Raw genomic sequence first — 84,918 nt, 5'->3', positions numbered from 1 at the left:
CATGGAGTTGTGGTGGGCGGAATGCTGGGGCTCGCTACTTTCGTCCACCACCACAACTCCATGATCGACGGGGCGGGGCGGGGCGGGGCGGGGCGGGGGCGGTGGGGCGGTGGTGGTGCGCGACGGGGCCCCGCTCGACCTGGGTCGAGCGGGGCCCCGTGGTGGCGCTGTTGTTCAGACTGCGGGGGAGTTGGGGCGGTCGACGTCGACGAACTCCACGTCGTCGACGGCGTGGTCGTCCCGGCTGCCGGCGGCCCGCGCGGCGGAGCCGACGGCCCAGCCGACCGCTGCGCCGACGAGCGCGGCGCCGATCAGCAGCGTCCAGGGCAGTGCCGGCTGGCGGCCGGCGAGCGCGTCGAAGGCCCGTGAGGCCCGGCGTCGCGCCTCTTCGGCGGCGGAGCCCACCAGGTCACCCGCCCCGTCGGCCAGGCCGTTGCTGTTGCGACGGGCCGAGCGGGCGGTGTCCCGCACACTGTCTCCGGCGGAGCTGACGGCCGAGGCGAGGTTTTCCCACGCCTGGCCCGCGATTCGCTCCGACTTGCCGCGGCGGTCCAGCAGATTGGTTCCGAACATCGTGGTTACCTCCTCAGGTGCCGAAGCCGCCGGCCACTTCGGACTTCGGCGTCTTCCCAGCGCGTCACGGTTCACCTAACCCCGCAGTGCCCCGCGTCGGCCGGGCGCAAACCCGACCGCTGCGGATCACCGATAGCTCAACGCGCCACCACCACGGCGACGCCCCGGGCGAAGTCGTCGTCATCGTCGTCGTCATCGCCTCCACCACCGAAACCGCAGGCCAGTACGAGGGCGAGCAGAACGCCGACGCCGGCCAACCCGGCAAGTCGCTTGATCATCGAAGGTCCTCTCCGTCACGGTGGGTGTCCCGGCCGATGCTAGGTGGCGTCGGCAACCGTGGGCACGGATCGGGCCGGGGGTCGTGAACGACACGCCGGTGGCACGCGGGGCAGCCGGACGTCGTGGGCCGGTTGTCCGGCGCGCGGGGTCCGGACCGCTACCCTGGTCCGGCGGCGCGTCGGTGAGGACCGATCGTCGATGGTCAGATAACGAACAGTGTTGAGTAATCAGATACTGAAAAGTCCGGATATGGGCCGCTTTGTCGGTCCGGATCCGCGAATTGCTCATCCCGAGGGGTGGCGACCGAGGCTGTCGGAGGAATACTCTCGGTCGCGGCCCGCGTACTGATGAGGCGCCCGGGGGACGGGCGGGTGGAGGTGCTCGCGTGAGCCTGTCGATCGTGAAGTCGGTTCTGTCCGGTGGTGTCGTCGAGATCGCCCCGCGGGGCGAGATCGACGTCGACACAGCGTACGAGGTGCGCGAGGCGATCGCGGAGGTGCTGGCCAAGGGCCGCCCACTCCGCATCGAGCTGAACATGAGGCTGGTCACCTTCATCGACTCCGTCGGCATCAGCGCCATGGTCGCCGGCTTCCAGACGGCCGAGGTCAGCGGCGTCAAGCTGCTGGTCACCGAGCCGAGCCGGTTCGTGCACCGGCAGCTCTGGGTGACCGGCCTGCTCGGTCTGTTCGGCGCCCCGGAGCCCTACTTCGCCGGCGCCGCCGCCACTCCCGAGGTTCTCCCCGGCGCCTGAGCGCACCGGGCATCCCCGTCAGGGCTGCTCGTCCAAACCGGTCAGGTCGATGTCGGTCGCTTCGGTGACCGCTCGGATGGCCGTCACCGAGGCGTACCCGGCGGCCAGCAACGCCACGTCCGTGCCGGGCTGCGCGGCCTGCCCCGGCTCCTCCAGCGAGGTACGGACGAAGCCGTGGCCGGATTCGGCCACCGTCATCTGCACCTGCCCGAAGCTGGCCAGTGTGCCCCGGCGGACCCCACGCAGCCGCCCGTGCGGCAGGTCCGGGGCGTTTACGTTGAGCACGCTCTCCATCGGCGCGGAGGTCAACCGGGGGAGCAGGTCCAGGGCGACCCGCGCGGCGGTGCTCCAGTGCCGTTCGGAGTCGCGTACCCGGGCGGCGGCGTCCACCGCGGCGCCACCGCTCGCAGCCGTCGCCTCGCCGGCGGAGAGCACGTCGAGGGAGACCGCCATCGCCCGGCAGCCGTTCGTGGCGGCCGTGAACGCGGCGCCCACCGTCCCGGAGTGCAGCACGGCCCGGCCGGCGTTGGCGCCACGGTTGACACCGGAGAGCACCACCGACGGTGGAGGGCCGAACGCGCCGTGCAGGGCGATCAGCGTGATGAAGCCGGGGGAGCCACCGACCCCGTACGCCGGTACGCCCGCCAGGTCCGGCAGCGGGTGGTCGTTCACCACGACCCGTCCGTCCCGCTCCACGGCGCTCATCGCGGCGCTGGTGCCGCTCGCCTCCTCCAACGGCGCGGCGACCACCACATCCAGGCCGCGCTGCGCGGCCGCCCAGGCCAGTGCCTGGATGCCCGGTGCGGCGATCCCGTCGTCGTTGGTGATCAGCACGCGCAACGTCATCGCTCGACCACCCGGTCGGCCAGTTCGTCGGGGGTGGTCCGCTCCTGCGGTCGGCTGTCCGCCGGCACCAGCCGGACCCGGTCCACCAGGCCGGTGATCGAGTCCAACCGCCCGGTGCCCAGGCCGTGCCGTGTCACGTTCAGCGCGCCGGCGGCGGCGCCGGTCCGGATGGCGGTCCGGATGTCCCCGCCGTTGGCCAGGACGGCCGCCACCCCGGCGGTCATGGAGTCGCCCGCTCCGCGCGGGTCGGCGGCCTCCAACCGGGGCATCTCGACCTCGAACAGCTCGCCGTCGATGAGCGCCAGCGCCGGCTGGTCGGCCCGGCTCACCACCACCGTCTCGGCGCCGGCGGCATGCAGTTCGTACATGGCCCGGGTCAGCTCCAGGCTGTCGTCGCTGCGGGCGCGGCCGTCGCGGATCAGCTCCTCGTGGCTCACCTTGAGGAAGAACACACCGCTCTCCAGGACCGAGCCGAGGTGATCGCCGGAGAGGTCGACCACCACCCGGCCGCCGTTGGCGCCGAGGTCGGCGGCGAAGCGCCGGTACAGGTCGGCCGGGACGAGCCACGGCTCGTTCGGCCCACTGAGCACGCACACCGCGGCCCGTAGGCCCTCGCCGAGGGCCAGGTTGTACAGCTCGTCGAGCTCGTGCCAGCTCAGCGGCTGCCCGGGGACGTCGGCGATCTCCTGCCGGGAGCCGTCCCGGCGGTCGTGCACGTACCCGCCGCTACCGGAGTCGCGGACCACCACCTTGAGGTCCACGCCCTCGCTGACCAGCAGCGGCTCCAACACCTGCCCGATCTCCCCGCCGAGGGCGGCGCAGAGCACCACGTCCACACCGAGCGACATCACCATCCGGGCCTGCCAGACGCCCTGGCCGCCGGGGTGCAGGTGCAGCTCGGGGTGGTCGTTCGGCTGGTCCACGGTCACCGTCAGCTGCGGAGTGGGCGCGAAGACCATCACGTGCCCACTCACCGGCCGTCGCCGTTCATGATGTCCGCCCTCAGCACCGTCCGGTGATTCTTCACTAACCGACCCTAATGGGACAGGTGGTGCCACGGCATCGCATCACCCCGGGTTCGTCCAGGCGTTGGCGGCCGTCGGGCGTTGCCAGCCAGACATCGGTACGGGACGATCGTGCGACCAGCGATGGCGGGAGACGGCGTGCTCAGCAGCGATACCTTCAGCTACACCGTCCAGGCCCGCTGCTCGCCAGCCGAGGCGGCGGCGTTTCTCAGCGACCTGACCCGGCAGGGTGAGCTGCACCCGCTGATCGTCCGGGTCCGCCGACTGTCGCCCCGACCCGGCGCACGGGCCAGCTACACGATCAACGACCGCCTGGCGGCCGGGCCGCTGCACTTCCGGACCACCTACCACGCGGACGTGCTGATCAGCGAGGACGACGAGATCGTCACGGTGGCCCGCCAGTGGCCGGCCACCACGGTACGCAACCACACCCGGCTGCGCGCCGAGCCGGACGGCCTGGTCCGGATCGACGTCGAGATCACCCTGAGCGCGCCGACGCTGCTGTTCCGGTACGCGTTCCGCCAGGCCCGGGTCGCTCACCTCGCCCTGGCCACCCGGCTCGGCGCGGCCCTCGACCGCGCAGGCGACCCCCCACCGCCCGCCTGACCCGCCCGCACCCCGCGCACCCCGCACCCCGCACCCCGCACCCCGCACCCCGCACCCCGCACCCCGCACCCCGCACCCCGCACCCCGCACCATGATCGTGCTTGATCGTGGATGTAGTGGCCTTCGGGCAGCCTGGAGGCCACTACATCCTGGTTGCAGCGCGATCACGACTCGCCAGGATGGGTCGCGTCCCGCGCCGCCGGCCCCACGGCTTGTAGGTGGACAGCACCGTCGCGATGATCATCAGGCTGGTCGACACCGCGGGTGCGATCACCAGGTCGGCGCGATCCCGCGCGGGCAGGGTGGCGCCCACCGCACCGGCGTGCCGCAGATTCGGGGTGAGCAGGAAGAGCACCAGCCCGACCATCACCGTGGTGAGCACCAGCTTGACCAGCACCCAGCGGTAGCGCAGCAGACCCCACGGGGTGAGCAGCGCGCTGGTGACGCCGATCAGCCAGACCAGCACGCTCAGCGGCGCGAACAGCACGGTGCCGACCAGTGCCGCGACCGGATACATCACGGCCGGGTCGGCGCCACGCTGCACGGCGATGCCGAGGGTGAGCAGCACCAGGTCGGCGCCGAGCCAGCCGAGCGAGGTGACCAGGTGCAGGGTGAGCAGCCCCTTGCGGGCGATGGGTGGGATCCGTCGCATACCGCGATGCTGCCCGCCGACGCTGACCGGGTCGTCCGACGGCCGGCGACATCAGGGGTACGCCCTGTGACGTAGCCGTGGTCGGTGCCCCCGTGTGTGGGAGGCACCGACCACGGATCGGTCAGTAGACCGACAGGTGCACGTGGTTGGTGTGGTCGCTGGACGGGTCGCCACCCGCCCCGCTGTACGACTTCCACCCGCTGCTGGGCAGCCAGATCTGCCTGTACCAGATCACGTACAGCACGGCGAGCCGATCGGCGTTGCGGATGAAGTACGCGGCCAGGTTGTTGCCGTAGGTCTTGTCGCCGCCGGTGGCGTCGCTGCCGAAGCCACCCTTCTGCGCGGCGAAGTCGCAGGCCCGGCCCTTCGGGTGTTCACCGGAGCCGCTGGGGCGGTGGCAGGAGACGTACCGGGTGAAGCCAGCGGCCTTGGCCTGATTCAGCGCGTGCAGGGTGCGCGGGGTGATGCAGCCGCTGGCCGGGGTGGGGTCGTTGACGCTGCACGACTCCGACGGCCAGGAGCCGTCGGAGTTGCGCGGTGCGGCCGTCGCGTTGGCGGCGGAGGTGCCCCGGTTGGAGCCGGTGTCCACAGTGGTCCGCGGCTTGGGCGTGGTGGCCACGGTCAGGGCCCGTTCGGCCTGCTCCTTGCGCTTGGCCATCACCGCGACCTGCTTGCGCTGTTCAATGATCTCGCCGTCCAGGGCGACCCGGGTGCGGTTGGCCTGGTCCTTGGTGGCGAGCAGGTCGCGCAGCACCCGGTCCTCGTTGGCGGCCACCGCGTCCAGTGCGGCGGCCCGATCCATGAAGCCCTCGGGGGTGTTGCTGTTGAGCAGCGCCGACATCGCGCCGAGCCGGCCGGTGCGATACGCCACCCCGGCGATCTCGCCAACCTTGCCGCTGCGCTGGTCGAGCTCGGCCTCGGTGGTCTTCAGTTGGGTGGCGAGCTGCTGCTGCCGCTGCACGGAGGTGTCCAGGGCGCGCTTCGCGTCCAGGTAGCCCTTGCTGGCCGCGTCGAGTTGGGCCCGCAGCGCCGGGGTGCCGCCCTCTTCGTCGGAGTCGGGTGCGGCGGCGGCCCGGAGGCCGCTCGGGGGTGCGGCCGAGGCGGCGCCGGCCGGGAGCGCGACGCTGAGGGCGAACATCGCGACGATCAGGGCCGCCAGTCGGGCGGAGGGTGGTCGTGCTGGTGCCACTGCGCATGTCCTTCCGTTAGCCGCCGACCGGGTTAGCTGACGGGTTCGGGACGGAAGATCCCTACCGCTGACGCGGATGCACCCCAGGAACGTGGTTCCCCGGTTCGCCACTCGGGCGATTAGGCGGCGACCATCACCGGCGCCGGGAGGGCGCCGCCTGGTGGAGGCCGGGACCGAGCCTACCGGTGCCGGTGGGGCAGTTGCAGCCGATGTGACGGACGGTGCGTACGTCGTCACGGCAATATCCGGCGAAGCCGAGGAAAGCTCCCAAAAGGCTGTCACCACTCGACCGGGCCGCAGGCCCCGGAGGCGGCGCTGGGCTCGATCTGCAACGTCGCGTGCTCGATCCGGAAGTCGTCGTGCAGGGCCGTACGCGCCGCGGTGAGCACCGCGCCGACCTCCGCGCCGGGTGCCATGGTCAGGTGTGCGGAGGCCACGTCCATGCCTGAGGTGAGCGTCCAGACGTGCAGGTCGTGCACCTCGACCACACCGGGCACTGCGGCCAACCGGTCGTGCACGGCGGTCACCTGGAGGTGTTCCGGGGCGGCCTGCACCAGGATGCGGACGGCGGCGCGGGCCAGCCGCCAGGTGCGCGGCAGGATGAACACGCCGATGGCGACCGCGACCAGTGGGTCGGCCCACCACCAGTCGGTGGCGGTGATGAGCAGTGCCGCGCCGATCACGCCGAGCGAGCCGAGCAGGTCGCCGAGCACCTCCAGGTAGGCGCCCTGGAGGTTGATGCTCTCCCGGGCGCCGACACGGAGCAGGGCGAAGGCGACGATGTTCGCGAGCAGGCCGAGCACGGCCACCGCGAGCATCGGGCCGGCGATGACCTCGTGGGGGTCGCCGAAGCGGCGGATCGCCTCGATCACCACGTAGACCGCGACGCCGGAGAGCAGGACGGCGTTGGCGAGCGCGGCGAGCACCTCGAGTCGGTAGAGCCCGAAGGTGCGTTGCGGGTCGCCGGTGGCGCGCCGGGTCGCGGTGATCGCGGCGAGCGCCATCCCGATGCCGAGCACGTCGGTGAACATGTGCCCGGCGTCGGAGAGCAGGGCGAGCGAGCCGGTGTGCAGGGCGGCCACCGCCTCGACCACCATCAGGGTGGCGAGCAGGCCGAACGCCGCCCAGAGTCGACCCCTGTGCCGATGTGCGGCATTGGCGACCGACCCATGGTGGTCATGACCTGCGCCCACGAGATACACCCTCCGCTGCCAGTCAGGACCCGGTCAAATGTATGCTCACATCGCTATGTATGCAAGTGTACGGCCGGCGACGCTCGCCGGCAGCCACCAGCACGGATCAGCCGGTCGGGTCGATGGTGGTGAGTCGCTGAGTGGCCCGGGAGAGCGCGACGTACAGGGTGCGCACCCCGGCACCCGGATCCGCCCGGATCTCGCTCGGTGCGACCAGCACCACCGCGTCGTACTCCATGCCCTTGGCCTCAAGGCTGGTCACCACCTGCAACCTTGGTGCGTCGAGCGCGCCGAGCCAGCCGACGACCTCGTCGCGGCGGGGGACCGGCGTGATCACCCCGACGGTGCCCTCCACCTCGGCCAGCAGGCCGGCGGCCGCCTCCACGATCGCCGTCTCCAACCCCGTCGCGGGCACCACCAGCTCGACCGGATCGACCCCGGTGGAGCGGACGGCGGTCGGCAGCGGCAGGTCAGGGTAGAGCCGGCGGATCTCCGCCGCCGCCACCGCGAAGATCTCCGCCGAGTTGCGGTAGTTGGTGGTGAGCGTGAAATCGTGCCGCTTGCGCCGGCCCAGCGCCTGGTCCCGGGCCCGGTCCAGCTCGTCGGGGTGGCCGGTCCACGCGGTCTGCGCGGGGTCACCCACCACCGTCCAGGAGGCCAGGCGGCCACGTCGACCGATCATCCGCCACTGCATCGGTGAGACGTCCTGGGCCTCATCCACCACCACATGCGCGTAATCCCGGTAGTCCGCCGGGCGCTCCCGAGCCGCCGCACGCGCGGCCCGCTGCCGGTCGCCGAGGGTGCTCAGCTCGCGTACGCCGCCAGCGAGCTGGAACGGGTCACGCCGGGCCCGGGCCGGCTGCGCCGGCTTACCGAGCAGCGCGTCCAACTCGTCCAGCAGTGCCACGTCAGCGATGGTCAGCCCGGCCGATTCCAGACTCCGGTACGCGGCGTTGAGCAGCCGGATCTCCGCGGAGGAGAGGATTCCCGAGGCGTACCGGCGCAGCCGGTCCGGCTGCGCCAGCCAGCCGAGCACGTGCCGAGGGTGCAGCCGCGGCCACCACGCCTTGAGGAACTCCCGGAACTCCGGCCGCTCGGCGATCTCGGCCTCGAAGGCCCGCTGCTCCGGCAGTTGAGTGATGCCCACCTCGCGGGCCTGGGCCCAGAGCGCGGCGAAGACCCCGTCGAAGCCGGCCCGGCGCACCTCGTTGCGTCGGGCGCCCCGTTGCAGCGCGCGATCCCGGACCCGGTCCAGCGCGGCCCGGTCCAGCCGCAGCAGCGTGCCCCGGTAGAGCAGCCGCAGCTCACCCGGGCCGCCGGGCACCGCGTCACGGGCCGCCCGCTCCAGCACCTGCCGCATCCGCAGCGACCCCTTCACCGCGGCCACCTCGGGCGGATCGGTGCGAGTGGCGGTCATCCCCGGGAAGAGGGTCCCCAGCGAGTGCAGGGTCGCCGTGTCCTCACCGAGCGACGGCAGAACCGAGGCAATGTACTCGACGAAGACCGATGACGGGCCGACCACCAGGATGCCGCCGCCCGCGTACCGGCTGCGGTCGGAGTAGAGCAGGAACGCGGCCCGGTGCAGAGCTACCGCGGTCTTGCCGGTGCCCGGGCCGCCCGCGACGATCGTCACCCCGGAGCTGGGCGAGCGGATCGCCTCGTCCTGCTCCCGCTGGATGGTCGCCACGATGTCCCGCATGCCCCGGCCGGTGGCCTTGGACAGGGTGGCCAGCAACGCGCCGTCGCCGACGACCGTCATCCCCTCCGGGGCGGCGGTCGGGTCCAGCAACTCGTCCTCGATCCGGGTGACCCGCTCGCCGCGGGTCTGGATCGTGCGGCGGCGCACCAGATCCAGCGATTGCGCCGGGGTGGCCTGGTAGAAGGCGGCGGCGGCCGGAGCCCGCCAGTCGACGACCAGCGTGGTGGCGTCCTCGTCCCGGATCCCGAGTCGCCCGACGTGCAGCACCTGACGGTCGCGCAGGTCCATCCGACCGAAGACCAGCCCCTCATGCTCGGCATCCAGGGTGTGCCGCCGCTGCGCCGCGTGGAAGACCATCGCGTCGCGTTCGACCAGCGCACCGAACGTGCCCACCCGGGCCATCCGGTAGCCGTCGCGCTCGGCGCGGACCGCCGAGCGCCGCAGTTCGGCCAGTCGGGCGTACACCCGGTCGAGGTGGCGTTGCTCGGCGGCGATCTCCTGCTCCAGGCCGGTCTGGTCGGTCAACGCATGCTCCTTCGAAGATCGCCGGCAAGCGGCGGGAACCGCGCGGGCCAACGCAGAAGGGTACGGCCTCCGGCCCGGCCCGCCGCGCCCGAGGTGCGGGAACGGGGTCAGACACCCGTCGTGGCGGGGGTTGTGCCGTGCGTGCGGGGCGGCTGTTCGGCGAGCACCCGACGCAGGACGCCGGTCAGGGCGGCGTTCACCTCGTCCGGGCGCTCCATCATGAGCATGTGCCCGGCACCCGGGCAGACGGTCAGCTCGGTGGCCGGCAGGGCCGCGGCGATCGACTCGGCGCACGGCGGTGGGGTCAGCCGGTCCCGGTCGCCGACCAGGGCGGCGGCCGGCAGGTGGGCCAACGCGGCGAGGGTGTCCAGCCGGTGCTGGGTGCCGATGGAGGCGCGGAACCCGCCGATCGAGCGCAGCGAGGCACGAGCCACCGCCGAGGTCACCAGGCGGATGTCGGCCGGCTCGCAGCGGTCGCCGAAGAGCATCCACCGGATGCTCGGTTGCAGCGCGTTCAGCAGCGCCCGGGGCGCTCGCCACGAGCCGCACCGGGCCAGCACGCCGGCACCGGTCGTCTCGGCCAGCCGGATCAGCCGGGCGATCCGCGGCGAGAGCCCGTAGACGGTGTGTGTGTGCCCCTCGGCGGTGGTCGAGACGAAGACCAGCCCCGCCGTACGGGCGGCGAAGTGCGCGGGGTGGCGGTGGGCGTACTCCATGATCGTCATGCCGCCCAGCGAGTGCCCGACCAGGAGCACCGGCCCGGCCGGTGCCACCGCGTCGATCACCGCGACCAGGTCGTCGCCGAGCTGGGCCAGGGTGGCCGTGGGCAGCGCCATGCAGCTGGACCGGCCGTGCCCCCGCGCGTCGTAGGTGACCACCCGCACCGCCCCGTCGAGCGACGAGGCGGTGAGCGCGTCGACCTGCCGGTGCCAGGCGCGTCCATCCAGCGTCCAGCCGTGCAGCAGGATGGCGGTGACCTGGGCGTCCGTCGGCCCTGTCGCCTCGACGTTGAGCCGTACGCCGTCCGGCAGACCGACCTCGAACCGCTCCGGCATCGCCACCTCCCCAGGGCCGCCCGGCACCACCAGCACCTCCGATACCCGGCGGTAACACGGGCTACCCGCCATGACAGCACGCCAATCGCGCCGTGGCTAACATTCCCGACGCCGCCCGTGGTCGGCGGCGGCGGTCCAAGCTGAACGGCATGGTGTCGTCGGGATCGCCCATGGGCGGGACGTCGGGGCAGGGGCGGCAGGCCGGTGGCACGCCGCGCGCCGCGCTGGCCGATCTGCTCGCCGGCAATCGGCGGTTCGTCAGCGGCCAGCCGGTGCATGGACACGACGTGACGGCCGCCGCGGCCGCCTCCGGCGACCAGCAGCCATACGCCGTGGTGCTCGGCTGCATCGACTCGCGGGTGCCGCTGGAGGCGATCTTCGACCAGACCTTCGGCGCGATCTGCGTGATCCGTACCGGTGGGCACGTGCTCGATCGCGCGGTGTGCGGCTCGATCGAGTACGTGGTCGGCCAGCTCGGCGTACCGCTGGTCATGGTCCTCGGCCACGAGCGGTGCGGCGCTGTGGGTGCCGCGGTGGACGCGCTGCGGACCGGGCAGCGGCCCGGGGGCTCGCTGGCGCACCTGGTGGACGAGATCGCCCCGGCGGTGACCGAGGCGGGGATCGACGATCCGGCGGTGCATCCGCTGGCGATCCGCCGGCACGTCCGGCGCACGGTGCAGACCCTGCGCGAGGACGACCTGCTGGCCGGACCGGTCGCCACGGGCCGGGTCGCCGTGGTCGGCGGCCTCTACGACCTGGCCACCGGCGAGGTCGCTCTGCTCGACCAGGGCTGAACCGTCCCGGAACGCGAAACCGCCCGCCGGATCTCCGGCGGGCGGTTCAGCTGATGCGGTGGGGAAGGGCTCAGCCCTCGAAGACGCCGGCCGCGACCAGGCGCTTCTCGGTGGCCTCCCAGCCGTCACCCGGGTGGGTGGCAGCCAGGTTGTTGATCTCTGCCCGGATCTTGGTGGCGTGGCCGGCGGCGGCCAGCACGCGGATCTCCTCGACGAAGGCGTCGGAGTCCGTGCGCAGGTGCGCGGTCTTGCCGTTGGTCAGGTTCCGCACGTAGGCGTGCTTGCCGCCGTTGAGCGGGATGAGGTACTTGAACTCGCCCAGCACGCTGAGGGCGCCACCCTGGCCAGCCTGGCCGGCCCGGACGGACGCGCGCGCGGTCTTAGAGGTGTTGCTCGCCACGGAGGTACTCCTTGCAAGACGTACGGGAGGACTGGACGTCCGGGGGCTGTGTGCGGGCCCCACTGACTCGGCCCGCGAAGGTCTAACGCGGCATAAGCCGCCGGTGGAACTGTACAGGACCACGACATCATGCTGGTCGTCGCGGTGTCCTGAGAGGTAACGGCGACCACCCGTCCGGCTATTCCACCCGGCGTTTTTTCCGATTCCCTGGCGCACCACCCGCCACAGGAGTAATCATGTGTTGCAGTAACCACCTGGGTGGACGAGGTCGTAGGGGAAGACGCACCTCGCTCTCCGGGAGGTCACCGTGCCAACGCGTGGCGTCGTATACGTCCACTCGACCCCACTCGCCGTGTGCTCGCACGTCGAGTGGGCGATCGCGCGCGTCCTAGCCGCGCCGGTCAACCTGCAGTGGACGGCACAACCCGTCGACCCCGGCGCACGCCGGGCCGAGTGCGGGTGGACCGGTCGTCCGGGAACGGGCGCCGATCTGGCTGCTGCCCTACGGCAGTGGCCCATGATCCGTTTCGAGGTCACCGAGGAGCCGAGCCCCGGCGCCGACGGTGAGCGTTTCATGTACGTGCCGGCCCGTGGTCTGTTCCGGGCCACCGTCGGCGTGGCCGGCGACATCCAACTCGGCGAGGACCGGCTGCGGGCCCTGATGGTCGCTTCCCGGGCCCCGGAGGCGTTGGCGCACGCCCTGGACAAGGCGCTCGGCACCGCGTGGGACGCGGACCTGGAGCCCTACCGGTACGCCGGCGACGGCGCCCCGGTGACCTTGCTCACGCGGGTCGGCTGACCCGGCGGCGTGCGAGTCGGCCACCAGCCAGCACGCTGTAGCTGGGGGCGTGCGGGCGGTAAGGTCAAGTTGCCCTGATAAGGGGGAACTGGTGGGATAGGTGGCGTGTCGAATCGCCCGTGGCGCGCCAGTGTCGCTGCCGCCGCCCTGACCGCTCTGCTCCTCTCCGGCTGCTCGGGTGCCCCGGACCGCCCCGCCCCGACGCCCGACCCGGCCATCACCTCCGCCGGCCCCAGCACCAGCACCCCCGCCGCGCCGCCGGCCGGTGACCCCGCCGCCCGTGCCGCCGCGCTGGTCGCCACACTGTCCGACGAAGATCTGGTCGGCCAGGTGCTGATGCCATACGCCTACGGCGACTCGGCGACGAAGGTCTCCGCCGGCTCGGCGGCCGGTAACCAGGCGCTGGCCGGGGTCGACACACCCGCCGACATGATCACCAAGTACCGGCTGGGTGGCCTGATCCTGGTCGGATTCAGCGCCGACGACCCGACCAAGGGCAACCAGGAGACCACCAACGTCGACAATCCGAAGCAGGTGCACGAGCTCACCACCGGGCTGCGTGTCGCCGCCGGTCGGATCGCCGCCGGCCCCGCGCCACTCCTGATCGGCACCGACCAGGAGTACGGCGTCGTCACCCGGGTGACCGACGGGGTCACCGTGCTGCCCAGCGCCCTCGCGGCAGGCGCGGCCGGCGACCCGAAGCTCACCGAGGCCGCCTGGCGTGCCGCCGGCACCGAGCTGGCAGCCATGGGGATCAACGTCGACTTCGCCCCGGTGGCCGACGTGCTGGCCACCCGCAGCACCGTGATCGGCTCCCGGTCGTACGGCGCCGACCCGCAGAAGGCCGGGGCCCAGGTCGGCGGTGCCGTCCGCGGCCTACAGGCGGTCGGGGTAGCGGCCACCCTGAAGCACTTCCCGGGGCACGGCCACAGCGCCGACGACTCGCACCAGGACCTGCCGGTGCTCACCCAGTCCGCCGAGGCGTTGCAGAGCGGCGCGTGGCCGCCGTTCACCGCCGGGATCGACGCCGGGGCGATGGCGGTCATGTCCGGCCACCTGGACGCGCGCGCGATCGACCCGGGGACCCCGGCGACCTTCTCGCACAAGCTGCTCACCGACGTGCTGCGCGGCCAACTCGGCTTCAAGGGTGTGGTGATCACCGACGGGATGAACATGCCACCCGCGAAGCGCTGGGCGCCCGGAGAGGCGGCGGTCCGAGCGCTGAACGCCGGTAACGACCTGATCCTGATGACTCCGAACGTCGGCCAGGCGTACGACGGGCTGCTCGCCGCGTTGCGCGGCGGGTCACTGCCCCGGGCCCGGCTGGTCGAGGCAGTCACCCGGGTGCTGACCATGAAGTTCCGGCTCGCGGAGCTCCCGGCGGCGCAGATGTCCACGCTCAACACCCCGGCTCACCGCGCGGCAGCCGACGCGCTGGCCGCCGCCGCCGTCACCGTGCTGCGGGGCACCTGCGGTGGCGCCGTACGCAGGCCGGTCACCGTCACCTCCTCCACCGGTCGGGACGGCACCAGGGCCGCGCTCACCGCCGCTCTGACCGCCGCCGGTGTGCCGGTCAAGCCCAGCGGCGGCACGATCGTGCACCTGGTGGGCTACGGCGACGGCGCCAGCGACCTGCGCGCCGACGCGGCGGTCACGGTTGCCATGGACACCCCGTACGTGCTGGCTGACGCGGCGTCACCGACGCTGCTGGCCACGTACTCCTCCAGCCGGGCGTCGATGACCGCACTGGCCGCCGTGCTGGCCGGCAAGGCCCGACCGGGCGGCCGGTCCCCGGTGGCGGTCACCGGCCTGCCCGCCACCACCTGCGGCACCTGACCCACTCCGACCGTTCCGGACCCGCGGGCGCAAAAACCCCTCGCCACGGGCGGCACCGGCCTGGCAACCTCGGCGCCATGGCAGCGCCACAGGGCTTTCGGTACGACCAGCGCGCGGACGGCACGGTGGTGATCACCCACCACGGGCGGGTGGCCGGCACGCTGCGCGGTGGCCGGGCAGCGGAGTTCCTCGCCGAGGTCGACGACGACCCGCAGTTGGTGATGGCCCGCTGGACCGGCAACTACCGCCACGGCAACGAGCGCACCGCGAAGCGGCACCCCCGCAACCGTGCCTGAACGAAGGCAGGGCCCCTTCTCATCGCCAGGCGATGGGAAGGGGCCCTTCTAACTTTTGGAGCGGGATCTCAGGGTCGCGTGAAGACCAGCGCCACGTTGTGGCCGCCGAAGCCGAACGCGTTGTTCAACGCGGCGGGGATCTCCATGTGGCGTGCCTTGTGGGCGGCGACCTCCAGGGTGAGCCCGTCCTCCGGGTCATCCAGGTTGATCGTCGGAGGAACGACACTGTCGCGGATGGCCAGGATGGTGGCGATCGACTCCAGCGCGCCGGCCGCACCGAGCAGGTGACCGGTCATCGACTTGGTCGCGGCCAGCACCGGGTGGTCGCCGAGCGCCTTGTGCAGCGCGCCGATCTCCAGCATGTCCCCGACCGGGGTCGAGGTGGCGTGCGCGTTGACGTGCACGATGTCCCGCTTGGCCACACCCGCGTCCGCGATCGCCTTGGCGATGGCCCGGATGGCGCCCTCACCCTCGGCGTGTGGCTGCACGATGTCGTACGCGTCGGAGGTGATGCCGGCGCCAGCGAGGCGCGCGTACACCCGGGCACCCCGGGCGGCGGCGTGGTCGGCCCGCTCCAGCACGATGACGCCGGCGCCCTCGCCGAGAACAAAGCCGTCCCGGCCCTTGTCCCATGGGCGGGAAGCCCGCTCCGGGTCGTCGTTGCGGGTCGACATGGCCCGCATCGAGCTGAACCCGGCGATCGGCAGCGGGTGGATGACCGCCTCGGTGCCGCCGGCCACCACCACGTCGGCGCGGCCGGAACGGATGATGTCCAGGCCCAGTGCGATCGCCTCGGCGCCGGTGGCGCAGGCGCTGGCCACCGCGTGCACGCCGGCCTTGGCGCCCAGCTCGAGCCCGACCCAGGCGGCCGGACCGTTCGGCATCAGCATCGGGATGGTGTGCGGGGAGACCCGCCGCGGCCCGGACGCCTCCAGGATGTCGTCCTGGGCGAGCAGGGTGGTGGCACCGCCGATGCCGGAGCCGACGCTGACGGCCAGCCGCTCCCCGTCGAGGTCGGAGCCGGCGAGGCCGGCGTCCGCCCAGGCCTGCTGCGCCGCGATGATCGCGATCGCCTCGGAACGGTCCAGTCGGCGCAGTCGGATCCGGTCCAGCACCTCGGACGGCTCCACGGCCAGTTGGGCGGCGATCCGGACCGGCAGTTGCTCGGCCCACTCCTGGGTGAGGGCACTCACCCCGGAGCGGCCGGCGAGCATGGCGTCCCAGGTCGACGCGACGTCCCCGCCAAGCGGGGTCGTCGCGCCGAGCCCGGTGACGACGACGTCGGGACGACTCATGATCAGGACTGCGCCGAGATGTAGCTGACAGCGTCACCGACGGTCTTGAGGTTCTGCACCTCGTTGTCCGGGATCTTGACGCCGAACTTCTCCTCGGCAGCCACCACGACCTCCACCATGGAGAGCGAGTCGACATCGAGGTCGTCGGTGAAGGACTTCCCCTCGGCCACGTCGTCCGGGTTCACTCCGGCAACCTCTTCGAGGATCTCGGCGAGGCCGGTGGTGATCTCGTCACGGGTCATTGCGGTTGGTTCCTTTCATCGGGGGTTCTCCGGCGGACGGCGTCGCCGACCGCCACTCCTCGACGCCTACGCGCCCGAGGGGGTCTTCAGGGGCAACGGACGACCTGACCGGCGTAGGTCAGGCCACCGCCGAAGCCGAACAGCAGCACCGGTGCGCCCGAAGGCACCTCCCGGCGCTCGACCAGCTTGGACAGGGCCAGCGGCACGCTCGCCGCGGAGGTGTTGCCGGACTCGACGATGTCCTTCGCGATGATCGCGTTGGGGATGTTGAGCCGCTTGACGATGCCGTCGATGATCCGGGTGTTGGCCTGGTGCGGCACGAACGCGGCCAGCTCCGACGGGTCGACCCCGGCCCGCTCACAGGCCTGCCGTGCGAGCGGCGCCAGCGCGGTGGTGGCCCAGCGGAACACCGACTGCCCCTCCTGCTTGATGTACGGGCGCCAGCCCTCGATGCGGACCGCGTCGCTCTTTTCCGGTGCCGAACCCCAGACCACCGGGCCGATCCCGGCCGGCTCGTCGTCGGCGGTGGCGGTGACCACCGCGGCGCCAGCGCCGTCCGCGAAGATGATGCAGGTGGAGCGGTCGGTCCAGTCGGTGAAGTCGGAGAGCTTCTCCGCCCCGATGACGATCGCGTTGCGCGACGAGCCGGCCCGGATGGCGTGGTCGACGATGCTCAGCGCGTAGGCGAAGCCCGAGCAGGCGGTGTTGACGTCGAACGCGCCCGGCGCGGCGATGCCCAGCTTGGCGGCGACCCGGCAGGCCACGTTCGGGCTGCGGTCGATGGAGGAGCAGGTGGCGACCACGACCAGGTCGATGTCGGCGGCGGTCAGGCCGGAGTTGGCCAGCGCCTTGCCGGCGGCGGCGGCGGCCATGTCGGCCACCGTCTCGCTGTCGGCGATCCGCCGGGTGACGATGCCGACGCGGTCGCGGATCCACTCGTCGTTGGTGTCGACGAGCTGGGCGATCTCGTCGTTGGTCACCACCCGGGACGGCTGGTAGTGCCCCATCGAGACGATGCGACTGCCAGTCATGAGCGACCTCCGATGCGGGCGATCAGGTCCCGTGCGGCCGGCAGGTCGTCCGGGGTGTTCAGGGTGACGATCTCCGGGGCGCCGTCGCCCTTGAGGTCCCGCTTGACCAGCCCGGCGAGGGTGCCGGCCGGTGGCAGCTCGATCACGCCGGTGACACCGAGGTCGGCCAGCGTACGCATGCACAGGTCCCAGCGCACCGGCGCGGTGACCTGCCGGACGAGGCGCTGCACCATGTCCGGACCGTTGTCGACCGCGGTGCCGTCGAGGTTCGACAGCAGGATCCGGGCCGGGTCGGCGGAGGTGATGCCGGCGGCGACGGCGGCGAGCGCGGTCTCGGCCGGGGCCATGTACGGGGTGTGGAACGCGCCGGCCACCTGGAGTCGGATGATCCGGGCCCTGGCGGGTGGCTCGGCGGCGAGCTTGTCGAGCCCGTCCAGCGCGCCGGCGGCGACGATCTGCCCGGCGCCGTTGCGGTTGGCCGGATACAACCCGTGCGCCTCGATCGCGGCGAGCACGTCGTCGGGGTCGCCGCCGAGCACGGCGGCCATTCCGGTCGGCTCCAGCGCGCACGCGGCGGCCATCTCCCGGCCTCGTACGCCGGCGAGGGTGATCGCGGCTTCGGCCGACAGCACACCGGCCACGGCGGCGGCACCCAACTCGCCGACGCTGTGGCCGGCGGTGAGCGCGACGCCGTCCAGCGGCAGGTGCTCGACCGCGAGCAACGCCGCGGCGACCAGCAACGGCTGGGTGCGGGCGGTGTCCTTGATCTCGTCGGCGTCGGCGGCGGTGCCCAGATGCATCAGGTCGACCCCGGCCAGCGCCGACCACTCGCGCAGGCGCGCCTCAGTGCCGGTCAGGTCGAGCCAGGGAGTCAGGAAGCCGGGTTTCTGAGAACCCTGGCCGGGACTAAGTACGGCGAGCACGCCTATGACTCTCCCGGATACGCGTGGGTAAAGCGGTGCCGCCTCCGACCAAACCACACTAGGACCTTTGGAGGTTTCCTACAAAGATCGGCGGGGATCATCCTCAGTATGGGTGGTTTTCCGGGTGGCCGGGGTCATTGTCTGAGTCGGGACGGGTGAGGTCAGCGGGGCGACCGGATCCAACCGACCCACGGTCAGCGCGACCTGAAGGGCGAACGCGTCCCGGGGAACCAGCGGCGAGAAGCCGGTGACCTCGGCGATCCGCCGCAGCCGGTAACGCACGGTGTTCGGGTGTACGAACAGCGCACGGGCGGCGCTCTCCAGCGTGCCACCGGCGGCCAGGAACGCGTCCAGGGTCGCCAGCAGTTCGCCACCGGCGCGCACCAGGGTCGCGTACACGTCGTGCCGCAGCCGCCGACGGGCCTCCGCGTCGCCAGCGAGGGCCCGCTCCGGCAACAGGTCCGCGGCCGGCACCGGGCGAGGGGCGCTGGGCCATGCCGGCGCCGCCCGGAAACCGGACAGCGCGGCCCGCGCCGACTCGGTCGCCTCATCCAGGCTGGGCACGGCCGGGCCGACCACCACCGGGCCGTCCCCGAACGCGCTCAGCAGCTTGGCGGTGGCGGTCAGCGGGTCCGCCGCGCCACCCAGCACGATCACCAACCGGTCACCGTGGACCCCGCCGATCACCTCCACGCCGATCCGGCGGGCCTGCCGGTAGACCACGTGCAGCACCGCCGAGACCTCCCCGCCGGGCGACCGACCGACCGCCACCGCCACCGGCGGCGCGTCCGCCCAGCCGAGCGCGGCGGCCCGACTGGCCAGCACGTCCGGCGAGTCACCGCGCAACAACGCGTCGACCAGCAGAGCCTGCAACCGGGCGTCCCACGCGCCGCGTGACTCGGCGGCCCGCGCGTACACCCGGGCGGCGGCGAACGCGATCTCCCGGGAGAAGCGCAGCACCGCTTCGCGCAGTTGCTGCTCCTCGCCCTCGACGGCCAGGTGCGACACCTGCTCCTCGACCACGTCGATGGTCACCTTGATCAACGCCACGGTCTGCTGGAGGGTGATCGACCGGGCCAGTGCGATGGGGGCGGCGGCGAAGACCTCGTCGGAAACCTCCTGGGTGCTGTCCGCCGTGCCGCCCCCGTCGCGCAACCACTGCACCAGCGACCGGGCGCCCGCCTGGGCCACCAGCATCACCCAGGAGCGCTGGTCGGCCGGCAGCGCCCGGAACCACGGCAGCGTCTCGTCCATCCGGGCCACGCTGGAGGTGGCCAACGCTCCCGCCGAACGCTCGATCCGGCGCAGCGTGGCCGCCAGCTCTCCACCGCCCGGCGTACTCACCGCCCTAGCCTGACACGTCGTGAGCAGCCCATCCACGCCGGCACCGGTCAGCGGATAGCCGGAAGGACGGTTAGACCGGCACCCTTCACCGAACTGTTGAGCGCGCGACCGGGGCTGTGGAGGAAGCACAGAGCGCTGGGTCTGCCCGCCAGCCACTCGGGCTCGCCCTCCGGGCTGAACCCGAACACCTGGAACCGGCTCCCCACGTCACTCTCCGGCAACCCGACGTAACGGGCGACGGTGGACAGGCGCCCCGCGTCCGTGATGTCGTCGGTGAATTCCTCGACCTCGGGGTCAGCCCGCCAGATGCCGGCGAACTCGGTGTCGTGCGGCCCCGTGCAGGAGGCGGGCGGCAGATCGCCGGACTCCGACGGATCGGTGAAGCAGGTGTACCGCAGCGGCGAATCGCTGGTCAGGGCGCCCCGCAGGCTGTTCGCCCCGGGATTCGGGAACCACCGGTCCACGGCATGCATCTCCAGCAGATCGCAGCGGTACCACCGCTCACCCGCCTTCCAGCGCGCCGCCGACGGGGTCAGCGCCCGCATCGCCAGCCGCGACTCGCGCCAGTCACCGCCCAGGAAGCGAGCAGCCTCGGTGTCGCAGGATTCGTACAGCCGCCAGATCGCCTCGGTGTCGGCGGCCGGGGGCGCCGGCGCGGCGCCTTCCGCGCCGGCGATCCGGCCGACCAGGAACGTCTCAGCCTCGTGCTTCGAGGAGCAGGGGATTGGGGTGTACGCCTCGGGGCTGCGCTCGTCGGAGGCGGTGGCGTGACACACCCCTGCCTTGGGGGCGAAGGTCGAAGTCGCCTCCTCGGTGGGACTGCTGTCACAACCGCCCGCCCCCACGGTCAGCGCCACAAGGATCGTCGTTCCCCACGACCGTCGCACGTTGTCTCCATCCTGGGCAGCCGTCCGCGGCACCGGTGGCGCGCAGCGTACGGCAGGCGGACAGTCCGCCGGCGTCCGGAGTGGACGGAACAAGCTCACGGTTGCGGGGGAGTGGGTAGGCCCAGCTCCTGGGCCAGGATCGCGGCCTGCACCCGGCTGCGAAGGTGCAGCTTCGCCAGGATCCGGCTCACGTGGGTCTTGGTGGTGCTCTCCGCCAGCACCAGCCGGTCGGCGATCTGCTGATTGGACAAGCCCAGGCCGAGGCAGGCCAGCACGTCACGCTCGCGCGGGGTGAGTGTGCCCAGCGCGGCCCGGGTGTCCGCCGACGCGCCCGGCGCGGTGGCCGCGAAGGCGGTGATCAACCGGCGGGTCACCGCGGGGGCGATGAACCCGTCGCCGCGCGCCACCGTCCGCACGGCGGTCACCAGGCCATCGGCGTCGGTGTCCTTCAACAGGAACCCGGCCGCGCCGGCACGCAACGCACCGAAGACGTACTCGTCGAGGTCGAAGGTGGTGAGCACCAGCACGTCGGCGAGCCCTTCGGTGACGATCGCCCGGGTCGCGGAGATCCCATCCCGGTGAGGCATCCGTACGTCCAGCACCGCCACGTCCGGGCGCAGCTCCCGACACAGCCGCACCGCCTCGTCGCCGTCGGCCGCCTCGCCGACCACCTCGAGGCCCGGCGAGCCGCGCAGGATCAGGGCCAGTCCGGCCCGTACCGCAGGCTGGTCGTCCGCGAGCACCACTCGTACGCTCGCGTCCCCCGACGAGCGCACCGGCCCGGTCACCCGACCTCCCCGGTGGGCAGCACGGCGCGGACCTGCCAGCGGCCGTCACGCGGCCCGGCGGTGAACTGGCCGGCCAGCAGGGTGGCCCGCTCCCGCATCCCGATCAGCCCCGCCCCGGCACCCGGCAGCCCTGCCCCGCCCCGGCGTACCCGATTCTCCACCGTCACCACCACCTCCGCCGGGCCGTACGCGATCGTCACCTTTGCCTCGCCCGTGCCGTGCTTGAGCGCGTTGGTCAGCGACTCCTGCACGATGCGGTACGCGGCGAGGTCCACCCCCACCGGCAGTGGGCCCGGCGTGCCATCGGTGCGGAGCCGCACCGCGAGGCCGGCGGCCCGGAGCCGCTCGACCAACCCGTCCGCCTCGGCGAGCCGCGCGATGACCGCCTCCGGCAGCGCCGGGCTGTCACCCGCCGGGGCCGGCCCGCCGCTGGTCCCCGGCTCACGCAGCACTTCGATCATCTGACGCATCTCCGCCAGGCCCTGCACGCTGCTTTCCCGGATCACCCGCAACGCCGATTCGACCTGGCCGCGATCGAGCCCGGGTACGGACAGCACGGCCGTGGCGTGGATGGCCACCGCGCTGAGGTGGTTGGCGACGACGTCGTGCAGCTCCCGGGCCATTCGGGCGCGTTCGGCGCTGACCGCCTGCCGGCGGTCCAGCTCGACCAGCCGGGCGGTCTGCTCAGCCCGGTCCCGCTCGGCGGCGGCCTGGTCGCGGTACTGCCGCACGCTGATCCCGGTCAGGACCGGCACCAGCCCGGCGAGCACCACCGGCACCCCGACGGCGACCCCGCGCCACTGGTCGAAGACGAGCACGCCGGCCACCGCGCCGACCAGGCTGAACCCGATGGTCACCCGCAGCAGCCACGGCCACAGCCGGGGTGGGCCGTAGACACAGGCGTCGTAGAGCACCTGCGTGTAGATCAGGATCGTCCCCAGCGAGCCGCCGAGCGCGGTGTCCACGACCAGCGCCACGGTGCCGACGGCCAGGCTGGTGCGCGGGGCGACGCGGCGTAGGCCCACGGCCACGCACATCGTCAGCAGTGGCGGCAGGAACAGGACCTGCGGCACGTCCGGGTGCGGACGGATCTGCGGTTGCCAACCGAGGGCGTACAGCACCAGGCCGCCGGCCAGCGACGCGCCGGCCAGCGCGAGGTCCCGGCCGCGGGTGCCGGAGCCGAGCCACGGTGGCGGTCGCATGCCCCCGATCCCACCACAGCCGTCGACCGTCGGACTCCGCCCCCGGGAGGACTCCGCCGGACCCGGCATGCGCCGAAAGGGGTACGCCCACCGCGCGTCGATCCGGCAAGAATGATCATCATGATTCCCACCGAGACCACGGCCACGCTCGCCCGCGAGATCGACGCCACCTGCCGGCTGACCGGCACGTTCGTGCTCCGCTCCGGCCGGACCGCCGACGAGTACTTCGACAAGTACCGCTTCGAGGCGGATCCCCGCCTCCTGGACCGGGTGGCCGCCCAGTTGGCGCCCCTGGTGCCGACGGACACCGAGGTGCTGGCCGGGCTCGAGATGGGCGGGATCCCAGTGGTGACCGCGCTGGGCCGGCACACCGGGCTGCCCTGCGCCTTCGTGCGCAAGACCGCCAAGCCGTACGGGACGGCCCGGCTGGCCGAGGGGGCAAAGTTGGCCGGGCGGCGGGTGCTGGTGGTCGAGGATGTGGTCACCTCCGGCGGCCAGGTGGTCATCTCCACCGGCCAGCTACGCGAACTGGGTGCCCGGGTGGAGCACGCCCTCTGCGTCATCGACCGTGCCGAGGGCGGGACCGAGGCGCTCGCCGGTCACGGCGTGGCGCTGCGGGCGCTCTTCACCCGGGCCGACCTGGAGGCTCACCGCACCCGCTGACCGCCGGTCTCCGCCCCGGCCGCGACCCTCGGGGTGAACGGCGCGAAAAGAAGCTGTGAACTGCGCAACTGGATCCCGCGCTCACCGTCGTCTTCGGGAACTGGCCGGTCCCGACCCCAGGTACGCCGCGCGCGGCCCGTCGGTCCCGGCCAGTACGGTGACAGGGCACGTCGGGGGGGACCGGCGGGTGAGGCGAGCGTGAGGAGACCGGGGATGGCGCACGGGGAGGCCGAGCACGGCTGCGCCCAGGGCGAGCCCTGCCGGCCGGGGCACCACGACCCGCAGGCGGCCGGCAAGCACCGCCGGCCGGTCGGCGGCGCGTCATCGCACCCGGTGGAGCCGCTCATCGGCCGGGCCGATGACGAGACCGCGCTCCCGCGCCAGCGCTCCGCAGAGCCCACACCCCTCGCCGAGCCCGACTCGGACGTCCCGGCTGGTTGCCTCAGCGCACTTCCCGGCTGGGCCGGGGCGCATCGGCACGGACCGGTCCGGCCGCGTCCACGGGCCACCCGCCGGGAGCGCCCACCCCGCCGTTGGTGCTGACCACCGCGTCGTTGGTGCTGACCACCGCCGCCCGAGAGAGCCGTCCGCGCGGGCTGCCTGGCCGGCGCGGCTGATGCCCGTGGCCAGCGCGGCGCTGATCAGCGCGTGCGGCAGATCAGCGCGTGCGGCAGATCAGCGGGTGCGGCGGGTCAGCGGGTGCGACGGGTCGGTGGTGCGACGGCGAATCAGCAGGGCGATCCCGGCGAGGCCGACCGTGATGGTCAGCATCACCCCGACGTTGAGCAGCAGCAGGTGCTGCAAGTCGCCGAGGGCCTCGTCGAGGTCCTTCGCGGGGTCGAGCGTGTCCTCCGGGAGCACCCGCTCGCCGCCGCCCACGCCGCCGCTGACCGTGTCGAACTGCCGCTCCAGCGGCGCACCGGCGGCGCGCAGGGTCTCCGACATGCTGAGCCGACCGAGGAACCACGCGGCGCTGGTCTTGCGGGCATCGGGCTGCTTCGCCGGCCGGAAGATCCGCGGGCCACCGGCCGCCTTGGGATAGAGGTCGTACGTCTGCTTCGGCGTTTCCCCGGCGAGCACCACGACCGTGTACTTCGGACCGAGGTCGGCCGGCTTCGGGCCTTTCGGCATGCCGGTGCCAGCGAGGAAGTTGACCTGGTCGATGATCGCGCCCACCTGGGTAGGCTGCGTGTCCGCGCGCAACCGCAGCGGCGCGGACAGGCCCACGCCGGTGATGTCGACTCCGGCGGGTGCCGGCTTTGGCGCCGCCGATGCCGGGCCGGCGGTGCCGAGCGACAGCAGCGCCGTCGCCAGGGTGCCCGCCAACACGGTGGCCAACCGCCTTATCTGTCGGACCATCCCGCCTCCTCGCCCCGTTCGATGGATGGCTTCGTTGTGACGTCTGGACCGGTCCACCGGTGCGGCATCGACCTGACGGTCGGTCCACTCTTACAGACTCCGCAGAACGTCGATGAGTTGCAGCTTGTGGAACAGTAATTGGAACTATCTGCGATCTCTGCTCGACTAATGAGGAGCGGTTTGATCAGCGGGCGGATCGTACCCTTACGGAGGGGTTCATGGGGGGCAGGGTTACACGTACGGCGCGGGTTGTGCCAGTGGTGCTCGGCGTGGCGTTCGGTGTGTCGTTTTTGGCGCCTGCGACGCCGGCCGCCGCGCACAACTCACTGACCGGCAGCGATCCGCGCGACGGCGCCCGGGTGGCGACGGCGCCCGCCCGGATCGAGCTACGGTTCCTGGCCAAGCCGGCGCCGGCTACGACGAAGATCACAATATCGGGACCGGACAATGTGGTCGCCGGCGGCCCACCGGTCTTCGAGGGCAGCCGCGTGCGTGTGCCGTTCAAGCCGGCCGCGGCAGGGCTCTACATCGTCGGCTACCAGCTCGCGTCCTCCGACGGGCACCCGGTGAAGGGCGAGGTGCGGTTCACCCTCACCACCGGCACGGCCGCCGACCCGTCCGCCTCGCCGTCTGCCGCTGGTCCGTCGGCCTCGGCCGGAGCGCCCTCGGTTGACCCGTCAACCGTTGCTACGGCCTCAGCCTCAGCCTCAGCTGGGCCGGCGTCGGCGACACCCGGCAGTCCGACGGCGTCCACGGTGCCGACGGCGTCGGAGCACTCCGACTCCGGCGGGCGCTGGTGGCTCTGGGCGCTCGGCGGCCTGGTGCTGCTCGCCGCGCTCGCCGCCGGCCTGGTGTTCCGCCGCCGACGTGGCGCCGCCTAGTCGATCATGGGGTTGTGGTGGCGGACATAGCCCCCGGAGGGTGCCGAACCAGGCACCACAACTCCATGATCGACAGGGGCTGCGCGCCCCGGCGGAGGCGTTCAGACCAGGCGGAGTCGGGCGGCGCGCATCCGGGTCAGGGTGCGCTCGCGACCGAGCACCTCCAGCGACTCGAACAGCGGCAGGCCCACGGTGCGGCCGGTGACCGCGACCCGTACCGGCGCCTGGGTCTTACCGAGCTTGAGACCACGCTCGGCGCCGACCGCCTCCAGTGTCGACTTCAGCGACTCGGCGTCCCAGGACTCCAGCGCGTCGAACGCCGCGATGGCGGCGTCCAGCAGATCGGCGGAGCCGTCCTTCATCGTCTTGGCCCAGGCGGCCTCGTCGATCAGCGGCGAGGCCAGGAAGAGGAAGTCGACGTTCGGCACGATCTCGCTGAGCACCGTGATCCGGGTCTGGGCCAGCGGCGCCACGGCGGCGAACGCGTCGGCGTCAAATTCCTCCGGCTGCCACGGCGGCGGCGCGATGGTCCCGGTGCCGGTCAGCCACGGCTGGCAGGCGTCGATGAACTCGGCCACCGGCAGGGCGCGAATGTAATCACCGTTGAACGCGCGCAGCTTCTTCTCGTCGAAGAACGCCGAGGAGAGATTGACCTCGTCCAGCCGGAACTCGTCCTCGATCACCGACCAGGGAACGATCTCCCGGTCGCCGGAGGGAGCCCAGCCGAGCAGCATGAGGTAGTTGCGCATCGCGCCGGCGAGGTAACCCTCGTCGCGGTACGCCTCCAGGGCGACCTTGTCCCGGCGCTTGGAGAGCTTCTGCCGCTTCTCGTTGACCACCACCGGCACGTGCGCCCAGACCGGCGGCTTGACCCCGAGGGCTTCCCAGAGCAACTGCTGCTTGGGAGTGTTGGGCAGGTGCTCCTCGGCCCGGATCACGTGGGTGATCCCCATGGTCATGTCGTCGACGACGTTGGCCAGCAGGAAGACCGGTGAGCCGTCGCCCCGGGCGATGACGAAGTCCTCGATGAGCTTGTTCTCGAAGGTGGGCTCGCCGCGGATCAGGTCCACCACCACGGTCGCGCCCTCGTCGGGCGTACGGAAGCGCAGCGCCCGACCTTCACCCGGGCCGAGGCCGAGGTCGCGGTGGTAGCCGTCGTAGCCCTGGTACTGCGAGCCGGTGCGGGCCTGCACGTCCTCACGGGTGCAGTCGCAGTAGTAGGCGCGGCCCGACTCGTACAGGCGCGCGGCGGCGGCCCGGTGCTCGCCGGCGTTCGCCGACTGGAAGTACGGGCCCTCGTAGCTCCCCCGGGAGATGCCGATCCAGTCCAGCGCGGAGAGGATGCCCTCGGTCCACTCGGGCTTGTTGCGCGCCGCGTCAGTGTCCTCGATGCGCAGCACGAACACCCCGCCCTGCTGCTTGGCGTAGATCCAGTTCTGCAGCGCCGAGCGGGCACCGCCGACGTGGAACATACCGGTCGGGGAGGGGGCGAAGCGCACACGTACCGTCACGTCCCCCAGCCTACGGGCGGCGGCCAGCGCATTGTCCGGCGGGCCGGTCAGGGGACTGAGCGGATCTTGACGACCAGGGCGCTGCCGATCAGGGTGACCACGGCGGTGACCGCGTACAGCGTGGGGTAACCGCCCAGGTACACCACGAGCGGGGCGGAGAGCGCCGGGCCGAGCACCTGCGGCGCCGAGTTGGCGATGTTGATGACGCCGAGGTCCTTGGCCCGGTCGGTGGCCCGGGGCAGCACCTGGGTGATCAACGCGGCGTCCACCGAGAGGTAGACGCCGTAGCCGGCGCCGAGCAGCAGCGCGGCGACGATCGCCATGGGCCAGACCGGCGCGACCGCGAGCAGCAGCGCCGCCACCGCCATGATCAGCCCGGAGGCGATCACGTAGATCTTGCGGCGCCCGGAGCGGTCCGACAGTCGGCCGGCGACCACCGCCGTCAGCATCATGCCGAGCGTGTAGAGCAGGATCAGCACCAGCAGGCCAGCCTCGGGATCGGGGTGGCGCACCCCGTCGGTGAGGAAGTACAGCAGGTAGAGGGTGCCCAGCGCGTTGCCGAGTTGGACCAGGAACCGGGTGATCCAGGCCCAGGCGAAGTCGGGGTGCCGGCGCGGGCTGATCCACATCGAGGCCAGCAGCGCCCGCGTCCGCAGCACCGGCCGATGCGTACGCGGCAGTGGTTCGTCGGGGGTGAACAGCGCGAACGGCAGCGACAGCAGCAGGATGGCCACGGCGATGGCCAGGTAGCCGGCGGCGTTGCCGGTGACCACGGCCGTGACCAGCACCGCGCCGAGCACCAGCCCGAGGGCCTGCGGGATGCCCACCCAACCCGACACGCCGCCGCGCTGCGTCACCGGGACCCGGTCCGGGATCGCGGCGGTGAGGCTGGCCAGCATCGCGTTGAAGCAGACCTGTGCGGCGAGCCAGCCGAGGGCGACGCCGAGGATGGTCCGCTGCTGGGCCAGCAGCACCAGGGACGCCGCGCCGAGCAGGGCACCGCCGGCGGTCCAGACGTGCCGGCGACCGAACTCCCGGCCGGCCACCCGCAGGCAGGTCCGGTCGGAGAACGCGCCCGCGAGGGGGTTGGCGAGCACCGCGGCCAGCGCACCGAGGCCGGTGACCAGGGCCAGCATGTTCTCCTTGTTGCCGGGTGCGATCTGCTCGATCTGCTGCGGCAGCAGCACCTGGATGGGCGTGAAGAACGCCATCCAGACCCCGAGGTTCGCGGCGAAGATCAACCCGATCCAACCGCGCCGCACCGGCACGGTCGGCTCGGCGAGGGCGGCCGGCAGCGACGCCGGCGTCGGGTCGAGGGTGGTCACCGCGCCGACCCCTCCCGGGAGGCCGCGATCACGTCCCGCAGCCAGGTGTACGAGGACTTCGGCGTACGGGCCTGGGTGGCGTAGTCGACGTGTACGAGGCCGAAGCGCTTGGTGAACCCCTCGGCCCACTCCCAGTTGTCCAGCAGCGACCAGACGAAGTACCCGCGCACGTCCACCCCGTCGTCGATGGCGGCCCGGACCGCCCGCAGATGCCCGTCGAGGTACGCGATCCGCTCCGGATCCGCCACCTGCCCGTCCGCGTCCGGTACGTCGTCGTACGCGCAGCCGCTCTCGGTGATCTCGATGGGCGGCAGCGCGGTGCCGTACGTGTCACGCAGCCAGCCGAGCAGCTCGTGCAGCCCGTCGGGGGCCACCGGCCAGTCGAAGGCCGTACGCGGGTAACCGTCCAGCGGGACGAGGTCGAACGGCAGTGGCGAGCCCTCCTCGGCGGCCCGTACACCGGTGGGGTTGTAGTAGTTGACCCCGAGAACGTCGATCGGTGCGGCGATCGTGTCGAGGTCGCCGGGGTGGATGACGCTCGGGTCGAAGCCGGGCAGCTCCGGGTAGCCCCGGCCGAGGAGCGGGTCGGTGAAGAGACGGTTGTGCAGCGCCTCGTACGCGGCACCGGCGGCCCGGTCGGCGTCGCGGTCACCGAGCACCCGCACCGGCGAGTAGTTGTTGGCGATCGCCACCGGACTGGCGGTGCGGGTCCGCAGCGCGGCGACCGCGAGCCCGTGCCCGAGCAGTTGGTGGTGGGCGACCGGGAAGGCGTCGAAGAGCAGCATCCGGCCGGGGGCGTGCACGCCCATGCCGTAGCCGAGGCTCATGTGGATGAACGGCTCGTTGAGGGTGATCCAGAGCCGGACCCGGTCGCCGAGCCGGGCGGCGGTCGTCTCGGCGTACTCGGCGAAGCGGGCTGCGGTGTCGCGGTTCAGCCAGCCGCCGGCGTCTTCGAGGGGTTGGGGCAGGTCCCAGTGGTAGAGGGTTGCCACCGGGTCGACACCGGCGGCCAGCAACTCGTCCACCAGGCGGTCGTAGAAGTCCAGGCCGGCCGCGTTGGCCGGTCCGGTGCCGGTGGGCTGCACCCGGGGCCAGGCGATGGAGAGCCGGTATCCGGAGACGCCCAACCTGGCCAGCAGCGCGACGTCCTCGGTGTGCCGGTGGTAGTGGTCGCAGGCCACCTCGCCGCTGCTGCCGTCGCTGATGCGGCCAGGGGAGTGCGCGAAGGTGTCCCAGATGGACGGACCGCGTCCGCCGGCGGTGGTGGCGCCCTCGATCTGATGGGCCGATGTGGATACGCCCCAGCGGAAGCCGGTGGGGAACTGGGGCATCGGTGCGGTAGACATGCGCCCTCCCGGTCAACATGAAACGTGCTCGGGACTTTAGGGCGCTCTCGATGAATGCGCCATAGGCCGGTATGGCGCAATCCGCAATGGTTGATCGGCGTGTCTTTTTCCGAACCCGTCCGGGTAAGTCCGATTTAGCGCATAGAGTGCCGATATCGTGGGATGTCCTCACCGGAGGAAAGACGGAAATGATCCTCGTGGAACGCAGTGCGCACGTGGCGGCGCCGATGGAAGTGGTCTGGGATGTCGTACAGCGGGCCGAGCAGTTGCCGGCCTGGCTGGCGGGGGTCCGCGCGGCCGAAGTGCTCTCAGGAGAGGGCTTCGGGCGGCGACAACTGGTCCAGGCGGGGCGCGGCTCGGCGCATGAGGCCGAGGTCATCGCCTATCAGGAGCCGACTCTGATCGGCTGGCGGGAACGAGCCAAGGGCGCCGGTGCTCGCGCGGAGGCGCGCACCGAGATCTACGTCCAACTCACTCCCGACGAGGAGGAGGAGGGCGGGACCATCGTGCGGCTCATCGTGGTCCGCTGGCCGGCCGGCCCGGTCAAGGCGGCCCTGCTGCGCCTCGGGCTGCGTCGGGTCGGCGCCGACCTGGAGGACTCGCTGGCCCGGCTCACCGACCTGGCCGCCGTCGGCTGACGAGAGCCCATCCTCCCGGCGTCACCCGCCCGGCGGTGGCGGTGGTCCGGATCCCATCCAGGAACCCACCCACCCCACCGCCGCCCCTCCCCCCGCCGCCCTCCCGACGGCGTCGATCATGGACTTGTGGTGCCCGGAACGAGGTGACTTCACCGCTTCGTCCCCCACCACAACTCCATGATCGACGCCGTCGGGGGGCGGGGAACCAGAAGGGCCCGGCGCACCCGCGCCGGGCCCTTCTGGATGGTGCTGAATTAGCTGTCGCCACCGGTTTCGCCTACCGGGGCGGCGTTGACGTCGTCGATCGCGTACTTCTTGGCGGCCTCGGCCGGCACGGTGACCGCCACCGCGCCGCTGCGGGCCAACTGCCGCAGCGTGGCCACCACGATCGACTCGGCGTCGACGTGGAAGTGCCGGCGCAGGGCGTGCCGGGTGTCCGACATGCCGAAGCCGTCGGTGCCGAGCGACGTGTAGTCACCGGGCACCCAACGGGCGATCAGATCCGGTACGGCCCGCATCCAGTCACTGACCGCGACCTTCGGGCCGTCCGCGTCGGCCAGCTTCTGCTGGACGTACGGCACCTTCGCCTCGGCGCCCGGGTTGAGTAGGTTGTACTCCTCGGCCTCCACCGCGTCGCGGCGCAGCTCGGTCCAGGAGGTCACCGACCAGACTTCGGCGGCCACCCCCCAGTCCTGGGCGAGCAGCTGCTGGGCCTTGAGCGCCCACTGCATACCGGTGCCGGAGGCGAGGACGTTGGCCTTCGGGCCGTCGACCTGCGGTGCCGGCGAGTAGCGGTAGATGCCCTTGAGCAGGCCCTCCACGTCCACGTCGGCCGGCTCGGCCGGCTGCAGGGTCGGCTCGTTGTAGACCGTCAGGTAGTAGAAGACGTTCTCCTGCGCATCCCCGTACATCCGGTGCAGACCCTGCTCCATGATGTGCGCGATCTCGAACGAGAACGCCGGGTCGTACGCGACCACCGCCGGGTTGGTGGCGGCAATCAGCAGCGAGTGGCCGTCCTCGTGCTGCAGGCCCTCACCGTTGAGCGTGGTCCGCCCCGCGGTGGCGCCGAGCAGGAAGCCCCGAGCCATCTGGTCGGCCGCCGCCCACAGCCCGTCGGCGGTCCGCTGGAACCCGAACATCGAGTAGAAGATGTACATCGGGATCATCGGCTCGTCGTGCGTGGCGTACGCCGAACCGGCCGCGGTGAACGAGGCGACAGAGCCGGCCTCGTTGATCCCCTCGTGCAGGATCTGCCCGGTGGTCGACTCCTTGTACGACAGGAACAGCTCCCGGTCGACCGAGGTGTAGCGCTGGCCGTGCGGCGAGTAGATCTTCGCGGTCGGGAAGATCGAGTCGAGGCCGAAGGTGCGGGCCTCGTCCGGGATGATCGGCACCCAACGCTTGCCGAACTCCTTGTCCTTCATCACGTCCTTGAGCAGACGGACGAAGGCTTGCGTGGTGGCCACCTTCTGCTTGCCCGAGCCGCGCTTGACGTCGGCGAACCGCTCCGGACCGGGGATGGCCAGCCGCTTGGTGCTGGTCCGCCGGGACGGCAGGTAACCGCCGAGCTGCTCGCGCCGCTCCTTGAGGTACTGGATCTCCTCGGACTTCTCACCCGGGTTGTAGTACGGCGGCAGGTAGGGGTTCTCCTCCAGCGCCGAGTCCGGGATGTCCAGGTAGAGCCGGTCGCGGAAGGTCTTCAAGTCCTCCAGCGTCAGCTTCTTCATCTGGTGGGTCGCGTTGCGGCCCTCGAAGTGCGAGCCGAGGGTCCAGCCCTTGATCGTCTTCGCCAGGATGACGGTCGGCTGACCGGTGTGCTCGGTGGCCGCCTTGTAGGCCGCGTAGAGCTTGCGGTAGTCGTGCCCACCCCGCTTGAGGTTCCAGATCTCGTCGTCGCTGAGCGGATCGACCATCTTGCGGGTACGCGCGTCGCGGCCGAAGAAGTGCTCCCGCACGTACGCGCCGGACTCCGCCTTGTAGGTCTGGTAGTCGCCGTCGGTCGTGGTGTTCATGAGGTTGACCAGCGCGCCGTCGGTGTCCGCGGCGAGCAGCGGGTCCCACTCGCGACCCCAGACGACCTTGATCACGTTCCAGCCGGCACCCCGGAAGAACGACTCCAGCTCCTGCATCACCTTGCCGTTGCCGCGGACCGGGCCGTCCAGCCGCTGGAGGTTGCAGTTGATCACGAAGGTGAGGTTGTCCAGCTCCTCGCGGGCGGCCAGGCCGATGGCGCCCAGCGTCTCCGGCTCGTCCATCTCACCGTCACCGAGGAACGCCCAGACGTGCTGCTGGGAGGTGTCCTTGATGCCGCGGTGCTGCAGGTAGCGGTTGAACCGGGCCTGGTAGATCGCGTTGAGCCCGCCCAGGCCCATCGAGACGGTGGGGAACTCCCAGAAGTCCGGCATCAGCCGCGGATGCGGGTACGACGGCAGCCCACCGCCGGGGTGCGACAGCTCCTGGCGGAAACCGTCGAGCTGGTGCTCGCTGAGCCGCCCCTCAAGGAACGCCCGCGCGTACATACCGGGGGAGGCGTGACCCTGGTAGAAGATTTGGTCGCCGCCGCCCGGGTGGTTCTTGCCCCGGAAGAAGTGGTTGAAGCCCACCTCGTAGAGCGACGCCGAACTGGCGAAGGTGGAGATGTGCCCGCCGACGCCGATCTCCGGGCGCTGCGCCCGGTGCACCAGCATGGCGGCGTTCCACCGGACGTACGCCCGGATCCGCCGCTCGACGTGCTCGTCCCCCGGGAACCACGGTTCGCGTTCCGACGGGATCGTGTTGATGTAGTCGGTGGTGGTCAGGGGCGGAACCCCGACCTGGCGCTCACGAGCCCGCTCCAGCAGGCGCAGCATCACGTAGCGGGCGCGTTTGGCGCCGCGTTCGTCGATGACACCGTCGAGCGACTCAACCCATTCGCTGGTCTCTTCAGGGTCGATGTCCGGAAGCTGGCTCGGTAGGCCGTCGCTGATCACCGGGCGCTTGCGTTCCGTAGCCACAGGCGTTCCCTCGGTTGTGTGTGGGATAGGTCTCTAGCGCCATCCTGCCCCCTGGTGGCACCCGTCGTCACGTCTAGGGGCCCCGGACGCGACGCTGAACACAGGTACCCGTCGGTAACTTAGCGCGACGACGCCCAATCCCGCCTTGTCCGCCCCCACTACCGTGCCGGGCATGAACGGGCGACGGGTGGTGGCCGGCGGCACGCTCCTGGCGGTTGGCACGCTCGCGGCGGTCCTCGCCGCGCCGGTGCTGCTGGGCGGTGACCTTGCCTCGCTGCCGATCATGATCTTCGGCCTGGCCACGGCGGTGTTCGGCGCGACCCAACTGCGCGGCGGCCTGCACGCGCCATCGCCGCGCCGGATGGCGCGACGCCTGTCCGATCCGATCCCCGAGCGCGCCGAGACCAACAGCCCGCCGACGCCCTACCACTCGACGAGCGACTACCCGTACACGTCGAGCCGCCGAGGTCGCGACGAGGGCGGTCACGGTTCAGACGGTGATCAGCGTGGCGAGGGCTACGGCGGCGACTCGGGCGGCCGGTCCGGCGGTGGCTCGGGCGGTGGCTCGGGCGGCCGGTCCGGAGGCGATTCGGGCGGTGGGTCCGGCGGTGGCTGGTCCGGGGGTGGCGATTCGGGTGGTGGTTGGTCTGGCGGCGGCGGTGGCGACTCCGGTGGTGGCGGCGGCTCCTGACCCCGTCCTGCGGCAGAATGCGACGTATGCGCAGCGACGTGATCACTGTCCAGACCGGGTCCCGTCCGACCGTCCGGGACATCACCGCAGAGGCCCAGCAGTTCGTCTCCAGTGAGGGCGACGGCCTGCTGCACGTCTTCGTGCCGCACGCCACCGCCGGCCTCGCGATCATCGAGACCGGGTCGGGCTCCGATGACGACCTGCTCAGCGCGCTGGACGACCTGCTTCCCACCGAGGACCGCTGGCGGCACCGACACGGCTCGCCCGGCCACGGCCGCGACCACGTGCTGCCGGGGTTCGTCCCGCCGTACGCCACGCTGCCGGTGCTCGGCGGGCGGTTGGCGCTCGGCACCTGGCAGTCGATCTGCCTGGTCGACACCAACCGCGACAACCCCACCCGCCAGGTCCGCTTCTCCTTCCTCCCCTCCTGAACCGCCCCTCCGCCCCTCCGCCCCTCCGCCCCTCCGCCCCTCCGCCCCTCCGCCCCTCCGCCCCTCCGCCCCCCGCCTCCCGCCCCGCTGATCTAGGGCATATTGCCGTCAGTTGATCTCCATGAGCGGCAATATGCCCTAGATCGACGCGGAGTGGGGCGCGCGGGGCGCGCGGGGCGGCGGGCAGGGCGCGCGGGGGGTGGGGCGCGGGGGATGGGGCGCTTGGGGGCGGGGTCTGCTGCCGTGACCTGGGCCTGATCGCTGAGCTGGACGATCGACGTCCTGCGTACGATGTGGCCGTGACGCAGGAGGTGGGTTCCGCAGCAGGTGAACCGGTGGATCGGGCTGGTCTCGCCGCCGATGTGGTGCGCCGGATGGCGCACGTGACCGCCGCGCTGCGACACCGGCAGGGCTCCGCGTTCGCTGAGCTGGGGCTCACCCCGGCGGCGGCCCGGGCGCTGCACGAGCTGGACCCCGACCACCCACAGCCGGCCCGCGACCTCGCTGGCCAACTGGGCTGTGACCGGTCGAACGTGACGGTGCTGGTCGACAAGCTGGAGCAGGCCGGGCTGGTCGAGCGTCGCACCGACCCGGCGGACCGTCGACAGAAGACGCTGGTGGTGACCGAGAAGGGCCGCGGCGTACGGGACCATGTGATCGACGTGATGTCCGACTCCCGACTCCTGTCCGGGCTGACCGACCGGGAGCTGAGCACCCTTCGTGACCTGGTCTGGAAGGTGTCCGACGGTGGCTGCCCGGAGCCCTGCGGGCCGGAGTGAGTCGACCCGCGCCGGCCGTGTCCCACTGGGCGACCGGGGCTCGCGTCGGTAATGCTGTCCGACGTGACCACCCCGCAAGATCTCGACGACCGGTTCCGGGAGACGCTGGCGGCGCTGCCCGCCGCGGAGCGGCGGCGTGACCCCGCCGACCCGATCAACGACGACGCCGCACTGACCGGCGCGCAGCTGCTGGATCTGTTCGACGCGCAGGTGACCAGCCGGCAACTCGACCTGGCCGGCCGCTGGCTGCGCAGCTTCGGGGAGGGTTTCTACACCATCGGCTCGGCCGGGCACGAAGGCAACGCCGCCGTCGCCGCCGCGCTGCGCCCCACCGATCCGGCGCTTCTGCACTATCGCTCCGGCGCCTTCTACTGCATCCGCGCCGCGCAGGCCGCCGCCGACCCGGAATCCGCCGCCGACCCGGAGCCGTCCGACCCGGAGCCGTCCGATCCAGGGCCGTCCGATCCAGGGCCGTCCGATCCAGGGCCGTCCGATCCAGGGCCGTCCGATCCAGGGCCGTCCGATCCAGGGCCGTCCGATCCAGGGCCGTCCGATCCAGGGCTGTCCGATCCAGGGCCGTCCGACCCAGAGCCGTCTGTGACCGCGCCGACCGCCGGTGGGTTCGCCGCGTACGCGGACGCGGCCCGAGACGTGCTGCGCGGGATGGTCGCCTCGAGCCAGGACCCGATCGCCGGTGGTCGGCACAAGGTGTTCGGCCGGGCGGACCTGGCAATCGTGCCGACCACCTCCACCATCGCCTCGCACCTGCCCCGCGCGGTCGGGATGGGGCTGGCCGTCGAGCGGCTGCGCCGGCTGGACAGCGCCGGGCGGCGTACCCGGGTCGGCAGCGGGGCGGGCGCCGCGCACGTCCCGTGGCCACCGGACGCCATCGTGGTCTGCTCCTTCGGCGACGCCTCGGTCAACCACGCCAGCGCCACCGCCGCCTTCAACACCGCCGGCTGGTACGACCACGCCGGGCTGCGCATCCCGGTGCTCTTCGTCTGCGAGGACAACGGGCTGGGCATCAGCGTCCGCTCGCCGGAGGGCTGGGTGGAGGCGACCCTGCGGGCCAAGCCGGGCATCCGCTACTTCAGCGCCGACGGCGCCGACCCCGTGCAGACGTACGCGGTGGCGGCGGAGGCCGCGGCCTGGGTACGCCGGCACCGGCGGCCGGCCGTGCTGCACCTGCGCACCGTCCGGCTGATGGGGCACGCCGGGGCCGACGCGGAGTCGGCGTACCGCAGCCCGGCTGAGCTGGCCGAGGACCTGGACCGGGACCCGGTGGCCGCCACCGCGCGGCTGCTCGTCGAGGCTGGCGTGGCGACCGGCGAGGAGCTGCTGGCCCGGTACGACGAGACCGGCTGGCAGGTACGCAGGCTGGCTGAGGAGGTGCTGGGCGAGCCGAAGCTGGCCTCCGCGGCCGACGTGGTGTCGGCGCTGGCGCCCCGCCGTCCGATGCGGGTGGCGCGGGCGGTGGCGGACGCTGCGGCGCGGGCCAGCGGGCCGGGCGCGGGTGCCCGGGCGGACGCGTTCGGCGGCAAGCTGCCGGAGTTGGCCGGCCCGTTGACCCTGGCGCAGAGCATCAACGCGGCGCTCGCCGACGGGATGCTCGACCACTCGCAGATGGCGATCTTCGGTGAGGACGTTGCCGCCAAGGGTGGCGTGTACGGGGTGACGAAGGGGCTGCGCGACCGCTTCGGCGCGGCCCGGGTCTTCGACACCCTGCTCGACGAGACGTCGGTGCTTGGGCTGGGCCTCGGCGCGGGGCTGGCCGGGATGCTGCCGGTGCCGGAGATCCAGTATCTGGCGTACCTGCACAACGCTGAGGACCAGTTGCGCGGCGAGGCGGCCACCATGCAGTTCTTCTCGCAGGGGGCGTTCCGAAACCCGATGGTGGTGCGGGTGGCCGGGCTGGCGTACCAGGAGGGGTTCGGCGGGCACTTCCACAACGACAACTCGGTGGCCGTACTCCGGGATGTGCCCGGTCTGGTGGTCGCGGTGCCGGCGCGGCCGGACGACGCCGCGCCCATGCTGCGGACCTGCCTCGCCAGCGCGGCGGTGGACGGCAGCGTCTGCGTGTTCCTGGAGCCCATCGCGCTCTACCACACCCGCGACCTGTATACGGAGGGTGACGGTGAGTGGCAGGCCGGCTATGCGGAGCCGGGCGCCTGGGTGGCCGGGCACGTGCCGATCGGGCGGGCCCGGGTCTACCGGGTCGGCTCGGCAGAGGACCTGACCATCATCACCTTCGGTAACGGGGTGCGGATGTCTCTGCGGGCCGCGGCCGTCCTCGCCGAGGAGGGAGTGGGCACCCGGGTGGTGGACCTGCGCTGGCTGGCCCCGCTGCCGGTGGCCGACATCATCCGGGAGTCCTCGGCGACCGGCCGGGTGCTGGTCGTGGACGAGACGCGCCGCTCCGGCGGGGTGGGCGAGGGGGTGATCGCCGCGCTGGTCGACGCCGGATATGTCGGTGCCGCACGTCGAGTAGCGGGAGTTGACTCGTTTGTACCATTAGGTCCGGCAGCACGTCAGGTTCTGGTCTCCGCGGAAGCCATTACCGACGGTGCCCGTACGCTGCTGGCACGGTAAATTCCGTTCCACCCGGTGCGCCACTTGCGCGCGGACGCACAACTGTGTGGACTCTGCCTGACGGCGTCGCACCGACGCCGCGAGCAGGGACGAGATGAGGAGGCACGCGACAGTGAGCGCGACCGCTGGTCAGGCCGCCGACGGGGTACGCAGCCTGGCGGACCGGTTCGGGATCGAACCGGGGATGGTCGTCATGGAGATGGGGTACGACGATGACGTCGACCAGGATCTCCGGGACGCCCTGACCGACCGCTGTGGAGATCTGGTCGACGAGGACACCGACGAGGTGGTCGACGCGGTGCTTGTTTGGTACCGCGACGGCGACGGTGACCTTTTCGAGCTTCTCGTCGACGCCCTCGGCCCGCTGGCCGACAACGGGGTCGTGTGGCTGCTCACCCCGAAGGCGGGGCGTGACGGGCACGTCGAGCCGAGCGAGGTCGCGGAGTCCGCGCCCACCGCCGGCCTTCAGCAGACCTCGACCGTCAACGCCGGCCGGGACTGGAGCGGCGCACGACTGGTGCTGCGCCGAGGGGCCAAGGTCAAGAAGTAGCCCCGCCGCTTCGCGCACCCGGCGGCCGAGACCGCCGGGTGGGCAGGCTGGTGCCGTTTTCCTGACTCGATCTGAGGAGGGCTCGCATGCCCATCGAGGTTGGTGCCGACGCACCGGACTTCGTGCTGAAGGACCAGAACAACCAGGAGGTCCGACTCTCGGCCTTTCGGGGCAGGCGCACCGTGCTGCTGGTCTTCTACCCGCTCGCCTTCACCGGCACCTGCCAGGGTGAGCTGGGCGAGGTGCGAGACAACCTCGACGAGTACGTGAACGACGACGTCCAGGTGTTGACCATCAGCGTCGACTCGGTCTACAGCCACAAGATCTGGGCCGACCGGGAGGGCTACCAGTTCCCGATGCTGGCCGACTTCTGGCCGCACGGCGCCGTCGCCCAGGCGTACGGGGTGTTCAACGACGTCGCCGGCTTCGCCAACCGGGGCACGTTCGTCATCGACAAGGCCGGCGTCGTCCGCTTCGCCGAGATGAACGGCCCGGGCGAGGCCCGCGACCAGCAGGGCTGGCGCAAGGCCATCGCCGAAGCGACCGCCTGACCGGGGTACGCCCTGCGCCCGGGCCGACGGCGAGCAAGGTAAACTTGCCAGCCACCGGCCCGCCCACGGCGATCCGGGCGCGTAGCTCAGTGGGAGAGCACCCGCCTTACAAGCGGGGGGTCGCAGGTTCGAAACCTGCCGCGCCCACACTCCGACCAGCAAGCGATAAGGGCCGCCGTTGATCCGGCGGCCCTTTGAGTTGGCCCGGTTGCTCGCCGGTCGGGAGCCCAGCGGAAGAGTTGCCAGTGCGTACGGCAGAAACGAGCGATCCCTGGCAGCTCAGCAGGGCGGCGCTCGGCGTGTCGACCTGCTGAGCTGCCACCGATCGGAGGGGAACGTCAGCGCCTCCAACGGCAGCTGCCCGTCACCGTCCAGGACGTTGGAGCGCCCACCAGCTCACCGTGGCCCGTCCGGCCCGGATGGTCGGCGCGCCCGCCTGACGCGCCGCTCGTCGAGCCACAGCGCGACCCGCTGGCGACTCGCGTACAACACTCCCACCGTGACCAGCATGGTGACGAGACCCGTCCAGAGCCAGAATCGGCCACCCACTCCGCCCGGCGGCTGCGCGTCGCGGACGCGTCCGCTGCGGACCACCTGGTCGGCGACGTCGACGGCGATCACCTGGTCCGGCGCGGTCAACACCGTACGCGGAGCGGTGGCGCCGGGAGTGAGCGCCAGCACCCGCACGGTGCGCACGCGCTGGTCGCTCGTGGGCGGGGCCATCTGCTCCTCCAGCGGCAGGTCGGGGGCGAGGGGGTCCGGCTGATAGGCCGCCACCAGCGCCGACCCGTCCGGCGCCCAGCCGAGCAGCCGGATGGCGACGACCCCGGACACGGCGGGCAGGCGTAGTGGACCGACGTCCCGCCCACTGGTGGGATCGACCTGGCGCAGGGTCCACTCGCCGTCGGCCCGACGGGCGGCCAGCGTCAGGTTCGTGCCGTCCGGACGCCACGCGCCCTTGCCGGCCAGCCATGTCCCGTCGGGCAGGGCGAACGAGGAGAGCTCGCGGCCCTCCAGGTCGGTCACGGCGACCGTGCGGCCGTACTGGTAGGCGAGCCGACCCGGGGCGGCGGCGACGGTCGAGCCGACGTGCGCCTCCTGGGCGCCGGCGGCCAGCCTTGTCCAACGCTCCCCGCCGACGGTCACCGCACTCAGCACGGTGGTGTACGTGCCCCCTTCGAACGCGACCGGCACGTCGTCACTGATCACCAGCGACCCGCCGTCGGCGGACCAGCCGACCGGGGTGCTCCAGACACTGCGGTCGACGGGCGACGTGAGTCGCTGGGTCCGGCCGGTGACCAGGTCGACGACCTCGACGCCCGGATCGTCCTGGACTCCGTCCGGCCGGGCCACGTACCGGCCGTCGGGGGAGAGGTGGACCGACTCGCCCGCCAGTGACTCCCCGCCGATCCGCATGATCCGGTAGCGGTCGGAGTCCGCGTCGACCACGCCGACGATGTTCACGTCGTTCCAACCGTGCAGACGCGGTGCCGGCCCGTCGAAGATGACCGACGCGGGGCCGAGCCGGGGACGGTCGGTGACATGCAGCGTGCCGATCGGCGGCAGGGCGATGTGGTTGGGCAGCGCGGCGTTCGCGGCGGCGGCCGGGTCGAGGCCAGGGGTACGGGTCAGCGGCACCACGACGCCGGCCAACGCGAGCAGCGCCAACGCCGCGGCGCTGGCGCCCACGCGTCGCAGACGGTCGCGTCGGGCGGTGGCGAGAGCGCGCTCGTACACCGGGTAGGTGGGCACGTCCTCGGCGGCGGAATGCAGCGCGTCGCGGAGCCGGGCGGTCATGGTGCGCTCCTCTCCGCGGCGGCGTCGAGCAGGTCGGGAGCGACCGCTCGGAGTCGGCGCAGCGCGTCGTGGGCGTGGCGTTTGACGGTGCCGAGAGAGCAGCCGAGCAGGTCGGCGACCTGCGCTTCGGTGCGGTCCTCGTAGTAGCGCAGCACGATGACGGCCCGTTGGCGGGGGGTGAGGTGGCGCAGCGCGGCGGTGAGGGTCAGTCGCAGCGCGGTGGTGTCGGTGTGGTCGACGCCAGCTCGTTCGGTGGGTTCGGCTTCGAGTCGTTCGGCGAGGCGCCGGCGTCGCCACCAGGAGACCTGTTGGTGGTACATGACGCGCCGGACGTATGCCTCGGGATCGCCGTCGCGGATGCGTCGCCAGTGGCGGTAGGTGCGCGCCAGGGCGGTCTGCACGAGGTCTTCGGCGAGTTGGTGGTCGCCGGTGAGGAGGTAGGCGGTCCGGGACAGGGCAGGCGAACGCTGTACCACGAACTCGTGGAACGTCTCGGTCATGCCCACCCCCTCGGTGAAAAGAACGCCTCCCGTGCGGCAGATGGTTGAGACCCGCGGGACGAGCGCGGTCGGGGCTTGCCCCCGGGTTGGCCCGGCGTGTCCCTCCGGGGTCGGCCGGACGCGGAAGAGCGCTATGACTCTGAGGCATATTGATACCTCAGAGTCATAACGTTCACCGCAGTGACACCGGGCAGCCGCCTGCCATGATGGGCGGTTGCAGGACACCGTCGCCGTCGCGCTGATCACCGCACTGTCCACGTTGGCCGCTGCCGCCCTGACCGGGTTCGTCGGTGCGTTCAGCACCCGTCGGCAACTGGCTCACCAGCTCACCGCTGCTCGGCAGGAGAACGCCGAACGGCGGGCGACGCGTCGGGACGAGTTGCGGCGCGAGGCGTACGTCGGGTTCCTGAGTGCCTGCGACCAGGCGTACCGGCGGTTGGACCGACGGTGGGTCGAGGCTGGCGGGCACGAGCACGCGCCCGGCTACGACGAGACGTACGCGGCGATGCGCGCCGTGGACGAGGCGTACAACCTGGTGTTGCTGGAAGGCCCGGCGGACGAATCGGCGCGTTGCCTTCGTCGATGTCGTTCGCCCGGTGTTGGATCGGGACGGGTGACGCCGACGAGCGGGAGGCCGGGTGAGCTACGCGCAGGTCAACGGGCTACGGCTCTGGTACGAGTCACACGGCACGGGGCGTCCGCTGGTGCTGTTGCACGGCGGCTACGGGTCGGTGGAGATGTTCGCCCCGATCGTGCCGGCGCTGACCCAGCGGCGTCGGGTGATCGCGGTCGACCTGCAGGGCCACGGGCGCACCGCCGACGTCGACCGCCCGCTGCGCTACGAGACGATGGCCGACGACGTCGCCGCGCTGCTCGGGCACCTCGACCTGTCCACGGCCGACGTGTTGGGCTACTCGCTGGGCGGCGGTGTCGCGCTGCGTACCGCCATCCAGCATCCGGCGCTGGTGCGCCGGCTCGTGCTGGTCTCCACCCCGTGTAAGCGGGCCGGCTGGTACCCGGAGGTGCTGGCGGCCATGGCCGCCCAGGACGAGCGGGTCGGCGAGCAGATGCGGGGCACACCACCGCACCAGCTCTACGAGCGCGTCGCCCCGCGCCCGCAGGACTGGCCACGGCTCTGGGCCAAAAGCGGTGACCTGCTGCGCCGAGACTACGACTGGTCCGCTGAGGTGGCCCGGCTGGTCATCCCGACGCTGCTGGTCTTCGCCGACGCCGACTCGATCCCGACCAGTCACGCGGCGGAGTTCTTCGGGCTGCTCGGCGGCGGGCACCGCGACGCCGGTGGGGACGGCACCGACCGTCCAACCGCCCGGCTGGCCGTACTGCCCGGGCACACGCACTACGACATCGTCGGCGCACCGGCCCTGCCGACAGCGGTGCTGCCCTTCCTCACCCACCAGGTCCGCGCGCCCGCCGGGCCCGCCGGGTGGTGACCCGGCGGGCCCGGTGTCTCAGCTGGTGAAGCCGCCGTCCACGTTGACCACCGCGCCGGTCACGTAGCCGGCCTCCGGGCTGGCCAGGTGCGCGACGGTGGCCGCGATGTCGGCGGGGCGAGCGAAGCGGCCGACGGCCGTGAAGCCGGCGATGGCCGCCGCGTTCGGCCCGTCCGCCGGGTTGGCGTCGGTGTCCGTGGGCCCGGGATTGACCAGATTGACGGTGATGCCCTGAGAACCCAGCTCGCGAGCCAGGCCCCGGGTCAGCCCGACCAGAGCGGTCTTGCTCATCGAGTAGAGAGCCAGCCCGGGGAACACCGCCCGTTCGCCGACGTTGCTGCCGATGCTGATGATCCGCCCACCGTCGCCCAGGTGGCGCAGCGCCGCCTGCACGGCGACGTACGGCGCCCGGACGTTCACTGCGATCGTCTGCTCCAGCTCCGCCGTGCCGAGGTCGCCCATGGCGCCGACCAGGAACACCGCCGCGTTGTTGACCAGGATGTCCAACCGGCCCAGCTCGGCGGCCGCCCGGTCGACCGCGTCCCGTACGGCCGTGGGGTCGGCGCCGTCGGCCTGGATCACCAACGCCCGTCGGCCCAGCGCCTCGATCTGCTTTGCCACGGTCGCGGCCTGCTCGGCGTTCTGCCGGTAGGTCAGCGCCACGTCGGCCCCGTCCTGGGCAAGACGCAGGGCGATACCGGCCCCGATGCCCCGGGAACCCCCGGTCACCAGGGCGACCTTGCCGTCAAGTGTCGTCGTCGTCATCATGCAAACGATCATGTCGCCGCCACGTTCCCCCGTCTGGCGGCCATCGGACCCCTCGCTCCCATCTCCAGGTCGGATTTCCGCCAGCTCCGTTTCGTGCTGTCGGTCTGGGCCCAGGACGCGAGGGCGGCACCTGGTCGGCGGCCAGATCCGCAGCGCCCTATCCTCGTGACGGAGCGTATTGGGGGAGCGTGAGCGTGGAACTGGCAAGCATTGGCGCGGTGCTGTTCGACATGGATGGCACCCTGGTCGACTCCGACGCCGCCGTCGAGCGGGCCTGGGAGCGGTGGGCCGTCGAGTACGCCGTCGCGCCGGCGGCAGCGCTGGCGATCGCGCACGGCAGGCCGGCCGATCAGACCATTCGCCGGCTACTGCCCTCGCTCGATGACCCAGCGGTCGCAGCGGCGGCCGCACGTCAGTTGGCGTTGCAGTACGACGACCTGTCCGACGTGACGGCCACCCCGGGTGCCCACGAACTGTTGGCCACGCTGGCCCGGCTGGGGTTGCCCTGGGCGGTGGTGACCAGCGCCGACGTCCGGTTGGCGGAGGCCCGGCTCGGTGCCGCTGGCATCGAGCCGCCCTTGCTGGTCACGGTGGAGGACGTTCGCGCGGGCAAGCCGGACCCGGAGGGCTACCTGCGCGCTGCCGCGCTGCTCGACGTGCCCGCAGCACGGTGCCTGGTCGTCGAGGACGCCGAGGTCGGGCTGCAGGCGGGGCGCGCGGCCGGCGCGATGACCGCGGCGCTGAAGGGACTCGACGGCGACCTGCGGCTGGCTGACCTGACGCAGCTCGCGTACGGGTTGGAGTCGGCCCCGACGGCACGGTGACCAGCAAGGTCAGGTGAGACGCTGGGCCAGCCAGGGGACCAGCGCGTCAGCCTGGGCCTGCTGGAACGCGCGGACGGTCGGAATACCCGGTGGCGGCGGACGCCGGGCGCCGTCGGTGAAGAAGCCGGCCAGCCCGGCGTACACGCCGGTGAGCGCGGCCGGGTCGACCCCGGCGGTGAGCGGCAGGCGGCGCAGCAGCGCCTCGGTGTCGTGCCCGCCGTGCAGCCGGACGTTGACCAGCAGCAGTGCGGTGTCCAGCCAGGCCGGGCCCCGGCAGGCCCACGGCCAGTCGACCACGGTGACCGTGCCGGCTGGGTCGACCAGTAGGTTGTCGGCCCGCACGTCCACGTGGCAGAGCGTGTCACCGGTCAGCGCGGCGACGCCCTGGTCGGCGGCGGCGCGCAGCTGATCCAGGTGCGCCCATGTCCACGGGTCCAGACCGTCGGGTGGCTCGGCGGCGATGCGGTGCCAGCCGGCGAAGTCCCAGGCCAGCCGCTCGGCGGCGGTCGGCACGTGCCGGACCGGGCTCGGGGTGAGCGTGGCTGCCATCGCCTCCAGGGACCTCAGCACTCGGGTCAGCTCGTCGGCCCGCCACGGGGTGACCGGATGCCGGCCGTCCACATCGGAGAAGACCAGCGCCACCCACTCGCCGTCGTCATGGCAGCCGAGCAGGCGGGTCGTCGGCGCCGAGGCCGGCAGCGCGGCGGCCGTCCGGGCCTCCGCGCGGTGCAGGCCCGGGCTGTCCGGGTTCTGCGCCGGGCTGACCGCCTTGACGAACGCCCGTCGGCCGGTCGCGGTACGGACCCGGTCCGCGGTTCCCGGTGAGTAGCCACCCGGCTGGGACACCGCCTCCACCACCCGGTCGCCCACGATCTCCTGCACCGAAGCCCGGACCCGCTCCGGCAGCTCCGTCCACCCGATCCGCGTCATGATCCCCCCACCGTCCACCCCCACGCTGCGCCCACCCACACCGACGGACAACCCATTTCCGCCGGCCCGGAGCCGGGGCCCGGCGGGTGGGTGGCGGCGTCGGGTTGGATCTGCTGCACTACCCGCTGGACGCTGACACACGGAGAGGTGGAGCCGGTGGAGCTGACGCCGATGACCGACCAGGACCTGGCCCGGTTACGGAAACCGCTGGAGCAGGCGTACGCCGAGGACCTGGCGGCGCACCGGGGGTTGACGCCGGAGGCGGGTCGGGAGCGACGCACCGGGGCCGAGGGCACGCGCGCCGGATGATTCAGCTCATCGAGGCGGAACTTGCCCGGCTCGGGGTGCCCGAGCTGGGCCTTAATGTCTTCGGTACGAACACCGTGGCGATCGGGCTCTACCGGAGTCTGGGCTTCGAGGTGACCGCACAGCAGATGGCGAAGCGGATCGACCCGGCGAGCTGAGCCGGCGACGCGGCCCCCGACCTCCCAGGACGGTCCCCCCGGCAGGACTGTTCACCTGCCCAGGGGGAAACCGGCGCGGACCGCACCTGGGGAGGAGCGACGGATGACGCACGGCGCCGGACTGACCATCGGTGTGCTCGGCTCGTACGGTGGGCGAAACCTCGGTGACGAGGCGATCCTCACCGGCCTGCTCGCCGATCTGCGTATGCAGGAGCCGAATGCCCGGATCATCGTGTTCTCCCGTAACCCCGAGCACACCCGGGCCGCCCACCCGGACGTCGAGGCGGTGCCCTGGGAGGGCGTCAGTCGCACCGATTCCGCCCTGGTCCTGGCTCAGCTCGATCTGCTCATCCTGGGCGGCGGCGGGATCCTCTACGACCGGGAGGCCCGCCGCTACCTGCGGGTGGTCCGGGTCGCGCAGGAGCGGGGCCTGCCCCTGATCACGTACGCGGTGGGGGTCGGGCCGCTCAGCGACTCGGTGGACACCGGCATGGTCCGGGAGACGCTCGCCGGTGCGACCCAGGTGACCGTTCGTGACCAGGAGTCCCGGATGGTGCTGGAGGAGGCCGGGCTGCTCAACCCGATCACGGTCACCGCCGACCCGGCGTTCCTCCTGCAACCGGAGGAGTTCCCAGCCCATCTGCTGGCCGAGGAGGGTGTGCCGGTCGGTAAGCGGTTGGTCGGGATCAGCGTGCGGGAGCCGGGGCGGGCCGCCGAACGCCTCGACGTGGACGGTTACCACCGGCTGCTGGCCCAGATCGGCGACTTCCTGGTGCACCGGATCGACGCGTACGTGCTGTTCGTGCCGATGGAACGCGACGATATCCGGCACGCCCACGGGGTGCTGTCGCACATGGTCGCCGCCGAGCGGGGCCGGATCCTGCACGGCACCTACTCACCGCAGCAGGTGCTCGGGCTGATGCGCCACTTCGACCTGGCCGTCGGCATGCGCCTGCATTTCCTGATCTTCGCGGCGATGGTCGGCACACCGTTCCTGCCCCTGCCGTACGCCGGCAAGGTCTTCGACCTGGCCCAGCGGCTCGGCGTGCCGGCCCTGCGCGGCGTGGAACGGGAGGTCGAGGGGCCGCTACTGGCCGAGGTCGACCGGCTGTGGGACGAGCGGGAGCAGCGCGCCGAGGCCACCGCCCGACGGGTGGCGGAGGTGTGCGAGCAGGCGCGGGGCACCTCGGAGGTCACCCGTGGCGTGCTGGAGAGCTTGCGCAGCCAGACCCTCATCCGGGTCTGAACGGGCGGTCACACCGCCGGGCCGGTCCACCGGTAGCGCCACTCGCGGGCCTCTTCGCGGGCGGTCTCCAACTCGTAGATCTGCGCGTCGGCAAGCCCACCCGAGCCGAGGTGATGGTGGGTCAGCGGTGGACGACCGTTGCTGTCCAGTTCGACGGTGATGGTCTGCCCGTCCGCCGTGCCGCCGACGAGAAGGATCTGCACGGATGAAGCCATGCGCCCATCCTGCCTGTCGCGCGGGCACCTCGCAGCGGATAGCGGGGCAGCGGGGTGACCCGGTCCGTGGCTAGGGTCGGCGGATGGAGCAGACGATCGATCCGACGCTCGGTCCGGTGCTCGCCCGCACCGGTGACGAGCGCACCGTACTGGACTCGTTCCTCGACTTTCACCGTGGCGTGCTGCTGCGCAAGCTGCGCGGTCTGTCCGACGCCGACGCCGGCCGCCGGCTGGTGCCCTCGGCAACCACACTCGCCGGCCTGGTCAAGCACCTGACCCTGGTCGAGCGGAACTGGTTTCCGACCCTGCTGGCGCCCGAGCCCGGCGACGTCTACCTGAACTCGCCTGAGGACGCGGCGGCGAGCTTCACGCTCGACGAGCAGGACACCGTCGCCGGGCTCGCCGAGGCGTACGAGCGGGCCTGCGTCCGGTCCCGGGCGGTCGCCGCGAGCTTCGACCTCGACCACGTGGTGCCGCACCCGCAGCTCGGCGAGGTGTCGCTGCGCTGGATCCTGGTGCACCTGATCGAGGAGACGGCCCGGCACGCCGGTCACGCCGACATTCTGCGGGAGTTGACCGACGGCGAGACCGGCGCGATCTGAGCCTTCCGCGGTTACCCCGCGATTCGGCGCAGCGTGGCCGCCTATCCTGGGCGCGGGCGGCGACGAGGGGGAGTAGGTGCTGGTCATCCACGGGCTGTGGTCGCCCGGCGACGGCTCGACCACCGGGCTCGCCGTCTGGGCGGAGGACAGCGCGGCGCCGCCCGTACCGGCCCGTGCCGGCCGGGCATCCCGGGAGCGCCCGCACCCGTTCGCGGCAGGGCACGCCGACCTGGCCGCCGTCCTCGCCGACGCCGCCGAGCCGGCCCGCCCGGACACCGCGCTGCTCACCCTGCCCACCCGGGCCGGCGCGCCGACCGACTCACCCGAGCTGATCCGGACCGCCGTCGCACCCGCGGCCCGCGGCCGGCTCACCCTGGCCGGTTGGCGGGTCCCCGTGCTGGTGTACGCCCCGGACGACGCGCTGTCGCTGCTGCGCGCCCTGGACGAACTCCCGGCGGTGCCCGGGGCCACCCTGCGTCACCTCGCCGAGTTGGCCGACTTCGCCGCCGACCTGGTGACCCGTGGCCGCGTGCTCCCCGGCGTCCGCACGACGGTGGGTTCCCGGATGTCCGGCGATGCCGCCTCCCGGATGGCCGACGATCCTGCTTCCCGGATGCCCGGTGATGCTGCTTCCGGGATGTCCGGCGATGCCGCGACGGCGGCGTCGGGCTTAGCGCTGGCGGGCGCTGACGTGCAGGTGCCGGCGCGGGCGGTCTGGCGTCCGCTGCTGACCGGCACCGACGCGGGCTGGGCGCGGTCGCTGGCGCTGGCCCTGCCACCAGCCGCCCGAGCTGCCGTCGTGCCGGCCGCCATCGCCCCACCGACCATCGGTCCGGCCGGCACCGAGCTGAGCGCCGCCGAGTTGGTCGCGGATGCGCTCGACGCGCTGACCGACGCCGCCGCGCGGGCTGCCCTGGCGACCACCACCCTGGCCCGAGGGCTGCGGCCGGGCGGCCCGGCGCCGGCCTGGTTGGCCGCGCTCGCCGGCCCTCAGCGTGACTTCACCGTCGACCCGGCGGCGTTGGCCACCCTCCAGGCCGAGCTGGACGTCTGGCAGCGCGACGCTGCCGGTGGCCCGGTGCGGGCCAGTTTCCGCCTGGTGGAACCGGCCCCCGACGAGGTCACCGAACCGATCCTGGCCACCCGCCCGGCGCCGGCCGACAGCGTGCCGGCCGACAGCGTGCCGGCGCCGGTGGAGCCGACCGGTGGCGGGCGTTGGCGGCTGGAGTTCGGGTTGCAGGCGGCCGACGAGCCCGGTCTGCACGTCGACGCCGGTCAGGTCTGGCGGGCGCCGCAGACGCTCGGCGGCCTCGCCGGCCGTGCGACCAGCCCGCAGGAGACCCTGCTCGCCGAGTTGGGCCGGGCCAGCCGGCTCTGGCCCGACCTGGACGCCGCGCTGCGCACCGCCGCCCCTGAGGCGATGGAGCTTGACGTCGAGGGGGCCCACCGGTTTCTCAGCGAGGGCGCCCCGGTGCTGCACGCTGCTGGTTTCGGGGTGCTGCTGCCCTCCTGGTGGCAGCGCCCGTCGGCGCGGCTCGGCGCCCGTCTGCGCGCCCGCAGCCGCACCGCGCCCGGCACGGTGGGTGGTGCCGACGCCGGTGTTGGTTTGGACGCCCTGGTCGACTACCGCTGGGAGATCGCGCTCGGTGACCAGCCGTTGTCCGCCGAGGAGTTGGCGGCGCTGGCCGAGATGAAGACCCCGCTGGTGCGGCTGCGTGGCCGGTGGGTGGAGCTGGACCCGGGGCGGCTCGCCGCCGGTCTACGCCTGCTCCGCTCTGCCGGCGAGCTGACCGTCGTCGACCTGCTCCGCCTAGGGCTGGCCGACGGCGAGGCCACCGGCGCGCTACCGGTGCTGGAGGTGACCGCCGACGGGGCACTGGGCGACCTGCTCGCCGGTGCGGTCGAACGACGGCTCACCCCGATGGACCCGCCGCCGGGCTTCCAGGGGACGCTGCGCCCGTACCAGCAGCGGGGGTTGGCCTGGCTGGCTTTCCTGCGTTCGCTCGGCCTGGGTGGTGTGCTCGCCGACGACATGGGGCTGGGCAAGACCGTGCAGCTACTCGCGCTGCTCGCCGGGGACCCGCCGGAGGCCGGACCGACCCTGCTGGTCTGTCCGATGTCGCTGGTCGGCAACTGGCAGCGGGAGGCGGCGCGGTTCACCCCGGGGCTGCGTGTGCACGTACACCATGGGGCGGAGCGTGCGCGGGGGGCGGAGTTCACGGCGGCGGCGCACGGCGCGGACCTGGTCCTCACCACCTACTCGGTGGCGGCCCGCGACGCCGTCGACCTGGCCGGCATCGACTGGCACCGGGTGGTGGTGGACGAGGCGCAGGCGATCAAGAACGCGTCGACCCGGCAGGCCGAGGCGGTCCGTGCGCTGCCCGCCCGGCAGCGGGTGGCGGTGACCGGTACGCCGGTGGAGAACCGGCTCGCCGACCTCTGGTCGATCATGCAGTTCGCCAACCCGGGCCTCCTCGGGCCGGCCGCGACATTCCGCAAGCGCTTCGCCGAGCCGATCGAGCGACACGGCGACGCCGAGGCCGCCGAGCGGCTCCGCCGAATCACCGGCCCGTTCGTGTTGCGCCGGCTCAAGACCGACTCGTCGATCATCTCGGATCTGCCGGAGAAGCTGGAGATGGAGGTGCTCTGCAACCTCACCGCCGAGCAGGCCGCCCTGTACCGGGTGGTGGTCGACGACATGCTCACCCGGATCGAGACCAGCGACGGCATCGAGCGCCGCGGCCTGGTGCTGGCCACCATGACCCGGCTCAAGCAGGTCTGCAATCACCCTGCCCAGCTGCTCCGCGACGGCTCTGCGCTGGAGGGCCGCTCCGGCAAGCTGGCCCGGCTGACCGAGATCCTGGAGGAGGTGCTGGCGGCGGGGGAACGGGCGCTGCTGTTCACGCAGTACGCCGAATTCGGCGCGATGCTGCGCGGCCACCTGTCGGCGCGGTTCGGCCGGGAGGTGCTGTTCCTGCACGGCGGGCTCGGCAAGGCCGAGCGGGACGCCATGGTGCAGCGCTTCCAGTCGGCGGACGGGCCACCGCTGTTCGTGCTCTCCCTCAAGGCCGGTGGCACGGGCCTCACCCTGACCGCCGCCAATCACGTGGTGCACGTGGACCGGTGGTGGAACCCGGCCGTGGAGGACCAGGCCACCGACCGGGCCTTCCGGATCGGGCAGCGCCGACGGGTGCAGGTCCGCAAGTTCGTCTGCGCCGGCACCGTGGAGGAGAAGGTGGCCGCGATGATCGCGGACAAGCGCAACCTCGCCGAGCGGGTGGTCGGCACCGGCGAACAGTGGATCACCGAGTTGTCCACCGGGCAGCTGCGTGAGCTGTTCGCCCTGGAGGCCGGGGCGGTGGTGGAGTAGTGAGCGAGCGGAGCGCTGGCGTGAGTACGGACCGGTTCGCCGACTACGGGCGCCCCCGCCGGGTCGACGGGGGTCTGCGGGCACGCAGCGCCCGGGGCGCGATCGGCCAGTCCTGGTGGTCCCGGCGTTTCCTGGAGGTGCTGGAGTCGTTCGCGCTCGGTACCCGGCTGACCCGGGGTCGGTCGTACGCACGGGCCGGTCAGGTGCTCACGCTCGACATCACACCCGGACGGGTCAACGCGGTGGTGCAGGGCTCCCGGCCGCAGCCGTACCAGGCGTCCATCGCGCTGAAGCCGTTCCCGGCCGCGCTCTGGTCCCGGATCGAGACGGAGTTGGCCGGGCAGGCGTTCTTCAGCGCCCGGCTGCTCGCCGGGGACCTCCCCGACGAGCTGGAGGAGCTGTTCGTCGCCGCCGGCGCACCGCTCTTCCCGGCCGGCGTGGACGAGCTGACCCAGCGGTGCAACTGCCCCGACTTCGCGGTGCCGTGCAAGCACCTCGCGGCGACGTTCTACCTGTTGGCCGAGGCGTTCGACGCGGACCCGTTCGAGCTGCTGCACTGGCGCGGCCGGTCCCGCGCGGAGCTGCTCGATGAGCTCCGCGCCCGGCGGGCCGAGACCACCGGTGCCGCCCCGTCATCCGAACCGGTCGACCCACCGTCCGAACCGGACGGTTACGGGTCTGCGGTGGACGTTGTCGCGCCGGTCGGCGCGGCCCGTGCGCTCGCTGGGCTGTCGGCGACTCCGCTGGCAGCGGCGGCAGACCGGTTCTGGTTGCCGCCGGTGCCGCTGCCAGATCGGCCGCCCCGACTGGTGACCGGCCCCGACCTGCTGCTGCGCCAGCTCGGAGCGCCAGCCCCGGCCATCGGTGGGCCGGGCCTGCTCGAACGGCTGCGCCGCGCGTACCGGGCGTTCGGCCCGGCCGACCGGTGAGCCGCCGTCACGTCCACCGGCGGCGGAACCGCCACATGATCGCGGCGTTGGCCACCAGCACCACCGCGCAGATCGCACCGGTCAGCCGACCGGCGAACACGGCTATCGCAGGCAGCGACGCCCACAGCACGATGGTCAACAACATCAGATAGCGGCCCCTGCGGGCCCGGACCCGGTGGTCCATCCGGGCGAAGAAGGCCGGGTCACTCTCCCGGAGCTGACGGGTGATCTGGTCGAACCTGCGCTGATCCTCTTTGCTGAGCATGGCGCTGCCTTCCCCTCACGCGTCCAGCGGTTCGGCGGCATACCCGTTGCGGCGGCGGCTCACGCTCGCCCGCTGCTGCTACTTTTCCTTCGCGCGAGGGAGTCTCATGTCCGGCTTACCTGAACCTTAAGTTTGCCTGTGGTGGCGAACGGCGCGGAAAGTGTCGCGTAGGGCGGCGTGGTCCGATCCGTGCCCGGCTGCCGCGCGTACGCCCTGATGGGAGAGTCCGCGTACGTCCCCGGCCCGCCGCCTGTCGCCGTTGCCGCACTGAGCGCTGTCTTAAGTGACCTCAGGAGGGTGTTCGGCCCACCTTGAAGGCCCCTGGGGCCTTGGTTACTTTGCCGTAGCAACCCCCTCAGGCAACAGTCGCCGCACCTGCCGCACCTGCCCGGTCGCAGCTTTCGGCGCTCATCAGAAATCGGGATTGGTACATGGCCGACCAGAATGTGCCACCACGTCGACCGCGGGACGACCGCGGTTGGGACGGACGCCAGCACCACAGCGCGGACGGTTACAGCGACCCCAACGCATCGACGCCCTACGGGTACGACTCGCCCCACCCCTACCAGGGCGGCCACCCGGCGCAGGCCGACCCGCGTGAGCAGTACGGCGACGGTTACGCGCACACCGGACAGCCCGCCCCCGCCCCGCGCGGACCGCAGTGGGTCGGCCCGGAAGGTCTCGGCCGTCCGGCCCCGGCGCGGCCCGCCGGCACCGGACTGCCCACGCTGGACGATGACGACGAACCGGGTCGCAAGGTCGGCCGGCGCAAGGCCATGGTGGCCCTCGGTGGCACCGCTGCCGTCGTCGCCGGTGGCGCCGCGCTTGCCATGACCCCGCAGTTCCGCGGCCTCTTCGGCGACGAGGCGGCCGGCGACGCGACCGGCAGCACGGTGACCGACGGCACCGCGGCGCGGCCCAGCGGCCAGCAGCCCAGCACGGTGCGTACCTACACCGAGCAGAACGAAAGCTACATGGGCTCCCGGGCCGGCGAGGCGCTGAAGAAGAACGCGCCGACCGGTGGACGGACCTTCTCCGGCCCCGCCGCGGCCGCGGCGGCGACCCAGGTGACCGTGAAGACGGTGCTGGCCAAGGACCCGATCCTGCACCTGGCCCGGCGCACCACCTTCGGGGCGACGCCCTCGGTGGTCTCCGACATCAAGAAGCAGGGCATCGACGCCTGGATCCGCGCCCAGCTGGACCCGGACAAGCTCGAGCCGAGCAAGGCCGAGCTGAAGCTCGCCGAGCTGCCCACCCAGAAACTCACCGTGCAGCAGCTGCGCGACCAGCGGGACAAGCTCAACGAACAGGGTGCCCAGCCGGAACGCGAGATGGTCGACGCCACCATCGCCCGACAGATCTGGTCCAAGCGCCAGCTGTTCGAGGTGATGGTCGACTTCTGGAACGACTTCCTGCACGTCGCCGCGGACTTCGACGGCGGCGAGGTGTACCGCAACTCGTTCGACCAGGACGTCGTGCGCCAGCACGCGCTGGGCAGCTACCCCGAGATGCTGGTCGCCGCGAACAAGCACCCCGCGCTGCTGATCTACCTGAACCAGAAGGACTCCCGCAAGGACGCGATCAACGAGAACCTCGCCCGGGAGAACCTCGAGCTCTACTCGGTTGGCGTCGATGGCGGCTACAAGGAGCCGGACGTCCGGCAGGCGGCCATGCTGCAGACCGGGCGCGGCGTCGACGACAAGGGCAAGTACGTCTTCCGGCCCGAGCAGCACTACGTCGGCAAGGTGAAGATCCTCGGCTTCAGCCACCCGAACAACTCGGCGGACCCGAAGAAGGCCGAAGCGGCGATCGACGCGTACATCACCTACATCGCGATGCACCCCTCGACCGCGAAGTACGTGGCGCAGAGCCTGGCGACCCGGTTCGTCTCGGACACCCCGCCGAAGTCCCTGGTGGACCGGCTGGCCAAGACGTACACCACCAACAAGGGCATGATCAAGCCCGTGTTGATGGCGTTGTTCTGCTCCTCGGAGTTCTGGGCCGGTGTGGGCCAGAAGGTGCGCCGGCCGATGGAGTACATCGTCGCCACGTACCGCACCCTGGGCGTCTCGCCGGATCCGTCGCCGACCGACAACAACGGCGACAACAAGCGCACCCCGTACGCCCGGGGCCTGCGGCAGATCCACGACAAGCTGCGCGAGCTGGGCCACTACCCGATGGGTCAGCCCACCCCGGACGGCTACCCGGACGTCTACATCGCCTGGACGTCGGCCGGCACCATGGTCAACGGCTGGAACGAGGCGGGCGAGATCCTCGCCGGCTACCGCACCGCCTTCACGTACACGGCACCGGAGAAGCTGGTCGGCAAGCCGCCGGCCACCGCCGGGGCGTACGTGGACGCCCTCTCCCTGCGGCTGGTGGGCCAGAAGCTGAGCACGCGGGAGAAGAACCTGATCCTCGGCGTGGCCGGTGTTTCGGCGACCGCCAAGGTCGACGCCACGTTCAACGGGGCCATCACCGCCGTCGCGCGGGCGATCCTCGCTTCCCCCCAGCACCACCTCCGGTGAGGCACCCGATGGAGAAGACTGTGTACAACTCTTTCCCCCTGCACCCCGAATGCCCCGACGCGCGGCGGCTGGCCGACAACCCGGCCGAGGCGTTCCTGCGCGCGGAGGCGGACATCGTCGCCGCCGAGAACGCCGCCGAGTTCGACCGCTACCGCACCCTGGAGAACCTGGAGGAGGCCCAGCAGGACGGCCGAGGCGTCACGCGACGGACCTTCGTCGCCGGTGCCGCGGCCACCGCCACCGCCCTGGCCACCGCCCAGTTCGTCACCACCTCGGCGTCGTTCGCGGCGACCAAGACCGGCACCCTGATCCACGTCTTCCTCTACGGCGGGCTGGACGGGCTGAGCCTGATCGCGCCGGACAACGACGCGGTGCTCGCCAAGGCCCGCCCCGACCTGCTACTCGGCAACGACTCGCTGGCCCTGGGCCGCGGCTTCAAGCTGACCAGCGCGTTCAAGCCGCTGGAGAAGTGGCTCACGGCCGGTCAGCTGGGCTTCATCCCAGCGGTCTCCGACGAGCGGCTGTCGCGCAGCCACTTCCAGGCCGCGGACGCCTGCAACCTGGGCGGGCTGCCCAACGAGACCGGCGGCCGGGGTTGGCTGGATGGTCTGGTCGACAACCTCGGCAAGGGCACCGCGTTCCGCAGCGTCGGCATCGGCAGCACGCTGCCGCGCTCGCTGGTCGGCAACAACGGCGCGCTCTCGCTGAACAACGTCGGCTCGCTGCGGCTCAACGGCGACGAGCGGTTCCGGGCTGCCACCGAGAAGGCCATCAAGGGACTCTTCACCGGGATCAACCACCCGGTCGAGGAGGCCGTGCAGGAGGGCATGGGCGCGCTGGCCACCGCCCAGAAGCTCGCCGCCAAGCCGTACCAGCCCGCCGAGGGCGTCAAGTACGAGGGCGTCGGCAACGCGTTCCAGCAACTCGCCCAACTGATCAAGGGCGGCGCCAACGTCCGGGTCGCCACCGTCGGCATGGGTGGCTACGACACCCACGAGAACCAGGGCACCCGTGAGGGCGGCCAACTGCACCGCCGGTTGAACGAGTTGGCCAGCGCCATGGCCGCGTTCTTCACCGACCTCGGCCCGCAGGCCGCCGACGTGACGATCATGGTGTCCAGCGAGTTCGGCCGCCGGGTCGGCTCCAACGGCGGCGGCACCGACCACGGGCACGGCGGGGTGGTCACCCTGCTGTCCGGCAAGAAGCTGGCCGGCTCGCTGCTCGGCACCTGGAACGGCCTGGACAAGCTGGACTCCGGTGACGTGCCGGAGTACAACAACATGTTCAACGTCTACGGCGCAGTGGCGCAGGGTCGGTTCGGGCTCACCAACGCGGAGGTCGACAAGGTCTTCCCCCGCCAGAAGTACGCCCCGATGAAGCTGTACGCGTGACGCATTCGCACACCCACGCCGCCGGCCGTCGTACCGGGACCTCGTCCTGGCACGGCGGCCGGTCGGCTGCGCCCGTATCCCCGCAGATCCCGGCCCGGCGCGGACCTGGCGGCCGGCGGTTGCTGGCCGCGCTGCTCCTGGTCGGCCTGCTCGCCAGCGTGCTGCCGTGGTGGCTGGGCACCCCCGCCGGTTCGATGCGGAGCACCGCGGCCACCGTCACCGCGGCGGGCCGAATCAGCGGCCTGATCGCCGGCTACCTGCTGCTGGTGCAGGTGCTGATGATGAGCCGGCTGCCGGTGCTGGAGCGGTGGATCGGCGGCGAGCAGATGGCCCGCTGGCACCGCGACATCGGTGCCACCCTGCTGGTCGCCGTGCTGGCGCACATGTCGCTGATCCTCGTCGGCTACGCGGACCTGCGTAACCAGTCGGTCCTCGCCGAGGTCGGCACGCTGCTCGGTGACTACGAGGACATGGTGTCGGCGTTCGTCGCCGTCGGCATCATGATGCTGGTCGGGTTCAGCAGCATCCGGGCGATCCGGCGGGCGCTGCCCTACGAGCTGTGGCACGCGCTGCACCTGTCCAGCTACCTGGTGCTGCTGCTCGGCTTCGGTCACCAGTTCACCCACGGCGCGCAGTTGTACAAACCCGGTCCGGTACGCACCGGTTGGATCGCGCTCTACCTGCTGGTGGTCGCCGCCCTGCTCTGGGGTCGGGTGATCGCTCCGCTGGCGTTCAACCTGCGGTACCGGCTGCGCGTCGCCGACGTGGTCGCCGAGAGCACGGACACCATCTCCATCTACCTGACCGGCAAGCGGCTGGACCGGCTGGCGATGCTCGGTGGCCAGTACTTCCGCTGGCGCTTCCTCACCCGCGGCTGCTGGTGGCAGTCACACCCGTTCTCCGTCTCCGCGGCGGCGAACGGCCGTTGGCTGCGTCTCACCGTCAAGGTCGTCGGCACGCATACCGCCGACCTGCGCGACCTGGACCCGGGCACCCGGGTCTGGGCGCAGGGCCCGTCGGGCACCTTCACCGCCGCGCACCGGGTCCGCGAGCGGGCGCTGCTGATCGCCGGCGGCAGCGGCATCACCCCGATCCGGGCCATGCTGGAGGAGTTGCCGCCGGGCGCCGCCCTGATCTACCGGGCCCGTACCCCGGCCGACGTGCTGCTCAGCCGTGAGCTGGACTGGTTGGCTCAGGAGCGCGACACCTCCGTCTGGTACGTCATCGGCTCCCGCGACGACCCCGGCCCCCGTCAGCTGATGAGCCCGGACGGGTTGCGTCAACTGGTGCCCGACGTGGCCCGGCGCGACGTCTACCTGTGCGGGCCGCCCGGGCTGGTGGAGCAGTCGGTGCGCGCGCTGCGCCGAGCCGGTGTGCCTCGCCGGCAGATCCACCTGGCCACGTTCGAGTTGTAGGAAGGGCATTCCATGCGTCGCGCATTGCTCGCGATCACCGGCCTGGCCGCCAGCACCACCGCGCTGGTGGTGCTCAAGGGTTCACCGGGCACCACGCCGGTCGCCCAGGACCTGCCAACGGCCGAGGGGGTCGTCCCCACCCCGCAGGCTGTCGACCCGAGCGTCGACCCGGACGCCGGTCCGGCGGGCGCGACGCCGAAGCCGTCGGGAAGCGCCGACGCTCCCGTGTCGCCCACGCCGAGCAGGACCACCGCCCGCCCGTCCGGCACCCGCACCACGGCGAAGGCCCCCACCGCACCTCGGACCACCAGCAAGGCACCCCAGCCGAGCACCCGCCGGGTCACCGGACCCCCGGTGGTCACGGCCGACAAATACGGGACTGTTCAGGTGCAGATCGTCGTCTCCGGTAGCCGGATCATCGAGGCCGTCGCGCTGTTGCTGCCCAGCGGGGGCGAGTCCGACATCCACAGCGGCGACGTCCGCCTCAAGTACGACGGCACCGGCGGCGAGGTGGTGCAGAAGCAGAGCGCCAACGTCGACACCGTCTCCGGTGCCACCGAGACCAGCAACTCCTACAGGCAGTCCCTGCGGGCCGCCATCGAGCAGGCGTTCTGACGTGCCAGCCGCGATGACCCGACCCGGGCTGTGCCGGGTCGAGCAGATCATGGGTACGGCGATCACCCTGGACCTCGCCGACGACCTGCCACCGGCGACCCTGCGTGAGTTGGCCGACCAGGTCTTCGCCTGGATGCGCGAGGTGGACGCGCGGTTCAGCACGTACAAGCCGGACAGCGAGGTGTGCCGCTTCGACCGGGGCGAGGTGCTGCTCTCCGAGGCGTCCGCGGACCTGCGGTTCGTGCTGGAGGCCTGCGCCGACCTGTGGGGTGCCACCGACGGGTTCTTCGACGCGTACGCTACCGGTCGGCTCGACCCGTCCGGGTTCGTCAAGGGCTGGGCGGCCCAGGTCGCCTCGGATCGTCTGCTCGCCGCCGGGGCCGCGAACCACTGTGTGAACGCCGGCGGCGATGTGCGGGTGCGCGGCTTTTCCCCGTCGGGGGAGCCGTGGCGGATCGGCATCCGGCATCCGTGGGAACCGATGGCGACCTGCCTGGTGCTCGCCGGCACCGACCTGGCCGTCGCCACGTCCGGCGTCTACGAGCGGGGCCGGCACGTGGTGGACCCGCGCCGGAGGGTGCCGGCCGCCGGGCTGCGCTCGGTCACCGTGGTCGGCACCGACCTCGGGGTGGCCGACGCGTATGCCACGGCTGCCCTCGCCATGGGGGTCACCGGCCTGGGCTGGCTGGACCGCCAGGAGCACCACACCCACGCCGTAGTAACCGACGAAGCACGCCAGTACCACTCCGCCGGCCTCCCGCTGACGAGCTGATCCCCATCCCCGCGATCGTGCAGTTTCGGCCGCTCGTTTGTCCCGAAAGCGGCGATTGTCGGGACAGGCAGTGCAAGATCGCGGAGGGAAGTGACGGGCTAGCGGAGCGGGCGGTTGGTGCCGGCGGGCCGGGAGCCGGTGGGGCGTGGACGGCCGGGGCGCGAGCCGGACGGCCGGGTGCCGGCCCACCGGTGCCGTGGGTGGCTGCGCCGGGGCGGTTCGGTGCCGCCGGGATGAGCCGCTCTGTCGTCCGTGGACATCGTTCCCCCGTTCGTGGCGCGCGTTCGCGCCGTCCCCCTGTCAACGAGGACCGGCGCCCCGGCGACGCTGTCGGGCACCGGATGGAATCGTCGGCCCGGGCTGTCTCACATGCCTCGTCGGGGCAGTGGCAGGTGACCGGGGAGCAGGTCGGGGGCGAGCGTCACCCCCGTGGCGCGCAGCGCCCCGATCAACGTGTTCTGCACGAGGTACGAATCTGGAAGTTGCCAGCGGGCCTGCTCGGGGGCGACCGCCCAGCGGACCGTCCCCTCCGGCAGTCGGGTGGGCGGCGCGGGGATCCACGAGCCCGGCCCGTGCCGGACCACGTGGAAGCAGTGCTCCAACTCGGGCCGGAGCGGATCGCCGGGACGGACCAGGAACATCCACCGCCCGGTGGGGGTGACCAGCACCGGGCCGCGTACGCCGGTGCCGGCCGGGTGGATCTGCACCGCGTCGAGCACGTGCCGGCCGAGGTGGGCGGGCACCTCCAGCACGTCGAAGGCCCGGCCGGTGGGCAGCAGCACCCCGTGTGGACGGTTGCGCCACCAGGTGGCCACCCGGGCCGGGTCGGCGCTGGCAGCCAACTCCCAGTTCTCCAGGGCGGGGTGGCAACCCACGGTGGGACAGCCGGCCCGCCCGCAGACGAAGCGGCTGCGGGCCAGACAGGCCCCCGGGGTGACCTCCCAACCGTGTGCGGCGTACCGCATGGCGACCCGGCGCAGCCGGACCCGTTCCAGCGGCGACAGTTCGGCGACGCGCGGTGCGACGTTCCCCCACATGTGTGCCATCTCCCCTCGTGTGGCCCGGCGAATGCCAGGTCGCAGTTCGAGCACCGTCACTGCCGTAACCCACGATCGTTGAGGTTGACGAACGGCCCGTGCAACTTGCACGAAAAGTACGAGGACTGGCTGTACGGCTGACGTACATCGTGTGCGACCAGCGAAAACCTGAAGACGAACGACGGCCGCCGCACCCGCGGAGATCGCCCCGACCCGATGGGTCGCCGGCGGCAGGGGAGGGATGGGGAGATGGACGAGCTACCCATAGGACGGCGAGTGGCCTATTGGCGGGGGCGCCGCAAGATGTCGCAGCAGGTCTTCGCCGATCGGTTGGGCAAGTCCAAGAGCTGGGTGGACAAGGTCGAACGCGGCGTCCGCCGGTTGGACAAGTTCTCGGTCCTCTACGAGATCGCCGACATCCTCCAGGTAGACGTGCAACTCCTCATGGGCAAGGATCCCGAGCGCCGCACCGACGCGCTGAACTGCATCGACCAGGTCGAGGTGCAGGAGATCCGGGCGGCGCTGGAACGCTACGACTCGATGAGCGCGTACTTCGACGCGGCACCCTGCCCGCCGCCGCTGGACGGCATGCGCAAGGCCGTCAACCACGCCTGGCTCACCTACCAGTACGGCCGCTACGGGATGCTCACCCGGGCGCTGCCCAAGCTGCTGCGCGACGCCCAGGCGGCCGACGCCGCGTACGGCGGTGAGCAGGCCGCCGAGGCGGCGCACCTGCTCGGGCAGGTCTACCAGATCGCCTCCTCGGTGCTGCGCAAGCTCGGCGAGTGCGAGCTGGCCTGGTTGGCCGCGGACCGGTCGATGGCGGTGGCCCAGCGGGCCGACGACCCGCTGCTGGCCGGCATCGCCACCACCCGGGTGTGCAACGCCCTGGTCGCGATGGGTCGGGCCCGTCCCGCGCTGGAGCTGAACGTCCAGATCGCCAACCGGCTGGCACCGGGCGGGAGCAACGAGATCTCCCCGGCTCGGCTCTCCGTCTACGGAATGTTGCTGCTCCAGGGCGCGATGGCCGCGTCCCGCATCGGCGACTCGGCCAGCGTCGATGACCTGATCAACTGTGCGCAGGAGGCCGCCACCCTGCTCGGCGGTGACCACAACCATTACTGGACGTCGTTCGGCCCGACCAATGTCGAGCTGCACCGTGCCGCCGCCGCGGTGGAGCTGGGCGACGGGGGCCGGGCCGTGGAGGTGCACCAGCTGCGCATCGCGGAGCCCTCGTTCAACGCGCTGCTGCCCGAACGCCGCGCCCACCACCTGCTCGACATCGCCCGCGGGTACGCCCAGATCGGCGACGTGGCGAACGCCGGCGAGATGCTGCTGCTTGGTGATCGGCTCGCTCCGTCGGAGATCCGTTGCCGGCCGATCGCGCACGAGGTGATGTCGGACATCCTTCGTCGCACACGTGGTGCGCCGCCTTCTCCGGTAGCGGAGTTGGCTGAGCACATGGGAGTAGGGGTATGAGCGCGGAGCCGGTTTGATGGCCGGTTCACCGCACAGCAGCGGGCATCGCGAGGTGCTCTACGTCATCGCCTGCGGTTCGCCGCTGGCACGGCACGTCGGTCGTCTGGTCGACCTTGCCCAAGAGGATGGTTGGGACGTCTGCGTGGTCGCCACGCCGGACGGGGTCAAGTTCATCGACCAGTCGGCCCTGATCCGGCAGACCGGCCACCCGGTACGGACGCACTACAAGAATCCCGGTGACCCGGACGTGTTGCCGCCCGCCGACGCCATGATCGTCTGCCCGGCCACCGTCAACACGGTCAACAAGTGGGCGGCCGGGATCACCGACACCCTCGCGCTCGGGCTGCTGGTCGAGGCGCAGGGCAAGGGCGTCCCCATCGTGGCGGTGCCGTACACCAACGCCGCGATGGCCTCCCACCCGGCGTTCCGTGCCGGGATGGCCCGGCTGGCCGAGTGGGGCGTCACGGTGCTCTTCGGTGATCACGTGATCGCCCTGCATCCGCCGGGAACGGGGGAGCAGCACCTGCACGCCTTCCCGTGGGCGATGCCGCTGGCCGCGCTGCAAAGCGTCTCCTGGAGCGCGGCCTAACGCTCGCGACCGGGCTTACACCCGGCGCGGCCGGGCCGGGCGTCACCGCTCGGCGGCCCCCGCGCCGGTAAGCTGGCCCGCCGTGAGCATAAGCCGATCCGCCCCCACGGTGACCGACGTGGTCACGGAGCTGGAACGGCGCTATCCGCCGGTCTGGGCCGAGGAGTGGGACCGCGTGGGTCTGGTGCTCGGCGAGCCGGCCGCCCCGGTCCGACGGGTGCTCTGTGTGGTCGACGTGGTGCCCGAGACGGTCGCCGAAGCGCTGGCCGCCGACGTGGACATGATCGTTTCGCATCACCCGCTGCTGCTGCGCGGGGTCTCGACGGTCGCTCCGACGACCTTCAAGGGGCGGATCATCCACCAGCTCATCCGGGCCGGGGTGGCGCTCTACGCGGCGCACACCAACGCCGACGTGGCCTCCCCGGGCGTCTCCGACGCCCTCGCCGCCCGGTTCGGGCTGACCGGGCTGCGCCCGCTGCAGCGGCCCGCGCCCTCCTCGCCCGCCCAGGGCGACGACCGGGGGTTCGGTCGGATCGGCGAGCTGCCCCAGCCGATGACCCTCGCCGAGCTGACCCGGCACGCCGCCGCCGTGCTCCCCGTCACGTCCTGGGGAGTTCGCGCCGCGGGGGACCCCGGGCGTATGGTTCGTACCCTCGCCGTCAGCGGCGGGTCGGGGGACAGCTTCCTCGGCGCCGCGACCGCCGCCGGGGTGGACGCGTTCCTCACCGCCGACCTGCGGCACCACCCGGCCGGCGAGCACCTCGCCGCCGATGGTCCCGCCCTGATCGACGCCGCCCACTGGGCGACCGAACGACCGTGGCTGGACGACCTGGCCGCCCTCCTACGGGAGGCACTGGGCGTCGAGACGCTGGTGTCCGACCTGGACACCGACCCGTGGACCGTGCACGCCGCCGCACCCGTTGTGGACGACAAGGAGCCCGACCGTGAAGGCTGACCCTCAGGTGCAGCGCCGCCTGCTCGACCTCCAGGCGATCGACACCAACCTCGCCCAGCTCGCCCACCGCCGGCGTTCGCTGCCCGAGCGGGCCGAGCTGGAGTCGCTGGCCCGGGAGTTGTCGTCACTGGAGGACGAGCGCGTCCGCGCCCAGGTGGCGGTCGACGACCTGGACCGGGACATCACCCGACTGGAGAAGGACGTCGAGCAGGTCCGGGCCCGTAAGGAGAAGGACGAGAACCGGCTGGCCGCCGGCACCGGCCCGGCCCGGGAGCTGGAGGCGCTCCAGCACGAGCTGGTCTCGCTGAACCGGCGCCAGGGCGACCTGGAGGACGCCGAGCTGGAGCTGATGGAGCAGCGGGAGACCGCGCAGGGCGTACTGGACGGCGTGGAGCAGCGGCTGGCCGACACCCGGGACAAGCGGGCCGCGACCGAGCAGCGCCGCGACGCCGCGATGGCCGAGATCGCCAAGGAGGAGGAGTTCAAGCGGGGGGCCCGTCAGCCGCTCGCCGCCGACCTTCCGGGTGACCTGGTCACCCTCTACGAGAAGATCCGCGAGGACACCGGGCTGGGTGCCGCGCTGCTCACCGCGGGCCGCTGCGGCGGGTGCCGGTTGGAGCTCTCCGGTGCCGACCTGGCCCGGATTCGCAAGACCGCCCCGGACGACGTGGTCCGCTGCGAGGACTGCCGACGGATCATGGTCCGCACCAACGAGTCGGGTCTGTAGGTCGTGGCGCCGCGCGTGGTCGTCATCGAGGCCGACGGCGGGTCGCGGGGCAACCCGGGCCCGGCCGGCTACGGCGCGGTCGTACGCGACTCGGAGACCGGTGAGGTGCTCGGCGAGCGCTCCGAGTCGCTCGGCACGGCGACCAACAACGTCGCCGAGTACCAGGGGCTGATCGCCGGGTTGACCGCCGCCGCCGAGCTGGGTGCCGCCGAGGTGGACGTCCGGATGGACTCCAAGCTGGTGGTCGAGCAGATGAGCGGCCGGTGGCAGATCAAACACCCCGGCCTGCGACCCCTCGCCGCCCAGGCCGCCGGGCTGGTGGGCCGGTTCGCCGCGGTGCGGTTCACCTGGATTCCCCGCGAGCAGAACCGGCACGCCGACGCGCTGGCCAACGCCGCGATGGACGCCGCCGCCGGTCGCCCCCCGGCGCCCCCGGCCCCCGGCCGCCCTGCGGCTCTGGCCACCGGCCAGGCTCCGGCGACGCCCGCCACCGGCAGCGACCCGGCGACCGCGCCCGCCTCGTGGGAGCCGCGACCGAGCTTCACCGCCACCCGGCTGATCCTGGTCCGGCACGGCGAGACCGAGTACACCGAGCAGCGGCGCTACTCCGGCCGCGGCGACGTGCCGCTCTCCGAGAGTGGCCGGGCTCAGGCCAGGGCCACCGGCGCCCGGGTGGCCGCGCTGGCCCCGTCCGTCGCGGCCGTGCTCAGCTCACCGCTGTCCCGGTGTACGGCTACCGCAGCGGCGATCGCCGGGGCGCTCGGTGACGTGCCGGTCCGCACCGAGGACGACCTGATCGAGTGCGACTTCGGCCAGTGGGAGGGGCGCACCTTCGCCGAGGTGCGCCAGCAGTGGCCGGGAGAGATGGACGCCTGGCTCGCCTCACCCCGGATCGCCCCGCCGGGCGGGGAGTCGTTCACGCACGTCGCCGAACGCGCCCACCGCGTGATAGCCGGGCTGCTCACCGCGTACCCCGGTGAGACCGTGGTGGTCGTCTCGCACGTCTCGCCGATCAAGCTGGTGCTGCGCGACGCGCTCGCCGCCGGCGACGGGTTCCTGCACCGGCTCTTCCTGGACGCGGCCGGCATCTCGCTGCTCGACATGTGGCCCGACGGCGGCGTCGCCGTCCGCACGGTCAACGACACCGCCCACCTCGCCGCGCTCTGATCGCTGCTGGCGGTGGGTGAGGTCCACCGGCTCGTCGCGTCCTCCGCCGGCCGAGCCTGCTGCCCCGGCGGCTCGTCATTCGGCGCACCGTAATCACCGCTCGGCGCACGATTCGCCTTCCGGGCCGCGTGACGGCCGTCACAAAGTCGTAGCCTCCGGCCGTTACATCGAGAGCCACGACTCCCCGGAGGTGTGTCAGATGGCTGCACCGGAACCGGAGGCGCCGACCACGGCGCCAACCAGGGCGAAGGACCACAGCCCCTGGAACTGGTTGCTCTTCATCCCCATCGTGGTGCCGCTGATCCCGGCCTTCTTCAACGGCGACTCGCCCCGGATCTTCGGGTTCCCGCGCTACTACTGGCTGCAACTGGCGTACATCCTGCTCGGCGTCGCCACCACGACGTTGGTGTACCAGATGACGAAGAAGCGGGGTGGCCAGTGAGCGCGAGGAGTGAGCCGGGTCTGCGAGCCCCGCAGTCGCGAACGAAGGTGGTGCAGTGATGTGGCGCGACCATCTCACCGAGATCATCGTCTTCTCCCTGCTGTTCCTCCTGGTCAGCGGGATGGGCTTCGTGGCCGCCCGCTGGCGGGCACCGAAGGACATGGCGCACCTGGACGAGTGGGGGCTGGGTGGGCGCAGCTTCGGCGGCTGGATCACCTGGTTCCTGGTCGGCGGTGACCTCTACACGGCGTACACCTTTGTGGCGGTGCCGGCGCTGATGTTCGGAGCCGGGGCGGCCGGGTTCTTCGCCGTGCCGTACACCATCGTGATCTATCCGTTGGTCTTCCTGGTGTTGGTCCGGCTCTGGTCGGTGTCGCACCGGCACGGGTTCGTCACGCCGGCCGACTTCGTGCGCAAGCGGTTCGACTCGCCGGTGCTGGCGCTGCTGATCGCGATCACCGGCATCGTCGCCACCATGCCGTACATCGCGTTGCAGTTGGTCGGCATCGAGGCGGTGCTCAAGACGATGGGAGTCACCGGCGACAACGTGCTGGCCCGGCACCTGCCGATCATCATCGCGTTCGCCATCCTGGCCGCCTACACGTACCAGTCGGGCCTGCGCGCGCCGGCGCTGATCGCGTTCGTCAAGGACATCCTGATCTACATCGTCATCCTGGTGGCGATCATCTACCTGCCGTACAAGTTGGGCGGCTGGGGTGACATCTTCGCCGCCGCGGACGCGAAGTTCGACGCCTCGCCCAACCCGAACGACGGCATCCTGCTCAACGGCAACAACCAGCTCCAGTACGTCACGCTGGCGCTCGGGTCGGCTTTGGCGCTCTTCCTCTACCCGCACAGCATCACCGGTGTGCTGGCCAGCCGGAGCCGCGACGTGATCAAGCGGAACATGTCGGCGCTGCCGGCGTACAGCCTGCTGCTCGGGCTGATCGCGCTGTTGGGTTACATGGCCATCGCGGCGGGCGTGAAGCCCCTGCCGGGGGCGTCAGCCGGCAGCGTGGACAACAACACCATCGTGCCGCTGCTCTTCGACCAGCAGTTCCCGGACTGGTTCGCCGGTGTGGCGTACGCGGCGATCGGCATCGGCGCGCTGGTGCCGGCGGCGATCATGTCGATCGCGGCGGCGAACCTGTTCACCCGCAACATCTACAAGGAGTATCTGAAGCGGGACGCCTCCCCGGCCCAGGAGGCCAACGTCTCGAAGATCACCTCGCTGGTGGTGAAGGTCGGCGCCGTGGCCTGCATCGTCTTCCTCGACCCGCAGTTCTCCATCGATCTTCAGCTGATCGGTGGCGTGATCATCCTGCAGACCCTGCCGGCCGTGGCGCTGGGCCTCTACACCCGCTGGTTCCACCGCACCGGGCTGATCGTCGGCTGGGTGGCCGGCATGGGCCTGGGCATGTGGATGCTCTACCAGGTGGCCAGCCCGACCCGGAAGCACTTCGGCGGCTCGGCGTTCCCGCTGTCGGAGTTCGGCTTCGACACCACCAGGACGATCTACGTCGGCATCGTGGCGGTGGCGGTCAACCTGGCCGTCGCGGCGCTGGTGACGCTGGCGCTGCGGGCCGCGAAGGTGGCCGAGGGCGTCGACGGCACCACGCCCGACGACTACTTCGCCGACGAGGGCGACCCCCGTGTCACCCCAGGCGCCGAGAGCAACGCAGACCCGGCCCGCGAACCGGTCGCCTAACCCACCCCCCACCCCCCGTCCCGCCCCCGCCCTCGCCCCACCCCCGCTCCCCGTCGATCTAGGGCAAATAGTCGCTAGTTGATCTCCCTGAGCAACGATTTGCCCTAGATCGACGCGGGGTGTGGGGCGCGCGGCGCGGGCGCGGGGTGGGGGGTGGGGGTGGTGTGGGGCGCGGGTGGTTAGTGGGGGCGGTTGCGGGACTCTAGGGCCTTGTTGAGGCGGTGTAGCAACACCGCTAGGGTCTTTCGGTCATCGGCGGGCCAGTCGCCGAGCATCTCGCCGTAGAGCCGCGTCCGCGCGGCCCGCACCGCGGCCATCCGTTGCAGGCCAGCGGCGGTGGGGGAGATGACCGTGCCCCGTCCGTCGGTCGGGTCCGGGTTGCGGGTGATCAGGCCGTCCCGCTGAAGTGCGGACACCTGCCGGGTCACGGTCGAGCCGTCCAGGTTGAGCCGGGCGGCGAGCGCGGAGACGTTCTGCGGGCCGGCGCTGTCCAGGTGACGCAGGATCACGTACGCCGCCCGGTCGAGCACCCGGTGCTCGGCGGTGCCGGTGGCCCGCCGGGTGGCCTCGCCGAAGCGCATCAGCAGCGCCACCTCGGTTTCGATCCGGCCGAGGGTGATCTCGTGGTCGTCGTTCATAGCTGTACGATACAGGATAAGTACCTGCATGATACAGCTAACTGGGGAGTCGAAGTGGATCGGCGTTCCGAACCGAACCGCAGTGCCATCTACGCCACCACGCTGGTGGCCTTCCTCGCCATCGCCGGCATCGCCGTCGTCGACCCGATCCTGCCGGCCATCGGCGACGCGATCGGGGTCACCGCCTGGCAGGTCGAGCTGCTCTTCACCGCGTACATCGCGGTCATGGCCCTCGGCATGATCCCGGCGACGCTGGCCAGCGGCCGGTTCGGCTTCAAGCCGGTGCTCCTCACCGGCGTCTCCGTGGTCGGCCTGGCCGCGATCCTCGCCTCGTTCAGCAACAACATCGTGCAGCTGTCCGTGCTGCGCGGCGTCTGGGGGCTGGGTAACGCCATGTTCTTCGCCACCGCCATGGTGGTGCTGGTCAACCTGGCCGTCGACCGGGAATGGGTGGTCGGCCTCTTCGAGACCGCCCTTGGCCTCGGCTTCGCCGTCGGCCCGCTGATCGGCGGCCTGCTCGGCGGGATCAGCTGGCGGCTGCCGTTCTTCGTCTGCGGCGTGTTCATGGTCCTCGCCCTCGGCGTGGCCACCCGCAAGCTCCGCGAGCCCACCAACCGGCAGGCCCCGGTACGCATCGGCCAGATCTTCGCCACCTACCGCCGCCCGGCGTTCATCGCGCTCTGCGTGGTGACCGGCACGTACAACTTCGTGTTCTTCGTGGTGCTCGGCTACACGCCACTCTTCCTGGGCCTGGACGTCATCCCGCTCGGGCTGGCGTTCACCGGCTGGGGGCTCGGCCTGGCCGCCGGCATCCTGGTGATCGGCCACCGACTGGCCCACCGGATCGGAGCCGTGCAGACCGTCGGCGTGGCCATCGCCGGGCTGCTGGTCTGCATGGTCCTCTTCGCCACCTCCACCAGCACCGCCGAGGCGCTCGTGGTGCTGGTGCTCTCCGGCCTGTGCATGGGGCTGGCAAACGCCAACCTCACCGACCTGGCGCTCGGCCTCGGCTCCAGCGACCGCCGGGTCGCCACCGGTGCGTTCAACCTGGTCCGGTGGGGCGCCGCCGCGCCGGCACCGATCATCTCCGGCAAGCTCGCCGAGCACTCGCTGGCGCTGCCGTTCTGGGTCGGCTTCGGAGTGCTCGCCGTCGGCGTCCTGGTCTACCTGGCCTTCGCGCACCTGATGGCCGCCGGCTACGGCGAGCGGGTGCTCTGGTCCCGCCGGAACCGAGCCGCCTCCAGCGCGGAGCACGAGCCGATCGAGACGTACTGACCGCCGTTGCGAGGTCAGCTCAGGGCACGCCAGAGCAGGTAGAGGCCGATCGTCGTGCCGAACACCACGATCACCGCCTTGAGCAGCACCGGCGGCAACCGTCGGACCAACCGGGCGCCCGCGTACCCACCGATCAGCGTGGCCGGCGCGACCACCGCGACGGCCGTCCAGTTCACCGGGCCGAACAGGGCGAACACCACCAGCGTCGTGCACCCCACCACCGCGGAGAGCAGATTCTTGATCGCGCTGACCCGCGCCAGGGTCGCGTCCAGCACCAGGGCCAGCCCGGCGACCAGCATCACCCCGAGCGCCGCACCGAAGTACCCGCCGTACACCGCGCCGAGCGCGACCATCGTCTGCACCGCGATCGTCCGCTGGCGCGGCGACAGGTCCCGGGGGTGACCGACCAGCCGGCGCAGCGGGTCCTGGAAGGCCAGGACCGCGGTCGCGCCGAGGACCAGAAAGGGTACGACCAGTTCGAACGCGCGGGCCGGGGTGGCCAGCAGCAGCATCGCCCCGAGGATCGTGCCGACGATGGTGGTGGGCACCAGCGTGGCCAGCGCGCGGGGGCGCGGCAGGTCCGCCCGGCTGCCAGCCACACTGGCCAGGTAACCGGGGAACACGGCGACCGAGTTGCTGACGTTCGCCGGAACCGGGGGCAACCCGACCGCGATCATGGCCGGAAAGGTGATCAGCGATCCACCACCGGCTACCGCGTTGACCGTGCCAGCGGCGAGACCGGCGGCGAGCAGCAGCGCGGCGTGGGTGAGATCCATAGCCCCACGAGGCTAGCCGTCGCCTCGCGGGGCGGATTCGCCGACCGCCCTTGAGCTGCGCGATCTTGCTCAGGCGGGGCGGCAATACCGGCAGCACGCTCGTCGTTAGGATGAGAGCGCGACGGACGAGTCGACCGGGCGGTCGCGTCGGCGGGCTTCGGCCCGCCGCCGAGGAACGTCCGGACTCCACAGGGCAGGGTGGTTGTTAACGGCAACCCGGGGCGACCCGCGGGACAGTGCCACAGAAAACAGACCGCCGACCCCAACGGGGACGGTAAGGGTGAAACGGTGGGGTAAGAGCCCACCAGCACCCCGGGTGACCGGGGTGGCTTGGTAAACCCCACCCGGAGCAAGGCCAAGCAAGGGCCGTCACCGCAAGATGACGACCCGGCGCAGACGCTTGAGGGCTGCCCGCCCGATGTCTGCGGGTAGGCCGCTGGAGCCTGCCGGCAACGGCAGGCCGAGATGGATGGCCGCCGCCGGCGCAAACCCTTCGGGGTGCGCGCCGCGCACAGAATCCGGCGTACAGGTCGACTCGTCCGTCGCCCCGCCAGCTTGGTGCGCGCCAATACTTTGCCCTTGCGCTAAGTGTCGTTGCACGCCATGCTTAGCCGCATGGCACAGTATTCGGCGCAGCTCGACGGTGTGTTCGTCGCCCTCGCCGACCCGACCCGGCGCGGGGTAATCCGGCGCCTCGGCCACGGCCCGGCAAGCGTCGGCGATCTCGCCAGCGAGTTTCCGATGACCCTTCCCTCGTTCATGAAGCACGTACGGACGCTCGAGTCCAGTGGGCTGATCCGCACGGCCAAGTCCGGTCGGGTGCGCACCTGTGTGCTCAGCCGTGAAGGCCTCGCCGTCATCGATGACTGGCTCGCGGAGCAGCGCCGAATCTGGGAAGAGCGCACCGATCGCCTCGAACGCCTCGTCACCGACCCCGAGGAGAACAGACAGTGAATCCCGACCTGGACCTGACCCTGGAGCGGGTGATCCGGGCCCCCCGTGCCGCCCTGTGGAGCGCGTGGACCGACCCGTCCCGCTTCGAGAAGTGGTGGGTCCCGGCTCCGACCCTGTGCCGCGTCGACCGCTTGGACGTCCGGCCCGGCGGCGCGCTCGTGACACGACTGAGCGACGACGGGGTGGAGTTCGTCCCGCACGTCGACGCAACCTTCCTCGTCGTCGACGAGTTCGAGCGGATCGTGTTCACGAACGCGATCGACAGCGCCTGGCGGCCCGCGGACCCTGCCCCGGTCCGCATGACCGCCGAGATCACCCTGAATGATCACCCGGATGGCACGGACTACCGGATCATCGTCCGCCATGGTGATCCCGCTGCTCGCGCCCGTCACCAGGAACTCGGCTTCGGGCAAGGCTGGAGCTCGGTCACCGAGCAACTCGCCGGGGTCACCGAAAGCCAGGGCGCGCGATGAAGATCGCCCTTACCGAGTTCGTAACCCTCGACGGGGTCAGCCAGGGTCCCGGCTCGCCGACCGAGGATACGAGCGACGACTTCACCCGGGGCGGCTGGCTTGTGCCCTACCTGGACAAGCTCTTCGTCCAGCGCACCTCTGACTGGCTGGGGCTCGCCGACGGTCTGCTGCTGGGGCGGCGGACCTACGAGGCGTTCGCTCGCGACTGGCCGCAGATCACCGACGCGGACGACCCGTTCACCGAACGGATGAACTCACTACCGAAGTACGTCGTGACCAACACCCTCACGGAAGGTAGTTGGCACCCGTCGACCGTGCTCCGCGGCGACCCGATCCAGACCGTCGGGAAGCTCAAGGAGCAGCCAGGACGGGAACTCCAGATCCACGGGAGTGCACGACTCGGCAACGCCCTGTTGTCGGCCGGTCTCGTCGACACACTCCGACTCGCCGTCGCTCCCACCGTGATCGGTTCCGGGCGGCGGCTGCTCGACCGTCCAGGCGCACCCGTCGGCCTACGACTCGTTCGCCACGAGGTAACGGCGAACGGTTTGCTGCTGCTTGAGTACGAGCGTGTCGGCGTGGCCCCCGTGGCGGCATACGAAGGTGTCACTGCCTTCGTATAGTCACCGTGCTCAGACATGTGGCCGGCCACTGCCTCCATCGACTGACGTAGCGACACGCATGCGCGTAACGGATAACGCTGGCGTTGCGCGAACGGGGCCACGCCAGCCCACCGCATGGCGCCCTCGCCCGCACGGGGGACAGGCGCCTCCGCGCGGCTGTCGTCGGTTACGGCCGCTCGGGGACCTGGGCGACGAACGCGGCCCAGGTTGTTGGGGCGAAGGTCAATGCCGGACCGGCTACATCTTTCGAGTCGCGGATGGCCACAACGCCGCGCATGTTGCTCGCCACCTCGACGCAGTTTCCACCGCTTGCGCCGCTGCGGGTGGACTTACGCCACCGGGCGTTACTGAGGTCCATGATGGCTCTCAACTTCCTTCAGCAGGTCGATGGACTGCCGGCGTGGGAGCGCCTCGTTTCGGACGCTCTCCCACCTTGCCTGAAGCGTAGCTACATCATCGTTCCTGTCGATGACGTCCCCGCCAAGCTGGTTTTCGAGGTGTCCAACCCAGACGCCCTCGCTGGACCGAGCCAGCGCGAGCGGCCCGGACAGCCCGATGTGTAGGCCGCTGGCTATCGGGATGACGTGGACGTGAACGTGCGGAAGCTCGGCCATCGTGACCACGCCAGGTTCCTCGGGTGGTTGTCCCTGGCCCGCCGGCCTCGCCGGTCACCTCGACTCTGATTTTCCGTCGTCGCGTAGCGAGGGCTGGGTCAGCAGCGGTAGCCGCCGAGCGGGGCCGCACCGGCGAGCGCTTCGACTGTCGTCGTCGGCGCGATCGACTCGGTCGGGGTCGGCGAGGGCGGGGCGGCACTGGCCGTGGGGGTCGGCGGAGCCGGGGGCGAACCGCTGGGCGTAACGGCGGCGGCGGGGTCGACGAGGGTGACCGTGCTGCGTTGGAGCTGCTTGGTGACCATCCGGATGCTCGTGGCGGTCGCCTGGTGCTCGTACACGTCGGTGATTTTGATGCTGTAGGGCCCGGGGCCGAGCCCGCCCTCGACGGTCCAGTAGTTGTCGGTCTCGCGGGCCGCCTTGCGGAAGCCGCCGCCCGGCCCCTTCGCCTCGACCGAGCGGAGCGGATTGCCGTGGTTGCCGACCTGCACCGCGAACCACCACTGCGAGGCGCCCCCCTTCATCCGGAAGGTGAGCCCTCCGTCGAGCGGCGGGTTCACCACCGCCCGGTACGTCACCGGCACGACGCCCTGCGCCCGGTCGGCGATCCGGTCGAACGCCTGGTTCGAGAGGTCGATCTTGCCGGGTGCGCATCCGCCGCACTGGTCCATGACCAGGACCCGGACCGTGCCCTTCGGGCCGCTCACGTCCAGGTAACTGCCGCAGGCCGCCGCCCCGGAGTACTCGGATGAGCCGAGGGCCACGTAGAGCCGGTCCGCCGGAGGGCTCGGGAAGGAGCAGTTGCCGCCCGAGCGGCCCGCGTCGTAGAAGCTGGCCTTTCCCTTGTGGACGGTGCTTCCGGTCGGAGGCGCGGCGCAGGCCGGGGTGGCACCGGACCGTACGGCGAGGGTGATGCCGAGTACGGCCGCCAGGGCTGTCACCCCCGCACCGGCCACCCAGTGTCTGACCCGCCGATTCGACCGGGGCGTGCCGTTGTCGCCGGCCGGGGTGTCGTTCTCGGGGCCCGTGTCTGGTGCCGTCACGGCGCCTGATGTTGCCGCACGATGCTGCGGAATCGCAAAGCCGTCGAGCGGACCGTCACTCGCCGGATCGGCGGGGGCGCAATCCGTTGAGGGCGGTGCTCGACTACTCGTATCGCCACGAGCCCGGGGTGCGGCGTTCTAGGCTCCGAGATATGGCGGCGGCGTGCCCATTTCGACGTTGGCACACAAGGCCGGGTAGTGCCTTCACCCCATGATTCCCCTTGCGAGGCCGAGGCGCGAACTCAGACGGAGAGGAAGCACGCATGGCTGTCAAGACCAAAGCACGTCCAGGCACCACGGAGATTCGGCCGTTCACTGTCGAAATCCCTCAGGCGGACCTTGACGACCTGCGGAGGCGCATCGGGGCCACCCGCTGGCCGGAAAAGGAAACCGTTGACGACCAGTCGCAGGGCGTGCCACTGGCGACGATTCAGGCCGTGGCGCGCTATTGGGAGAACGAGTACGACTGGCGCAAGGTCGAGGCGCGGCTGAACGGCGTACCGCAGTTCATGACCGCCATCGACGGGGTGGACATCCACTTCATTCACGTCCGCTCGAAGCACGAGGATGCGCTGCCACTCATCGTCACGCACGGGTGGCCCGGCTCGGTGATCGAGCAGATGAAGATCATCGAGCCGCTCACCGATCCCACGGCGCACGGCGGGAGCGCGTCGGACGCTTTCCACCTGGTGATCCCCTCGCTGCCCGGCCATGGCTTCTCGGGCAAGCCGACCTCGTCGGGCTGGAACCCCGAAATGATCGCGACCGCCTGGACCGAGCTGATGAAGCGTCTCGGCTACACACGGTTCGTCGCGCAGGGCGGCGACTGGGGTGCGGTCGTCGTGGATCAGATGGGTGTGCAGGCGCCTCCGGAACTGCTCGGCATTCACACCAACATGGCGGGTGCGGTCCCACCCGAGATCGACAACTTGTTCCAGGGCGACACCACCGGAGCGAACAACGCCATGGGTTCGCTGCCATCCGGTCTGTCCGACGACGAGATGCGTGCGGTCACGGAGTTGGACTACGTCTGGAAGCACGTCGCCTATGCCCTCATGATGGCGACGCGTCCGCAGACGTTGACCGGCCTGGCGGATTCTCCGGTCGGCCTGGCGGCCTTCCTGCTCGACCATGACGCGAAAAGTCTGGCCCTCATCGCGCAGGTCTTCGACGGAGCCGACGCAGGCCTCACCCGCGACGACATCCTGGACAACATCTCGCTCTACTGGCTGACTAACACGGCGATTTCCGCGTCTCGTCTGTATGCGGAGAACAAGCTCTCGTTCTTCGCCACCAAGGGCGTCAACGTCCCGGTCGCGGTGAGCGTCTTTCCCGATGAGCTGTACGAGGCCCCGCAGAGTTGGGCCGAGCAGGCGTACCCCAACCTCATCTACTACAACAAGCTCGACATGGGCGGGCACTTCGCGGCCTGGGAACAGCCGAAGATCTTCTCCGAAGAGCTTCGCACCGCCTTCCGGTCGCTTCGCTAGATGGCCGTGTTCGGGCGGCCGCACCTGCCTCCGCTCGACGGGGCGGCCGAGTGGCTCAACTCCGAGCCACTCGGCCCCACCGACCTGCGTGGCCGCGTCGTCCTGGTGAACTTCTGGACGCTGACGTGCATCAACTGGCTGCGTCAGGAGCCGTACGTCCGTGCCTGGTCACAGGCCTACCGCGGCGATGGGCTCGTCGTCGTCGGGGTGCACACGCCGGAGTTCTCGTTCGAGCACGAGGTCGACTGGGTCCGACGGGCGGTCGCGGCGCGGTCGATCGACTACCCGGTCGCGGTCGACAACGACTACGCGATCTGGGGCGCCTTCGACAACCACTACTGGCCGGCGCTCTACTTCGTCGACACCGACGGGGTCATCCGCGACGAGCACTTCGGCGAAGGGCGCTACGAGCAGTCCGAGCGCGTTCTCCAGCAGCTGCTCGGCATCGAGCGCGAACCCGTTCCCGTCGATGGTCTCGGCCCGGAGGCAGCCGCCGACTGGGACAACCTGCGTACGCCGGAGACGTACCTCGGTTTCAGTCGCGGCGAACACTTCGCGTCGCCGAACGGCGCCGCGCTCGACGAACGTCGCGCCTACGAGGTGCCGGAGCGCCTGGGCCTCAACCAGTGGGCCCTGGCGGGTGAGTGGACGATCGGGGCGGAGAACGTCGTGGTCGACCGGGCCGGCGGCAGCATCGCCATCCGGTTCCACGCCCGCGACGCGCATCTCGTGCTGGCTCCCGGGACGCGACAGTCGATCCCGTTCCGCGTGCTCCTCGACGGCGAAGCTCCCGGCCCGTCACACGGCGTCGACGTCGACGATGACGGCAGTGGCGTACTCCAGGACGGCCGCCTCTACCAGCTCGTACGCCAGCACGACGCGGTCCGTGAGCGAACCCTGGAGATCACGTTCGGCGAGCCCGGCGCCGAGGCGTATGCCTTCACCTTCGGCTGACGCGCAGATCGACACTGCTCACCGTGTCGGAGACCGGTGAGAAGCTGCGTATCCGAGCGCCGGGACGCAGACGGTTGTCGGTGGCGTACCGGTCAGCGAGCGACTTCTCCGCGGCCTCGTCCCCGTCGTCGGCTTGGAGCAGCAGCGCGGCGATCTCGTCGGCGAGCGTGAGGTCGGCGTCGGCGAGGTCGTCGGTCATCGCGCCGAAACTGTCCCACAGCAGCAGTTCGTCCTTCTGCCGATGGGCCAGTTCGTGCAGGACGTAGTTGTAGATGAACCAGGCGCCGTGGACCGGCAGGTCGGGGGCCACGCCGTAGACGTCGGGATCGATCGTCCCGGCCCGGTAGGCCGACCACACCCGCGCTGCCGAGTCAAAGAGCCCGGCCTCGGGGTCGATGTCGTAGCCGTCGAACTGCCAGTCACCAGCCGGGTCGAGCTCCGGGTCCGCCCAGACCCAGCGGTGGCCGTCCCAGTACTCGACCAGTACGTGATCGTGATGCCAGCCGGGGGTGAAATAGGAGGCGAAGCCGACCCGGCTGCGGCTGGGAATGCCGTGCTGACGGAGGATCGCGACCGACAGCAGTGTGTGGTCCCGGCAGCAGCCCGCCACCCGTTCGGCTGTCAGACGCCCGGTCGTGAGGGGCAGGAAAAATCGGGACTGGTCGATGTCGAGGATGCGGTCCACCCAGCGGCAGTTCACCTCGTCCAGCCGGTCGCCGGGCAGCTCGACGCCGCCGGCCCGGTAGTGAACGATCACGTTGCGCGCGGTCGCCGCCACGGTGGGGATGTCGGTCGCCACGGCGTCGAGGATTCGGCCGTGCCGACCGGGGTCGCTGTAGGGGGAGTGTCTCCGGTAGTCATCGAGGTCCATGGGACCAGTCTCCGGCCCGCCACCGTGTCAGGGTCAAGGCGCCATTTCCGGATAGTGTCGACTGCTGTGACAACGCCTGAGATCACCGTCGCCAGCCCAGCGGACCGCGATGCGGTGGTCGGTTCGCTGGTCGCCGCGTTCGTCAAGGATCCCGTCCTGCGGTACCTGTTCCCCGACGAGGAGACCTACCCGCGCTACGCCGCCGCCTTCTTCGGGCACCTCTTCGACAAGCGGGTGCACCGGTCGTCGATCTGGACGATCGGTGGCGGTGCGTCCGTCGCCATCTGGGAGCCGCCGGCTCGGCAACTGGCTGACGTGCCGGCTGACGTGCCGGCTGCCGGGCACGGGTCGCCGAAGGAAGCTCCTTACCCGGCCGACGTGCTGGCCCGGGTGCAGGGCTACGACGACACTGTGCACGCCGCCCTGCCGACGTTCCCGTTCTGGTATCTCGGCGTCCTGGGCACCCACCCGGACAGCGCCGGACGTGGTTGGGGTCGCGCCGTCATGAGGGCCGGGCTGGACCGCGCCGCCGCCGATGGCCTGCCGGCGATCCTGGAGACCAGCAACCCGGCGAACGTCGAGCTGTACCGCCGCGCAGGCTGGGACGTGATGCGGTTCGTGTCAGAGCCCGCGCCCACCTGGATCATGCAACAGCCGACACGCTGAGAGCTAGATCTTGGACATTTCCCGTTAGGACCTGGCACCGCGGTGGACCCGACGTGTTCCACACCGATGATCAGGCCACCCAACGCGTCGGAGAGCGACGCGCGGACGGCGGTGAACCGTTGTGCCCAGGCCGGGTCGTACTCCTCGATGACGACGGACTCCCACGTCCGTGGTGGCTCGCCCAGCAGGCCGGCGTCGACCTGTTCGGGCGTGCCGTGGAAGCGCTGCACGACGTCCTGCGGATACTCGGCCACGGCAACCTCCCGACGAAGCAAAGTCCGCCAGGATGCGACAGGACGATCGGTGTGGCCCCACCCGACCGTTGCGGGCACCGGATGTCGGGTGCACCACCGCCCCCGCCGCCTAGCGTCACTGCTCGAAAGGGAAGGAGAAACCGGGTGCTGGAGCGGCTCAACGAGGCCATGGCGTACATCGAGCGGCACCTTGACCAGCGGATCGAGGTCGCTGAGCTGGCGCGGACCGCGCTGACGTCGGAGTACCACTTCCGGCGGCTGTTCTCCGCGCTGGCCGGCATCCCGCTGTCGGAGTACATCCGTCGGCGTCGGCTCACCGTCGCCGGCGCGGACGTCCTGGCGGGGGAGCGGACGTTGCTCGACGTCGCGGTGCGCTACGGCTACAGCTCGGCCGAGGCGTTCGCCCGGGCGTTCCACGCCGTGCACGGCGTGGGGCCCGGAGAGGCCCGGCGTACGGGGGCAGCGCTGCGCGCCCAGCCCCGGATGTCCTTCCGACTCACCGTCGAAGGGAGCGGCAGCATGGAGTACCGAATCGTCAGCAAGGACGCGTTCACGCTGGTGGGGCGCAAGGCCCGGGTTCCGCTGGTGCACGAGGGGATGAATCCGGCGATCGTCGCGTTCATCCGGAGCATCGACAAGGAGACGACCGGGCGGATCGAGGCGCTCTCCGATCAGGAGCCGGCGGGGATCGTGAACGTCAGCGACAGCCTCGCCGACAGCCGGGAGGAGGGCACCGAGTTGGACTACTGGCACGGGGTGGTGACCGGCGCAGCCCCGCCGGAGGACCTGGACGCGCTGCCGGTGCAGGCCGGGACGTGGGCGGTGTTCACCACCTCCGGTGCGTTCCCGCAGGCGGTGCAGTCCCTGTGGCGCGACGTGTTCACCCAGTGGTTTCCGTCCAACCCGTACCGCAGCCGACCGGGACCGGAGATTTCCCGGGTCCGGGTGTCCGCGGACGGCACGGAGGCGGACGCCGAGCTGTGGATCCCCGTCGAACGGGTACCCACCCCTATGTAGAGTTCCGATACAGTGGCCGGATGCGGATGACCATTCCGGTCGCGAAGGTGCTCGCGGCGCTGCTCGCCGAACCCGACGCGCAGCGCTACGGGCTGGACCTGATGCGTTTGACGGGCCTACCCAGCGGCACCCTCTATCCGGTGCTGCACCGGCTGAGGGGGGCCGGCTGGCTGGCCGCCGACTGGGAGGCGATCGACCCCGTCGTGGCCGGGCGGCCGGCCCGCCGCTACTACCGGCTCACCGCCGAGGGCGTGGCCCACGCCCGAAGCGCGCTCGCCGAGCTGCGTGCCGCCATCCCCGACAGTCGCTCTTCGTGGGGCGGCACCGAGCCCACCGGGGCGCCGGCATGGTGACCCGCCGGGCCGCCGAGCTGCTGCTGGAGATGGCCGCTCGCCGCTGGCCAGTCGACATCCGCGACGACCTGCGCCGCGAGTGGGCCGCCGAGTTGCACGTGCTCGCCGAGAGCGGCCGCCGGACAAAGATGGTCGGCTTCGCGGTGAGCCTCGCCGTCAGTCGGGCCGGCGCCCCGCTCGTCGACCGCAGCATGATGCATCGGCGGGCCCGCCGTACCGCGGCCGCGTTGCTGCTGTCCCCGCTCGTCTGCGTCGGGATCGTGGTCGTCAGCGCGTACGCGTTGTACCCGATCCAGACATTGAGCTGGTCGGAGCGGGCGCAGAAGCCGATCTGGGCAGCGCTCACCGTGGGGCTGGCGGTGCTGCTGGCGGTGTTCGCCGCGCGCTGGGCCCGGCACACCGCACTCGGCGGCCCGCTGCGCATCGCGCTCGGCGTGGTGCTCCCCATCGGTGTGGCGGCGGTCCCGCTCCTGTACGTCATCTACCCGGATGGCCTGGCCCGCGCCGTACCCGGTTTGCTGCTCTGGTTGGCCGGCCTGACGCTGGCCCTCTGGGCCGCGGCGAGCCTCGCCGCCCGAAATCGGGTCCGCGCCGCGTGGTGCGTGGGCATCCTCGGCGCACTCGTCGCCGCCGACTTCGCGGTGATTCTCGCCGTCGTCGACAGCATTCCGGGCGGGATCGGCACTGGGCCGGTGATCGACGCACGGGATGCCGTCGACCGGATCTCCGCGCCGCTGTGGCTCTTCACCTCGTGGACGGACTGGAACTTCGGTCTGCCCCGGCCCATCCCATGGGAGATCTTCCTGATCACCAACAAGGTGTTGGTGGAGCCCATGCTCTATCTGGCGTGCATGCCCTACGCGCTCGCGTACACCATTCGGGCGGCCCGGTCGGCGCCCACCGCGCCGGTCACCCTCGCGCCAACCCCGACCCCCGTCTGAGCCATGCGGCTCAGCTGGGTACGTCGTCCCAGGTCGTTCCCGGCTCCAGGTACCCGGTCAACTGGTTATCGCGCAACGCGTAGGCGATGACCAGCAAAGCGTGTTTGTCCAGCTCGGGCAGCCGGTCCAACGGGAACCACCGCACTGCCAGCGACTCGTCGTCGTTGACCCGGGCGGTGCCGGCCACCACCCTGCACAGGAAGCCCAGGTTGAGGTACTCGCACCGGTCCCCATTGGGGTAGGTGTGCTCGTGCGAAACGGCGCTGGACAGCCGCACCGGCGCGACGTCCAGACCGGTCTCCTCCCGCACCTCGCGGACCAGCGCGGTGGCCGGCTGCTCGCCCGGCTCGACGAATCCGCTGATCACCGACCAGCGCCCGTCGTCGGCACGCTGGCCGAGCAGCAGCTCCCCGGCGTCGTTGCGGACCACGGCGCTGACGCTGGGCAGCCAGAGCAGGTCGTGACCAACGTGCTTGCGGATCCCCACGATGTAGTCCGGTGTCGCCATCCGGCGATCATAGGCCGCGACCCCACTGGCCAGCGCCGTCGTGCCACCCCGCGTCGGGCGTCAGGCCGACCAGCTGACGGTACGGCGGAAGCGCTCGTACTCCTTGGTGAGTTCAGCGTCGATCCGTTCCATGCGGGCCTCGGTGAGCACCACCGAGGGGTCCTGCCACGCGGCGAGCGATGTATCCCGGCCTGGGCTTCTTTTGGTGTTCCGGCCCGTCGGGCGGAATGCATATCTACTGTGGAGAGGGTCGGCGACTTGTGCGATCCGGTGGCGGCCGGTCGGTTCGCGGTGCACAGTGATTCCCATGAGCGACAGCGGACGTAGTGGGCAGTTCTACTGGTGCACCCGGCACCACCGGGTCGAGACGGACGCCAACGTGTGCCCGGCGAAGCACGTCCTCGGCCCGTACGACTCGGCGGCCGACGCGGAGAACGCCCTGCAACGAGTGCAGGAGCGGAACGAGGCGTGGGATGCCGAGGACGCTCGTTGGGCCGGGGAGGACAAGTAGGCGGCGCGGGACGGCCCGCGCCGAGGTATTTCGTGCTCCGCGAGGACGCACGCGAGAGCACGTCCCCAAGGAGGGAACCACGATGGCCGAGACACAGCAGGCCACCACCCGCCCGGCCGCCCGACGCACCACCGCGAAGAAGACCGCCGCGGCGGAGCGGAACACGGCGGCGAGCCGGACCACCCCCGTCCGCAAGTCCACCGCGAGTGCGGCTGCGGCGAAGGCCCCGGCCAGGAAGGCTGCCGGCGGCGCGGGGCGCGCCCCGGCCACGAAGACCACCACGGCGGCCAAGAAGGCCCCCGCGAAGAAGGCCACGACCAAGGCCACCACCAAGGCGTCCACTGCGGCCAAGAAGGCGCCGGCGAAGACCTCGACCGCCACCCGCAAGACGACCACCGCCGCCAAGCGGACCCCGGCGCCCGCGGCGAGGAAGACCACCGCCGCCGCGAAGAAGACCACCGGTACGGCGAAGAAGACGGTGAGCGCGGCGAGGAAGACCACCACCTCGGCGGCGAAGAAGACCACTGCCGCGGCGAAGGCCCCAGCGCGCAAGACCGCGACCAAGGCGTCCGCCGCCAAGAAGACAGCGGCGAAGAAGACGACTGCCAAGAAGGCACCGGCGAGGAAGACGGCGGCGAAGAAGACCGTGTCCACCCGCCCCAGCGGCGGCGCCCGCAAGGCTCCGGCGAAGAAGGCCCCGGCCGCCAAGGCGACAGGCACCTCGTCGACCACCGCGCGTAAGGCGGCGGCGAAGAAGGCCCCAGCGAAGAAGACCGTCGCGGCCAAGGCTCCGGCCCGCAAGGTGACCGCCCGCAAGTCGCCGGCCCGCCCGGCCGCCGCACGGGCCACCGCCCCCCGGGGTACGCGCAGCACCGCTCGAAAGGCAACCGGCTGAGTGCAGGCCGCCCCGGCTGGCGCTGGCGCTGGCCCGGCTCGTCGGCGGGACCGGGCGCATTTTTGGGCCGGTCACCGGAAGCGGATCAGGCGCGGCGCTGTCAGGATTGACCCGTGGTCATCCGACGCGTACTCGCGCCCCGTATCGACTTCGGCGCGCTGCGCCGTGAGCTCGGCCTGTCCGAGGATTTCCCGGCCGACGCTCAGCGCGAGGCCGACGAGGCGGCTGCCGCACCACCGCAGCCGCCCGTCGACCGCACCGACGTACCGTTCGTCACGGTTGACCCGGCCTCCTCCCGCGACCTGGACCAGGCGATGCACCTCGCCCGCCGTCCGGGTGGCGGCTACCGGGTGCGGTACGCGATCGCCGACGTCGCGGCGCACGTCAGCCCGGGCGGCGCGTTGGAGGCGGAGACCTGGCGGCGAGGGCAGACCATCTACCTGCCCGACGGAAACGTGCCGCTGCACCCCCGGACGCTCAGCGAGGGTGCGGCCAGTCTGCTGCCCGACGACGACCGGGCCGCGGTGGTCTGGACCATCGACCTGGACGCCGACGGTGGCACCGTGGCCGTCGAGCTGGAACGCGCCCTGGTCCGCAGCCGGGCCAAACTCGACTACACCGGGGTGCAGGCGGCAGCCGAAGCCGGGCGGCTACCGGACCCGATCGCGCTACTGCCCGAGATCGGCGATCGGCTGACTGCCCGAGGGCTGCGTCGCGGTGCCATCAACCTGCCGCTGCCCGAGCAGGATCTGGAGCCCGACGGCGACGGTTGGCGGCTGGTGCTGCGCGGGCCGGCGCCCATGGAAGAGCACAACGCCCAGATCTCCCTGCTGACCGGGATGGCCGCCGCCGACATCATGCTGGCCGGCCGGGTCGGCGTGCTGCGTACCATGCCGGCGCCGAAACCGGAGGCGGTGCAGCGGCTGCGGGCCGCCGCCGCGCCGCTGGGTGTGCAGTGGCCGGACGATGTGGGCCCGGGTCAGGTGATCGCCGGTTTGGACGCCGCCCAGCCGCGCGCCGCCGCGTTCATCGACCAGGCGGCCGAGTTGATGCGCGGCGCCGCGTACACCGCCTTCGACGGGGCGCTGCCGGAGCAGCGGGAGCACGGCGGTGTGGCAGCCGCGTACGCCCACGTCACGGCGCCATTGCGGCGTCTGGCCGACCGGTACGCCACCGAGGTCTGCCTGGCCCTGCACGCGGGCCGGGCGGTGCCCGACTGGGCCCGCGCCGCGCTGCCCCGGCTGCCCGAGGTGATGGCGAGCACCGACCGGACCGCCTCGGCTGCCACGCGGGGTGCCGTCGAGCTGGCCGAGGCGGTGCTGCTGGCGCACCGGGTGGGCGAGACCTTCGATGCGGCCGTGCTGGACGTGGACGCCCCACCCAACGGCCGAGCCCGCACCCGCCCACCCGGCGGCACGGTCGCGCTGGACGCCCCGCCGGTACGCGGGCGCTGCCTCGGCCAACTGCCGCTCGGCGAACGGGTCCGAGTCCGACTCGTCACCGCCGACCCGACCGCACGCACGGTCCTGTTCGAGCTGGCCTGACCCGGCTGCCGGCCGCAAACCCGCTGCCTTGGCTGGCCGCTGCCTCGGGCTTGCCCGCTGGCCTGCTGCCTCGGGCTGCCGGCTCCTCGCTGGGATGGGGTGCGGGTTACCCGGAGGCAGCGGGGATTGTCACAGCGCTCGGCGCTGCAGTCGGACCGGGCGGTTTGCGAGGATGAACCCATGGCATACGACGCGAGCACGCTGCCCGACGTGTCCGGGCTGACGGTCGGCATCATCGGTGGCACCGGTGACCAGGGACGAGGCCTCGCCTACCGATTCGCGCGGGCCGGGCAGACGGTGCTGATCGGCTCTCGGTCCGCTGAGCGGGCCGTCGAGTCCGCGGCCGAGATCGCCGCCCTGCCCAGGATGCCGGCCGACGTCAGCGTCACTGGTGCGGCCAACGAAGAGGTAGCCAGGCGTAGCGACGTGGTGATCATCGCGGTGCCGTGGGACGGGCACGCCGCCACCGTCGCCGCTCTCGCCGAGCCGCTCGCCGGCCGGATCGTCGTCGACTGTGTCAACCCGCTCGGCTTCGACAAGCAGGGCCCGTACGCGCTGACCGTCGCCGAGGGCAGCGCCGTGCAGCAGGCTGCCGCGTTGCTGCCCGAATCCCGGGTCTGCGCGGCGTTCAACCACGTCAGTGCCCCGCTGCTGGCCGACCCCGAAGTCGACCGGATCGACCTCGACGTGCTGATCTGCACCGAGGAACGCGAGCTGGTCGACGTGGTCGGCGCGCTCGCCGCCCGGATCCCCGGAATGCGTGGCATCTACGCCGGCCGGCTGCGCAACGCCCACCAGATTGAGGCGTTCACCGCCAACCTGATCGCCATCAACAAGCGCTACAAGGCACACGCCGGCATCCGCGTCACCGACCTCTGATCAGCTCACCGACGTTCAAGTGCGCTGACCGGAGGTCGCTCGGCCTGACGCTCGCTCGGCACGGTGCTCGCTCGGCCTGACGCTCGTCGGTGTCCGAGCGCGGCGCTCTGCGTTGGTGCTGATCTGCGACCGATGAGCTGATCTGCCGCGCGGTGACCTGGCGTCGGTGTGCTGACCTATCTGGACGCGATTATCGCCTTGACGTACGAGGTGCCCCGGGCCGTTGCGCTGGGCATGCTTGCCGCCCGCTCGGTCAAACCCTGGAGCGGGGCGGGGCCTGGAGGCCGGGCTTGGCGCGTGGACAGGACCGGATGAAGTTGTCTGCCGATTGTGCTCACGTTCGTTGGTGGTAGTGGTTGCGGCGGGGGAGTTGGTCGGGGTCGAGCCAGGCGGGTGGGATGAACTCGGGGTGGCCGTCGCGGCCCAACCGGACTGTCCAGTCGCTGTGGTGGATGTGGCGGTGGTGGTGGCCGCAGAGTAGGACGGCGTTGGCAAGGTTGGTGGGGCCGTTGTCGGCCCAGTGTTGGATGTGGTGGGCGTCGCACCAGCGGGGTGGGCGGTCGCAGCCGGGGAAGGCGCAGCCGTGGTCGCGGAGGATTAGGGCGCGTCGGAGGGGTCCGGTGATGAGGCGGCGTTGTCGGCCTACGTCGAGGACCTGGCTGGTGCTGCCGAGGACGGTGGGGAGGATGGTCGCGTCGCAGGCGAGCCGGCGGACTGTTTCGGGGGTGAGGTGCAGGCCGGTGTCGAGGGTGCCCGCGCTGAGCTGTTGGGTCAGGCTTTCGAAATTGGTGGTGACGACGAGCTGAGCTGGGTCCCCACCGTGGTCGGGTAGCTCTCGGGTGCGCAGGGTGAGTCGGCAGAGGTCGGCGAGGGCGTCATGGCGGCGTTGCCCGGGGGAGCGGGGGTCATCGGGGCCTGA

86 protein-coding genes, 1 tRNA gene, 1 other RNA gene, 5 pseudogenes and 1 riboswitch are annotated in these 84,918 nt (G+C 71.7%); of the genes and pseudogenes, 53 read left to right on the top strand and 40 right to left on the bottom strand.

The genetic code is table 11. The features are described 5' to 3' along the window. Positions 1-174: 174 nt before the first annotated feature. A complete protein-coding gene (locus tag ABZT18_RS27590; protein WP_354996824.1) occupies positions 175-573 on the bottom strand; it encodes a hypothetical protein in 399 nt (132 codons plus the stop codon). A 137-nt stretch (positions 574-710) separates the two neighbouring features. Continuing rightward, entirely contained in the window at positions 711-851 is a 141-nt protein-coding gene (locus ABZT18_RS27585) for a hypothetical protein (RefSeq protein ID WP_354996825.1), read from the bottom strand. A gap of 386 nt (positions 852-1,237) precedes the next feature. Between ABZT18_RS27585 and ABZT18_RS27580 the strand changes: the two genes are divergently transcribed. Next, positions 1,238-1,603 (top strand): STAS domain-containing protein, encoded by a 366-nt coding sequence (locus ABZT18_RS27580; protein WP_354996826.1) that lies wholly within the window; start codon positions 1,238-1,240, stop codon positions 1,601-1,603. A gap of 18 nt (positions 1,604-1,621) precedes the next feature. Here the strand turns inward: ABZT18_RS27580 and ABZT18_RS27575 are convergent, their stop codons facing one another. Further along, a complete protein-coding gene (locus ABZT18_RS27575; protein WP_354996827.1) occupies positions 1,622-2,449 on the bottom strand; it encodes a 5'/3'-nucleotidase SurE in 828 nt (275 codons plus the stop codon). Further along, complete coding sequence (locus ABZT18_RS27570; protein ID WP_354996828.1) at positions 2,446-3,423, bottom strand: PfkB family carbohydrate kinase; 978 nt, start codon at positions 3,421-3,423, stop codon at positions 2,446-2,448. The genes ABZT18_RS27575 and ABZT18_RS27570 overlap by 4 nt, the downstream gene beginning before the upstream one ends. Before the next feature lie 189 nt (positions 3,424-3,612). On the opposite strand from ABZT18_RS27570, the gene ABZT18_RS27565 reads away from it, so the two are divergent. After that, entirely contained in the window at positions 3,613-4,080 is a 468-nt protein-coding gene (locus ABZT18_RS27565) for an SRPBCC family protein (RefSeq protein WP_354996829.1), read from the top strand. A gap of 142 nt (positions 4,081-4,222) precedes the next feature. Here the strand turns inward: ABZT18_RS27565 and ABZT18_RS27560 are convergent, their stop codons facing one another. The 5 genes from ABZT18_RS27560 to ABZT18_RS27540 all read right to left on the bottom strand — a co-directional run bounded on the left by ABZT18_RS27560 (position 4,223) and on the right by ABZT18_RS27540 (position 10,393). Beyond that, complete coding sequence (locus ABZT18_RS27560; RefSeq protein ID WP_354996830.1) at positions 4,223-4,732, bottom strand: hypothetical protein; 510 nt, start codon at positions 4,730-4,732, stop codon at positions 4,223-4,225. Between the two features lie 121 nt (positions 4,733-4,853). Next, positions 4,854-5,870, bottom strand: coding sequence for a hypothetical protein (locus ABZT18_RS27555; RefSeq protein WP_354996915.1), 1,017 nt, complete (start codon positions 5,868-5,870; stop codon positions 4,854-4,856). Positions 5,871-5,926: 56 nt separating this feature from the next. Beyond that, a riboswitch (cyclic di-AMP (ydaO/yuaA leader) is annotated at positions 5,927-6,057 on the bottom strand. A 142-nt stretch (positions 6,058-6,199) separates the two neighbouring features. Further along, positions 6,200-7,114 (bottom strand): cation diffusion facilitator family transporter, encoded by a 915-nt coding sequence (locus tag ABZT18_RS27550; protein ID WP_354996831.1) that lies wholly within the window; start codon positions 7,112-7,114, stop codon positions 6,200-6,202. A 106-nt stretch (positions 7,115-7,220) separates the two neighbouring features. Next, on the bottom strand, positions 7,221-9,338 hold the full coding sequence (locus ABZT18_RS27545; RefSeq protein ID WP_354996832.1) for an AAA family ATPase: 2,118 nt from the start codon (positions 9,336-9,338) through the stop codon (positions 7,221-7,223). A gap of 107 nt (positions 9,339-9,445) precedes the next feature. Then, the gene (locus ABZT18_RS27540) at positions 9,446-10,393 is read right to left on the bottom strand and encodes an alpha/beta hydrolase (protein ID WP_354996916.1); all 948 of its coding nucleotides are present in this window, start codon (positions 10,391-10,393) and stop codon (positions 9,446-9,448) included. Positions 10,394-10,563: 170 nt separating this feature from the next. Between ABZT18_RS27540 and ABZT18_RS27535 the strand changes: the two genes are divergently transcribed. Then, on the top strand, positions 10,564-11,187 hold the full coding sequence (locus ABZT18_RS27535) for a carbonic anhydrase (RefSeq protein WP_354996917.1): 624 nt from the start codon (positions 10,564-10,566) through the stop codon (positions 11,185-11,187). 70 nt (positions 11,188-11,257) lie between these two features. Here the strand turns inward: ABZT18_RS27535 and ABZT18_RS27530 are convergent, their stop codons facing one another. Next, entirely contained in the window at positions 11,258-11,587 is a 330-nt protein-coding gene (locus tag ABZT18_RS27530) for a hypothetical protein (RefSeq protein ID WP_099856326.1), read from the bottom strand. Between the two features lie 307 nt (positions 11,588-11,894). Here ABZT18_RS27530 and ABZT18_RS27525 point away from each other — a divergent pair, with 307 nt between their 5' ends. The 3 genes from ABZT18_RS27525 to ABZT18_RS27515 all read left to right on the top strand — a co-directional run bounded on the left by ABZT18_RS27525 (position 11,895) and on the right by ABZT18_RS27515 (position 14,518). Further along, entirely contained in the window at positions 11,895-12,386 is a 492-nt protein-coding gene (locus ABZT18_RS27525; RefSeq protein WP_354996833.1) for a DUF3145 domain-containing protein, read from the top strand. Positions 12,387-12,491: 105 nt separating this feature from the next. Next, complete coding sequence (locus ABZT18_RS27520; RefSeq protein WP_354996834.1) at positions 12,492-14,222, top strand: glycoside hydrolase family 3 protein; 1,731 nt, start codon at positions 12,492-12,494, stop codon at positions 14,220-14,222. Between the two features lie 77 nt (positions 14,223-14,299). Further along, positions 14,300-14,518 carry a hypothetical protein gene (locus ABZT18_RS27515; RefSeq protein WP_354996835.1) on the top strand — a complete coding sequence of 73 codons (219 nt, stop codon included), beginning with the start codon at positions 14,300-14,302 and terminating at the stop codon, positions 14,516-14,518. A 68-nt stretch (positions 14,519-14,586) separates the two neighbouring features. On the opposite strand, the gene fabF is transcribed toward ABZT18_RS27515, so the two are convergent. The 8 genes from fabF to ABZT18_RS27475 form a co-directional block, all read right to left on the bottom strand. Continuing rightward, on the bottom strand, positions 14,587-15,813 hold the full coding sequence (gene fabF / locus ABZT18_RS27510) for a beta-ketoacyl-ACP synthase II (RefSeq protein WP_354996836.1): 1,227 nt from the start codon (positions 15,811-15,813) through the stop codon (positions 14,587-14,589). Between the two features lie 2 nt (positions 15,814-15,815). Further along, positions 15,816-16,055, bottom strand: coding sequence for an acyl carrier protein (locus ABZT18_RS27505; RefSeq protein WP_354996837.1), 240 nt, complete (start codon positions 16,053-16,055; stop codon positions 15,816-15,818). A gap of 86 nt (positions 16,056-16,141) precedes the next feature. Next, positions 16,142-17,086 (bottom strand): beta-ketoacyl-ACP synthase III, encoded by a 945-nt coding sequence (locus ABZT18_RS27500; protein ID WP_354996838.1) that lies wholly within the window; start codon positions 17,084-17,086, stop codon positions 16,142-16,144. Next, positions 17,083-18,009 (bottom strand): ACP S-malonyltransferase, encoded by a 927-nt coding sequence (locus ABZT18_RS27495; protein WP_354996839.1) that lies wholly within the window; start codon positions 18,007-18,009, stop codon positions 17,083-17,085. The genes ABZT18_RS27500 and ABZT18_RS27495 overlap by 4 nt, the downstream gene beginning before the upstream one ends. Positions 18,010-18,087: 78 nt before the next feature. Then, complete coding sequence (locus ABZT18_RS27490; RefSeq protein ID WP_354996840.1) at positions 18,088-19,389, bottom strand: helix-turn-helix domain-containing protein; 1,302 nt, start codon at positions 19,387-19,389, stop codon at positions 18,088-18,090. Between the two features lie 11 nt (positions 19,390-19,400). Then, entirely contained in the window at positions 19,401-20,240 is an 840-nt protein-coding gene (locus ABZT18_RS27485; protein ID WP_354996841.1) for a septum formation family protein, read from the bottom strand. A 95-nt stretch (positions 20,241-20,335) separates the two neighbouring features. Beyond that, entirely contained in the window at positions 20,336-21,028 is a 693-nt protein-coding gene (locus tag ABZT18_RS27480) for a response regulator transcription factor (protein ID WP_354996842.1), read from the bottom strand. Continuing rightward, a complete protein-coding gene (locus ABZT18_RS27475) occupies positions 21,025-22,230 on the bottom strand; it encodes a histidine kinase (protein WP_354996843.1) in 1,206 nt (401 codons plus the stop codon). Before ABZT18_RS27475 ends, ABZT18_RS27480 begins: the two co-directional genes overlap by 4 nt. A gap of 120 nt (positions 22,231-22,350) precedes the next feature. Between ABZT18_RS27475 and pyrE the strand changes: the two genes are divergently transcribed. Together pyrE and ABZT18_RS27465 are read left to right on the top strand one after the other, a co-directional pair. Continuing rightward, complete coding sequence (pyrE, locus tag ABZT18_RS27470; protein WP_354996844.1) at positions 22,351-22,893, top strand: orotate phosphoribosyltransferase; 543 nt, start codon at positions 22,351-22,353, stop codon at positions 22,891-22,893. A 213-nt stretch (positions 22,894-23,106) separates the two neighbouring features. After that, complete coding sequence (locus ABZT18_RS27465) at positions 23,107-23,436, top strand: hypothetical protein (RefSeq protein WP_354996845.1); 330 nt, start codon at positions 23,107-23,109, stop codon at positions 23,434-23,436. Between the two features lie 132 nt (positions 23,437-23,568). On the opposite strand, the gene ABZT18_RS27460 is transcribed toward ABZT18_RS27465, so the two are convergent. Further along, positions 23,569-24,252, bottom strand: coding sequence for a hypothetical protein (locus ABZT18_RS27460; RefSeq protein ID WP_354996846.1), 684 nt, complete (start codon positions 24,250-24,252; stop codon positions 23,569-23,571). A gap of 269 nt (positions 24,253-24,521) precedes the next feature. Between ABZT18_RS27460 and ABZT18_RS27455 the strand changes: the two genes are divergently transcribed. Beyond that, positions 24,522-25,133, top strand: a complete 612-nt coding sequence (locus ABZT18_RS27455; RefSeq protein ID WP_354996847.1) for a copper resistance CopC family protein — start codon at positions 24,522-24,524, stop codon at positions 25,131-25,133. A gap of 101 nt (positions 25,134-25,234) precedes the next feature. On the opposite strand, the gene gltX is transcribed toward ABZT18_RS27455, so the two are convergent. From gltX to ABZT18_RS27440, 3 genes are read right to left on the bottom strand one after another with little or no spacing between them, the layout of a single operon-like run. Further along, a complete protein-coding gene (gene gltX, locus ABZT18_RS27450; RefSeq protein WP_354996848.1) occupies positions 25,235-26,644 on the bottom strand; it encodes a glutamate--tRNA ligase in 1,410 nt (469 codons plus the stop codon). Between the two features lie 47 nt (positions 26,645-26,691). Further along, positions 26,692-27,969, bottom strand: a complete 1,278-nt coding sequence (locus ABZT18_RS27445) for an MFS transporter (RefSeq protein WP_354996849.1) — start codon at positions 27,967-27,969, stop codon at positions 26,692-26,694. Next, positions 27,966-29,315, bottom strand: coding sequence for a GH1 family beta-glucosidase (locus ABZT18_RS27440; RefSeq protein ID WP_354996850.1), 1,350 nt, complete (start codon positions 29,313-29,315; stop codon positions 27,966-27,968). The genes ABZT18_RS27445 and ABZT18_RS27440 overlap by 4 nt, the downstream gene beginning before the upstream one ends. A 188-nt stretch (positions 29,316-29,503) precedes the next feature. Here ABZT18_RS27440 and ABZT18_RS27435 point away from each other — a divergent pair, with 188 nt between their 5' ends. Continuing rightward, complete coding sequence (locus tag ABZT18_RS27435; RefSeq protein WP_354996851.1) at positions 29,504-29,953, top strand: SRPBCC domain-containing protein; 450 nt, start codon at positions 29,504-29,506, stop codon at positions 29,951-29,953. 254 nt (positions 29,954-30,207) lie between these two features. Here the strand turns inward: ABZT18_RS27435 and aceE are convergent, their stop codons facing one another. Continuing rightward, the gene (gene aceE / locus ABZT18_RS27430; protein WP_354996852.1) at positions 30,208-32,946 is read right to left on the bottom strand and encodes a pyruvate dehydrogenase (acetyl-transferring), homodimeric type; all 2,739 of its coding nucleotides are present in this window, start codon (positions 32,944-32,946) and stop codon (positions 30,208-30,210) included. Positions 32,947-33,118: 172 nt separating this feature from the next. On the opposite strand from aceE, the gene ABZT18_RS27425 reads away from it, so the two are divergent. From ABZT18_RS27425 to ABZT18_RS27390, 8 genes and pseudogenes are all read left to right on the top strand, one after another. Further along, positions 33,119-33,637: a hypothetical protein gene (locus tag ABZT18_RS27425; RefSeq protein ID WP_354996853.1), complete on the top strand. Its 519-nt coding sequence runs from the start codon at positions 33,119-33,121 to the stop codon at positions 33,635-33,637. A gap of 26 nt (positions 33,638-33,663) precedes the next feature. Next, positions 33,664-34,068, top strand: coding sequence for a YjbQ family protein (locus tag ABZT18_RS27420; protein WP_354996854.1), 405 nt, complete (start codon positions 33,664-33,666; stop codon positions 34,066-34,068). Positions 34,069-34,442: 374 nt separating this feature from the next. Next, positions 34,443-34,847 (top strand): MarR family winged helix-turn-helix transcriptional regulator, encoded by a 405-nt coding sequence (locus ABZT18_RS27415; RefSeq protein WP_354996918.1) that lies wholly within the window; start codon positions 34,443-34,445, stop codon positions 34,845-34,847. A 51-nt stretch (positions 34,848-34,898) separates the two neighbouring features. Further along, positions 34,899-35,237: pseudogene (locus ABZT18_RS27410) on the top strand (transketolase); the annotation flags it as partial. A gap of 240 nt (positions 35,238-35,477) precedes the next feature. Beyond that, a pseudogene (locus ABZT18_RS27405) lies at positions 35,478-37,436 on the top strand (thiamine pyrophosphate-dependent enzyme); the annotation flags it as partial. 112 nt (positions 37,437-37,548) lie between these two features. Beyond that, positions 37,549-37,986, top strand: coding sequence for a DUF3052 domain-containing protein (locus tag ABZT18_RS27400; RefSeq protein WP_354996856.1), 438 nt, complete (start codon positions 37,549-37,551; stop codon positions 37,984-37,986). A gap of 86 nt (positions 37,987-38,072) precedes the next feature. Further along, positions 38,073-38,537: a peroxiredoxin gene (locus tag ABZT18_RS27395; RefSeq protein ID WP_355252843.1), complete on the top strand. Its 465-nt coding sequence runs from the start codon at positions 38,073-38,075 to the stop codon at positions 38,535-38,537. 75 nt (positions 38,538-38,612) lie between these two features. Next, positions 38,613-38,684, top strand: a tRNA-Val gene (locus tag ABZT18_RS27390). Positions 38,685-38,933: 249 nt separating this feature from the next. Here the strand turns inward: ABZT18_RS27390 and ABZT18_RS27385 are convergent. From ABZT18_RS27385 to ABZT18_RS27375, 3 genes are all read right to left on the bottom strand, one after another. Next, entirely contained in the window at positions 38,934-40,334 is a 1,401-nt protein-coding gene (locus ABZT18_RS27385; protein WP_354996858.1) for a hypothetical protein, read from the bottom strand. Beyond that, a complete protein-coding gene (locus ABZT18_RS27380) occupies positions 40,331-40,834 on the bottom strand; it encodes a SigE family RNA polymerase sigma factor (RefSeq protein WP_354996859.1) in 504 nt (167 codons plus the stop codon). Before ABZT18_RS27380 ends, ABZT18_RS27385 begins: the two co-directional genes overlap by 4 nt. A gap of 172 nt (positions 40,835-41,006) precedes the next feature. Then, positions 41,007-41,309 (bottom strand): hypothetical protein, encoded by a 303-nt coding sequence (locus ABZT18_RS27375; protein ID WP_354996860.1) that lies wholly within the window; start codon positions 41,307-41,309, stop codon positions 41,007-41,009. A 163-nt stretch (positions 41,310-41,472) separates the two neighbouring features. On the opposite strand from ABZT18_RS27375, the gene ABZT18_RS27370 reads away from it, so the two are divergent. Further along, positions 41,473-42,285: an alpha/beta fold hydrolase gene (locus ABZT18_RS27370; protein ID WP_354996861.1), complete on the top strand. Its 813-nt coding sequence runs from the start codon at positions 41,473-41,475 to the stop codon at positions 42,283-42,285. Positions 42,286-42,303: 18 nt separating this feature from the next. On the opposite strand, the gene ABZT18_RS27365 is transcribed toward ABZT18_RS27370, so the two are convergent. Next, entirely contained in the window at positions 42,304-43,050 is a 747-nt protein-coding gene (locus tag ABZT18_RS27365) for a 3-oxoacyl-ACP reductase family protein (RefSeq protein WP_354996862.1), read from the bottom strand. A 197-nt stretch (positions 43,051-43,247) separates the two neighbouring features. Between ABZT18_RS27365 and ABZT18_RS27360 the strand changes: the two genes are divergently transcribed. Further along, positions 43,248-43,877: an HAD-IA family hydrolase gene (locus ABZT18_RS27360; protein WP_354996863.1), complete on the top strand. Its 630-nt coding sequence runs from the start codon at positions 43,248-43,250 to the stop codon at positions 43,875-43,877. 9 nt (positions 43,878-43,886) lie between these two features. On the opposite strand, the gene ABZT18_RS27355 is transcribed toward ABZT18_RS27360, so the two are convergent. Continuing rightward, positions 43,887-44,807: a phosphotransferase gene (locus ABZT18_RS27355; RefSeq protein WP_354996864.1), complete on the bottom strand. Its 921-nt coding sequence runs from the start codon at positions 44,805-44,807 to the stop codon at positions 43,887-43,889. 156 nt (positions 44,808-44,963) lie between these two features. Between ABZT18_RS27355 and ABZT18_RS27350 the strand changes: the two genes are divergently transcribed. The 3 genes and pseudogenes from ABZT18_RS27350 (at position 44,964) to ABZT18_RS27340 (ending at position 46,517) form a co-directional block, all read left to right on the top strand. After that, positions 44,964-45,116 (top strand): hypothetical protein, encoded by a 153-nt coding sequence (locus ABZT18_RS27350; RefSeq protein WP_355252840.1) that lies wholly within the window; start codon positions 44,964-44,966, stop codon positions 45,114-45,116. A gap of 11 nt (positions 45,117-45,127) precedes the next feature. Further along, a pseudogene (locus ABZT18_RS27345) lies at positions 45,128-45,271 on the top strand (N-acetyltransferase); the annotation flags it as partial. A gap of 103 nt (positions 45,272-45,374) precedes the next feature. Next, on the top strand, positions 45,375-46,517 hold the full coding sequence (locus ABZT18_RS27340) for a polysaccharide pyruvyl transferase family protein (protein ID WP_354996866.1): 1,143 nt from the start codon (positions 45,375-45,377) through the stop codon (positions 46,515-46,517). A gap of 8 nt (positions 46,518-46,525) precedes the next feature. Here ABZT18_RS27340 and ABZT18_RS27335 read toward each other — a convergent pair whose 3' ends face one another. Next, a complete protein-coding gene (locus tag ABZT18_RS27335; RefSeq protein ID WP_030488784.1) occupies positions 46,526-46,732 on the bottom strand; it encodes a hypothetical protein in 207 nt (68 codons plus the stop codon). An 83-nt stretch (positions 46,733-46,815) separates the two neighbouring features. Here ABZT18_RS27335 and ABZT18_RS27330 point away from each other — a divergent pair, with 83 nt between their 5' ends. From ABZT18_RS27330 to ABZT18_RS27320, 3 genes are all read left to right on the top strand, one after another. Then, entirely contained in the window at positions 46,816-47,334 is a 519-nt protein-coding gene (locus tag ABZT18_RS27330) for a DinB family protein (RefSeq protein ID WP_354996867.1), read from the top strand. A 76-nt stretch (positions 47,335-47,410) separates the two neighbouring features. Beyond that, a complete protein-coding gene (locus ABZT18_RS27325) occupies positions 47,411-50,704 on the top strand; it encodes a DEAD/DEAH box helicase (RefSeq protein WP_355252837.1) in 3,294 nt (1,097 codons plus the stop codon). Between the two features lie 20 nt (positions 50,705-50,724). Then, on the top strand, positions 50,725-51,633 hold the full coding sequence (locus ABZT18_RS27320) for an SWIM zinc finger family protein (RefSeq protein ID WP_354996869.1): 909 nt from the start codon (positions 50,725-50,727) through the stop codon (positions 51,631-51,633). Between the two features lie 7 nt (positions 51,634-51,640). Here the strand turns inward: ABZT18_RS27320 and ABZT18_RS27315 are convergent, their stop codons facing one another. Beyond that, positions 51,641-51,898 (bottom strand): DUF3040 domain-containing protein, encoded by a 258-nt coding sequence (locus ABZT18_RS27315; RefSeq protein WP_354996870.1) that lies wholly within the window; start codon positions 51,896-51,898, stop codon positions 51,641-51,643. Between the two features lie 431 nt (positions 51,899-52,329). On the opposite strand from ABZT18_RS27315, the gene ABZT18_RS27310 reads away from it, so the two are divergent. From ABZT18_RS27310 to ABZT18_RS27290, 5 genes are read left to right on the top strand one after another with little or no spacing between them, the layout of a single operon-like run. Next, positions 52,330-54,426: a DUF1800 family protein gene (locus tag ABZT18_RS27310; protein WP_354996871.1), complete on the top strand. Its 2,097-nt coding sequence runs from the start codon at positions 52,330-52,332 to the stop codon at positions 54,424-54,426. Positions 54,427-54,434: 8 nt separating this feature from the next. Continuing rightward, complete coding sequence (locus ABZT18_RS27305) at positions 54,435-55,817, top strand: DUF1501 domain-containing protein (RefSeq protein ID WP_354996872.1); 1,383 nt, start codon at positions 54,435-54,437, stop codon at positions 55,815-55,817. Further along, entirely contained in the window at positions 55,814-57,232 is a 1,419-nt protein-coding gene (locus ABZT18_RS27300; protein ID WP_354996873.1) for a ferredoxin reductase family protein, read from the top strand. Before ABZT18_RS27305 ends, ABZT18_RS27300 begins: the two co-directional genes overlap by 4 nt. 12 nt (positions 57,233-57,244) lie before the next feature. Then, complete coding sequence (locus tag ABZT18_RS27295) at positions 57,245-57,847, top strand: FMN-binding protein (RefSeq protein WP_354996874.1); 603 nt, start codon at positions 57,245-57,247, stop codon at positions 57,845-57,847. Positions 57,848-57,896: 49 nt separating this feature from the next. Next, the gene (locus tag ABZT18_RS27290) at positions 57,897-58,619 is read left to right on the top strand and encodes an FAD:protein FMN transferase (protein WP_354996919.1); all 723 of its coding nucleotides are present in this window, start codon (positions 57,897-57,899) and stop codon (positions 58,617-58,619) included. Positions 58,620-58,984: 365 nt separating this feature from the next. Here ABZT18_RS27290 and ABZT18_RS27285 read toward each other — a convergent pair whose 3' ends face one another. Beyond that, on the bottom strand, positions 58,985-59,656 hold the full coding sequence (locus tag ABZT18_RS27285; protein WP_354996920.1) for a bifunctional DNA primase/polymerase: 672 nt from the start codon (positions 59,654-59,656) through the stop codon (positions 58,985-58,987). A 249-nt stretch (positions 59,657-59,905) separates the two neighbouring features. Here ABZT18_RS27285 and ABZT18_RS27280 point away from each other — a divergent pair, with 249 nt between their 5' ends. From ABZT18_RS27280 to mctP, 7 genes are all read left to right on the top strand, one after another. Next, entirely contained in the window at positions 59,906-61,135 is a 1,230-nt protein-coding gene (locus ABZT18_RS27280) for a helix-turn-helix domain-containing protein (protein ID WP_354996875.1), read from the top strand. Positions 61,136-61,151: 16 nt separating this feature from the next. After that, on the top strand, positions 61,152-61,724 hold the full coding sequence (locus ABZT18_RS27275) for a flavoprotein (protein ID WP_354996876.1): 573 nt from the start codon (positions 61,152-61,154) through the stop codon (positions 61,722-61,724). Between the two features lie 82 nt (positions 61,725-61,806). Continuing rightward, the gene (locus ABZT18_RS27270) at positions 61,807-62,679 is read left to right on the top strand and encodes a Nif3-like dinuclear metal center hexameric protein (RefSeq protein WP_354996877.1); all 873 of its coding nucleotides are present in this window, start codon (positions 61,807-61,809) and stop codon (positions 62,677-62,679) included. After that, entirely contained in the window at positions 62,669-63,406 is a 738-nt protein-coding gene (locus ABZT18_RS27265; protein ID WP_354996878.1) for a C4-type zinc ribbon domain-containing protein, read from the top strand. The genes ABZT18_RS27270 and ABZT18_RS27265 overlap by 11 nt, the downstream gene beginning before the upstream one ends. Positions 63,407-63,409: 3 nt before the next feature. After that, positions 63,410-64,573, top strand: a complete 1,164-nt coding sequence (locus tag ABZT18_RS27260) for a bifunctional RNase H/acid phosphatase (protein WP_354996879.1) — start codon at positions 63,410-63,412, stop codon at positions 64,571-64,573. Between the two features lie 199 nt (positions 64,574-64,772). After that, positions 64,773-65,015 (top strand): DUF3311 domain-containing protein, encoded by a 243-nt coding sequence (locus ABZT18_RS27255; protein ID WP_354996880.1) that lies wholly within the window; start codon positions 64,773-64,775, stop codon positions 65,013-65,015. 58 nt (positions 65,016-65,073) lie between these two features. After that, positions 65,074-66,723, top strand: a complete 1,650-nt coding sequence (gene mctP, locus ABZT18_RS27250; RefSeq protein WP_354996881.1) for a monocarboxylate uptake permease MctP — start codon at positions 65,074-65,076, stop codon at positions 66,721-66,723. 179 nt (positions 66,724-66,902) lie between these two features. On the opposite strand, the gene ABZT18_RS27245 is transcribed toward mctP, so the two are convergent. Next, complete coding sequence (locus tag ABZT18_RS27245) at positions 66,903-67,361, bottom strand: MarR family transcriptional regulator (protein ID WP_354996882.1); 459 nt, start codon at positions 67,359-67,361, stop codon at positions 66,903-66,905. A gap of 54 nt (positions 67,362-67,415) precedes the next feature. On the opposite strand from ABZT18_RS27245, the gene ABZT18_RS27240 reads away from it, so the two are divergent. Continuing rightward, complete coding sequence (locus ABZT18_RS27240; RefSeq protein ID WP_354996883.1) at positions 67,416-68,636, top strand: MFS transporter; 1,221 nt, start codon at positions 67,416-67,418, stop codon at positions 68,634-68,636. 14 nt (positions 68,637-68,650) lie between these two features. Here the strand turns inward: ABZT18_RS27240 and ABZT18_RS27235 are convergent, their stop codons facing one another. Next, a complete protein-coding gene (locus tag ABZT18_RS27235) occupies positions 68,651-69,412 on the bottom strand; it encodes a sulfite exporter TauE/SafE family protein (RefSeq protein ID WP_354996884.1) in 762 nt (253 codons plus the stop codon). Between the two features lie 126 nt (positions 69,413-69,538). Here ABZT18_RS27235 and rnpB point away from each other — a divergent pair. The 4 genes from rnpB (at position 69,539) to ABZT18_RS27215 (ending at position 71,462) form a co-directional block, all read left to right on the top strand. Further along, positions 69,539-69,954: RNase P RNA component class A (rnpB, locus tag ABZT18_RS27230), an RNA gene on the top strand. 46 nt (positions 69,955-70,000) lie between these two features. After that, a complete protein-coding gene (locus ABZT18_RS27225; protein ID WP_354996885.1) occupies positions 70,001-70,366 on the top strand; it encodes a metalloregulator ArsR/SmtB family transcription factor in 366 nt (121 codons plus the stop codon). Beyond that, positions 70,363-70,839 (top strand): SRPBCC domain-containing protein, encoded by a 477-nt coding sequence (locus ABZT18_RS27220; protein WP_354996886.1) that lies wholly within the window; start codon positions 70,363-70,365, stop codon positions 70,837-70,839. The genes ABZT18_RS27225 and ABZT18_RS27220 overlap by 4 nt, the downstream gene beginning before the upstream one ends. After that, a complete protein-coding gene (locus ABZT18_RS27215; protein WP_354996887.1) occupies positions 70,836-71,462 on the top strand; it encodes a dihydrofolate reductase family protein in 627 nt (208 codons plus the stop codon). The genes ABZT18_RS27220 and ABZT18_RS27215 overlap by 4 nt, the downstream gene beginning before the upstream one ends. A gap of 166 nt (positions 71,463-71,628) precedes the next feature. Here ABZT18_RS27215 and ABZT18_RS27210 read toward each other — a convergent pair whose 3' ends face one another. The 3 genes and pseudogenes from ABZT18_RS27210 to ABZT18_RS27200 all read right to left on the bottom strand — a co-directional run bounded on the left by ABZT18_RS27210 (position 71,629) and on the right by ABZT18_RS27200 (position 73,116). Then, positions 71,629-71,820 carry a DUF397 domain-containing protein gene (locus ABZT18_RS27210; protein ID WP_354996888.1) on the bottom strand — a complete coding sequence of 64 codons (192 nt, stop codon included), beginning with the start codon at positions 71,818-71,820 and terminating at the stop codon, positions 71,629-71,631. Next, positions 71,807-72,085, bottom strand: a pseudogene (locus tag ABZT18_RS27205) (Scr1 family TA system antitoxin-like transcriptional regulator); the annotation flags it as partial. The gene ABZT18_RS27210 and the pseudogene ABZT18_RS27205, both read right to left, overlap by 14 nt. 89 nt (positions 72,086-72,174) lie before the next feature. Continuing rightward, positions 72,175-73,116: an expansin EXLX1 family cellulose-binding protein gene (locus ABZT18_RS27200; protein ID WP_354996889.1), complete on the bottom strand. Its 942-nt coding sequence runs from the start codon at positions 73,114-73,116 to the stop codon at positions 72,175-72,177. A 263-nt stretch (positions 73,117-73,379) separates the two neighbouring features. Here ABZT18_RS27200 and ABZT18_RS27195 point away from each other — a divergent pair, with 263 nt between their 5' ends. After that, positions 73,380-74,606, top strand: coding sequence for an epoxide hydrolase family protein (locus ABZT18_RS27195; RefSeq protein WP_354996890.1), 1,227 nt, complete (start codon positions 73,380-73,382; stop codon positions 74,604-74,606). Beyond that, positions 74,607-75,560, top strand: a complete 954-nt coding sequence (locus tag ABZT18_RS27190) for a redoxin domain-containing protein (protein ID WP_354996891.1) — start codon at positions 74,607-74,609, stop codon at positions 75,558-75,560. Here the strand turns inward: ABZT18_RS27190 and ABZT18_RS27185 are convergent. Next, complete coding sequence (locus ABZT18_RS27185; RefSeq protein WP_354996892.1) at positions 75,547-76,431, bottom strand: transglutaminase domain-containing protein; 885 nt, start codon at positions 76,429-76,431, stop codon at positions 75,547-75,549. The two genes, ABZT18_RS27190 and ABZT18_RS27185, sit on opposite strands and share 14 nt — an antisense overlap. Positions 76,432-76,497: 66 nt before the next feature. Here ABZT18_RS27185 and ABZT18_RS27180 point away from each other — a divergent pair, with 66 nt between their 5' ends. Beyond that, on the top strand, positions 76,498-77,097 hold the full coding sequence (locus ABZT18_RS27180) for a GNAT family N-acetyltransferase (protein ID WP_354996893.1): 600 nt from the start codon (positions 76,498-76,500) through the stop codon (positions 77,095-77,097). Between the two features lie 41 nt (positions 77,098-77,138). Here the strand turns inward: ABZT18_RS27180 and ABZT18_RS27175 are convergent. Further along, positions 77,139-77,327, bottom strand: a pseudogene (locus ABZT18_RS27175) (GrpB family protein); the annotation flags it as partial. A 168-nt stretch (positions 77,328-77,495) separates the two neighbouring features. Between ABZT18_RS27175 and ABZT18_RS27170 the strand changes: the two are divergent. From ABZT18_RS27170 to ABZT18_RS27160, 3 genes are read left to right on the top strand one after another with little or no spacing between them, the layout of a single operon-like run. Beyond that, positions 77,496-78,368, top strand: a complete 873-nt coding sequence (locus tag ABZT18_RS27170; RefSeq protein ID WP_354996894.1) for an AraC family transcriptional regulator — start codon at positions 77,496-77,498, stop codon at positions 78,366-78,368. A 20-nt stretch (positions 78,369-78,388) separates the two neighbouring features. Further along, positions 78,389-78,721: a PadR family transcriptional regulator gene (locus tag ABZT18_RS27165; protein WP_354996895.1), complete on the top strand. Its 333-nt coding sequence runs from the start codon at positions 78,389-78,391 to the stop codon at positions 78,719-78,721. Then, positions 78,682-79,662, top strand: coding sequence for a hypothetical protein (locus tag ABZT18_RS27160; protein WP_354996896.1), 981 nt, complete (start codon positions 78,682-78,684; stop codon positions 79,660-79,662). The genes ABZT18_RS27165 and ABZT18_RS27160 overlap by 40 nt, the downstream gene beginning before the upstream one ends. Positions 79,663-79,672: 10 nt before the next feature. Here the strand turns inward: ABZT18_RS27160 and ABZT18_RS27155 are convergent, their stop codons facing one another. Further along, a complete protein-coding gene (locus tag ABZT18_RS27155; RefSeq protein WP_354996897.1) occupies positions 79,673-80,170 on the bottom strand; it encodes an NUDIX domain-containing protein in 498 nt (165 codons plus the stop codon). Positions 80,171-80,477: 307 nt separating this feature from the next. Between ABZT18_RS27155 and ABZT18_RS27150 the strand changes: the two genes are divergently transcribed. The 4 genes from ABZT18_RS27150 (at position 80,478) to npdG (ending at position 83,999) form a co-directional block, all read left to right on the top strand. Then, positions 80,478-80,681, top strand: a complete 204-nt coding sequence (locus ABZT18_RS27150) for a hypothetical protein (protein ID WP_354996898.1) — start codon at positions 80,478-80,480, stop codon at positions 80,679-80,681. Between the two features lie 82 nt (positions 80,682-80,763). Continuing rightward, positions 80,764-81,576 (top strand): histone, encoded by an 813-nt coding sequence (locus ABZT18_RS27145; protein ID WP_354996899.1) that lies wholly within the window; start codon positions 80,764-80,766, stop codon positions 81,574-81,576. Positions 81,577-81,689: 113 nt separating this feature from the next. Beyond that, positions 81,690-83,120, top strand: a complete 1,431-nt coding sequence (locus ABZT18_RS27140; RefSeq protein WP_354996900.1) for an RNB domain-containing ribonuclease — start codon at positions 81,690-81,692, stop codon at positions 83,118-83,120. A 180-nt stretch (positions 83,121-83,300) separates the two neighbouring features. After that, entirely contained in the window at positions 83,301-83,999 is a 699-nt protein-coding gene (gene npdG / locus ABZT18_RS27135; protein ID WP_354996901.1) for an NADPH-dependent F420 reductase, read from the top strand. 334 nt (positions 84,000-84,333) lie between these two features. Here npdG and ABZT18_RS27130 read toward each other — a convergent pair. After that, the coding region (locus tag ABZT18_RS27130; RefSeq protein ID WP_355252833.1) for a DUF222 domain-containing protein at positions 84,334-84,918 on the bottom strand (585 nt) is incomplete at its 5' end.

Source organism: Micromonospora sp. NPDC005291 (assembly GCF_040607415.1).
In the GTDB taxonomy this organism is placed as follows: domain Bacteria; phylum Actinomycetota; class Actinomycetes; order Mycobacteriales; family Micromonosporaceae; genus Micromonospora.
Note: the sequence above shows the minus strand (reverse complement) of the source record. Positions and strands in the feature narration are given on the sequence as shown.

Bases quoted from the DNA above. Each gene is read 5' to 3' on its own strand.
- ABZT18_RS27330 (WP_354996867.1), top strand. From the start codon at position 46,816: ATGGAGCAGACGATCGATCCGACGCTCGGTCCGGTGCTCGCCCGCACC.
- ABZT18_RS27540 (WP_354996916.1), bottom strand. From the start codon at position 10,393: ATGCCGGAGCGGTTCGAGGTCGGTCTGCCGGACGGCGTACGGCTCAAC.
- ABZT18_RS27145 (WP_354996899.1), top strand. From the start codon at position 80,764: ATGGCCGAGACACAGCAGGCCACCACCCGCCCGGCCGCCCGACGCACC.
- ABZT18_RS27280 (WP_354996875.1), top strand. From the start codon at position 59,906: ATGGACGAGCTACCCATAGGACGGCGAGTGGCCTATTGGCGGGGGCGC.
- ABZT18_RS27385 (WP_354996858.1), bottom strand. From the start codon at position 40,334: ATGACCGCCCGGCTCCGCGACGCGCTGCATTCCGCCGCCGAGGACGTG.
- ABZT18_RS27440 (WP_354996850.1), bottom strand. From the start codon at position 29,315: ATGTCTACCGCACCGATGCCCCAGTTCCCCACCGGCTTCCGCTGGGGC.
- ABZT18_RS27335 (WP_030488784.1), bottom strand. From the start codon at position 46,732: ATGGCTTCATCCGTGCAGATCCTTCTCGTCGGCGGCACGGCGGACGGG.
- ABZT18_RS27575 (WP_354996827.1), bottom strand. From the start codon at position 2,449: ATGACGTTGCGCGTGCTGATCACCAACGACGACGGGATCGCCGCACCG.
- ABZT18_RS27305 (WP_354996872.1), top strand. From the start codon at position 54,435: ATGGAGAAGACTGTGTACAACTCTTTCCCCCTGCACCCCGAATGCCCC.
- ABZT18_RS27415 (WP_354996918.1), top strand. From the start codon at position 34,443: ATGGCGCACGTGACCGCCGCGCTGCGACACCGGCAGGGCTCCGCGTTC.
- ABZT18_RS27275 (WP_354996876.1), top strand. From the start codon at position 61,152: ATGGCCGGTTCACCGCACAGCAGCGGGCATCGCGAGGTGCTCTACGTC.
- ABZT18_RS27585 (WP_354996825.1), bottom strand. From the start codon at position 851: ATGATCAAGCGACTTGCCGGGTTGGCCGGCGTCGGCGTTCTGCTCGCC.
- ABZT18_RS27255 (WP_354996880.1), top strand. From the start codon at position 64,773: ATGGCTGCACCGGAACCGGAGGCGCCGACCACGGCGCCAACCAGGGCG.
- ABZT18_RS27425 (WP_354996853.1), top strand. From the start codon at position 33,119: ATGAACGGGCGACGGGTGGTGGCCGGCGGCACGCTCCTGGCGGTTGGC.
- ABZT18_RS27505 (WP_354996837.1), bottom strand. From the start codon at position 16,055: ATGACCCGTGACGAGATCACCACCGGCCTCGCCGAGATCCTCGAAGAG.
- ABZT18_RS27165 (WP_354996895.1), top strand. From the start codon at position 78,389: ATGCGGATGACCATTCCGGTCGCGAAGGTGCTCGCGGCGCTGCTCGCC.
- npdG (WP_354996901.1), top strand. From the start codon at position 83,301: ATGGCATACGACGCGAGCACGCTGCCCGACGTGTCCGGGCTGACGGTC.
- ABZT18_RS27210 (WP_354996888.1), bottom strand. From the start codon at position 71,820: ATGGACCTCAGTAACGCCCGGTGGCGTAAGTCCACCCGCAGCGGCGCA.
- ABZT18_RS27215 (WP_354996887.1), top strand. From the start codon at position 70,836: ATGAAGATCGCCCTTACCGAGTTCGTAACCCTCGACGGGGTCAGCCAG.
- ABZT18_RS27190 (WP_354996891.1), top strand. From the start codon at position 74,607: ATGGCCGTGTTCGGGCGGCCGCACCTGCCTCCGCTCGACGGGGCGGCC.
- ABZT18_RS27460 (WP_354996846.1), bottom strand. From the start codon at position 24,252: ATGGTCCGACAGATAAGGCGGTTGGCCACCGTGTTGGCGGGCACCCTG.
- ABZT18_RS27235 (WP_354996884.1), bottom strand. From the start codon at position 69,412: ATGGATCTCACCCACGCCGCGCTGCTGCTCGCCGCCGGTCTCGCCGCT.
- ABZT18_RS27195 (WP_354996890.1), top strand. From the start codon at position 73,380: ATGGCTGTCAAGACCAAAGCACGTCCAGGCACCACGGAGATTCGGCCG.
- fabF (WP_354996836.1), bottom strand. From the start codon at position 15,813: ATGAGTCGTCCCGACGTCGTCGTCACCGGGCTCGGCGCGACGACCCCG.
- ABZT18_RS27475 (WP_354996843.1), bottom strand. From the start codon at position 22,230: ATGCGACCGCCACCGTGGCTCGGCTCCGGCACCCGCGGCCGGGACCTC.
- pyrE (WP_354996844.1), top strand. From the start codon at position 22,351: ATGATTCCCACCGAGACCACGGCCACGCTCGCCCGCGAGATCGACGCC.
- ABZT18_RS27435 (WP_354996851.1), top strand. From the start codon at position 29,504: ATGATCCTCGTGGAACGCAGTGCGCACGTGGCGGCGCCGATGGAAGTG.
- ABZT18_RS27150 (WP_354996898.1), top strand. From the start codon at position 80,478: ATGAGCGACAGCGGACGTAGTGGGCAGTTCTACTGGTGCACCCGGCAC.
- ABZT18_RS27355 (WP_354996864.1), bottom strand. From the start codon at position 44,807: ATGACGCGGATCGGGTGGACGGAGCTGCCGGAGCGGGTCCGGGCTTCG.
- ABZT18_RS27365 (WP_354996862.1), bottom strand. From the start codon at position 43,050: ATGACGACGACGACACTTGACGGCAAGGTCGCCCTGGTGACCGGGGGT.
- ABZT18_RS27555 (WP_354996915.1), bottom strand. From the start codon at position 5,870: ATGTTCGCCCTCAGCGTCGCGCTCCCGGCCGGCGCCGCCTCGGCCGCA.
- ABZT18_RS27295 (WP_354996874.1), top strand. From the start codon at position 57,245: ATGCGTCGCGCATTGCTCGCGATCACCGGCCTGGCCGCCAGCACCACC.
- ABZT18_RS27340 (WP_354996866.1), top strand. From the start codon at position 45,375: ATGACGCACGGCGCCGGACTGACCATCGGTGTGCTCGGCTCGTACGGT.
- ABZT18_RS27310 (WP_354996871.1), top strand. From the start codon at position 52,330: ATGGCCGACCAGAATGTGCCACCACGTCGACCGCGGGACGACCGCGGT.
- ABZT18_RS27465 (WP_354996845.1), top strand. From the start codon at position 23,107: ATGGCGCACGGGGAGGCCGAGCACGGCTGCGCCCAGGGCGAGCCCTGC.
- mctP (WP_354996881.1), top strand. From the start codon at position 65,074: ATGTGGCGCGACCATCTCACCGAGATCATCGTCTTCTCCCTGCTGTTC.
- ABZT18_RS27315 (WP_354996870.1), bottom strand. From the start codon at position 51,898: ATGCTCAGCAAAGAGGATCAGCGCAGGTTCGACCAGATCACCCGTCAG.
- ABZT18_RS27420 (WP_354996854.1), top strand. From the start codon at position 33,664: ATGCGCAGCGACGTGATCACTGTCCAGACCGGGTCCCGTCCGACCGTC.
- ABZT18_RS27185 (WP_354996892.1), bottom strand. From the start codon at position 76,431: ATGGACCTCGATGACTACCGGAGACACTCCCCCTACAGCGACCCCGGT.
- ABZT18_RS27285 (WP_354996920.1), bottom strand. From the start codon at position 59,656: ATGTGGGGGAACGTCGCACCGCGCGTCGCCGAACTGTCGCCGCTGGAA.
- ABZT18_RS27245 (WP_354996882.1), bottom strand. From the start codon at position 67,361: ATGAACGACGACCACGAGATCACCCTCGGCCGGATCGAAACCGAGGTG.
- ABZT18_RS27500 (WP_354996838.1), bottom strand. From the start codon at position 17,086: ATGACTGGCAGTCGCATCGTCTCGATGGGGCACTACCAGCCGTCCCGG.
- ABZT18_RS27155 (WP_354996897.1), bottom strand. From the start codon at position 80,170: ATGGCGACACCGGACTACATCGTGGGGATCCGCAAGCACGTTGGTCAC.
- ABZT18_RS27590 (WP_354996824.1), bottom strand. From the start codon at position 573: ATGTTCGGAACCAATCTGCTGGACCGCCGCGGCAAGTCGGAGCGAATC.
- ABZT18_RS27380 (WP_354996859.1), bottom strand. From the start codon at position 40,834: ATGACCGAGACGTTCCACGAGTTCGTGGTACAGCGTTCGCCTGCCCTG.
- ABZT18_RS27290 (WP_354996919.1), top strand. From the start codon at position 57,897: ATGGGTACGGCGATCACCCTGGACCTCGCCGACGACCTGCCACCGGCG.
- ABZT18_RS27535 (WP_354996917.1), top strand. From the start codon at position 10,564: ATGGGCGGGACGTCGGGGCAGGGGCGGCAGGCCGGTGGCACGCCGCGC.
- ABZT18_RS27560 (WP_354996830.1), bottom strand. From the start codon at position 4,732: ATGCGACGGATCCCACCCATCGCCCGCAAGGGGCTGCTCACCCTGCAC.
- ABZT18_RS27395 (WP_355252843.1), top strand. From the start codon at position 38,073: ATGCCCATCGAGGTTGGTGCCGACGCACCGGACTTCGTGCTGAAGGAC.
- ABZT18_RS27515 (WP_354996835.1), top strand. From the start codon at position 14,300: ATGGCAGCGCCACAGGGCTTTCGGTACGACCAGCGCGCGGACGGCACG.